The sequence below is a fragment of the Maribacter sp. PR1 genome, assembly GCF_028464145.1.
Classification (GTDB): Bacteria; Bacteroidota; Bacteroidia; order Flavobacteriales; family Flavobacteriaceae; genus Maribacter.
The window spans coordinates 57,672-173,014 of sequence record NZ_JAQPCG010000008.1; the positions used below are offsets into that span (position 1 = coordinate 57,672).

General features: G+C 38.0%; 96 protein-coding genes and 1 tRNA gene (2 of these 97 cut by a window edge). 42 read left to right on the top strand and 55 right to left on the bottom strand.

Annotated features, from left to right (window positions below):
- The 8 genes from PP182_RS16555 to PP182_RS16590 all read left to right on the top strand — a co-directional run.
- Positions 1-6,776, top strand: partial view of a T9SS type B sorting domain-containing protein gene (locus PP182_RS16555; protein WP_272652378.1) — the 3' portion only. The gene continues 5,668 nt to the left of window position 1, outside the view; the window shows 6,776 of its 12,444 coding nt (coding positions 5,669-12,444); the start codon falls outside the window, past its left edge; the stop codon is at positions 6,774-6,776.
- 190 nt (positions 6,777-6,966) lie between these two features.
- On the top strand, positions 6,967-10,191 hold the full coding sequence (locus tag PP182_RS16560; protein ID WP_272652379.1) for a DUF11 domain-containing protein: 3,225 nt from the start codon (positions 6,967-6,969) through the stop codon (positions 10,189-10,191).
- A gap of 68 nt (positions 10,192-10,259) precedes the next feature.
- The gene (locus PP182_RS16565; protein WP_272652380.1) at positions 10,260-11,162 is read left to right on the top strand and encodes an ABC transporter ATP-binding protein; all 903 of its coding nucleotides are present in this window, start codon (positions 10,260-10,262) and stop codon (positions 11,160-11,162) included.
- A gap of 9 nt (positions 11,163-11,171) precedes the next feature.
- Positions 11,172-12,005, top strand: coding sequence for an ABC transporter permease (locus PP182_RS16570; protein WP_272652381.1), 834 nt, complete (start codon positions 11,172-11,174; stop codon positions 12,003-12,005).
- A gap of 100 nt (positions 12,006-12,105) precedes the next feature.
- Positions 12,106-13,869, top strand: a complete 1,764-nt coding sequence (locus PP182_RS16575; RefSeq protein WP_272652382.1) for a T9SS type B sorting domain-containing protein — start codon at positions 12,106-12,108, stop codon at positions 13,867-13,869.
- Positions 13,870-13,874: 5 nt separating this feature from the next.
- Positions 13,875-15,305: a T9SS type B sorting domain-containing protein gene (locus PP182_RS16580; protein WP_272652383.1), complete on the top strand. Its 1,431-nt coding sequence runs from the start codon at positions 13,875-13,877 to the stop codon at positions 15,303-15,305.
- A gap of 114 nt (positions 15,306-15,419) precedes the next feature.
- Positions 15,420-17,411 (top strand): excinuclease ABC subunit UvrB, encoded by a 1,992-nt coding sequence (gene uvrB, locus PP182_RS16585; protein WP_272652384.1) that lies wholly within the window; start codon positions 15,420-15,422, stop codon positions 17,409-17,411.
- A 124-nt stretch (positions 17,412-17,535) separates the two neighbouring features.
- Positions 17,536-19,059 (top strand): M20/M25/M40 family metallo-hydrolase, encoded by a 1,524-nt coding sequence (locus tag PP182_RS16590; RefSeq protein ID WP_272652385.1) that lies wholly within the window; start codon positions 17,536-17,538, stop codon positions 19,057-19,059.
- Positions 19,060-19,154: 95 nt separating this feature from the next.
- Here the strand turns inward: PP182_RS16590 and PP182_RS16595 are convergent, their stop codons facing one another.
- Positions 19,155-19,580 carry an Hsp20/alpha crystallin family protein gene (locus tag PP182_RS16595; RefSeq protein WP_272652386.1) on the bottom strand — a complete coding sequence of 142 codons (426 nt, stop codon included), beginning with the start codon at positions 19,578-19,580 and terminating at the stop codon, positions 19,155-19,157.
- Between the two features lie 200 nt (positions 19,581-19,780).
- Between PP182_RS16595 and PP182_RS16600 the strand changes: the two genes are divergently transcribed.
- Positions 19,781-21,043, top strand: a complete 1,263-nt coding sequence (locus PP182_RS16600; protein ID WP_272652387.1) for a DUF2254 domain-containing protein — start codon at positions 19,781-19,783, stop codon at positions 21,041-21,043.
- Here PP182_RS16600 and PP182_RS16605 read toward each other — a convergent pair.
- Positions 21,040-21,441, bottom strand: coding sequence for a TerB family tellurite resistance protein (locus PP182_RS16605; protein ID WP_272652388.1), 402 nt, complete (start codon positions 21,439-21,441; stop codon positions 21,040-21,042). The genes PP182_RS16600 and PP182_RS16605 overlap by 4 nt on opposite strands.
- A 190-nt stretch (positions 21,442-21,631) precedes the next feature.
- Between PP182_RS16605 and PP182_RS16610 the strand changes: the two genes are divergently transcribed.
- A complete protein-coding gene (locus PP182_RS16610; protein ID WP_272652389.1) occupies positions 21,632-21,994 on the top strand; it encodes a DUF1456 family protein in 363 nt (120 codons plus the stop codon).
- 40 nt (positions 21,995-22,034) lie between these two features.
- Here the strand turns inward: PP182_RS16610 and PP182_RS16615 are convergent, their stop codons facing one another.
- From PP182_RS16615 to PP182_RS16625, 3 genes are all read right to left on the bottom strand, one after another.
- Positions 22,035-22,370: a hypothetical protein gene (locus PP182_RS16615; RefSeq protein WP_272652390.1), complete on the bottom strand. Its 336-nt coding sequence runs from the start codon at positions 22,368-22,370 to the stop codon at positions 22,035-22,037.
- 414 nt (positions 22,371-22,784) lie between these two features.
- Positions 22,785-23,978 (bottom strand): ADP-forming succinate--CoA ligase subunit beta, encoded by a 1,194-nt coding sequence (sucC, locus tag PP182_RS16620; protein ID WP_272652391.1) that lies wholly within the window; start codon positions 23,976-23,978, stop codon positions 22,785-22,787.
- Positions 23,979-24,177: 199 nt separating this feature from the next.
- Positions 24,178-24,816, bottom strand: coding sequence for an LON peptidase substrate-binding domain-containing protein (locus PP182_RS16625; RefSeq protein WP_272652392.1), 639 nt, complete (start codon positions 24,814-24,816; stop codon positions 24,178-24,180).
- Positions 24,817-25,047: 231 nt separating this feature from the next.
- Between PP182_RS16625 and lysA the strand changes: the two genes are divergently transcribed.
- Positions 25,048-26,286: a diaminopimelate decarboxylase gene (lysA, locus tag PP182_RS16630; protein WP_272652393.1), complete on the top strand. Its 1,239-nt coding sequence runs from the start codon at positions 25,048-25,050 to the stop codon at positions 26,284-26,286.
- 58 nt (positions 26,287-26,344) lie between these two features.
- Positions 26,345-26,875 (top strand): thioredoxin family protein, encoded by a 531-nt coding sequence (locus tag PP182_RS16635; RefSeq protein ID WP_272652394.1) that lies wholly within the window; start codon positions 26,345-26,347, stop codon positions 26,873-26,875.
- A 4-nt stretch (positions 26,876-26,879) separates the two neighbouring features.
- On the opposite strand, the gene PP182_RS16640 is transcribed toward PP182_RS16635, so the two are convergent.
- The gene (locus tag PP182_RS16640) at positions 26,880-28,013 is read right to left on the bottom strand and encodes a DUF819 family protein (RefSeq protein WP_272652395.1); all 1,134 of its coding nucleotides are present in this window, start codon (positions 28,011-28,013) and stop codon (positions 26,880-26,882) included.
- Positions 28,014-28,129: 116 nt separating this feature from the next.
- Here PP182_RS16640 and PP182_RS16645 point away from each other — a divergent pair, with 116 nt between their 5' ends.
- The gene (locus PP182_RS16645) at positions 28,130-30,706 is read left to right on the top strand and encodes a M1 family metallopeptidase (RefSeq protein ID WP_272652396.1); all 2,577 of its coding nucleotides are present in this window, start codon (positions 28,130-28,132) and stop codon (positions 30,704-30,706) included.
- A gap of 7 nt (positions 30,707-30,713) precedes the next feature.
- On the opposite strand, the gene guaB is transcribed toward PP182_RS16645, so the two are convergent.
- The 9 genes from guaB to PP182_RS16690 form a co-directional block, all read right to left on the bottom strand.
- Positions 30,714-32,186 carry an IMP dehydrogenase gene (gene guaB / locus PP182_RS16650; RefSeq protein WP_272652397.1) on the bottom strand — a complete coding sequence of 491 codons (1,473 nt, stop codon included), beginning with the start codon at positions 32,184-32,186 and terminating at the stop codon, positions 30,714-30,716.
- A 172-nt stretch (positions 32,187-32,358) separates the two neighbouring features.
- The gene (locus PP182_RS16655; protein ID WP_272652398.1) at positions 32,359-34,830 is read right to left on the bottom strand and encodes a TonB-dependent receptor domain-containing protein; all 2,472 of its coding nucleotides are present in this window, start codon (positions 34,828-34,830) and stop codon (positions 32,359-32,361) included.
- Positions 34,811-36,178 (bottom strand): HTTM domain-containing protein, encoded by a 1,368-nt coding sequence (locus PP182_RS16660; protein ID WP_272652399.1) that lies wholly within the window; start codon positions 36,176-36,178, stop codon positions 34,811-34,813. Before PP182_RS16660 ends, PP182_RS16655 begins: the two co-directional genes overlap by 20 nt.
- Positions 36,178-37,311 (bottom strand): imelysin family protein, encoded by a 1,134-nt coding sequence (locus PP182_RS16665; RefSeq protein WP_272652400.1) that lies wholly within the window; start codon positions 37,309-37,311, stop codon positions 36,178-36,180. The genes PP182_RS16660 and PP182_RS16665 overlap by 1 nt, the downstream gene beginning before the upstream one ends.
- A 53-nt stretch (positions 37,312-37,364) precedes the next feature.
- Positions 37,365-38,654 (bottom strand): DUF4856 domain-containing protein, encoded by a 1,290-nt coding sequence (locus PP182_RS16670; RefSeq protein ID WP_272652401.1) that lies wholly within the window; start codon positions 38,652-38,654, stop codon positions 37,365-37,367.
- Between the two features lie 219 nt (positions 38,655-38,873).
- The gene (locus PP182_RS16675; RefSeq protein ID WP_272652402.1) at positions 38,874-40,049 is read right to left on the bottom strand and encodes an FG-GAP repeat domain-containing protein; all 1,176 of its coding nucleotides are present in this window, start codon (positions 40,047-40,049) and stop codon (positions 38,874-38,876) included.
- A 22-nt stretch (positions 40,050-40,071) separates the two neighbouring features.
- Positions 40,072-42,939: a PVC-type heme-binding CxxCH protein gene (locus tag PP182_RS16680; RefSeq protein ID WP_272652403.1), complete on the bottom strand. Its 2,868-nt coding sequence runs from the start codon at positions 42,937-42,939 to the stop codon at positions 40,072-40,074.
- Between the two features lie 24 nt (positions 42,940-42,963).
- Positions 42,964-43,596 carry a 3-keto-disaccharide hydrolase gene (locus tag PP182_RS16685; protein WP_272652404.1) on the bottom strand — a complete coding sequence of 211 codons (633 nt, stop codon included), beginning with the start codon at positions 43,594-43,596 and terminating at the stop codon, positions 42,964-42,966.
- 127 nt (positions 43,597-43,723) lie between these two features.
- Entirely contained in the window at positions 43,724-44,593 is an 870-nt protein-coding gene (locus tag PP182_RS16690; protein WP_272652405.1) for a hydroxymethylglutaryl-CoA lyase, read from the bottom strand.
- A gap of 224 nt (positions 44,594-44,817) precedes the next feature.
- On the opposite strand from PP182_RS16690, the gene PP182_RS16695 reads away from it, so the two are divergent.
- Entirely contained in the window at positions 44,818-45,234 is a 417-nt protein-coding gene (locus tag PP182_RS16695; RefSeq protein ID WP_272652406.1) for a Dabb family protein, read from the top strand.
- Positions 45,235-45,240: 6 nt separating this feature from the next.
- On the opposite strand, the gene PP182_RS16700 is transcribed toward PP182_RS16695, so the two are convergent.
- Both PP182_RS16700 and PP182_RS16705 read right to left on the bottom strand, forming a co-directional pair.
- A complete protein-coding gene (locus tag PP182_RS16700) occupies positions 45,241-46,281 on the bottom strand; it encodes a quinone-dependent dihydroorotate dehydrogenase (RefSeq protein WP_272652407.1) in 1,041 nt (346 codons plus the stop codon).
- A 79-nt stretch (positions 46,282-46,360) separates the two neighbouring features.
- A complete protein-coding gene (locus tag PP182_RS16705) occupies positions 46,361-46,807 on the bottom strand; it encodes a hypothetical protein (protein WP_272652408.1) in 447 nt (148 codons plus the stop codon).
- A gap of 68 nt (positions 46,808-46,875) precedes the next feature.
- Here PP182_RS16705 and pepT point away from each other — a divergent pair, with 68 nt between their 5' ends.
- Both pepT and PP182_RS16715 read left to right on the top strand, forming a co-directional pair.
- Complete coding sequence (gene pepT / locus PP182_RS16710; RefSeq protein WP_272652409.1) at positions 46,876-48,102, top strand: peptidase T; 1,227 nt, start codon at positions 46,876-46,878, stop codon at positions 48,100-48,102.
- 4 nt (positions 48,103-48,106) lie between these two features.
- A complete protein-coding gene (locus PP182_RS16715) occupies positions 48,107-48,706 on the top strand; it encodes a YdeI/OmpD-associated family protein (RefSeq protein ID WP_272652410.1) in 600 nt (199 codons plus the stop codon).
- A 15-nt stretch (positions 48,707-48,721) separates the two neighbouring features.
- On the opposite strand, the gene PP182_RS16720 is transcribed toward PP182_RS16715, so the two are convergent.
- The 4 genes from PP182_RS16720 to nusB form a co-directional block, all read right to left on the bottom strand.
- Positions 48,722-50,071, bottom strand: a complete 1,350-nt coding sequence (locus PP182_RS16720; protein ID WP_272652411.1) for a Gfo/Idh/MocA family protein — start codon at positions 50,069-50,071, stop codon at positions 48,722-48,724.
- 95 nt (positions 50,072-50,166) lie between these two features.
- A complete protein-coding gene (yajC, locus tag PP182_RS16725; RefSeq protein WP_272652412.1) occupies positions 50,167-50,454 on the bottom strand; it encodes a preprotein translocase subunit YajC in 288 nt (95 codons plus the stop codon).
- A 27-nt stretch (positions 50,455-50,481) separates the two neighbouring features.
- The gene (locus PP182_RS16730) at positions 50,482-50,952 is read right to left on the bottom strand and encodes a DUF1573 domain-containing protein (protein ID WP_272652413.1); all 471 of its coding nucleotides are present in this window, start codon (positions 50,950-50,952) and stop codon (positions 50,482-50,484) included.
- 41 nt (positions 50,953-50,993) lie between these two features.
- Positions 50,994-51,944, bottom strand: coding sequence for a transcription antitermination factor NusB (gene nusB, locus PP182_RS16735; RefSeq protein WP_272652414.1), 951 nt, complete (start codon positions 51,942-51,944; stop codon positions 50,994-50,996).
- A 281-nt stretch (positions 51,945-52,225) separates the two neighbouring features.
- On the opposite strand from nusB, the gene PP182_RS16740 reads away from it, so the two are divergent.
- Both PP182_RS16740 and PP182_RS16745 read left to right on the top strand, forming a co-directional pair.
- Positions 52,226-53,977: an ABC transporter ATP-binding protein gene (locus tag PP182_RS16740; RefSeq protein ID WP_272652545.1), complete on the top strand. Its 1,752-nt coding sequence runs from the start codon at positions 52,226-52,228 to the stop codon at positions 53,975-53,977.
- Between the two features lie 67 nt (positions 53,978-54,044).
- On the top strand, positions 54,045-54,425 hold the full coding sequence (locus tag PP182_RS16745) for a PUR family DNA/RNA-binding protein (protein ID WP_272652415.1): 381 nt from the start codon (positions 54,045-54,047) through the stop codon (positions 54,423-54,425).
- 68 nt (positions 54,426-54,493) lie between these two features.
- On the opposite strand, the gene PP182_RS16750 is transcribed toward PP182_RS16745, so the two are convergent.
- From PP182_RS16750 to PP182_RS16760, 3 genes are all read right to left on the bottom strand, one after another.
- Positions 54,494-55,540 carry a lysophospholipid acyltransferase family protein gene (locus PP182_RS16750; RefSeq protein WP_272652416.1) on the bottom strand — a complete coding sequence of 349 codons (1,047 nt, stop codon included), beginning with the start codon at positions 55,538-55,540 and terminating at the stop codon, positions 54,494-54,496.
- The gene (locus tag PP182_RS16755; RefSeq protein ID WP_272652417.1) at positions 55,537-56,475 is read right to left on the bottom strand and encodes a bile acid:sodium symporter family protein; all 939 of its coding nucleotides are present in this window, start codon (positions 56,473-56,475) and stop codon (positions 55,537-55,539) included. Before PP182_RS16755 ends, PP182_RS16750 begins: the two co-directional genes overlap by 4 nt.
- A gap of 131 nt (positions 56,476-56,606) precedes the next feature.
- Positions 56,607-56,909 carry a phosphoribosylpyrophosphate synthetase gene (locus PP182_RS16760; protein ID WP_272652418.1) on the bottom strand — a complete coding sequence of 101 codons (303 nt, stop codon included), beginning with the start codon at positions 56,907-56,909 and terminating at the stop codon, positions 56,607-56,609.
- A 92-nt stretch (positions 56,910-57,001) separates the two neighbouring features.
- Here PP182_RS16760 and PP182_RS16765 point away from each other — a divergent pair, with 92 nt between their 5' ends.
- Together PP182_RS16765 and PP182_RS16770 are read left to right on the top strand one after the other, a co-directional pair.
- A complete protein-coding gene (locus PP182_RS16765) occupies positions 57,002-57,562 on the top strand; it encodes a thioredoxin family protein (protein WP_272652419.1) in 561 nt (186 codons plus the stop codon).
- 7 nt (positions 57,563-57,569) lie between these two features.
- Complete coding sequence (locus PP182_RS16770) at positions 57,570-58,124, top strand: GNAT family N-acetyltransferase (RefSeq protein ID WP_272652420.1); 555 nt, start codon at positions 57,570-57,572, stop codon at positions 58,122-58,124.
- A 4-nt stretch (positions 58,125-58,128) separates the two neighbouring features.
- On the opposite strand, the gene PP182_RS16775 is transcribed toward PP182_RS16770, so the two are convergent.
- Positions 58,129-58,665 carry a YfiT family bacillithiol transferase gene (locus tag PP182_RS16775; RefSeq protein WP_272652421.1) on the bottom strand — a complete coding sequence of 179 codons (537 nt, stop codon included), beginning with the start codon at positions 58,663-58,665 and terminating at the stop codon, positions 58,129-58,131.
- Positions 58,666-58,764: 99 nt separating this feature from the next.
- On the opposite strand from PP182_RS16775, the gene PP182_RS16780 reads away from it, so the two are divergent.
- Together PP182_RS16780 and PP182_RS16785 are read left to right on the top strand one after the other, a co-directional pair.
- The gene (locus PP182_RS16780; protein WP_272652422.1) at positions 58,765-59,403 is read left to right on the top strand and encodes a peroxiredoxin; all 639 of its coding nucleotides are present in this window, start codon (positions 58,765-58,767) and stop codon (positions 59,401-59,403) included.
- Between the two features lie 129 nt (positions 59,404-59,532).
- Positions 59,533-59,727 (top strand): cold-shock protein, encoded by a 195-nt coding sequence (locus PP182_RS16785; RefSeq protein WP_272652423.1) that lies wholly within the window; start codon positions 59,533-59,535, stop codon positions 59,725-59,727.
- A gap of 457 nt (positions 59,728-60,184) precedes the next feature.
- On the opposite strand, the gene PP182_RS16790 is transcribed toward PP182_RS16785, so the two are convergent.
- The 3 genes from PP182_RS16790 to PP182_RS16800 form a co-directional block, all read right to left on the bottom strand.
- Positions 60,185-61,117: a peptidylprolyl isomerase gene (locus tag PP182_RS16790; protein WP_272652424.1), complete on the bottom strand. Its 933-nt coding sequence runs from the start codon at positions 61,115-61,117 to the stop codon at positions 60,185-60,187.
- A 74-nt stretch (positions 61,118-61,191) separates the two neighbouring features.
- Positions 61,192-62,601 (bottom strand): M28 family peptidase, encoded by a 1,410-nt coding sequence (locus PP182_RS16795; protein WP_272652425.1) that lies wholly within the window; start codon positions 62,599-62,601, stop codon positions 61,192-61,194.
- On the bottom strand, positions 62,567-63,454 hold the full coding sequence (locus PP182_RS16800) for a PPK2 family polyphosphate kinase (protein WP_272652426.1): 888 nt from the start codon (positions 63,452-63,454) through the stop codon (positions 62,567-62,569). Before PP182_RS16800 ends, PP182_RS16795 begins: the two co-directional genes overlap by 35 nt.
- Positions 63,455-63,648: 194 nt before the next feature.
- On the opposite strand from PP182_RS16800, the gene PP182_RS16805 reads away from it, so the two are divergent.
- Complete coding sequence (locus PP182_RS16805; RefSeq protein ID WP_272652427.1) at positions 63,649-64,341, top strand: hypothetical protein; 693 nt, start codon at positions 63,649-63,651, stop codon at positions 64,339-64,341.
- 8 nt (positions 64,342-64,349) lie between these two features.
- Here the strand turns inward: PP182_RS16805 and PP182_RS16810 are convergent, their stop codons facing one another.
- The 10 genes from PP182_RS16810 to PP182_RS16855 form a co-directional block, all read right to left on the bottom strand.
- The gene (locus tag PP182_RS16810; protein WP_272652428.1) at positions 64,350-65,513 is read right to left on the bottom strand and encodes a sigma-54-dependent transcriptional regulator; all 1,164 of its coding nucleotides are present in this window, start codon (positions 65,511-65,513) and stop codon (positions 64,350-64,352) included.
- Positions 65,514-65,522: 9 nt separating this feature from the next.
- Positions 65,523-66,395, bottom strand: coding sequence for a DUF6268 family outer membrane beta-barrel protein (locus PP182_RS16815; protein WP_272652429.1), 873 nt, complete (start codon positions 66,393-66,395; stop codon positions 65,523-65,525).
- Positions 66,395-67,321, bottom strand: a complete 927-nt coding sequence (locus tag PP182_RS16820; protein ID WP_272652430.1) for a mechanosensitive ion channel family protein — start codon at positions 67,319-67,321, stop codon at positions 66,395-66,397. Before PP182_RS16820 ends, PP182_RS16815 begins: the two co-directional genes overlap by 1 nt.
- Before the next feature lie 2 nt (positions 67,322-67,323).
- The gene (locus tag PP182_RS16825) at positions 67,324-68,661 is read right to left on the bottom strand and encodes an ABC transporter permease (RefSeq protein WP_272652431.1); all 1,338 of its coding nucleotides are present in this window, start codon (positions 68,659-68,661) and stop codon (positions 67,324-67,326) included.
- Entirely contained in the window at positions 68,654-69,586 is a 933-nt protein-coding gene (locus PP182_RS16830) for an ABC transporter ATP-binding protein (RefSeq protein WP_272652432.1), read from the bottom strand. The genes PP182_RS16825 and PP182_RS16830 overlap by 8 nt, the downstream gene beginning before the upstream one ends.
- Before the next feature lie 293 nt (positions 69,587-69,879).
- Positions 69,880-70,998 carry a molecular chaperone DnaJ gene (gene dnaJ / locus PP182_RS16835; RefSeq protein WP_272652433.1) on the bottom strand — a complete coding sequence of 373 codons (1,119 nt, stop codon included), beginning with the start codon at positions 70,996-70,998 and terminating at the stop codon, positions 69,880-69,882.
- 9 nt (positions 70,999-71,007) lie between these two features.
- Positions 71,008-71,574, bottom strand: a complete 567-nt coding sequence (locus tag PP182_RS16840) for a nucleotide exchange factor GrpE (protein ID WP_272652434.1) — start codon at positions 71,572-71,574, stop codon at positions 71,008-71,010.
- A 139-nt stretch (positions 71,575-71,713) separates the two neighbouring features.
- Complete coding sequence (locus PP182_RS16845) at positions 71,714-72,676, bottom strand: TIGR01777 family oxidoreductase (RefSeq protein ID WP_272652435.1); 963 nt, start codon at positions 72,674-72,676, stop codon at positions 71,714-71,716.
- A 100-nt stretch (positions 72,677-72,776) separates the two neighbouring features.
- Positions 72,777-73,442: a tRNA (5-methylaminomethyl-2-thiouridine)(34)-methyltransferase MnmD gene (mnmD, locus tag PP182_RS16850; RefSeq protein WP_272652436.1), complete on the bottom strand. Its 666-nt coding sequence runs from the start codon at positions 73,440-73,442 to the stop codon at positions 72,777-72,779.
- A 1-nt stretch (position 73,443) separates the two neighbouring features.
- The gene (locus PP182_RS16855; protein WP_272652437.1) at positions 73,444-73,926 is read right to left on the bottom strand and encodes a DUF4920 domain-containing protein; all 483 of its coding nucleotides are present in this window, start codon (positions 73,924-73,926) and stop codon (positions 73,444-73,446) included.
- A gap of 109 nt (positions 73,927-74,035) precedes the next feature.
- On the opposite strand from PP182_RS16855, the gene PP182_RS16860 reads away from it, so the two are divergent.
- Positions 74,036-75,112 carry a branched-chain amino acid aminotransferase gene (locus PP182_RS16860; protein WP_272652438.1) on the top strand — a complete coding sequence of 359 codons (1,077 nt, stop codon included), beginning with the start codon at positions 74,036-74,038 and terminating at the stop codon, positions 75,110-75,112.
- Between the two features lie 30 nt (positions 75,113-75,142).
- Here the strand turns inward: PP182_RS16860 and PP182_RS16865 are convergent, their stop codons facing one another.
- A complete protein-coding gene (locus PP182_RS16865; protein ID WP_272652439.1) occupies positions 75,143-75,529 on the bottom strand; it encodes a nucleoside triphosphate pyrophosphohydrolase family protein in 387 nt (128 codons plus the stop codon).
- 624 nt (positions 75,530-76,153) lie between these two features.
- Here PP182_RS16865 and crcB point away from each other — a divergent pair.
- The 4 genes from crcB (at position 76,154) to PP182_RS16890 (ending at position 79,592) form a co-directional block, all read left to right on the top strand.
- Positions 76,154-76,525: a fluoride efflux transporter CrcB gene (gene crcB, locus PP182_RS16875; RefSeq protein WP_272652441.1), complete on the top strand. Its 372-nt coding sequence runs from the start codon at positions 76,154-76,156 to the stop codon at positions 76,523-76,525.
- Between the two features lie 292 nt (positions 76,526-76,817).
- Complete coding sequence (locus PP182_RS16880) at positions 76,818-77,156, top strand: P-II family nitrogen regulator (RefSeq protein WP_272652442.1); 339 nt, start codon at positions 76,818-76,820, stop codon at positions 77,154-77,156.
- A gap of 29 nt (positions 77,157-77,185) precedes the next feature.
- Positions 77,186-78,424, top strand: a complete 1,239-nt coding sequence (locus tag PP182_RS16885; protein WP_272652443.1) for an ammonium transporter — start codon at positions 77,186-77,188, stop codon at positions 78,422-78,424.
- 127 nt (positions 78,425-78,551) lie between these two features.
- Complete coding sequence (locus tag PP182_RS16890; protein ID WP_272652444.1) at positions 78,552-79,592, top strand: outer membrane beta-barrel protein; 1,041 nt, start codon at positions 78,552-78,554, stop codon at positions 79,590-79,592.
- Positions 79,593-79,654: 62 nt separating this feature from the next.
- On the opposite strand, the gene PP182_RS16895 is transcribed toward PP182_RS16890, so the two are convergent.
- The 3 genes from PP182_RS16895 to PP182_RS16905 all read right to left on the bottom strand — a co-directional run bounded on the left by PP182_RS16895 (position 79,655) and on the right by PP182_RS16905 (position 82,381).
- Entirely contained in the window at positions 79,655-80,308 is a 654-nt protein-coding gene (locus tag PP182_RS16895; protein ID WP_330098004.1) for a DUF1684 domain-containing protein, read from the bottom strand.
- 106 nt (positions 80,309-80,414) lie between these two features.
- Positions 80,415-81,674 (bottom strand): alpha/beta hydrolase, encoded by a 1,260-nt coding sequence (locus tag PP182_RS16900; protein WP_272652446.1) that lies wholly within the window; start codon positions 81,672-81,674, stop codon positions 80,415-80,417.
- 242 nt (positions 81,675-81,916) lie between these two features.
- Positions 81,917-82,381, bottom strand: a complete 465-nt coding sequence (locus PP182_RS16905; protein ID WP_272652447.1) for an Lrp/AsnC family transcriptional regulator — start codon at positions 82,379-82,381, stop codon at positions 81,917-81,919.
- 180 nt (positions 82,382-82,561) lie between these two features.
- Here PP182_RS16905 and PP182_RS16910 point away from each other — a divergent pair, with 180 nt between their 5' ends.
- The 7 genes from PP182_RS16910 (at position 82,562) to PP182_RS16940 (ending at position 92,855) form a co-directional block, all read left to right on the top strand.
- Positions 82,562-82,891 carry a hypothetical protein gene (locus PP182_RS16910; protein ID WP_272652448.1) on the top strand — a complete coding sequence of 110 codons (330 nt, stop codon included), beginning with the start codon at positions 82,562-82,564 and terminating at the stop codon, positions 82,889-82,891.
- A 110-nt stretch (positions 82,892-83,001) separates the two neighbouring features.
- A complete protein-coding gene (gene purU / locus PP182_RS16915) occupies positions 83,002-83,847 on the top strand; it encodes a formyltetrahydrofolate deformylase (protein WP_272652449.1) in 846 nt (281 codons plus the stop codon).
- A 33-nt stretch (positions 83,848-83,880) separates the two neighbouring features.
- Positions 83,881-84,585: a DUF4197 domain-containing protein gene (locus PP182_RS16920; RefSeq protein WP_272652450.1), complete on the top strand. Its 705-nt coding sequence runs from the start codon at positions 83,881-83,883 to the stop codon at positions 84,583-84,585.
- Positions 84,586-84,917: 332 nt separating this feature from the next.
- Positions 84,918-86,447, top strand: coding sequence for a helix-turn-helix domain-containing protein (locus PP182_RS16925; RefSeq protein ID WP_272652451.1), 1,530 nt, complete (start codon positions 84,918-84,920; stop codon positions 86,445-86,447).
- A 626-nt stretch (positions 86,448-87,073) separates the two neighbouring features.
- Positions 87,074-90,286, top strand: coding sequence for a SusC/RagA family TonB-linked outer membrane protein (locus PP182_RS16930; protein ID WP_272652452.1), 3,213 nt, complete (start codon positions 87,074-87,076; stop codon positions 90,284-90,286).
- Between the two features lie 26 nt (positions 90,287-90,312).
- Positions 90,313-92,034 carry a SusD/RagB family nutrient-binding outer membrane lipoprotein gene (locus PP182_RS16935; protein ID WP_272652453.1) on the top strand — a complete coding sequence of 574 codons (1,722 nt, stop codon included), beginning with the start codon at positions 90,313-90,315 and terminating at the stop codon, positions 92,032-92,034.
- Between the two features lie 20 nt (positions 92,035-92,054).
- Complete coding sequence (locus PP182_RS16940) at positions 92,055-92,855, top strand: hypothetical protein (protein WP_272652454.1); 801 nt, start codon at positions 92,055-92,057, stop codon at positions 92,853-92,855.
- A gap of 381 nt (positions 92,856-93,236) precedes the next feature.
- Here PP182_RS16940 and PP182_RS16945 read toward each other — a convergent pair whose 3' ends face one another.
- Complete coding sequence (locus PP182_RS16945) at positions 93,237-94,100, bottom strand: alpha/beta fold hydrolase (protein WP_272652455.1); 864 nt, start codon at positions 94,098-94,100, stop codon at positions 93,237-93,239.
- 229 nt (positions 94,101-94,329) lie between these two features.
- Here PP182_RS16945 and PP182_RS16950 point away from each other — a divergent pair, with 229 nt between their 5' ends.
- Complete coding sequence (locus tag PP182_RS16950) at positions 94,330-94,524, top strand: hypothetical protein (protein ID WP_272652456.1); 195 nt, start codon at positions 94,330-94,332, stop codon at positions 94,522-94,524.
- Here PP182_RS16950 and pyrF read toward each other — a convergent pair.
- From pyrF to PP182_RS16980, 6 genes are all read right to left on the bottom strand, one after another.
- Positions 94,521-95,348, bottom strand: coding sequence for an orotidine-5'-phosphate decarboxylase (gene pyrF / locus PP182_RS16955; RefSeq protein WP_272652457.1), 828 nt, complete (start codon positions 95,346-95,348; stop codon positions 94,521-94,523). The genes PP182_RS16950 and pyrF overlap by 4 nt on opposite strands.
- Positions 95,349-95,396: 48 nt before the next feature.
- On the bottom strand, positions 95,397-96,473 hold the full coding sequence (gene prfA, locus PP182_RS16960) for a peptide chain release factor 1 (protein WP_272652458.1): 1,077 nt from the start codon (positions 96,471-96,473) through the stop codon (positions 95,397-95,399).
- Between the two features lie 148 nt (positions 96,474-96,621).
- The gene (locus PP182_RS16965) at positions 96,622-97,623 is read right to left on the bottom strand and encodes an FAD:protein FMN transferase (protein ID WP_272652459.1); all 1,002 of its coding nucleotides are present in this window, start codon (positions 97,621-97,623) and stop codon (positions 96,622-96,624) included.
- A 166-nt stretch (positions 97,624-97,789) separates the two neighbouring features.
- Positions 97,790-98,233, bottom strand: a complete 444-nt coding sequence (locus tag PP182_RS16970; protein WP_272652460.1) for a QcrA and Rieske domain-containing protein — start codon at positions 98,231-98,233, stop codon at positions 97,790-97,792.
- A 48-nt stretch (positions 98,234-98,281) separates the two neighbouring features.
- Positions 98,282-99,460, bottom strand: a complete 1,179-nt coding sequence (locus tag PP182_RS16975) for an AIR synthase related protein (RefSeq protein ID WP_272652461.1) — start codon at positions 99,458-99,460, stop codon at positions 98,282-98,284.
- 91 nt (positions 99,461-99,551) lie between these two features.
- Positions 99,552-101,738, bottom strand: coding sequence for a glutamine synthetase III family protein (locus PP182_RS16980; protein ID WP_272652462.1), 2,187 nt, complete (start codon positions 101,736-101,738; stop codon positions 99,552-99,554).
- 189 nt (positions 101,739-101,927) lie between these two features.
- Here PP182_RS16980 and PP182_RS16985 point away from each other — a divergent pair, with 189 nt between their 5' ends.
- Entirely contained in the window at positions 101,928-102,944 is a 1,017-nt protein-coding gene (locus tag PP182_RS16985; protein WP_272652463.1) for a glutamine synthetase beta-grasp domain-containing protein, read from the top strand.
- A 56-nt stretch (positions 102,945-103,000) separates the two neighbouring features.
- Here the strand turns inward: PP182_RS16985 and PP182_RS16990 are convergent, their stop codons facing one another.
- From PP182_RS16990 to PP182_RS17010, 5 genes are all read right to left on the bottom strand, one after another.
- Positions 103,001-104,614 carry a carboxypeptidase-like regulatory domain-containing protein gene (locus tag PP182_RS16990; protein ID WP_272652464.1) on the bottom strand — a complete coding sequence of 538 codons (1,614 nt, stop codon included), beginning with the start codon at positions 104,612-104,614 and terminating at the stop codon, positions 103,001-103,003.
- An 8-nt stretch (positions 104,615-104,622) separates the two neighbouring features.
- Complete coding sequence (locus PP182_RS16995; protein ID WP_272652465.1) at positions 104,623-106,221, bottom strand: carboxypeptidase-like regulatory domain-containing protein; 1,599 nt, start codon at positions 106,219-106,221, stop codon at positions 104,623-104,625.
- A 3-nt stretch (positions 106,222-106,224) separates the two neighbouring features.
- Complete coding sequence (locus PP182_RS17000; protein WP_272652466.1) at positions 106,225-107,760, bottom strand: carboxypeptidase-like regulatory domain-containing protein; 1,536 nt, start codon at positions 107,758-107,760, stop codon at positions 106,225-106,227.
- Positions 107,761-107,946: 186 nt separating this feature from the next.
- A complete protein-coding gene (locus tag PP182_RS17005) occupies positions 107,947-109,512 on the bottom strand; it encodes a carboxypeptidase-like regulatory domain-containing protein (protein ID WP_272652467.1) in 1,566 nt (521 codons plus the stop codon).
- Between the two features lie 37 nt (positions 109,513-109,549).
- Positions 109,550-110,488, bottom strand: coding sequence for a calcium/sodium antiporter (locus tag PP182_RS17010; protein WP_272652468.1), 939 nt, complete (start codon positions 110,486-110,488; stop codon positions 109,550-109,552).
- Between the two features lie 155 nt (positions 110,489-110,643).
- On the opposite strand from PP182_RS17010, the gene PP182_RS17015 reads away from it, so the two are divergent.
- The 4 genes from PP182_RS17015 to PP182_RS17030 all read left to right on the top strand — a co-directional run bounded on the left by PP182_RS17015 (position 110,644) and on the right by PP182_RS17030 (position 114,718).
- On the top strand, positions 110,644-111,003 hold the full coding sequence (locus PP182_RS17015; RefSeq protein ID WP_272652469.1) for a BlaI/MecI/CopY family transcriptional regulator: 360 nt from the start codon (positions 110,644-110,646) through the stop codon (positions 111,001-111,003).
- A gap of 1 nt (position 111,004) precedes the next feature.
- The gene (locus tag PP182_RS17020; RefSeq protein ID WP_272652470.1) at positions 111,005-112,693 is read left to right on the top strand and encodes a M56 family metallopeptidase; all 1,689 of its coding nucleotides are present in this window, start codon (positions 111,005-111,007) and stop codon (positions 112,691-112,693) included.
- Positions 112,694-113,156: 463 nt separating this feature from the next.
- Positions 113,157-114,491 (top strand): SPFH domain-containing protein, encoded by a 1,335-nt coding sequence (locus PP182_RS17025; protein WP_272652471.1) that lies wholly within the window; start codon positions 113,157-113,159, stop codon positions 114,489-114,491.
- A gap of 74 nt (positions 114,492-114,565) precedes the next feature.
- Positions 114,566-114,718, top strand: coding sequence for an SsrA-binding protein (locus PP182_RS17030; protein ID WP_272652472.1), 153 nt, complete (start codon positions 114,566-114,568; stop codon positions 114,716-114,718).
- Here the strand turns inward: PP182_RS17030 and PP182_RS17035 are convergent.
- Positions 114,715-115,227, bottom strand: a complete 513-nt coding sequence (locus PP182_RS17035; RefSeq protein ID WP_272652473.1) for an adenine phosphoribosyltransferase — start codon at positions 115,225-115,227, stop codon at positions 114,715-114,717. The two genes, PP182_RS17030 and PP182_RS17035, sit on opposite strands and share 4 nt — an antisense overlap.
- An 81-nt stretch (positions 115,228-115,308) precedes the next feature.
- Here PP182_RS17035 and PP182_RS17040 point away from each other — a divergent pair.
- Positions 115,309-115,343 (top strand) — tRNA-Arg (locus PP182_RS17040); it runs 39 nt beyond the window's last position.

The window sequence follows — 115,343 nt, forward strand, 5'->3', positions numbered from 1 at the left end:
ATTCCATTCTTTGGGCAAAAAGGGATGTAGAAGTATTGCCCAATGAGGAAATTACCTTGAATTTCTGGGCCTACAACCTCATGAACTTGGGTGGCGTGGGAAACAACCCAGAGGTATTGATAGAGATATTGGACAATAGCGGTACCGTCATCCATAGCGAAGTAGTTCCGGAAATTCCAAAAAACACCAACGATACGGATTGGCACGAACGTACCATTACCTTTAACCCAGGCGCCAATACCGATATTGATATCGTCTTCAGGAACAACGTGAACAGCAATGATGGCAACGACCTGATTTTAGACGACATTACAGCTTTCCAAGTACCTTCCGTTTGCCCGACTAGTCAAGATTTGACCGTAGTTGTGGAGGCCAACCAAGCCTTTGACGCCCTGTTATTGGCTACTACCGATCCTACCTGTAACGGTTCGGCGGATGGATTCATACGTTTTGAAGTATACAACTTTACCAGCGGAATAGGTTTCGAATATTCATTTGACGGTACCAACTGGACCAGTTCCTTAACGTCTCCAGTGATTACGGCTGCTAATTTAGCCGATGGCAACTATACGGTTCAAGTGCGAAAATTGGACGATACGGCCTGCGCCGTTTCCTTCCCGATTACTATGACGGAACCATCGGCCATTGTACCTGCTTTAAACCAAATTTCGGATTATACCTGTTTTAATACAGGGGCAACGTTGGAAGCTTCGGCATCGGGTGGAAACTCAAGTTACCAGTACCAATTGGAGAACACCGCAGGAACAGTGATAGCTCCTTATCAAACCAATACACAATTTACGAATGTGCCAGATGGCGATTATCTGGTTCGGGTTCGGGATACGAATGCCTGCGAAGTGTTATTGCCAGTGACAAGTGCAGTAACGGTAACCCCTCCTGCGGCCATCGTGTTTACAACCATGCCAACAGCTTGCTATTCCGGTACTAACGACGGTTCTATTTTAGTGGATGTTACGGCAGGTAATGGGGATTATGAATTTAAGATAAATGGTGGTCCATGGATTACACCAACGCCCGCATCGGTAACTTCCTATACCTTCTCCGGACTTTCTGCGGGTAGTTATGACATTGAGGTGCGTGACCAATTGGGTTGCCCAACGACTCCCAACACCCAAACAGTGGTCATCAGTCCGCAATTAGAGCTTGATGTGGATATCACACCACTTAGTGCATGTGGCGACGGATTGATTACAGCCAATGCCACAGGTGGAAACGGTACGCTATTATATGCCATCGTACCGGCAAATACCAGTCCGGCAGGATTGTACAGTGTTGTGAACACGCTAACGGTTACGGAGGCCATGGCCATTGCAAACCCAGCAGGGTATGACGTATACGTTCAGGACAACAATGGTGCTCCGGCCATATGTACGGCAGTTCGGGAAGATATCATTTTCACCCCGGTTGCTTCAATATCGGTTACTGCCGTTCCAACAGATCCAGAATGTTTCAATGGATTGGGAGCGATAGATATAAACATAACGGGTGGTACTGGTCCTTACACCTATACCTTAATGGACCTAACACCTGCTGATGGAATCGACTATGGCAGAAACAGTTCTAACATTTCTGCACTTTCATTAAACTACAGTGGCATTGGAACGGGTGATTATCAGGTCACTATTAATGACACCAATGGTTGTACAGCAACCTCATCCATCCAAACTATAAACAATGCCGTGGAAATTACCGCAGATATTATACCGATATTACCCGCGGCCTGTAATGACCCCGATCCATTGGAATATGGATTTGAGTTTGACAATGTGGTTACGCCAACCGGTACGGTGGAATACAGTGCCGATGGTGGAACTTCATGGCAGGCTTCCAACGAATTGCGAGGTTATGCTTCCGGTACGGAGGTTTTCCCTTCCATTAGGGTTACCCTGGCAAGTGGAACAGTTTGTCAAATGGATTTTGACCGTTATATTATTCCATTCCCGCTAGATGATCTGGATATTACCTTGTCCGCCGTTATCGTGGGATGTAACGACTTACAGGTAACCGTTGAGGGCAGCGAAGGAAATCCAATTCCTGGTTATGAATATACCTATACGGATGACCCGGCAAACTTCAATACATTTGCGGCCAATCCGGCCGTATGGACGGCACCCTTACCTAGTGGTACCGCCCATACCTTTGCAAACATCGACCCAGTAACACCACAATACCCCGGAGTACCTTTACTGGTTCCTGGTAGGACCTATGTGTTCTACGTACGGGACGGGGCAGGTTGTATCAGGCAAAGTAACGTGAACGTAAATGAGATACCAGGTATTGGTTTGCCCATTGATATCACTACGGACATACAACCCAGTTGTGATAGTGCCGCAAATGGCAGCATCATTTTTAACTTGAATCCAACGACATCCTATCCAAACATGCGATGGGAAATATTTGAACTCGGTAATACTACACCTATTGAAACCAGTGGTGGTATCGTACCTTATAACAACAGTATAACCACGACCGTACCACTTGCCGAAGGTGAATATTATATCGATGTCATCCAAGTGGACGCAAGCAATGTGGACGCCTGTAGGGGCGCGAGTGAGAACGCTTACGTGCCGGAATTGGCACCGTTGTCAGCGACAGCTACGGCCACTAGGGATATTTCTTGTAATTTACCAGGGCTCATTTCGATTACCGGAATTACCGGAGGCGGTGGGGCTCCCTACTCCTACGATATTACCGGTCCGGCTGGATTTACGGCCTTGACGGGTACATTGGACAATCCAGTGGAAATTCCTGTGAATTCCCCAGCAGGGAATTACACGGTAACCTTATTTGACCAATACGGCTGTTCCTTTGTGATCAATACGGTTACTTTAAGTTTGACGCCCAACCCAACACTTAGTGTTACCCAAGACAACTGCGTTTCGCCAATTACGGTGAACGCCGTTGGAACTTCAGCTGCTGGTAACCTTCGCTATGCGATGGTGCCCAATGGCAGTCCGGCCCCCACGACCTTTGAAAATAACGGAGGTGTGTTTACCAATGTAATACCAGGAGCGTATGACGTTTATGTTATGGACGGAAACGGATGTAGCAATGTAGAAAGCAATTTTATTGTAAATCCGATTTTATCGGCGGATACTACCTTGACTAAATTATTGGATTGTACCGCTTCGCCGGATGCTATTATAGGTATCGACATATTGGCGGGATCTGGCAGCTATGAATATAGTATCAGTAACACTTCCGGTGCTCCAGCAGTACCTCAAGGTCTGGTTCCAGGAACTACCTTTGATTATCAAGCGCCTATGCCAGGGGACTATACAATTACCATTTACGATACGACCACGCCTAATAGCGCGAGCTGTAATAGAACCTTTACCATCAATGTTCCTAACAGGGTCGTACCGGTCATCAATCCGTCGATCATTGCGAACGATGTAAGTTGTTTTGGTGCCAATGATGGTAGCATTACCATTAGTACCACAAATGGCGCTGCAGCTCCCTACAATTTTGAGATTACTACAATAGACGGTGCCGCTATTAGTATACTACCATCGAGTACAACTGGCAATTCGGCAACTTTCACAGGGTTGTCTCCTGCCACGGCGGGAGGCTATGTGGTTACCGTAACAGGTAATCCAGCTACTAACAACTGTTCCGTGGATAGTGTGGTCATTCCAATTGGAGAACCTGCAACCATCAACGTACCGGCACCAACCATAATGGAATTCAGTTGTACCAGCGGCAATTCGGCAGATAACGCTTCCATTACAATAGCCGGTGTTACGGGAGGAAGTTCCAATTATGTGCGGTATGAATTCATTGAGGAGGACGACCCAAATACGGTTGCCGTTGAGGCCCCAATAACGGTTCAGTCCGGAACAAGCCCTTCCTATATTGAAACCGATATTGCCGGAGGTGTGTATACAATCAATGTATATGATGATCAAGGATGTGTAGGAACTAGTACGGCTACCATAGCACCGTTCGATTTGATGGGCGCACCGACCGTTCATGTGGACAGTCCTATTAGTTGTACGAATGCCGGAGAGGACATTTCCATAGATATCATTAGCAGCTTGACAAGCTTTGCGACCGACCCAGCCAACTATCAATTCAGGCAGTTGCCTTCCAGTGCCTATCAGGCAGGTAATACATTCCTTGATTTGGCCGCGGGCAACTATACGTTTAGTATACTAAATGTGAATACAGGCTGTGAGGTTACGGTGTCCCAAATCGTAGAAGAACCGAACACCTTTGACATTACTATCGCCAATATAAGCAATGTGGTTTGCTTTGGAGATGATGGAAGCATAGACCTCAACGTGGCCGATGCCACGTACACGGGAGATTACAGTTGGGAAATTTTCAATACGGATGGAAGCCCAACAACTAGAACGGACGATGCAGGTTTCCTTACCGGTTCCGGTACCGTTGCCAATATTCCGGCAGCGGCAGGCAACTATATCGTACGGGTAACACAAGTGGCATTTCCAGAATGTTTCCAGGAAAGATCATTTACGATCAATTCGCCAACTGCGCCGATAACATTGAATCCGATTATCCTGACCGATGTAGGTTGTTCCAACGATCAAGGTGCCGCGGCCATAACGCCTGCGGGCGGACAAGGTCCGTATACCATAACGCTTACTCCTGCTTTGGGTACTTCGGTGTCCCAGAACAACGTATTTAGTCATGTTTTCCAAGGACTGAGCGCAGGAAATTACACGGTCACTGTGACCGATGCATTGGGTTGTAGCCAGCTAACTGGTACCAATAGCTTTAGTCTGGTAGTACCTGATCCAATAACCGGTAGCACAGCTAGTACGGCCTTAGTATGTGAAGGCGACACAAATGCCTCGATTACGGTAACCTTGAGTCCAAGAAACGTAACGACCAATTATCGTTATGTACTAAACAAGTATACCGATGCGGCGAGAACTACCTTGTTGAGTACTTCGGTTTCGCAAACGAATCCAACGTTCAACAATTTGGGCGCTGGTTTCTATAGTGTATTGGTAACCGATGATATGGGATGTAACGCTACCTTTGATGAGGACATCATTGAACCTACGGACGTAGAGGCACTATTGGTCACAAACCAGCAAATGACCTGCCAGAACGGTGCAGAACTTTTATTGGTGGCTTCGGGCGGTACGGCTCCTTATCAGTGGAGTATCGATGGTGTTTCGTTCAATCCAATGAACGAGACAGTTACTACAAGTACACATTTATTCACCAATGTAACCGCAGGAAATTATCGGTACTACATAATGGACAGTAACAGTTGTGTATCTATAGTTTCCAACTTGGTAGGTGTGGAAGATGTACCAGCGTTAACGATAGATATTGACCCAACCGCAGCATTTGTCAACTGTAGCGGTGAGGCTACCGCATTGATTATGGCCGATGCTGAAGGCGGATTAGGAAATTATCAATTTGCCCTTTTCAGGGACGCAGCCACCACCGATGAGGTTCGACCTAACCAAAACAACGGTACTTTTGTCGACCTTCCCATGGGAACGTATTATGTAAGGGTACAAAGCGGGGATTGTGAAACAGTTTCCCAAGCAATACAAATCGATGAACCCACTCCCATGGTGGTGACTCCTGACATAACGGATATTAGTTGTGCAAATGCAAATGATGGGGCCATTAGTTTGAGTGTTCAAGGAGGCACTGGGAATTATCAATTCGCCATTTCACCCAACCTGAACCAATTTGACGACCAAGGCACTTTTGATGAGTTGGAAGAAGGTACCTATACGGTGATAGTACAGGATGATAACGGATGTTTTGAAGTCATCGAATTTGAATTAATAGCACCAGAACCCTTGGAAATGGATGCTACCAGTACGCCAGAAATATGTGCTGGTGATGAAGATGGTACAATTTCAATTACGGTAAATGGAGGAACGGCCCCTTATAGTACGGCCTTAAATTCCAATGAAGAAGCAGATTTCGTACAAGATCGCTCGCTTTTTCAATTTCTGCCAGGAGGTACATATATTGTTTTTGTTAAGGATGCTAATGGATGTACAACAAACCAGACCATAACTGTTGAAAACGGTGCCAACCTCAACGCCAGTGCAGAAGTCATTTATGAATGTTCTGGAGATATTCCAGATAACAGAATAGCCCTTGTATTAGAAGACCCAAGTGTTGCAGGGGATGTATTGTATGCATTGGACTCTAGCAATGCCAACGATTATAGGTTAGAACCTGACTTTACCAATATGACCCCTGGTTCTCATTATGTGAATATCATACATGCCAACGGGTGTACAAATACGATTGAGTTTGAGGTACAGAATTTTGAGCCATTGGAATTAATCTTGGAGCAAAATAACCTGAACGAGATTACGGCAGTGGCATCTGGAGGGACTGGTGAATACACCTACTATTTTGGCGACAGGGACAACGGAGATGACAATACAATATATATAACACGTACGGATACTTATACCGTTAGAGTATTAGATACAAATGGATGTGAGTCGACGGCAAACATTTTTATGGAATTTATAGATATTGAAATACCCAACTTCTTTACCCCAGATGGGGATGGAGAGAATGACCGCTGGATTCCTAAAAATATAGAACCATATCCAAATATTTTTGTTAAAATCTTTGATAGATACGGTAGGGAAATCTATATCATCAGAAACGGTGAAGAAGGATGGGACGGATTATACCAAGAAACCGATTTACCTACTGGAGACTACTGGTACATTATCAAATTGAAAGGTGAGGAAGACCAGAGGGAATTTGTAGGGCATTTTACCTTATATCGTTAGAAAATAGTAATAGAAAAATAAGCCCGTATCTTAAAAGAATACGGGCTTTTCTATTTATCAAAAATAAAGGGAAATAGGGGCCTTGTCGATGAAATACCACATAAATAAGACAATTCACAACAAACTATTGTAGGCCAAACCCCGTTTCATTTTATTTGAAAAACACTATACCATTGACAATCAAACTTAGATGTTAAAGCTTAAAATATTCAATTTTCTGGTTGTAGTTTTTATTACTGCTTTCAGCTATGGCCAGTTGAGTAATCTACATTATTTACCACCGCTGAAACAAGGGCAGAACAATCAGGCTATTCAACAACAGGCTGTACACTTATCTACACCTGTGACTTCTAGTTTTATGGTTAATGTATACCGTGGTACCAGTATCACTCCAATAACTTCCTTTACAATTTCAAAAACCAGCCCTGCAGTATATGACCCTGGCAATGGTGATAACAACATTACCTTAGTAAGTAATAGTAATACTGGAGTCATACTAAGCAATAGCGGTTTACGCTTTGAAGCCCCGAGTGGGGAGAAGTTTTATGTAAATTATAGGGGGCGATCCGGATCACAAGCAGCTTCTTTAACCTCGAAAGGTAGGTCGGCACTAGGTACTCGGTTCAAATGGGGCGGTGTTCCAAACTTGGGCAGTCACCCTTCCAAATCAAATACCTTAGGTATTATGGCCACAGAAGACAATACCACAGTGACCATTTCTGGTTACGACCCTAATTGTGAATTTAGACTGGGCAATAATGTGGCTGGAATTACGGCAAATTCCTATAGTATTACGTTAGATGCAAATGAGTCCTTCGTATTTGAAAACTATGTGGGCAACTCCCCTACCACTGCCAATAGTCAGGGTTGGATTGGTGCCTCTGTCCTAGCGGATAAGGATATCGTAATAAGCAACGGTTCACTTAATTATGGTAGACAGGTAGGCAATAGTAATAGGGATGCCGGAATTGACCAACCTGTACCGGAAGATAAATTAGGAAAGGAATATGTGTTCGTAAGGGGTAATGGAAACTCTAATGGATGGACCGAATTCCCCATAATCATTGGTGTAGCTAATAATACACAGATTTTTGTGAACGGCTCAACAACACCTATTGCTACGATTAACAACGGAGAGTATTTTGAGATACCCAGTAGTAACTACTCCTCTAATTCGGTTGGAGCTAACATGTTTGTGGAAACATCCAAAGATGTATACGCCTACCAATGTTTGGGAGGATCCACAGCAGCCTATACCCAAGGACTTAACTTTGTGGCTCCGGTGAATTGTTTACTACCGGACGTCATGGACAATATTCCTGATATTACCGATGTTGCGGGCACAACCATTTCTGGTGGGGTAACTATAATTGCCTCCACAGCAACTCCTGATGCCAACATAACGGTAATGGATGGTGGTGGAACCGTGAGCTTGCCAGCCTCCAATGCCGTTGCAGGAAGTACGGACTGGAAAACGTTTTATATACCTAATTTAACAGATGACGTGAGTGTTCAATCTACTGGTCCTGTTGCTGTTGGATTTTTTGGTTTTAACGGGGCAAGAGGGGTAGCAGGCTACTTTTCTGGTTTTGATACGACTCCTAATGTGGATTTACAAATTACAGGCGCCGGCTGTTTGCCAGGTGCCGCTTTAGAAATTGCAGGGAGTGAGACCTTCGACGCATACCAATGGTATAGCGATGGCACTATTATTCCCGGAGCTACCGGTAGTTCCTATGCTGCTAATACTGCTGGGGATTACTATGTAAGAGTGACCCGAGGTAGTTGTACCTATGACTCCAACGCACTTTCTGTCTATTATTGCAATCCTGATATTCAGCTCATAAAAAATACAGATACCGAATCCTTGAACGAGGGTGATATTGTAAACTTTACAATATCCGTTCAGAACTTTGGAGTCAATCCTGCTACAAATACCGTAGTAACGGATGTACTGCCTAGTGGAATATCTTTAATATCGGCGACTCCTACTACAGGCAGCTGGTCCTACCCAAACTGGAACGTTGGCACGCTGGTTAGTGGCCAATTGGAGACCATTACCATTACTGCTACCGCGAATTTTAATACCTCACCCAATCAAATAGCTCACTTGGCGAATGTTGCCACGAATAGCCAAGATCAGGTAGACAATAATTTTAGTTTGGATAAGCCTACTGTAGCATTCATCCTTAATAATGATTTTGACGCGGATGGTGTTGTTGACGTTTTAGACCTTGATGATGACAATGATGGTATTTTAGATTGTACGGAATCGGAAGATACGCTCACCAATGGTCAATTTGGATGGTATCTAAACTCTCCTTCAGGAACAAGGGCAATGGATGGAATTTATGATCCTGCAATCAGTTCCTGGTTCTTGGCATCTAGCACAAATATTGCTTTCAGTGGAATCACGGCAACTACGCCTACTAGTGCCGTGCAAATTAATAACATGCCTTCCAATACCTTAGAAGAAGCCTTGTATAATAATGATTATATCGAAGTATCCTTTACTACGGCCAATAACTTGTCCAACCCCGTTCTGAACAGTATAAATTGGGGCTGGTATCAACCTTCGGGTGGTGACTCCTATACCATGAGCGCGTATCTATCAGCCGATGGTTTTGTAAGTAGTATCCAAACCGTAGAAGGTTTGTTCATAACCAATGATGCAACAACCTATCAAGTATTTGATTTAATGAATCAGACTACTATACCGCTTTTAGCGAATACTACTTACACCTTGAGAGTGTATGTCTATGGGCAGATTGATGATGATGGGACCAATTTTTCCACATTCGACGATATCAACTTTACCGTTTCATCTTGTAGGGGTGTGGATAGTGATTCGGACAACATTATGGACAGTTACGAGCTAGACGCTGATAACGATACTTGCTCCGATGCCAACGAGGCCTATGCAGATTACGATGCGGATGGCGGTGATGATGGTGTTTATGGCAATGGATTGCCTGCAGTAAACCTAAATGGAACCGTTGTTGCAGCGACCTACCCTACTCCTGCCGATGGGGATTCCAATGGCAACTATGACTTTCAAGAGACGGGGTCCGCACCCAATATTACGGTACAGCCGATGGATACTACGACATTCGTCAACACGGACTCCAATATAGAAAGTATGGATGATGGGGACAATTACCAATGGCAACTAAGCACAGATGGAGGAACCACTTTTAACGATATTTCTGATGGGTCGGAATACAGCGGAACAACTACCAATACGCTAATTGTAATTACTCCGGAAATAGACAAAAATGGATATTTGTATAGGGTGATTATCACCGACGACTCATATGTCTGTGGAAGTACAACCTCTAATTCCGCTTTACTTACCGTAGGAATTAGAACGGTCATATCAAACAGGCGTATAACCTATCGCGTAAATAAAAATTGAGGTAATTCCTGTAACAAATTCGGAAACCGCTCGTCATGTAAGTACAATCAATCAAAAACATACTTGCTTTGAGCACTATACTTACCGTAAATAACCTAACAAAAAAATTTGGGTATCTAACAGCTGTAAAGGACTTATCATTTTCTATTGAAAAAGGTAATGTTTATGGCATACTGGGACCGAATGGTAGCGGAAAATCTACAACGTTGGGAATCGTACTCAATGTTGTTAATAAAACAAACGGAAATTTTTATTGGTTCGATGGGAATACTTCCACACACGAGGCTCTAAAAAAAGTAGGAGCGATTATTGAACGACCCAATTTCTATCCTTATATGACAGCAGTCCAAAACTTAAAACTGGTCTGTAAAATAAAAGAAGTCGGTCAGGACAAAGTCGAGGAAAAACTTGAATTGGTAGGTCTTTTGGACCGAAAGGACAGTAAGTTTAGAACGTATTCCTTAGGGATGAAACAGCGTTTAGCCATAGCTTCTGCCCTTTTGAACGACCCTGAAATTCTAATTCTTGATGAACCTACCAATGGATTGGATCCCCAGGGAATTCATCAAATCAGGGAAATCATAAAAAAAATAGCCTCACAAGGAACAACAATCCTCTTGGCCTCCCACCTATTGGATGAGGTAGAAAAAGTCTGTAGCCATGTAATTATCCTTAGAAAAGGTGAAAAACTCTATTCTGGCCGGGTTGATGGAATGTTGGCCAGCCATGGATTTTTTGAGTTAAAATCAGAGGATATGAAAAAATTGGAAGAGGCCTTAAAATCAAATAACAACTTCGCCGAAGTAAAACACGAAAATGGATTGATCACCGCCTTTTTAAAGGAAGAAATGGATGCCAAATCATTAAACGATTCCCTATACAAAAAAGGTATCGTGCTTTCCCACCTTGTAAAAAGAAAAGAAAGTCTGGAAGAGCAATTCTTGACCTTGACCAAAAATCAATCTAACTAATCGAATACCATGATAAGACTATTACAAATAGAATTTATAAAACTATGGAACAATAGGGCCAGTAAAGTATTGATCATTTCCTATTTTTTCATTCTAACATCGATTGCCTTAGTGGCGGCAATTAAGTTCGATATAGGCCCAGTAAAGTTCCATTTAGCGGATATAGGCATATTCAACTTTCCATACATTTGGCATTTCAATACTTTTATCACTGCCTTTTTTAAGCTGTTTTTAGCTATTGTAATTGTATCTATGATGTCCAATGAATACAGTAACAAAACAATAAAACAGAATCTTATCGATGGCCTATCCAAAAAGGAATTTATACTATCAAAATTTTTAACGGTAGTTTCCTTTTCTATTATATCAACGGTTTTCGTCTTCGTGGTATCCCTTATTCTAGGATTGTTTTATTCGGATTATGATGAATTATCCATCATTTTCTCCGATTTGGAGTTCATAGCAGCATTCTTTTTCAAATTAATGGGGTTCTTTTCTTTCTGTCTTTTTCTAGGAATACTCGTAAAACGTTCTGCTTTCGCTCTGGGTTTCCTCATTTTATGGCAAATACTGGAAGGGATAACTAGGGGACTTATTCGCTGGAAACTATTTGATGGTGATACTACGGACATGGTAATGGGGTTCTTTCCGCTTCAGTCCATGTTTAACCTTATCAAAGAACCTTTTACCCGTTTGGAAGCGGTACAAACTGTTGCCGACCAAGTTGGAGAACATATTAATCTGAACTACCAGGTTCATTGGTGGGAGTTTTTAATTGTCATTTCATGGACCACCATATTCATCTATCTATCATACGTACTGCTTAAAAAGCGAGATTTATAAGTAGGGTAGAACATCGATATTTTATCCTATTTAACACGTTTTAAGGCCTTAAAATTTTCATTTTGTAGTATATTGTATTGTTTGCAAACAAGCTATGAAAATGAAACAGAATACATCAATATGTAAAATATTGGCTATGCCCATATTTTACATATTGTTTTTATGCTGTATTTTGAAAGTTCCTGCACAGGAATGTCCTTCCCTGGTCAGCCCATTTGATGGAGAGAATCAGGTAGCCCTAAACGCATCCATCACTTGGGAAGCAGTTGTTGGAGTTCCTGGCTATATTATATCCTTGGGTACCACACCTGGAGGTACGGATATCCTTAATGAACTAAATGTTGGGGCGTCTAATAGGTATACGCCACCTACCGGTTTACCTGAAAATACCCAAATCTATATTACCATTACCCTATTCTTCTTTAACCAGCCCAACATCCCGTGCGAAAGCCAAAGTTTTACAACCGACGAATTAACGGAAGTACCTGACTGTACTTCTTTATCGATTCCTACGGATAATGAAGTTGATGTGAATACAGGTACCAATATTTCTTGGGAGGTCTCACCAGGTGCTACCAACTATTATTTGACCATTGGCACTACTTTGAATGGGGGTGAAATTATAGATAATTTGGAAGTTGGCAATGTGCTGACCTACAATCCAGCTACGGATTTACCATCCGAGACAGAAATTTTCGTATCTGTTGTGCCCCAAAACAGGATTGGTTTAGCTAGCGGATGTACAACGTTTACATTTACAACGGCTCCTAATGCGGTTTTACCCATTTGCACTAACTTGATTACACCATTTAATGGCGAAACCAATGTGCCTTTGAGTCCCGTTTTGGAATGGAATGAAGTACCCAATGCAACCGGCTATAGAGTCTCCATTGGCACTACACCTTTTGAGACCGATATTTTAAACAATGCCTCGTTTTTCAGAAATTCCACTATGGTTATCGATTTTGAACCTAACCGTACTTTTTTTATTAAAATAGTCCCCTTTAATGATGCTGGAGAAGCCATTGGTTGTTCCCAGGAAACATTTTCAACAATATTGGGGTGTGGCCCCTATTTTGATCCACTTTCAGAAGGTTTAGTTGTTCTAAATCCTGAAATATCCTTCCCGGAAAGCATAGGAATTTGTTTGGATAATACTACAAATTTAATTTCGGCAACGGATGAGGCCGATGGTTATAGATGGTATAAAGTGGACATCAACGGTGACGAGAAATTAATCTCAACGGAACCTGAGGTTTCCATTTACGAAGAGGGCGAATACGTTTACGAAATATTTGATATTATCAGCGGTTCCGAAGGAACTTTTGAATGCTCTTCTTCCAAAATTTTTCAAGTTAAGGAATCTTCTGTCGCTATCATTAACAATGTTCAGGTAACCCAACAAGCAAATGGATTGAATTTTGAAGTAGAGGTTGAGGGTGAAGGGGAATATGAATATGCTTTGGACAATGCAAATGGGCCTTATCAAGATTCTAATAAATTCATTGGTATTGACTTGGGAACACACATCGTTTTTGTCCGTGATAAAAATGGATGTGGAATTGTGGAAAAAACAGTGAAAACAGATTTGACTGTTGATGGGTTTCCAAAGTTTTTTACTCCTAATGGGGATAGGATAAACGATTTTTGGCAATATAGATCTATAACGGATAATGAGGATATCCGCATAATAAACATCTATATTTTTAACAGATATGGTAACCTTTTGGCTCAAATAAACCCAAGTTCCGTTGGATGGGATGGAAGGCTTAATGGTAAGGCCCTTCCGGAATCCAATTATTGGTTTAGGGCCCAGTTTGAAAATAATAAAGAAGTAAGTGGATATTTTATTTTAAAAAGGTAGACCATATGAAAGTTAAATCTACATTTTTACCTTTTGCTTTGTGGCATTTTTTCCTGACACAAATCAATGCACAGGAATGCCCTACCCTTATTTCCCCATTGGACGGAGACACGGATGTGGCCGTGGACAACCTCATTCAGTGGACCGCAGTGGACGGTATTATTGGATATCTCGTATCCTTGGGCACCACTCCTGGAGGTGGAGAAATTATAAACAGAAGATCTTCTGGGCTAAATAATTTTTATCAACCTGAAGTAGGTTTACCTTCCAATACCGTCGTATACGTTACCATAAGTCTTTTTTTACCTGATGCCCCGATTAAGGTGTGTCCATTAAAAATCTTCACTACGGAAGCTGTCACTTCTCCTCCAGCATGCACGCGATTAGCAAGTCCCTTTAATAATGAAACGGAGGTACGGGTAAACACTAATCTTGAGTGGGAATACGCACCAGGAGCGACAGACTATAGAATATCTATTGGAACCAGTCCCGGAAATTATGATGTAGTGGAAAATGAATTGACCGGAAATACTATTTTCTATGGACTATCGGATAATTTAGAACTTGATCAAGACTATTTTGTTCTAATTGTTCCATTAAATGAAAATGGAGATGCTAGTGGTTGTATAGAGGAAAGTTTTACTACAGGTGTCCCCACCGTGAGCTGTCTGGAATCTGATTTTCCCATTATTACGGTTCCTGATAGGGTAGCGTTGTGTAATGAAGACTCTTTTGGAATTATTCAATCCAATAACCCGGCCAAGGGATATAGGTGGATTTTTATCAATCCCGATGGAACCGAAAATATACTTTCAGAGGATGCAGAATTACGGTATGATAAAGTTGGGCAATACAGATTGGAATTATATAATACCTTAAACGAGTTCGGCGGAACTATAGAATGTCCTGTTTCCAAAAATTTTCAAGTGGTTTATTCCAATTCTCCCATAATTGAGGATGTAATAATATCCAGGGAAAATAATGGTTTAAGAATTAACGTAATGGTCGAGGAACCTGGAAATTATGAATACGCTTTGGACAGTCCAAATTCTGTTTTTCAGGAGAGTCCAATTTTTACGGATGTTGCTCCAGGGGAAAGAATAGTTTATGTAAAGGACAAATACGGTTGTGGAATAACAGAAAGGTTAATCGAAAAAGAACTTTCTAGACAGGATTTCCCTGCATTCTTTACACCGAATGGAGATGGGTACAATGACTATTGGCAATACAAAAAATCTGAAGATACCGGAGAGATAGCTATTGAAGTAATACAGATTTTTGATAGATACGGAAGTTTTCTGGGACAAATAGACCCAAAATCTTTGGGTTGGAATGGAGTTTTCAATGGACGCTTGTTGCCAGCTTCGGATTATTGGTTCCGAGCAATTTCTTTTAATAATAAGGAAATTAAAGGTCATTTTACTTTAAAAAGATGATTTTTTAGGTATTCTTCTTAAATCGTATTTATTAACTTCTTCTCTAGCCGAGTTATGGGAAGAATTGTATTCATTCCCTATACTAATAGAAATACTCTTTTGTACTTTTAGGTTATGAAATTTAAAGTAGAATCAGAGTTTAGCCCTACAGGAGATCAACCCAATGCTATAAAACAACTTTCGGAAGGTATAGAAGGGGAAGAGAAATATCAAACTTTACTGGGTGTAACCGGATCGGGAAAGACGTTTACCATTGCTAATGTAATTGAGGGAGTACAAAGGCCCACTTTGGTCTTGGCTCATAATAAAACCTTGGCAGCACAACTATACTCGGAGTTTAAGCAATTTTTTCCAGATAACGCAATCGAGTATTTTGTTTCCTATTACGATTACTACCAGCCTGAAGCCTACATTCCTACGAGTGGAGTTTATATAGAAAAGGATTTATCCATAAACGAGGATATTGAAAAATTAAGACTTAGTGCTACATCCTCACTACTATCCGGCAGAAGGGACGTTTTGGTCGTGGCTTCTGTTTCTTGTCTATATGGTATTGGCAACCCTATAGAGTTTCAGAAAAATGTTATTTCCATAAAAAAGGATCAAGTAATATCCAGAACTAAATTGCTGCACCAGCTGGTCCAAAGCTTGTATTCTAGAACAACTGCTGATTTTAGAAATGGAAATTTTAGGGTGAAGGGAGACGTTGTAGATGTTTTTCCAAGCTATGCGGACCACGCGTTTAGAATTCATTTTTTTGGGGATGAGATAGAGGAGATAGAGTCATTTGACCCCTTTAACAACAATGTACTGGAAGTCTATGAAAATTTGAACATCTATCCAGCCAATATGTTCGTCACCTCACAGGATGTGCTTCAAAATGCAATTCATAGTATACAGGATGATCTGGTTAAACAAATCGATTATTTCAAGGAAATAGGGAAGCCTTTGGAAGCAAAAAGGCTGGAAGAGCGAACCAATTTTGATTTGGAAATGATAAGGGAATTGGGCTATTGTTCAGGAATAGAAAATTACTCTAGGTACTTGGATGGACGAGAACCCGGAACAAGACCTTTCTGCTTGCTGGATTATTTTCCTGACGATTACCTCATGGTAATAGATGAGAGTCATGTTACCATTCCACAAGTCCATGCCATGTATGGCGGGGACCGGTCCAGAAAGGTAAACTTGGTAGACTATGGTTTTAGGTTACCGGCCGCTATGGATAATAGGCCTTTGAAATTTGAGGAGTTTGAAGCCCTGCAAAACCAAGTGATTTATGTAAGTGCTACCCCTGCGGATTATGAGCTGCAATTGAGCCAAGGAGTATATGTGGAACAGGTCATACGACCGACAGGATTATTAGATCCAATTATTGAAGTGCGACCTAGTCTCAATCAGATAGATGATTTAGTTGAGGAAATACACCAGCGCGTAGAGAAGGATGAAAGAGTATTGGTCACTACATTGACCAAAAGAATGGCAGAAGAACTTGCAAAATATCTAGATAGAATCAGTGTGCGCTGTAGATACATCCATAGTGACGTGGATACCTTGGAACGGGTAGAGATAATGCAAGACCTAAGAAAGGGTATTTTTGATGTGCTTATTGGGGTGAATCTTTTAAGGGAAGGATTGGATCTTCCGGAGGTTTCCTTAGTGGCAATTTTGGATGCCGACAAAGAAGGTTTTTTACGAAATAATAGGTCATTGACACAGACCGTTGGACGGGCTGCTAGAAACCTAAACGGAAAGGCAATTATGTATGCTGATAAAGTGACGGACAGCATGCAAAAAACAATTGATGAAACAAACTACAGAAGAGAAAAGCAAATCAATTACAACACCGAAAACAACATTATACCCACAGCACTAAATAAAAATTTAGACAGTGTTTTATCCAAAAATTCAGTCTCTACATATCATTATCAAAAAGAAGAATTGCGAGCGGCAGAACCAGACTTGGAGTACCTAACAAAAGAGCAATTAGATAAGCTAATTAAGGACAAAAGAAAAGCTATGGAAAAGGCAGCAAAAGAGCTAGATTTTATGCAAGCTGCGAAACTCAGGGACGAAATAAAGACCCTTCAAGGGCAAGAAAACTAATAAGAATAAAAAAATCTAGATGTCTAAATATAATGTTCATATAAAATATATTATATAACTGAATTATAATAGATTATAAATATTTTTAGAGTAGTCTAAAAATTAAATAAGCTCTGTATATAAAATGAAAAAGATAGTAATTCTTTGTATTCTGTCCAGTATTTTTTTCAGTCAAAGAACATGGTCTCAAAATTTATCAGCTAAGGAAATCGAAGCCTTGGCCGATGATAATTTCACTGAATCCATTTCGAATTTACAACATTTTTTAACACTACCAAACGATGGTAATTTCCCAGAACAAATTGCCAAAAATAAGGCATGGTGCGATAGTGTTTTTACAGCTCTTAATTTTGAAACCAAGACGATTGAAACCGATGGAGCCCCTCTCCTTTTTGCGGAAAAAATATTTCACAAAAACAGAAAATCTGTTTTGTTCTATTTGCAAATTGACGGTCAACCCGTGGACTCCACAAAGTGGTTTCAACCCAATCCATATCATGCTGTTTTGAAAGAAAAAAAAGATGGAAATTGGACCAAAATCGACTTTGATAAATTAAATGAAAAAGTAGACTCGGATTGGAGGATTTTTGCACGATCGGCATCGGACTCAAAAGGACCTTCCATTTCATTAATTTCCGCCCTTCAAATCCTTCAATCTCAAAAGATAAAACCCGAATACAACATTAAGGTCATTATGGATTTTCAGGAAGAATTGGGGTCACCCCTTCTTCCAATAGCAGTTCTAGAAAATAAAAAGCTACTGGATGCGGAAATGCTATTTATCCTGGACGGAACGCGCCACTTCTCCAATTTACCAACGTTAACCTATGGAGCACGAGGAATAACTACTGCTACCATAAGAATATTTGGACCGCGATATGGATTACACAGTGGTCAATATGGCAATTTTGCTCCAAATCCGGTTTTCGAGGCGTCTAGATTAATAGCTAGCCTCAAGGATGAAAATGGAAAAGTGACTATTCCAGGATTTTATGATGGTGTTCGTTTGTCGCCAGCGGACAAGGAACGATTATCCAAAATACCTGAAAACTTGGACAGCACTCTAATCAGCCTGGGCATTTCAAAACCAGATGCAGTTGCTGAAACCTATCAGGAATCATTACAGTATCCTTCACTTAACATAAGAGGATTAAAGGCCGCCTGGGTAGGAAAGGAAGTACGTACCATTATACCATCGGAAATTCTTATAGAGGTAGACATACGTTTGGTTCCGGAAACTCCTGGAGAAAGACAGATTCAGCTACTAAAGGAGCACATACAAAATTTTGGATATCATTTGGTCGATACCAAACCCTTGGAGGAAGAGAGAACTAAATATCCTCGACTGGCCTCTTTTACCTATCATTTGGGCTCTGAACCCTTCAGGACAGAAATGGACAGTCACATCGGAAAATTTCTCAACAAGGCTCTGAAGAAGGTTTTTGGCCACCAAATTGTGAACATGAGAACTACGGGCGGCTCGCAACCTATGGCGCCTTTTATAAAGACCTTGGATATTCCTGCTGTTTCCATACGCATACCCAACCCGGATAATGCCATCCATGGTCCCAACGAAAATCTAAGGCTTGGTAATTTGAAAGAAGGCATTATGAGCTGTTTAGCTATTTTAACAGAAAAGTTAAATTAAAAAAGGTGCCCTGATACTTCAGGACACCTAACTAACTAACCAACTCAACTAAACATTATGAAATCCTATACTCAGAATGTACATAACATGTTCTTCTAAGACAATTCAATCATGCGTTTTGGCCTAGGCAAAGCTTCCTCTTTTTTAGGCAATGTAAATTTCAAAATACCATTCTCGTAAGAAGCTTCAATTCTTTCCTCGTCCACAGATTCAGGCAAAGTAAAAGACCTTTTAAAGGACGAATAACCAAATTCCCTTCTTGTGTAATTTTCTTCCTTCGATTCTTTTTCAGATTTAACTTCAGAAGAAATAGTTAATAAATTATCATCTATTTCAATATTAAAGTCTTCCTTGGTCCTTCCCGGAACAGAAAGCTCTAAATCAAATCTATTCTCGCTCTCCTTGATATTAACAGCAGGAACGGAACCATTGAAATTTTCCATACCACCAAACCAATCTGGCTTAAAGATTTCATTCATTAAAGAAGGAAACAGAACGTCATTTCTTTTAATTAAACTCATAACTATATATTTTTTAGATTAAACCTTGTTACGCCTTCATTAAAACAAATCACATACCAACTAAAATAATAAGCCATTATGTCATAACAACCTATTAATATAATGTCATATTGACATGTTTTTATTTATGGGTTCATTAAAATTCGAATAGGAGCGTAATTCTGTCGTCTGTCTTAGTAAATTTATGGCAGCCTGCGCAAATGGACAGAATTAAAAACATATTTTTTCAAGTTAGAGGTAAGATTGCCTTCTATCCCACCCTTATTTCTATAGCAGGGGTACTCGTTGCCTTTCTTTTCATTTATATGGAACAACGTCATGTATCCGAATACCTGATGGATATAGCACCTGGACTAGTCATAGACAATACGGAAACGGCAAGAACACTCCTTAGCACTTTAATTGGGGGGTTAATTTCTTTGATGGTCTTTAGTTTTTCCATGGTTATGATTTTATTGAACCAAGCATCGAGTAATTTTTCTCCTAGGGTACTACCAGGAATAATATCGAACGAAAAACACCAAATTGTACTGGGACTTTATATTGCCGTTATACTCTATAATATTTTTATCCTTGTTTCCATTGAACCCACAAAGTCGAATTACCAAACTCCTGGTTTTTCTGTATTGATTGCCATTATCCTTACAATTATATGCCTTGCGGCTTTTATTTACTTTATCCATAACATATCCCAATCCATTCAAGTGGGTACCATATTGAATTCTATACACTCTAGTGCTAAAAATAGACTTCTAAATAGTATTAACACCCAAGAATTTAGGGTGTTCCCAAGTCAGGAAAATTGGTCTGTAAGCGCTATAGAAACTACGGGTTATTTTCAAGGTACATTAACGGGCAATCTCCTGGAGACCTGTATCGACAATGATTTAAAAATAGCTCTCGATTTTAGAAAAGGACAATTTATATTAAAGGGCAACAAGGGATTAAAAACCAATAAACCTATTTCAGATAAAGTGAAGGATAAAATTCTCAGATCACTGATTTTCTCTAGTGAAGAGCTAACTGGAGATAATTATATTTATGGTTTTAGGCAAATTTCAGAGATTGGAATAAAGGCCATGTCGCCCGGTATAAACGACCCAGGTACGGCCTTGAACAGCATAGATTACTTAACGGAGTTATTTTCTTTGCTGATGCAAGTTGATGAATTTGAATATTGGACGGACGATAAAAAGACGTTGCGAGTATTTATTGAACGAAACACCTTTTCGGAGGTTCTATTTAATGTATTGGCCACTTATAGACCTTATTGCCTAGGAGATATCATTGTATCCCAAAAATTATTATGCATGTTGAACCGATTAAGTGAGCGAGTAATCAACGCTGACCAAAGTGAAGCAATAGAGGAAGAAATCACTAATATTAAAAAAGATTTGGAGCTTCAAATCAAAAACTCGAGAGACCTTACTAAAATTAAGGAAGGCTTTAATTCCTGGTCCTAATTGTAGTGTGCCTTAAAAATTTTTATAATCACATGAGGGGGAACAATTTTGTCGGGATATTCATGCATTATGGATAATACCTGGTCAATTGCTGAAGGAGGTAGACCCATACCTAAACCAATATCATGCAATCTCCTAATCTCTGTAAGATTGTTATTGTTGTCCACATTCATCAACAAAATAAGACGGTTAAATTGTACAAGTCTATCCGCCTGGGATTTTGGAATAACATGCTCTACCTTCTTTTGAAACAAATTATCAAACTCTTTTTTGCCCACTTCTAGATGTTGGGCAACATTAAAAAGAAAATCATATTCAGACTGCATAAGCCTATTATCCACCCTAGCAAAGGCAATCATTTCAGAAAGTATACTTAATTTTTCCTTTGAGGTGCTCATTTCATTCAGTTTTATTCTTTTTAAGACTCATATTGATAACACCGAAAACAGAATTATAGTATAGTTAATATGGTTAAAATAGATGATTTAACAAAGTAATATAAATTCAGAAATTTCTTAGGTATCGCCAGTTGATATATGGAATCATAATTCTAAATTTAAGTGATAACTTGCAATAAAATTCATTTAGATGACCAACAACGACATATTTAAAAAATTAAGGGTTGCCTTAAAGCTAAGGGACGATGAAATTGTAGAGATTTTAGAATTGGTAGATTTTAAAATATCAAAAAGCGAGCTAGGGGCATTTTTCAGAAAAGAAGACCACCCCAATTATATGGAATGTGGTGACCAAATATTACGTAATTTTTTGAATGGTTTGGTCTTGCACTTAAGGGGAACAAAAGAAAATCCAAAAATACCCGGAAAGGTACTTTTAGGAGAAGAATCCAAAAAATCAACACCTAAACCTAAAAGTTTTAAGAAAAGTCAGTTGAAAAATGTAGATAGAAATTTGAGCAATGTGAAATACAAAAACAAAAAAAAATCCTGACGCTCAAAAGCATCAGGATTCTAAAGTTTTATTTAAATTTTTAAGAGGCTATTCTAACCGGAACCGTGTATAGTTTACCTTCCTCTATATTAGTAATATCCACTTTTTGGTAGTTTAATCTACTCTTTACAAATTTTTCGAGATTTACGAATTCAGTATCCACCGAAAGTACAACAATCGCTCCTTCGTTGTTCAAGGTAAATCTAACTTGGGCAGTTAAATCGGAGTCCTCGTCTGAAAACGTGTTATCCTCTAACATTTTTGTGATTTGATTGGAAAGACTTTTCGCAGGTTCTACTCCTTCAGTTGCATTAGCTAAAACATTTCCTGATGCAAGTAGCAAAGCTGCTACAAAAACTAAACTTAATTTTCTCATGACTTTTTGTTTTTACTTCCGTTTTTTGGAAGTTGATTAATAATTGATTGATGATGATTTACTAAAAAGACGCTTCAAAATTCAGAATGTTACAACAAAATCCCATTTTAACATATTTTTAAACAAAATCACCTGTTTTACAGACCCCTCAAAAGTACATTGATTATGAAACGAAAAAACATGATGAAGAAGGTTTAACCATAATTTCAAGTAGGTAACCTATAGTTTAAACTAAACCAAAATATTAAGACGAAGTTGACACAGATTCTTGTGCCAAACGTTCATAAACACACATGGAATTTGGAATGAATTGACCTTTATAACTTAAATTCAATAATAAATGTGCGATTGTAAAGAAAAAAAGGCAATGTTAAATTAACATTGCCTTCAATAATTATTTTGAAATAGTGAATACTATTTCAACACTTCTTCCACTTTATCGGCAGCCTCCTTGAATTGTACGGCTGAATGTACCGCAAGACCTGAATTATCAATAATTTCCTTGGCCAATTCCGCATTGGTACCCTGCAAACGAACTATAATGGGCACTTTAATACTATCACCCATATTCTTATAGGCGTCAACAACACCCTGTGCAACTCGGTCGCAACGCACAATACCTCCAAAAATATTTATTAAGATGGCCTTCACCGCTGGGTCTTTTAGAATAATCCTAAAGGCCTCTTCAACTCTTTTTGCATCAGCCGTACCACCGACATCCAAAAAATTTGCAGGTTCTCCACCGGCCATTTTAATCAAATCCATTGTAGCCATGGCCAAACCGGCACCATTCACCATACACCCTACATTACCGTCCAAATCAACATAGTTTAGACCTACGGCCCTAGCTTCCACTTCAATAGGATTTTCCTCTCTTAAATCCCTCATTTCCGCATACTGCTTTCTTCTGTAAAGCGCATTGTCGTCGATGGAAACCTTGGCATCTACCGCCATAATCTTATCGTCAGAAGTTTTCAATACTGGGTTGATTTCAAACATGCTGGAATCACTTTGAACGTATGCCTTATAAAGGGCAGAAATAAACTTTGTCATTTCCTTAAAGGCAGTTCCTGAAAGTCCCAGGTTAAAAGCAATTTTTCGAGCTTGAAAACCTAACAACCCAGTACCTGGGTCAATTTCTTCCGTAAAAATTAAGTGTGGCGTTTTCTCGGCTACTTCTTCAATATCCATTCCACCCTCCGTAGAATACATAATCATATTTCTTCCGGTACTTCTATTCAATAAAACGGACACATAAAATTCACTGGTCTCACTATCCCCTGGATAGTAAACATCTTCTGCTACTAAAACCTGATGTACTTTTTTTCCTTCGGCTGAAGTTTGAGGAGTAATTAGGTTCATTCCAATGATTTGTCCTGCCAACTCTTCTACTTCCTTTAGGTTTTTGGCTAATTTTACACCACCTCCTTTTCCACGACCACCAGCATGAACTTGAGCCTTAATAACATGCCATCCCGTACCTGTTTCTGCCGTCAACTGTTTAGCTGCGTCAACCGCTTCTTTTGCATTGTGCGCAACAATTCCTCTTTGAATGCGAACGCCGAAGCTTGATAATATCTCTTTTCCTTGATACTCGTGAAGGTTCATATTAGGGTAGTTTTATTTGTTGGGCAAAAATAGCAAAGACGGTTTAATAATGGAAAATTAAACTTGATTAATTATGTAAAGAATCTCTGGAAACAACTACAGGATATTAAAAGTATAAAACTTGTAAGATTATATGTTACCAGGGAATTTTAAGATATCTAAAATAGTTAACGAATTGATTATCTAAAAGGTGTTGAAATTAGTTTTCAATATTTTTAAAATCTAATGGATCAAAGTTCTTAAAATGCCCATTGAGCTCAATTGTTTTTCTTGTTCTTTCTACTTGGGACAACACTTTTATTATGGTTAATAAATGGTTATAAATAAAATCTAAACGATCTTTTTCCTTGCCTAACTGTAATAGTTCATATTCTTGTTCGTATGAAAGACCTATTTTATGAGCCAATACAAAACTATTGTACTTGCCTACATCGATGGGTGTATTGGTTAGCTCCATTATTTCATACAACTGTTCAATTTTTTTAAGAACCTCAGCTTTATAACTTGATTGGGCAATGAAATCATATTCCAAGAATTCAACCGTCCCTCCAGGGTATAGCTTATCACTCATTTGTGGTTCGAAAGAAGTTAATTTGAAAACTTGACGAGCAACACACAATACATCCATTTCCCCTTTCGCGTAGGTATTAACTACCTCTACTAACTGGACTTCCGTACCGAATTCCAATTTGTTATTAAAGTAAACCGGTATCCCAAAAGTAATTGCCTCCTCCCTACAATCTGAAATCAATTGTTTATATCGCGCCTCGAAAATGTGAAGCGGAACTGTTTCTCCGGGAAAAAAAACAGATTTTAAAGGAAATAGTGGTATTTTCATCTGTCTATTTAAGAGTTTTACTGGTCAGATAAAATGACCTCGGTTTTCGATTTTACTATAAAACCAGATAGACTTTTCATACCCCCTAAAATACAAAGCCATGGGCTGGAAACAAAGTAAAAACTATTTAAGATTGTTATATTTAACACAAATTGTTGTATTTTTCAATTTAACTTCTATTTATTTGTTCTTATCCTACTATAAGTATAGATTTGCTAAAAATCCAATGCTATGAAAAATGTGGAATTATTAAAAATTGCCGAATCTTACGGTGATCCAGTATATGTCTATGACTCCGAAAAAATAATCTCCCAGTTTAATCGTCTGACCAAGGCTTTTGGTACCGTTAAGAATTTAAAATTGAATTATGCGGCCAAAGCACTTTCCAATATTACCATACTAAAACTGATGAACAGTCTGGGTAGCGGTTTGGATACCGTTTCCATACAGGAAGTTCAATTAGGCCTATTAGCCGGTTTTAAACCTGAATCCATCATTTTTACCCCCAATGGTGTCTCTTTAGAGGAAATAGAAGAAGCCTCGAAATTAGGAGTAAGAATCAATATTGATAACCTATCCATTTTAGAACAGTTTGGAAGCAAACATCCGGACATTCCTGTATGTATTAGAATTAACCCGCATGTAATGGCAGGAGGAAACTCCAAAATATCGGTTGGTCATATCGACTCCAAATTTGGCATAAGTATACACCAAATACCACACCTATTACGTATCGTGGAATTGACCAAAATGAATATCAACGGAATCCACATGCATACCGGAAGTGATATTTTAGATATCGATGTATTTCTGTACGCTTCAGAAATTCTATTTGAAACTGCAAAAAATTTCAAAAACCTGGATTTCATCGATTTTGGTAGTGGTTTTAAAGTTCCATATAAGGAAGGCGATATAGAAACTAATGTGGAGGAACTAGGTAAAAAATTGGGGTCTCGTTTCAATGAATTTTGTAAAGAATACGGTAGGGAATTAACATTGGCCTTTGAACCGGGAAAATTTTTGGTTAGCGAAGCAGGCTTCTTTTTAGCAAAGGTAAATGTGGTGAAACAAACGACCTCCACTGTTTTTGCCAGTATTGATTCAGGCTTCAATCACCTAATTAGGCCCATGCTTTATGGCGCCAATCATTCCATCGTTAACATTTCAAACCCTGAAGGCAGGGAACGCTACTATTCTGTAGTTGGATACATCTGCGAAACGGATACTTTTGCCAGTAATAGAAGAATCAACGAAATATCCGAAGGAGATATACTATGTTTTAAAAATGCAGGAGCCTATTGTTTTACAATGGCCAGTAATTATAACTCTCGTTTTAGGCCCCCAGAAGTTTTATGGCATGAAGGAAAAGCCATTTTAATAAGGAAAAGAGAATCTTTTGATGATTTAATTAAGAATCAGGTAGATGTAAAAGATTTATTTGAGGTAAAGCAAACGGCCAAAGTAAAATAAAGCTTCGGAAAAAACGTTAGTTTTGGTATAATTGTTGGACTAACTCCAAAAAATTACTATGAAAACTAATTTTACCCCTGTTATAAAATCCTTTACACTACTGTTATTTGTATTCCAGGCTTTGCAAATTAATGCCCAAGAAGTTAACTGGCTTAGTTGGAATGAAGCTGCAGAATTAGCTTCGAACGAAAAGAACCCTAAGAAAGTTTTTGTAGATGTCTATACGGATTGGTGTGGATGGTGTAAAAAAATGGATAAGGATACCTTCCAAAATCCAGAAGTAGCTGCATACATGTCCGAGAATTTCTATATGGTAAAGCTTGATGGGGAAGGAAAAGAACCTATAGAATTTAAGGGTAAGACCTATAAATTTGTTCCATCGGGAAGAAAAGGATACCATGAATTCGCTGCCGCATTGATGCAGGGGCGTTTAAGTTACCCCACAACCATTTTTTTGGACGAACAACTTAATATGTTATCGCCAGTGCCGGGCTATCAAAAGCCCGAACCATTTTTGAATATTGCCAAGTATTTTGGGGAGGATATTTACAAGGAAAAGGATTGGAAAGCTTACTCAGGGGCTAAGTAGGGGCTTACAATATAGAAACTACAAAAAAACCTAGGTAAGTTCCCAGAGCATTACCCAAGGTCCCAACCAATATAGCGGGTAAAATCAATTCATTCCGATCAAACGTTTCTGCCAAGGCAATGGCCGAAGTTCCGCCGCCCACATTGGCCTGACTGGCAATAGCCACCATGTCCCAATCCCGGAAAAAAAGTCCTCCCAAAGCAATTATGATCACTCCATGAAGTGCCACCGCTACTAAGGTAAAGCCCAAAAGAGTTAGACCGATTTGCTGGAGATCAAGAACGGCACCAATTTCACAATAGGCACCGATAACCGCCAAGAAAAGATAAACGATATAAAGTCCCAAACTATGAACCCCTTCCAGTTTTTTAATAAAGGGGAATTGAGCCAAAGCTATGCCGAATGTAGAGATAACGAGTATAGTTGGAATTTCTGACCACCAGGCGTGTATCATTTCGGAAAGGAACAAGGCTCCAAAACCAATAACCAACGCCATGGCCAAGGAGAATATACCCATCTTCTCATGCAGGTCCTTTCCAGCCTCATCCCCAGGGATACTCAGGTTCTTATCTTTAAACCGAGCCCTTAGGGTTTTTGGCAATGCAATGGTGGCTATGACCCAAAAGGCCGTGACTACATTATCCACAGCAATGGCACCCGCATACAAAAGGCCCTTTTCCTGAAAATCATAAATCAAGGCCACGGCATTGAAATTTACACTGCCTCCTGTATAGGTACCGGTCAACATTCCAGCAAGTACCTTGGCATCTTCCTCCAATAATTGGTCCGGGCCCACAAGGTACCAAGCTATAAAGATACCCAGAACAGTAGCCAAGGAACCCAATAGGAAAAGGCCCAACATAGGAAGGCCCGCCTTTTTAATTTCCCGAAGATTGGCCCCTAATAATAAATAGAAGATAGATAAAGGGGCTAAATAGGTAAAAATGCCATCATATAGTGGAATACTATTGGATGCCGATGGAATAACACCCATATTGGCAAGGACAGCGGTAAAAAGTATGACCAAAAGGGCCGCTCCCAAAGGCTTTCCCCATTTGGTTTTTGCTGAGTAAATTGAAAGCAACACCATTAGGCAAAGCACAAAAAGCACAAAAACAGAATGGTTGGTGAACATCATCGCTTACAAGATAGTAAAAACTTGATGTTAGTTTACCTCCAATCGTAAACAAGCCCCTCCACAAATTGTACCTCCCTGAGATAATGGTTACTTTTCAGTATTGTAAAAACTGAACCATGCGTTATATAGCCTACCTTATCTTTCTTTTCTATTGTCTCTCATGCAACTCGAAAAAAGAAGTACCAATAAGCATAGCCGCCGGTGTGCCCTTATCACTGGCGGAAAAGCGGGCCCAGAGCTTAGAAAACGTGGTATATAATCTACAGTTCGACATACCAAACACAATAGAAGCACCCCTTATTGCACACCAAAAATTAACTTTTGATTTTAAAGGGAACCATAACTTGTATCTCGATTTTAAGGAGGCTAGTGACCATCTTAAAAAGTTGATTGTCAATGGGTCGGAAATAAAGATTATACATAGAAATGAACATATAGAAATACCCTTTGAACAATTAAATAAAGGTAAGAATCAAATTGAAATTGATTTTTTGGCCGGGGAACTATCCCTGAATAGGAATGAAGAATATCTGTATACTTTATTGGTGCCAGATCGGGCAAGAACGCTGTTCCCATGTTTTGACCAACCAAATATTAAAGCAGTCTATAATTTGAATATTTCCGCTCCAGAAACCTGGGTTGTACTTTGCGCTGCCCCAGAAATAAATCAAGTGAAGTCGAACGGATTCATAGCCCATCAATTTGGGAGTTCCGACAAGATGAGCACTTACCTATTCTCTTTTGTTGCGGGAAAATTTAAATCCGAAAACAAACAAATGGAAAATTTCCCAATGAGAATGTTGTACAGGGAGACCGATGAGGAAAAGATTAACTACAGTCTCGATACCATTTTTCAATTACACAATAAAGCCAAAAAATTCCTTGAGACTTATACGAATTACCCCTTTCCTTTTCAAAAACTAGATTTTGCCGCTATACCAGGGTTCCAGTATGGTGGAATGGAACATGTGGGTGCAATACAATACAGGGAAAGCTCTCTTTTTTTGGATGAAAGTGCCACAGAAAACCGTAAACTAAGTAGGGCAAAATTAATAGCCCATGAAACGTCACATATGTGGTTCGGGGATTTGGTTACCATGAATTGGTTTAATGACGTTTGGATGAAAGAAGTTTTCGCCAACTTTATGGCCGATAAAATTGTGAATCCAGCTTTTCCTTCAATCAATCATGAATTGGCCTTTATGGTTGGACATTATCCCAGCGCTTACGGGGAAGACAGGACTAAAGGGACTAATCCTATCCGTCAGAATTTAGACAATCTCAACAATGCCGGTTCCTTATATGGCAGCATTATCTACAATAAGGCCCCTATTATGATGCGGCAATTAGAAGCGGTTCTGGGTAAGGATAAATTTAGACAGGGAATTCAAGAATATATCGCAACCTATAAGAACTCTAATGCGGATTGGAACAGTCTAATCCAAATTTTAGATGAAAAAAGTGCTGTTGACCTATTAGCGTGGAGTAAAGTTTGGGTAAACCGTTCTGGTAGACCAATTTTTAAGGACAGTATTTCCTATGACAACAATGGAAATATCTCTTCATTTGAATTATATCAAAAGGCCGAGGATAATTCTGAAAATATTTGGCCTCAAACCTTTAAAATTTCTCTGGTTTACCCGGATGATATCCAAACTGTAACTGTAGACATAAGTAATAAATCAACCCATCTAAATGAAATAATCGGTAAGCCAAAGCCAATAACTATAATTTATAATTCCGATGGTATGGGCTACGGCGTTTTCCCAATTGATTTAAGTTCACTAGAAACTACCAGAAGGCTCAAAGACGAGGTAAGCCGTGGCTCACTTTATATCAATGCCTATGAAAATGCTTTAAATGGAAATATCAGTCCATCGGAACTTTTAAAATTCTACGAGAATAGACTTTATCTAGAAGAAAATGAGCTTTTAGTCAATCTACTCTCCGGATACCTAAGGTCCATCTTTTGGAAATACCTATCTCCAGAAGAACAACTTTTGAAGCAACCCTTATTAACGGATAGGATTTGGTTCCAACTCGAGAGCAATATTAAACCCAACAAGAAAAAAACATTGTTTACGATTTTCCGGTCTCTAGCCTATACCGGAAAGTCAAGGGAATTACTTTATGATATTTGGTCCAAGAACGTTGCGATAGCAGATTTAAAACTCAATAAAGATGATTATACTGAAATGGCCATGGATCTTGCTCTTTACAACCATCCTGAAAAAGAAGATATTTTAAAAACTGCTAAAGCGGCAATCGATAATCCAGATAAATTAAAACGATTCATTTTTTTGCTACCCTCTATTTCCAGCGATGTAAACATCAAGAGTAAATTTATAAATTCGCTGCAACACGAAAAAAATAGGAGCAAAGAAAGTTGGACTGCAACCGCACTTAATTATATTAATCATCCTTTATATGAAAAATATGCGTTGAAACATTTGCGCAGTAGTTTGGACCTTTTAGATGAGATTCAGAAAACTGGAGATATTTTCTTTCCCAAACGTTGGCTAAGCAGTACGATTGGGCATCACACCTCACCAGAAGCTTATCAGATCGCGTTAGATTACCTAGAATCCAATCCAGAATTGAATCCATCACTAAAGAGCAAACTTTGGCAGGCTGCTGACGACCTAAGAAGAGTGCAACTTATGAGAAAAAAAGTGGACAAAAGCCTGAATTAAATAAAATCTATCTGCTATAATTGGGGCTTTCTTTTGTGATAGTAACGTCATGAGGGTGACTCTCATTAATACCACTTGCAGTAATTTTTACAAAGCGCCCATTTTCTTTAAGCTCGTTTATATCCTTTGCACCACAGTATCCCATACCCGCTCTTAGACCTCCTATAAATTGGTGAATACTCTCGAACAAATCCCCTTTATAAGGAACACGGCCAACTATACCTTCGGGCACCAACTTTTTGATATCGTCCTCGACATCCTGAAAATATCGGTCTTTACTACCTTTTTTCATTGCCTCTACAGAACCCATTCCGCGATAACTTTTGAACTTACGCCCTTCATAAATAATGGTTTCTCCCGGTGATTCCTTGGTTCCCGCCAACAGTGACCCTAACATAACAGTGTCTGCACCAGCCGCAATTGCCTTGGGAATATCACCCGTATACCGGATTCCACCATCAGCAATCACAGGAACACCTGAACCTTTGATTGCTGCAGAAACCTCTAAAACTGCAGAGAATTGCGGAAATCCTACACCTGCTACTACCCTAGTAGTACAAATAGAACCTGGACCAATACCAACTTTGACGGCATCAGCTCCTGCTTCAACCAAATATTTTGCAGCCTCTCCCGTTGCAATATTACCCACAATTACATCTAAATCGGGGAACCTACCTTTAACCTCTTTTAAAACCGTAACTACACCCTTTGTATGGCCATGTGCAGTATCGATAACAACAGCATCTACACCGGCATTTACTAATGCTTCTGCCCTATCAACCGCATCCATAGTAACACCAAGAGCAGCAGCCACTCGTAGCCTACCATATTGATCTTTGTTTGCAATGGGTTTTTGGGTTAGTTTGGTGATATCCCTAAAGGTTATTAATCCAATTAATTTGTAGTCCTTATCAACTACTGGAAGTTTTTCAATCTTATGCTCCTGTAAAATGTCCTCAGCTTCTGAAAGTGAAGTACCCTCGCCTGCAGTAACTAGGTTTTCAGAGGTCATTACTTCTGAAATAGGCCTGTCATTATTTTTTTCGAATCTTAAATCCCTGTTAGTAACTATACCTATCAGTTTTCCCTCATCATCCACGATAGGAATACCTCCAATACTGTGTTCTTTCATATTGGCTTTGGCATCCTTAACCTTGGAATTCAAGGGCATGGTCACCGGATCTAAGATCATGCCACTTTCTGCTCTTTTGACCTTACGAACTTTTAAGGCCTGTTGCTCTATAGTCATATTTTTATGAAGCACACCAATTCCCCCTTCTTGGGCAATTGCAATAGCCATACGCGATTCGGTAACGGTATCCATGGCCGCGGAAATAATGGGAACATTAATAGTAATGTTTCTAGTAAATTTTGATTGAATATTAACTTCCCGGGGCAATACCTCCGAGAATGCCGGGACTAGGAGTACGTCGTCGTAAGTAAGACCTTCTCCGAGAATTTTGTTTAGGTGAGCTTCCATGTGCAATTAAGGATTTAATTGCGTGCAAATATAATGAATATAATTGGTTAATTTGCTTGGCAATCAGCCTTAATAAAAGGCGATTGCCATGTGTTTTATTTCATCACCAAAATCCTAAATCCAATTTTACCGTCTAAGAATAAAATTACCAGTGTTATATTCGTTTTTGACTTCAAATTTTGAATTGTAAAGTGGTATAGAAAGTTCTGGGTTCCGCAGGTATAATACCCGGGCCTGGATATCCAGTTGCCCTTCGAGTAAAATAGCTATTATTCAATACATTATTGATTCCTGCCTCGAGCTTCCATTTTTTATAGGAGTAGGACAAGGAAAAGTCCAAAATATCGTATGCCGAAATTTCACCTTCTATACCCCTTTGATTATCGTTTATATCCCGAGGTGCGTTGGTTGCATCCGTAAACTGTTTAGACAAATAGGTATATTGTAAACTACCCAAGAGATTTCCATATCCAAAATTGAGCCCTGTCTTTAGATTGACGGCTGGACTAAATTCAACCTTTTTACCTTCTACATTTGTACTTTCCGATGATATATATTCAGAATCCGTCAATGCCAAGTTCATGAAATAGTTCATTTTCAATTTCTCCTCCGCTGGAAAAAAAGTTTCCTTAAGACTCCAGTTTGAAAAGCTTTCCAGACCATAAATAAACGCAGTCCCTATGTTACCTCGGAAACGAATGACCCTACCCGTTTCCACTTCTTCCCCGATTGCATTGACACGGGTTTCATTTTTTAGAATCTCGCCCAATCTATTATCATACAAAAGTCCAAATGCACTTACATCATAGGATAAAATGTTCTCGTACCTTCCCCGAAACCCGACATCGGAAGTAAAACCATTTTCATCACTGATATTTTCATCGATTTGAAACGAGGGATTTACTACACGTATATCGCTAAAGGTAACCGATCGATAATTTTGCGAGAAATTACCATAGAATTCAATGTTTGTATTTAGTTTGTAAGTGGCACCAAGACCAAGAAGAAGGAACGTCCTATTGAACTCCCTATTATCTTGCACATCTTCGTTCAACAAAGGGTTACCCGCCAAGTCCAGTACAATATTCTTGTAGCTGCCCATACTTTGTGTTTTTATATGTTCCAACCTAAATCCCGGGGTAAGAGTCAACTTGGAAGTAACATTAAAAATATTCTCGCCAAAGAAGGCGAGGTTTGCATTTGGAAATTCAAATTCAGATTGTCTTTCATAGTTTGGAAAGTCTTCATCGGCAAAGTTAAAATCGGCATTGGTGTCAGCAGACCCAGGTCCCTGTCTTTGATCGTTGTTAGTCCTATAAATTTTAGACCCTAAAAGAAGAGCTGACTGTGAATCTCCCAGCTTATATCTTGTTAGTAAACGGGCCTCTGCACCCCAGTTTTTAAAGTTGTCCACCAATAATTCCCTGGGTTCCTCGAGGTCGTCCGGTTGGGATACCCTATTGGTCCTAAAACCCAATGCACTTCTAGAGGCATCCAATCCAAATACATTTAGACTAAAATCGGTATTTGTGGAAAATTTATGGTCGAAGCGTGCCGAATATAATTTCCAACTTACATCGAACCAGTTTCTACTTCTGTTGCTAAAGCTGGGGTCTTGGATGAACTGGGCATCTGTAAGTCCACCCGGCTGTTGTGCCAAATAATCAAGAAAAGTGGCCTCGAGGGTCAGTTTTGTCCTATCTGAAACTTGATAACCCAGATGCGCATAGTAATTTCGGCTATTATAATTCGAATTTGGCCGAAAACCGTTTCCTTCCTTATAGTTAAAATAGGTATAGTAACTCAATTTTCCTACAGTTCCACCTAGGCTGTTAAAGCTTGTTTTGAGGTCATAAGAACCTAAAGTCTGTCTACTCACCCATTCTATCTTCTTGGAAGGATTGGGTGCTTTAAACTTAAAGTTGACGAGCCCACCGAATTGTGTACCATACTGTAGCGAAGCGGCCCCTCTAACGACCTGTATTTCCTCTAGTGCTTCCGCCGGAGGTGTATAGTAGCTTTCGGGATATCCCAAAACATCGGCACTGATATCGTAACCGTTCTGCCTGGTATTGAAGTTGGCCGTTCTATTAGGATCCAGTCCCCTTCCTCCAATATTTAATTGGAGTCCCGCATCTCCATTATCATAGATGTTTAAACCGACTACCTGACTGTAAACCTGTCTTGCGTTGTTGGCCGCCAAATTTCCTGTGATACCTTCCAACAAAACGACCTCACTTTTCTTTCCCGCATATATGGCCGTGCCATCCACTTTTTTTAGTTGTTTAAGCTCAAATATTTGCTCTCGCTTTTGGGAGAGTACCACTTCCGATAAATTTTGGGTCTTCAGATGCTCCAGTCTTAAATTAAGATTGGTGTCTTCCCTAAGCGTCAATTCCCTCTCTTGGATTTCAAACTCATAGGCAAAGATTACCAAGGAGTAATCTCCCGGTGTTATATTTTCAAAAAGAAAGCGTCCATCCAAATCCGTTGTCTCCAAACGCTCTAACTGTTTCATATAAATTTCCGCATCAACTAAGGGAACGCCTTCCTTATCCACAATTGTACCGGAAAAATTAACTTGTCCAAATACTGGAAATGTTATTAAAAACAATAGTATGTAGCTATATTCCCTTAATCTCATCTTTAAACGGTGTTATCCAATTTTTATGTAAAAACGATTCCTTTTGACTTGTCAAATCTATATTAGGGTCTATGAATTCCGTACTTAATCTCCCATTGAGGCTCACCTTACAATCCACATAAACCTGAACATTCTTATGGCCATCCTTCTCAAAATGATTTTTTAAGAAATGAGCATATTCCAAAATAAAATCCGGTTGAAATGCCATTTGTTTTTCCTGAAAAGGGGTCAAAAAATCGGAGTTGTCCACATAGAACCAGCGTCCTGTATCCCCATTGACAATCTTAAACTGTGCGTAGCCTGTTTTCTCCATCAACATAACCCGCCAAGAAAAGCGATATCCTTCCTCGGTCCAAAAAAGTTCTCCGGGATAAAGAAGATATCTAAAAGGAAATGTCAATTGGATTAGGAAGAAGGTTGAAATTACCCCCAACACAAGTTTTCTCCTTAATGGTGTTAGGTACTTGAATTCCTTGTTATTTCTAAAACGACCTACGTCAATTTTGAAAATTTTTGCCACTCCGTTGAGGATTCTTTGGTGAACATCCGTATCAAAAAATATGAGTGCTGACACGATCATGATATACGGAAACATACCGATGGGAAACAAAACTCGGGTAAGCACATGGAAGGTAATTACCAATAAAAATGCATAAGGGCGGGTCCTTTTCACCAATAGTAAAAACGGTATGGCCAAATCGTATAAAGCCCCGGACCAACTGAACGCATATTGTAACCATTCCTGCCCCAACAAACCCCCTATGAACGGGATATCAAATTTTGATGGCAACCATATCTTTAAGGGCATGGCCCTAAACAACCAATCGGAATTTAATTTAGCCAGCCCTGCATAAAAGTAGACGATGCCCAATAGTAATTTTACACTGTTCACCGTCCATGCCGGTATATATTGAAAGGCCTTGTTCTTAATTTTCCAAGCATCGATTGAAAAGTAGGTGTTCGCCGGCAAAAAAATCATTAGAAAACTGAGTATACTGATGAAATAATAATGGTTCAAGTAGGTAGTCTTGTCCATTAGCTCTATATAGGTAAAACTTAGGAAGAAAATTACAATCGATATTCTATAACGATAACCTAGGGCTACAAATAAAGTGGCCAGCCCACAAATAAAGAAAATACCATAAGTATAAATGCCTAGAGGTTTAACCCAATCAAAACCATAATAGGAAAAAAAGAATTTGGGCTGGATGTACAATTTATCTATCCATCCATAGCTCCAGAATCTAATAATGCTAAAAAGCATCATTAAACCAAAAAAAATGCGAAAGACCGCCAAAGGGGCGGCCTCCACTGGAGCTTTAATGTATTTCTCAATAATTGACCCCATTAGTCACCGTCTGCGTCCACAAAATCGATACTGATGCTCATTGCCGAAACCATATCCACCTTTAACAAAGGAACCACTTTCTGCACTTCATCATAAGCCAGCAACATATCGGTGGGGGGATTATTATTCTCAATCTCACCTATAAATGTCGACAGACCCAGAACAGCCTCCCTGGCCAAATCAAACTGTTCGTTGATCAATAGGGCTAGGTCCTCTCCGTTTTTAACTGAATTTAATTTGTTCAGATAAGTGGCCAAGCTTTCACCGTTCTCATTGGAACCAAAAGATTTGCCGTTAAAAAAATTTTGAACAGCATTTAGTCCTTCCAAAAACAGGGTTTTGGAAATATCGCCTTTATAATAGGCCTCAACATTTTGAGGCAAAGGGCTACCAGAAAATACCCCAAGTGGTATACCCATCTTACCCGCTCTTAGGTATTTTTCAAAATAGAAAATATAATCATTGACCAACCTATCCACCGAAGCTGTTGCCGATGCTCCATCATTGGCAACGAAGGTATCCCTATAACCGCCTGTCCATTCGCTCAAAACACTATCCGTAAGATTTACCATGTCATCTACTACGGAATTTAAATAAGCGAATAGTGCTTCTTTTTCCGTGCCATTATAGCGAGTAACAATGGCAGCATCATTTTCCCCCAGGCCATTAATAAGATAATCCAAGGCGGGGAAACCTTTTGCATCCCTATTGGAGGAAAGTGAAAGGTCATAATTATCATTGATGATAAAACTTTCTATTTTTTCGCTATCCGTAGGATAGATATTCATGTTCAATTGGTAACCGAGGCTTTCTGCCGGACCAATCTCAAACATGGCCACATGCTGCCAAGTCGTATATGCCGCAATCCATGATAAGCGCAATTCAATGAGGTTAGTTTCATTTACATCGGATTGGAAGGCCTCCAAAGAAGCTTTTAAGGTTGCCAAATCCGAAGAGAACTCGGTATAGGCGGGTATAATTATATTGTCCGCCCAATTAACGAGCATGCTACTTCTTTCAAACCTCTCCCCTTCTCCGGGAGATGGGTTTGGTTCTCCCTCTCCTATGCTATCATCCGAACATGCCCCTATTATAACAAGGATACATATTATACCAAATATTTTTTTCATCATAACTTTTATCTATAACCTTAGTATTGAAAAAACTGAATTAAACTTTATTTCTTTTATTCTGCGGCCTGTGCTACCGTAAAGTCAAACCTAGCGGCGATTGCCTCAGAAATTGCATCCAAAGTATCCGGGGTTACATCCCAAAGTCCATTTTCACCATCTCCCAAAAGACTGGTCAAAAAAGCTTCAGTTTCCGATTTTGAAAAATAAGGCTCCTCTGTATTTGGATTCCTAGTAAATTGGAGACTATAGATGAAACCATAGGCCTCTGAAAGGGAATGAAAAGCTCCACCATAATTGGGGGTTTCCAAGGATAATTTTGATTTGCCTCCTTGCAAGTAATAAATGGCACGGATGGCGATTACTTTTGAAATATTTTCCCTAATGATATTGGCCTGTTCATCCCTTACATCATATTTTTTGGCGACGATAGCCGCACGACCAAGCTTAAAAGCTTGGAATACTTCATCCGCGACACCAGAAAAGTCATCGTCAGATTCTGCTCTTTCAATGTATTCGTTCAAGAAACTGTCAGCCCCTAAATCTGCATTCGGATCGGAGGGATCCGTATTTAAGCCGTAAGCATATCCGTAAGCTTCATCCCATTTATGCTCCATAGTGGTGTAAGGTTTACCTTCTTCCACAACCCCCCCGTCATTGTTACCAACATTTTCACCCTCGTCCAAAACCGATGTACTTAAATAGTTGTTCAACATCTGGTCCGCCATTAAACTACCGATCAATGACTTGGCAAATAGCTGGTTGTATTCCAAACCTTGACCACTTATATACCTTGTTCGCTCCCCATCCGCTATTTGTCCTGCCGTACCTGGTGCAGCGACTACTTCCCAATTTGGATATACCTCGTTAACCTGTGCACTAATGAAGCCATCCACCGTTGTTCTAATCATAGCTTGATCCGTAGCATTGGTAGAAAAATAATCTGCCGAAGCTGCAACCTTGCTACGTAAACTTTTATCGGAAGCATTTAAGAAGGCATCCTCAAAGTCGTCCGAGCCTTCCTCATGTGCGAACATACCTTTTAACTTTTTTAATGAATTAGTTGGAACATTAAAATTGGAAAGTAGTTCCTGACCCATTTTAATTCTGGTGGTTTGTCCACTAAAGTTTACCGTATTTTCACCATTTCTGAAAAAAACATAGATTTCTGGGTTTTCAATCGCAGTTTCGCAAGGTGCACAACCACCACCACAATCAATACCGGTTTCGTCTCCGTTCATAACACCATCTGCACAGGTTGTTATATCTATACCGTCATCATCGGAACTACAGGAAGCAAAAAAGAGTGTGGAAAGAACAGTTATTATATAAGTAATTTTTCTCATGATTTCTATTTAAGTTTATTTAGACTTGTTATAAATAATATTACAAACCTAAAACAACTTTTGAAAAACCACAAGGTTATTTGTAATAAATCTAAATAAATTTAATGGTGGTATAGAGAAGGTTTGGTTTTACCTACAAAAAACCAGTAAGCATCCTCTGCCATATGGTCTCCTTGAGTAAAGGATTTAGATATACATGGATTTACGGAAATACTATTGCTATTGAGTGGAAATCCTATTCTCAAAAAAGAATACCCCATTTTTGTTAGATATTACTATATCCGGTTTACCGTCATTAGTAATATCCTGTGCCACTATATTAAGACCAGCACCTGAATCATCGTCCAATACGTGCTCCTTAAAGTATGGTGCAATTCCCGGAGTAAACTCAAACCATAAAAGATATGGAGTATCGGCATCGCCTTCATCCCTGCCGTTGTGTGCCAAAAAACGCTTTCCTGTTATATAATCTTCCCGACCATCACCATTAAGGTCAGCCATTATAGAAGAATGGGTCTGGGCGGTAGTTTCGCTCATCAAATAAGTCTTAAAGCTACCGTCCTGAAGTTGCTCATGCCACCAGATTCCCAATTTATGGGCCGATGCACTTACGACATCCTTCTGGCCATCGCCGTTTACATCCAATACCTGCATATGGGAACAAGGTTCCCCCAGGCTTGTTTTATGAAATTTCCAGTCCCCGGATGATTTATCTTTTTTTCCTTCAAACCAACCATCTGCAATTACTACATCTTTTATACCGTCTTTATTCACGTCCCCATATCCTATTCCATGAGAATACCTGTCCGTTCCAGGAACATTTTCAGCACTTAATGCATGTCTTTTCCACTCTTTTTCTCCACTTTTCAAGGGTGCTTGCAACCATACAATTTGTTTTTTTTCTACATCCCCACATAAGATATCCAAGCGACCATCCCCATCTATGTCCACAAAGCCTGGTGATTCATTCGCTATACCCATGGAATCGGCAATCATGTGTTTCTCCCACTGTTGATTTTCTTGCTTGGGGTTTTCAAACCAAAAACCCGCCTTTCCCGGATAATCAATAATAACCACATCGTCCCATCCATCTAAATTTACATCCATTCCCAAATTTAGAAACGACTCGCTATACTCTTCATAGGGATCAAACACCCTTGACGGTGCCAATTCATGTTTTTCCCAACTTGGTGCCTTAAACCAATAATACCCGGCGATGATATCCAATAGGCCATCTTTGTTTAAATCGGCAACTGCCACACCTTCGGATATAAAATCCCGTGTCAATACCGTTTTCTTGAAATTACCCTCTTCAACATTCTGTCCAAATAGGGAACTCGTAGTTATCATACAAAACAACCCGTATTGTAGCATGGCAAACGTTACTTTTTTCATCTTTTAATACTCTTTTTAGATATTATTCGGTCAATAGGGAATCGATCATACTACCATACACTATGGCCTTTTCCGAATTCTTATTTTTAAATTTTGTCAATATACTTCTTGAGGTAACATTCTTATCGGAGGCAATCTTTCTAAGGGTATATTCCAATATCGTACTGAATTTGGATTTTTCAGCCAAATCAAGCACCCTTTCCGCATCTAACTCTGTCATGGGTTCCGCGGCATACCAAAGCATCAACGGAAGATTGTGATCGTCTACATCCTCTTCACGTTGTAGCAATGCTCCCAAAACCTCCCAGCGCTTGGATTCTTCCATACGTTGCATTGCCGACGCAAGGTACAACCTCACCAAGGCGGAATCTTCATCTTTCGCCATATCTACAAAAAGTTGCAAGGTTTCATCTGAAACTTTTTTGTCCTCCATGGCAAGTTGTACCGCCCAGCTTCTCATATATTCATCCTGGTTTCCTAAAAGCTCATTTACGTAATTTTCATCCAAACCATTGGTTACCTGAAGTGTCCAAAGTGCCCTCAACCTTTTGGTAATATCCGGGTTTTCATTGATAATTTTCTTTAGGGCTATATAGATTTCAGGATTGCCTCCACGCTCCTGCAAAATAGTCCTTGCTTGGCGAACGTACCAATCATTACTATGTAACTGATAATTTACCAGTTCCATATCCGAAGCCTTGTATAAATCTTCTTGAACCCATGTATCGTTTTTGTGGGAAATTTTAAAGATACGTCCCAAAGTTTTGTCATGAACATCAGGATTTGGGCTATGACATTGATTCTGGTCGTACCAATCGATTACATATACGGACCCACTGGCATCATATTTAAAATTCAGCCACTGTGACCAAGAGTCGTTCATGATTATAAAATCCTTTCTATGTGATGCCACGTAACCCGAGCCTTCCCTGGTAAGCTGGTCATTGTTCATAATGGCTCCGTTAATATTGTTCATGAATATGGTATTGCGGTATTCTTCGGGCCAAGTATCTCCCCCTAAATAGATCATTGCGCCTGCATGCGCATGTCCGCCACCGGCAGCGGCTGACCTAAAGTTACCGGCATGAGGCCCCCTATCACCTAAATAATGCCTATGATCGACAATAGTTTTTATATCATCATAGGTATATGGGTTAAAATGCTCGCCCCCTTGGCGCTCGTACCTTGCACCCTGAATAACGTGATACATATGAGGAATAACACATACCGTTATAAATGGGTGACCGTAATCGTTGAAATCAATTCCCCAAGGATTGCTTGTACCCTGTGAAAAAACTTCAAACTCATGTTTTGTTGGATGATACCTCCATACGGCAGCATTCACTTTTGTTCTTTCGTCCTCCGGTGTACCCGGTTTTCCCACCTTAGAGTGTGTAAAGACCCCATGAACCCCGTAAAGCCAACCATCCGGTCCCCAACGGAGATTGTTCAACACCTCATGTGTATCATCCAAACCCCAACCATCGAGCAATATTTCCGGCTCTCCTTTAGGTTCATCATTTTCAAAATCGGTAGGGATAAACATTAGATATGGTGCGGCTCCCAACCAAACACCCCCCATCCCCACTTCAATACCACTGGCCATATTGAGGCCTTCCATAAAGACTTTTCTTTTATCCAAAGTACCATCGCCATTGGTGTCCTCAAAAATAAGAATGCGGTCACGACCTTTTCCTTCTTCAGCCGGAACAGGATATGTATGACCTTCAACTACCCAAAGTCGTCCACGAGCATCTATGGTAAAGCTTATGGGACGTACCACATCCGGTTCAGAGGCAGCAAGGGTAATTTCAAATCCAGCGGGCAAGGCCATGGCCTTTGCCGCCTCCTTACCCGAAAGACCAGCATTGATTATTGGGTCTAATGGCGGCATTACAATAATATCCTCTTGTTTCAATTCATTAACAAATTGGGGTCTCACCGGATAAAACAAAAAATCGTCAAAACTAATATGGGCCAATTCATCCGGCCCGATGTAAGGTATCGGAGAAAGTCCTGTTTCATTATCTATAATTCTGATGAATATTTCCTTATCCAGATAATTGGTTAAATCAACAACAACGGGTTGCATATTGGTCCTCCCTTGTCCAGTTGTTTTAAATATCACCTCACCGTCATCGGTTGAGACCAATTCTACCCTTGTTTCCTCCATAGCTCCACCGGAAACCTTAAAGGAGGCGAAAGGATGTATGACAGTAAAAGGTACCGAAGTCAATGTCCCTGTTTTTTCAGAATCTTTGGTGCCTCCGCTACTTACAAAGTATTCGCCGTCAAACCCAATCTTGGTGTTTAATTTATGAATGGAATCAGCCCTAGTAAAAAGTGGATTTTTAAAGGCATCGCCTTGGGCTTTCCAATCATTCAAATTTCCTCTTTCAAAGCCAACATTTACCGGTTTTCCATTTTTAAAGGGAACGATCCCGGCAATCACCGAAGTGCTAAAATTACCATCTACTATCTTGAATTCGCCAACCATTCCGGCAGCACGGTGACCCGGAACCGTACAGAAATATGTGTCGTCAGAATTTGCCCAAAAGGTAATACTGGCACTCTTTCCAACTTCGTTCAAAGTTTTACTTGTTATCCCCAAGTTTTCCATGGATATATCATGCGTCATATTCTCCATATTAATTATGGTAATACGAACACGATCTCCTTTGTTGGCTTTTAACGTCGGGTTTCTAGTTCCATCTGGAGCAAAATACCCGAGCATACTGGCCTCCAAAGTATATTCCCTATTGATTACCGTAGAATCCCTTTCTATACTTTGAACGATTTTCTCTTTTCCTTCGTTCTGCTTGCAGGAAGCCACGAACACAAAAGCTAGAATTACTTTTATGGAAAGCTTTGCCACCTTATGTTTTTTCATGAATTGTTTTAGTTACGTTGGTTGTTATTTTAATTCTTGAATGGTAATCTCCTTAACGTGTACTTGAGCTTTTCCACCTCCGTGTACTTGGATTCCAATCAAACCGGTCTGTGGTATGGTTTCATCTGCTTCTGTATAATCTATGGACTGATGTCCATTAATATAAAGTCGGATTCTTCTATCCTCTGCCCTAATCTCATAATCGTTCCAATCGTTAATTTTGATCCATTGTAAAACCTGTGCAGAATCTGGTGCGACCAAAGTCCTGTTTCTTCGAGACTCATCGTAAAGGCTTATCCAATACCCTTCTCCAAAGTCGGCCTGATATCCTATCATTTCATAATCCGGATCAGACATCCTTTTGCTCCGAAATTGGATTCCTGAGTTTACAAAACCTTCCTCCCCAAGGAGTTTTATTTTAAGTTTCAAAATGAAATCATCATAAGCATCCTTTGTGACCAAAAAATAATTATGAGCTACGGTTTGGTTCAGTGACCCACCTATTATGGTTTCATTTTCAATTCGCCATATATTCAAAGTATCACCCTCCCAGCCATTGAAGTCTTTACCATTAAAAAGTGTTTTAGTATAATTAGCAGGTGAATCTTGACAAGATGCCAAAAGAAAAAAAATAAATATCGCAATATACTTTTTCACTAATACTATGAAATTCAAATTCTTAGAAGTAAAGTACAAAAATTATTCTAGCGATTGTATGGCACTATGCTGACAAATTAAAAATTATACGTTTAGTGAAGAGGAGGTACCGTGAATTAGGATAGAATCAGTGATACTTTGAAAACAATTCGGTCGCCTTATTGTAAGCGGCTTCAAAAACCATCCAATTGACATTGGAATCTGCCTTTTGAGCCGTTAAGTAGGACAATAACTTTTCGGTGGGCATATTCCCCGTAAGTTCATCTTTTGCCATGGGACAACCACCGAAACCCTGAATAGCTCCATCAAATCTGCGACAACCCGCTTTATATGCCGCTTCTACTTTTTCGTGCCATTTGGAAGGCGTAGTATGTAAGTGGGCCCCAAACTCAATATTGGGGTATGCAGGAATCAAATGTGAAAACAAGTAATCAATGGTTTCAGGGTCCGATGTACCCACAGTATCCGAGAGCGACAAAATCCTTGCCCCCATAGAAGCTAGTTTTTCGGTCCATTCCCCCACGATTTCGACATTCCAAGGGTCCCCATAAGGATTTCCAAATCCCATAGAAATATAAGTGACCACCTCCTTATTTGCTGCATCGGCAATATTGAAAATCTCGTGGAGAGTTTCCACGGATTGTTCAATGGTCTTATGGGTGTTTCGCATTTGAAAATTTTCCGAGATGGAAAATGGAAAACCCAAATAATCGATTTCTGGAAACCTTACTGCATCTTTCGCCCCACGTACATTGGCAATAATGGCCAATAATTTACTTGGGGTCCTGGACAAGTCCAATTTGGATAAAACTTCAGCAGTATCCACCATTTGGGGAATGGCTTTTGGGGAAACAAAACTACCAAAATCAAGCGTATCAAAACCACACCCCAAAAGCGATTGGAGGTATTTGACCTTTTCCTCAGTTGGAATAAAGGTCTTAATGCCTTGCATGGCATCCCTTGGACACTCTATAAGTTTTACTTTGGTGCTAGACATACAGTAAAAATACAAACAACCAATAGAAGTAATGTTATTAAATCAATCAAAGGACCTACCTGATATATTAAAAATCTTAAAAAAGATTAAATACGTAAAGCAATTTTAAAATATACTACTTCAAGTTAAATGCCTCAACCAAAACTTTCTTTTAAAATCAGTTCGATGGACCTTCAGTTAATTAGCTAACCTATTTTTTATATCTTGTTGAAAATTTAAAAACCATGAAAAACAAAATTGCGGGGATAGTTATACTATTTGCATGTATTTGCTACAGTTTCTCTTATTCGAATGAAAATAATGATACCATGAAAGAACTAGTGGAACAATCCAACGATAGTGTATTAAGACATGTTGTTCTATTTAAATTTAAGGAAGGAACTTCCAAAGAAAATATTAAAAAAGTAGAAGAGGCCTTTCATGCCCTACCCTCAAAAATTCCACAAATAGCAGGATATGAATGGGGAACAAATAATAGTCCAGAAGGTTTGAACAAAGGATTTACACATGTATTCTTCCTTACCTTTAACAGTGAAGAAGACAGAGCCATTTATTTACCTCATCCAGACCATAAGGCCTTTGGAGCTGTGCTTGGTCCACATTTGGATGATGTTCATGTTATGGATTATTGGACAAACTAATCCTATTTATACCTCTTGTTTTAGAATAGCCCGATTTATTTTTTTAACTAAAATTGGTCCTTCATATATAAAACCAGTCCATAACTGAATTAAATCCGCTCCGGCGGTTAACTTTTCTAATGCATCTTCTGGGGAGTGGATACCCCCTACCCCGATTATTGGGAAGGCTTTATTACTTTTTTCGGCCAAGAACCTAATTACTTCGGTACTTCGGTTCTTTAAAGGTTTTCCGCTTAGACCTCCATTTTCCTCCACAATTTGACTGGGTGATTTCAAATTTTTGCGTTCAATGGTAGTATTGGTAGCAATTACCCCGTTTATTTTGGTATCCGATACTATTTCAATTATATCCAAGAGCTGGGCATCTGTTAAATCTGGGGCAATTTTTAACAATATAGGTTTTCTTTTTACTGACTTTTCAACGGCCAATTTTTTATTGGCCACTTCCAGTTCCTTTAAGAGTTTTGTTAATGGTTCCTTATCCTGAAGCTCTCGAAGTCCCGGGGTATTAGGTGAACTGACATTGACCACAAAATAATCCACATAATCAAAAAGAGCATCATAACATATCAAGTAATCATTGATGGCCTCCTCGTTTGGGGTTACTTTATTCTTCCCAATGTTTCCCCCGATAATTATTTTATGCTCCTTTTTTAGTCGCTCTACCGCTTCAAAAACTCCTTCGTTATTAAAACCCATCCTATTGATAATGGCGCTATCTGCTTTTAAACGAAACAGTCTTTTCTTTGGATTACCTTCCTGTGTTTTCGGAGTTAGTGTCCCAATTTCAATAAAGCCAAAACCAAAATTGGAAAGTTCATTGTATAGTACAGCATTTTTATCAAAACCAGCGGCTAATCCTACAGGGTTCTTAAACTTAATTCCAAAAACCTCACGTTCCAATCTTTTATCTTCCAAGGAAAAAAAGGGCCTTGCCAAACTAAGCACACCTATTTTGGAAAGAATTTTAATAAGTGAAAAACTGAAATGATGGACTTTTTCAGGGTCGAATAAAAATAAAATCGGACGTATAATCGACTTGTACATTCTAAGGTGGGTTTATAGCAAAAATACGAAGAGTGGTAGTTTTAATTTCACCTATGCAAAACAAAAGATATCTAGTTTTCTACCGCTGTTTTGGTCTAAGACTATCGGCATAAACTTTTGGTGTAATTATATAAGGTGATCTGGCTGCCTCTTGACATAAGGTAAGGTAGAATTCGTATTGTTTTTGATTAAATAGGGAAAGTACCTTCTTATCTATCATGGCCTGTACGATTTTCATGCTATCCATCACACCACGGTATTTGACAGCCAACTCGTTTATTTCCTCCACGGTACTTTGAGGGTGACGGGTATATATATTTTCCAACTGATTATTTAAAACTTCGTTTCTATATTTTAGTTCTGCCGAAAAATTTGCAAGATTTTCTTGTTGCATCTCATTCATCTGAAAAACCTGTGCAATTATATCATTATCCGTTATACCAACACCAAGAACACAATCTGATTGAGACCATGAAGAAAGAGAGTAAAAGCAAGTAAAAATTAGTACAATGCGTTGAAAATTCATGGTGATTTAACAAGTATATGAAGCCCAAAAATACGATTTAAAAGCTATTTTTGAATTAAAACCTAAATATGCAAGACATTATTAATCGTTTTATAAGTTATATCACCATTGACACACAAAGCGACCCTTCTTCGGATGCTACTCCAAGTACTGCAAAGCAATGGGACTTGGCCAAAAAATTGGTAAACGAACTGGAAGAAATGGGAATGTCAGAGGTTAGTATAGATGAAAATGCTTATATCATGGCCACTTTGCCGAGTAATGTCGATCATGAAGTACCCACTGTTGGATTTATTTCGCATTTTGATACTTCACCTGACTTTTCAGGAACTAATGTTAATCCGCAAGTCATAAAAAATTATGACGGAAAGGATATTGTCCTGCATGCAGAAAAAGGAATTATTCTGTCTCCAGATTACTTTGACGATTTAAGGCAATATAAGGGCAAAACGCTTATAACAACTGATGGAACAACCCTATTGGGCGCTGATGATAAAGCTGGTATTACAGAGATAATGACCGCTATGGAATACTTGATCAATCATCCAGAAATTAAACACGGGGCTATTAAAGTTGGTTTTACTCCGGATGAAGAGATTGGCCGTGGAGCACATAAATTTGATGTTAAAAAATTCGGGGCTGATTGGGCCTATACCATGGATGGAAGTCAAATAGGTGAATTGGAATATGAGAATTTCAATGCGGCAAGCGCCAAAATAACCGTAGAAGGTAGAAGTGTACACCCTGGGTATGCCAAAGGTAAAATGGTAAATGCCATTTTAATCGCAAACAGAATTATTTCATCGCTGCCAGAAAATGAAGTTCCCCAAAAGACCGAGAATCGAGAGGGTTTTTTTCATGTACACAGTCTTACTGGAAGCATAGAACATGCAGAAATTAAAATGATTATCCGGGACCATTCCAGAGCTTTGTTTGAAGCCAGAAAAAAAACAATAAGAGATATTGTTTCAAAATTAAATTTGAATTGTAACCATGCTATAGACCTAGAAATAAAGGATCAGTACTACAACATGAGGGAGAAGGTAGAACCCGTTTTCCATATTGTTGAAATAGCAAAAGAGGCCATGGACGCTGTGGGAGTAACACCTATAATAAAACCTATACGGGGTGGAACTGATGGTTCTCAATTAAGTTTTATGGGACTTCCGTGCCCAAATATTTTTGCAGGAGGTCATAATTTTCATGGTAAATACGAGTATGTACCCGTAGAAAGCATGGAAAAAGCGGTTGAAGTTATCGTCAAAATTTGCGAACTTACAGCTTTCAAAAGCTAGTTCTATGGAAAAGTTTGAAAAATTAAAAGTCTTTTTTTCCGAAGAACATAAATTCAAAAATCCGGTTGGGCGGTTAAGGGATATTGTCCTAAAAACAGGATTGCACGAAACTTTTAAATGGAATTTTCCCACGTATACTTTGAACAAGAAAAATGTAATAGCCATTGGCAAGTTTAAAAACCATTTTGGCATTTGGTTTTTTAAGGGTTCCTTACTTAGTGATTCTGACCAAGTTTTGGAGAATGCCCAAGAAGGCAAGACCATAGCAATGAGGCACTGGAAGTTTTATAAAGAAAGTGAAATTGATGAAAAAAGGGTTTCTAAATATATTACTGAAGCTATTGAAATTCAAAAAAAGGGAATAGAATTTAACACTACCAAAAAGAAGAAACCTACCAAGTCAGATATACCCGCTATACTGGCAAAGACATTCCAGACTAATTTAGGAGTAAAACAAGCCTTTGAAGGACTTACACCCTATAAACAAGAGGAATATATCCAATACATAATAGAAGCAAAACAGGAAAAGACCAAAATTTCCCGTTTATCCAAAATTATCCCGATGATCTTGGATGGAAAAGGTTTACATGATAAATACAGGTAATTCTTCTTAAACTAATTAAACCATAGGGAGTTTCCAACCATTCTGATACTTAGCCTTTAAGTATTGATTGGCTTCTTCATTTTTAAATTTACCGGCTGTTTCGTCCCAATAAATTCTATTGCCTGTCTTAAACGCTACGTTCCCCATATGAGAAACCAAAGCGGCATCGTATCCTACTTTTATTGGAGCTGTCAATTTGGAAGCGTCCCTGCTTTTTACGGCATCCATAAAGTTTTTGGTATGTAAATCCAAACCACTCTGTCCGCCATTGTCAAAAGACATAGGCTCCATTTTGGGTATACCTTCCTTCCCCCAACCTTGAAATTCTTCTTCAGGTATTACTTCCCACCCTTGTCGGTCCAAAACTAGCGTCCCATTGTTACCGATAAAGGCAATACCGTGGTTTCTTCCATAATTTCCACCATCGATACCCGTTGCATGTTCCCATAGTATGGAAAAACCATCATATTCATAAACGGTTTGCAAAGTGTCCGGCGTTTCGGATGCATCATTAGGATAGGCAAATTTACCTCCAAGGGCCATTACTGATTTTGGAGTTCCTGCCTTCATACCATATAATGCATAATCTATAAGGTGTACTCCCCAATCTGTCATTAAACCGCCGGCATAATCCCAGAACCACCTAAAATTGAAATGGAAGCGATTTGGGTTAAAAGGCCTTTGAAGTGCTGGACCCAGCCACATGTCATAATCCACACCTTCAGGTGCAGCAGAATCGGGTACAATTGGTACGGGTTTCATCCAGCCTTGATAGGCCCATGCCTTGGCCAACCTTATTTCACCGAGCTTCCCTGAATGTACAAAATTGATTGCGTCTACAAAATGTGGCTGACTTCGTTGCCATTGCCCTATTTGTACCATTCTATCACTAGAGCCTACATAATCTAGCATAATATTGGCCTCCTGCACAGAATTTGCAATCGGTTTCTCGCAATATACATCCTTACCCGCTTGGAGCGCATCGGTCAACTGTAAACAATGCCAATGATCCGGAGTTCCAATAATAGCTACATCAACATCTTTATTTTCTAGTAGTCTTCTATAATCCCGATACCATTTAGGCTTTTTTATCCCTGCTTTTTCCAAATCAGCCGTTCTTGCCTTCAATACGTTTTCATCCACATCACAGAGGGCAATCACATTAATGTCGCTCATTTTTAGAAATGAGGAAAGGTCGGAGAAGCCCATACCATTACACCCAATTAGTCCAACATTTACCGTATCGTTGGGTCCAACTCTTTTTCTCATCGTGGCCAACAGCTCCATTGGAAACATAAACGATGCTCCGGATACCAATAGACCTGCCGTACTTTTCTTTATAAAATCTCTTCTGTTGCGTAACATGTATAATTATTTTGTACTTGGAATATATGAAATTTAGTCATAAAAAAAGCACCAATTTTAAAATTGGTGCTTTAGAAATTTCCCATCAAGAGAAATTATTTCTTTTCTGGAGTGGCTAACTTTTTGCTCATCTCCAAGGAAATGGCAGATCTATCGAATTTCAATTTTCCGGCCATGGTTTCCAATACACAAGAAAAATCCTTGTCATTTAATTCCACCACTTTGCCGTGTAGACCACTTTTCGTTATTACCCTATCTCCGCGCTTTAATTCCGCAGCGAATTTCTTCTCGTCTTTCTGCCTTTTCATTTGTGGTCTTATCATAAAAAAATATGCGACCACAAAAATCAAAATCATTGGAAGAAACTGTCCTATATCACCCATTATCTGGTACTTTTAAATTTTATTACCTTATTTAACAGGTCCTAGTGGCGCTGCTCCTTTTGGATTAACAAATGCCTTAATTCTAAGAATCTCTGAACCCTTTTCTGTATTTGCAGTCACTGTAATAGTTTTTGTAACTTGATTCTGACCAGAACCATTAAATTTCACGAGCAACTCACTTGATTCACCTGGAGCAATTGGTTCTTTTGGAGGATTTGGCACGGTACAACCACAGCTGCTTTTTGCATCTGTTATGATTAATGGTGCATTACCCGTATTGGTAAATTTAAATGCAGTTTCCTGTGGAGTTCCTTGCTCAATTGTGCCAAAGTCATGTTCCGCCTTTTCAAAGGACATTACAGGAACCGCTTTCGCAGCTTCATCTCTAACTGCCGCTTCTGCAACATTATCGGATTTGATTTTACTCGATGCATTATCCTTACAGGAAGTAAAGGCAATTAAACCTACCACACCAATGGCAAATACTACTTTTTTCATTATTATTTTTTTTAAGATTAAAACAAAATTAGAAAATATTTTTATAATAGGCCTCGCCCCATTTTATTTAACTTGCCCTCTTTTTTATATTCTTTAGTGAGCTTATCCAATATACCATTGATGAAAATACTGCTCTTCGGGGTAGAATACTCCTTGGCAATCTCTAAATACTCATTAATAGTAACACGTTCTGGTATGGATGGAAAGTTAAGCAACTCGCAAATAGCCATCTTCAAAAGGATAGAATCGACATCTGCAATTCGGTCCTTGTCCCAATTGGGAGTTTTACCTTCTATTTCCTTTTCCAAAAAATCGTTATTCAACAACGTCTTTTTGAGCAATTTATTGGCAAAGTCCATATCTTCTTGGTCCTTTAACAACTTGGGAAGAAAATAATTAGGGCTTTGGTTTGGCTTTACCTTCTTAAGAAGCTTAACCAAAAATGTATTTACAATGGGAATATCATCTATCCATGTGAGTTTATTATCCTCAAAGTACTCATATATTTTATCGTTCGGAGCTATGATTTCTTTGAAAAGGGTGATGATAATTTCCTTGTCCTCCTCATAACCGTCAGAGGCCCTTAGCATATAGTCTTTATAAATGTCACTTTCTACAATTGACTTATAGATAAGTTTTACGTATTCTTCGTTCAGGTACCAATTTTCTAATTTTCTTTTTGATAGCTCTTCTTTGATGGAACTATTTTCTTGGAGTTGAGCCAACAACCTATTGTTCACGAACTTATCCTTTTTGGGATATCTATTTTCGGTATCATCCGAAAGGTATTTCTTGGATGATAGATTTAATTGTTCCGCAGCCCTTTGCTGTATCTCAATTAATAGACTAAGCCATAATAAATATAAAGTATAGGTGTTCTCAATACTTACAGCTAAAAATTTCTCCTGTTTCTGGAGCGAGTCATCCTTGGATTGAATCAGGGCATAAATGCATTGCATTACTTTAACCCTAATATGCCTTCTTGTAAGCATGTTAAAGAACTTTTGTTTTGATGGATTTAAACTGGGGCAAAAGTACGCATCTATTTAAATCGTAACAAAACCATTTGTTCTTTATTTTAATAAAAACTAAGAATTCCAAAACAAACCATTGTATTTGAATGTTTATCCTAGAATAGGATTTTTAGTGAAATTGATTAAATGGGAGACTTAATATACACGATATAAATCTTAGGTATTTTATAACATTTAATTAGAAAGCAAAAAACCTATCTTTGAAGACTGTAATTTTAAACAACTACCCGTATTTTTCCATGAAGGAACTTAGGCATCTTAATAAATACTTTAAAAAATACTGGCTTAAACTCTTCTTAGGAATTATCATAACCATTATTGCTAGAGTCTTCCAATTGGTTATGCCATCCTATGTAAATAAAATAATTACAGTTGTTGAGCAATTTTTAAATACAGAAATTGCCGAAACAGCGGCAAGAGACCTTCTATTGGAATACATTTTGATTATTGTGGGTGCTGCTTTACTATCTGGTTTTTTTACCTTCTTAATGCGGCAAACCATAATCAATGTTTCTCGCTACATAGAATATGATTTAAAAAATGAGATTTTTGACCACTACCAAAATCTTAGTCTCAATTTTTATAAACAAAATAGAACTGGTGACTTAATGAATCGCATTAGTGAAGATGTGAATCAAGTTCGTTTATATGCCGGTCCTGCAATTATGTACGGTATACAAACCTTAACGCTCTTTGTCTGCCTTGTTCCTCTTATGTTCATAAAAGCACCCACATTAGCCGCTTACACGCTGTTGCCATTACCCATTCTCTCTGTGTTAATTTACAAAATAAGTAAGATAATACACAAAAGAAGTACCATTGTCCAAGAATATTTATCGACGTTGTCCACTTTTACACAGGAAGTATTTTCTGGTGTGTCGGTAATAAAAGCTTATACTCTGGAACCTCAGACCAATGCCGAATTGAACGTATTGGCGAATGACGGTAAAGATAAGAGTATGAGTTTGGCGCGGGTTAATGCATGGTTCTTTCCGCTGATGATCTTACTAATAGGTATAAGTAATATCCTAGTCATCTATATAGGTGGAATGCAATATATAAGAGGTGAAATCGGTGTAGGCCTGATTGCAGAATTTATTCTATACGTAAACATGCTTACATGGCCGGTAGCCATCGTTGGATGGCTCACCTCCATAGTACAAAGAGCCGAGGCAAGTCAAAAAAGAATCAACGAATTTTTAGACCAGCATTCGGAGTTGGAAAACGGAAATATTCAACTTAAAGACTTGGAAGGTGAAATAGAATTCAAAGATGTAAGTTTTACTTATGAGGACACGGAAATAAATGCCCTCAAAAAAATTTCTTTTACTATCAAGCCAGGTGAAACTATTGCTATTCTTGGGAAAACGGGTTCAGGAAAATCAACCATTTTAGATTTGGTCGCACGTCTGTATGATGTTACATCTGGTGAAATATTGATTGACAGTAAACCTATCAAAGATTTTGAGCTCACAAGTTTAAGAGGGTCCATAGGAGCTGTTCCACAAGATGCGTTCTTGTTTTCGGACAGTATAAAAAACAATATCAAATTTGGTAAGGAAGATGCCACGGATGAGGAGATAGTTTCCATTGCAAAAGATGCTGTGGTACACGAAAATATCATGGGCTTTTCCAAAAAATACGATACCGTTTTAGGTGAACGGGGCATTACCCTAAGTGGCGGACAAAAACAAAGGGTCTCCATAGCAAGGGCACTCATAAAAAATCCAAAAATATATTTGTTTGATGATTGTCTTTCGGCGGTTGACACGGAGACAGAGGAAGAAATCCTAAACAATCTAAAAAAAGCCTCCAAGGAAAAGACCACATTAATTGTAAGCCATAGAGTATCTTCCGCCAAAAATGCTGATAAAATTTTGGTTTTAGAGGACGGTAGGCTAATACAGGAAGGCACACACGAGAAATTAAATATGATAGACGGCTACTATAAAGAGCTTTATAAGAATCAACTATCAGAGAAAGAAAACTAAAAATTAGTTGCCGAATAACATTTTTTTTTCCATTTTTGGTAGACTAACCATAGAATATAATTAGGAAATGAGCGACAGAGATTTAATGGATCAAGAGGAAATTCACTCAAAAGTTTTAAGAGCAGGTAGAAGAACTTATTTTTTTGATGTTCGTAGCACGAAGGCTGGGGACTATTATTTAACGATTACAGAGAGTAAGAAATTTACACACGACGATGGTTCTTTCCACTACAAAAAACACAAGATTTATCTCTACAAAGAAGATTTTGAAGCTTTTAGGGAAAATGTAGCCGAAATGATGGATTTCATTATAGACGAAAAAGGTACGGAGGTAATTTCAGAGAGACATCAAAAAGATTTCAAAAAAGAAGAAGAAGAGGAAACAAGTACCGCCAACGATGCTAACTCGAGTGGTAATTTTACGGACGTAAGCTTCGACGATATTTAAAATAAGTTTTTAAAATTCAAATCAACGGCCCTTTTTTAAGGGTCGTTTTTCGTTTAGGAAAATAATGCTTAGGTCAATTTTACTAAAATTCGATTGAGTAAGAAAATTGCAATTATAACGAACAAAGCCATTGTAAAACTCCAAATAAGGGAGACTGCAATGAATAGAATTAGATAATAAACCGTAAAACCTACCAAAGCCGTCGCAAATCTCAAAGTTCCAATAAACTCCTGTTCCCAAATCTTAGGTTTAACAAAGAAATTCCATGATATCCATATTGGAAAGTTTAAAATTCCTATCAAGATCTTAAAAAAGGAAAAACTACTGGATTTGGAAGGAACATTTTCTATGGGAGTTATTTTTTTGATATTTAATTTATTTATACATTCATTTACGGTATTTGGCCTTAAAAAAGAAACCTTTTCCGCTTCCAAACTTTGTAAAACATTGCCATAGTCAGCTTCTGATTCTATATGAGTAGTAAGCCTTTTTAACGCGTTTGAAACTTTTCTCTTCATCCTTTTTTGGGAACCTTTACTATCAGATGCATCATAGAGCTCGTTCACTGATATAGGTGCACCATAATAAATTGTTACAGAATCCGGAAAGCTTGTTGCATCCTTATAATTTAAGCCCACAGGGACAATTTGTAAATCCAAATTAGAATTCTGCCGAATTGTCCTTAAAACTATTCGGGTAAATCCTTTGCTCAAAGGCCTTACCCTTCGCTTTAGATTATGATTGGCTTCTGGAAACATCACCAATGATTTGTTCTCTCCCAGAATTTCTGAACAGGTATTAAAAACTTCCTCGTTTTTACTCAGGGAACTACGTCCATCTCGGATTCGATACACCGGAATCATCTGGAAAAAATTAAATACTTTATTTAGTAAGGGTTTACCAAAAACATCCGATCGAGTTAAAAAATAAGGTTTCCTATTGCAATCGACGGCTATTAATAACACATCCAAAAGGGCACTTTGGTGATTTGGCAAAAACAATACAGGTTTATCTTTTGGTACATTATCCAAACCAATAACCTCTATTTGCTTATGATAGGAATAAAGCCCCGTTTTAACGTAGTTCTTAACTAGGTTATACATAAAGTTTTTCATGCAAGCTTCTTACCTTTTAAAGGTTTAAAATTCCAATAACTTGCCAATAGCAGTCCTGAAACCATATGCCATATGCCCCAAAAAGCAGCAAGAAGGGCCATGCCCCCTAGACCATCAAAAAAAGTAAAAATCAATAAGAGACCCAATCCAGAATTCTGTATTCCAGTTTCTATGGTAATGGACCTGGTATTTTTGGAATCCAGTCTAAAAATTTTTGAAAGGCTATATCCACCTAGGAATGCCATTAAATTGTGTATTAAGACAATCCAAAAAATGTACAGAATATAATCGAGGAAAACCGTTATATTTTTTGCCAATGCCAAAAAAACCAAAAAAATAAAAAATACCAACGAAACAATTTTAAATACTTTGGCCAATTTATTTGATAGTGATGGTTTCCAGTGATTCATTAACATACCCAAAATTAAAGGAACTCCTAATAGTAAAGCGACAAGTTTTACCATCTCAATTGGCTCAATAGCCACTGAATTCAGCAATTCAGCAGTAGGTGGATACATACCTCCCCAGAATTCCAGATTAAAGGGTGTCATAAATATTGCAACTAGGGTAGCGATAGCCGTAAGACATACAGAAAGCGCTGTGTTTCCTCCCGCCAAATGGGTGATGTAGTTGGAAATGTTTCCGCCGGGACATGCCGCTACCATAAACATCCCCAAAGCTACACTAGGATACGGTCTTAGAAAATAGACCAAAATAAAAGTTATTGCCGGAAGCAAAAAAAACTGACTGAAAAAACCAACAAGCACTGGTTTTGGTTTTACCCAAAGTTGTTTAAAATCATTGACCGAAATCTCTAACGCAATACCAAACATAACCAATGCTAAGACAATGTTCATTAGCCAAAGGGCCTCACTATCAAAATTAATTTGAACATTATCCAGAAAAACTTCCGTCAAAAAAATAGTATCAAGCATAAAACAATCTTATTTTTTAAAAGGTTTTTCCTTTTAACTAAACAAGATTGGCAATATAGTAATTTAGCCCTAAATCACTATGAGCCATTAATAAATCCGAAAAACAATAAAACCTTTGTAATAAATGGATATTATTGAATCTTAAGCTTTTTTATCATCTCTCTGGAAATATTACCCGCATAGGCCCCATAAGCATCTACTAATAGCCCTTTTTCTCCTGTACTGGTTTCAATTACGTACAGAATGGTACTATCATCTGGACTTGTTTGTCCTTCAAATCGATAAAATTTAATAACATTTAAATCGACCGCTTTGTGAATTTTCTTTTTCGACTTATTCTCCACACCAGCATCGCATAGATTAAAATCCTCGGTGAAACCCTCCTTTTTAAGTGCATTGATAGCTTCGGACAATGATATGTATGATTTTTCCATAATTAGTATTTTAATGTTATATAAGTTAAGAATAGATTCTTCCATTCGCAACACTTATAGTTTTTATAACTTTGTTCAGTAAAATTTTTACCATGGCAAGGACTGAAAGTAATATGCTGAAACTGGGAACAAAAGCTCCAAAATTTAATCTTTTGGATACCGTTTCAGGGAAAATTTTGAATCTTGAAGAACTAAGTGGCGCAAAGGGAACGGTAGTAATGTTTATCTGTAACCATTGCCCTTTTGTTATTCATGTAAACCCAAAAATATCGGAACTCGCCAAGATTTATCGATCCAAGGGTATACAGTTTATTGCGATATCGAGCAATGATGTCGAGAATTACCCCCAAGATGGGCCCAACCTTATGAAGAAAAAGGCTAAGGAAGAGGATTATACGTTTCCTTATCTATACGACAAAACCCAGGAGGTTGCTAAGGCCTATGATGCTGCATGTACACCTGATTTCTATTTATTTGATGCTGATTTAACCTTAATATATAGAGGGCAGTTAGATGATTCCCGGCCCGAAAACGGAATACCCTTGACCGGTAGTGACCTGATGGGAGCTATGGATGCCCTTCTTAGTGGAAGTGAGGTAAAAGAACCTCAAAAACCTAGTATTGGCTGTAATATTAAATGGAAATCCTCTTAATTATACTTTGAAAACTGTAGTATTATCTAAGACAATGAACGAGGGTGTTCAATTTGAACCACTTGAACCAGGTTTTTACAATACCTATATTGAAATAGGAACAAGAGCTTATAATCAACATTACAGACACTTATGGCCAAATGGGGATACCACAACTTATATACAAAACAGCTTTACCCATGAAGTCTTATTAAAAGAGGAGCAGGACTTGGATACCGCCCTATATCTAATTAAGTCAGACCACACTTATGTTGGAATATTAAAGATTACACTGAATAAAGAAATTCTAGAATACAGGAATCATCAAGCACTCTATTTAGATAAAATTTACCTTCTCAAAGAATTTTCCGGAAAGGGAATTGGAAAAGAGTGCCTTCAATTTGTTGGAAACATCGCCACTAAACTTTCTAAAAAAGTAGTATTCTTAGAGTCTATGCAAAAAGGGAAGGCGTTACCATTTTATTTGGCCAATAAATTTTCCATAGTTGACAACACCAAAGTACCCTTCGAAAATGTTATCGAAGAAGAAAAGTCAATGTATTTATTAATGAAAAAAATATAGACTCCTACCAACCCTTTCTTATTGCTAAATTCTCAATATGGGCGAAATGATGATTGCCATGCCAGGCATATTTGCCAATATTTTCTGCCACGGTAACCTTAGTATCTCCATCAGGATGCATGTAGCCCTTGTTGAAGTCCGATTCACTTAAACCTTTTAACAAATAAACTAGTTTTGTATGAAGCGCCAGTAAATAATCTAGGGAAATTTCTATTGGAGCGGTTCGGGAATCAAACAAATTGCTCCATTTCTTTTCCTCATAGGCCTTGATTAGAGGTTCTTCTTCTGTAAGTGCCCATTTGAATCGGGTATAGCTATGGTGATGGCTGTCTGCAATATGATGAACCAATTGCCGGACCGTCCAACCATCTTGTCTATAAGGAGTTTCCAACTGTTCCTCATCCAATTTCAGCACTAGGCCACTCAGTTTCTCTGGTAAGTGTTCTAATTCCCTTATCCAAGATTCCCTATACTCCTTTGTAATGACCTTTGGACAATGAAAATGTCCTATGGGGTAGCGCAATTTTTCCAAATCTTCCATTTCTTAAATTTAAAAACTTTAATAGACTTTTAACCTTAATATTCCCTTAATACTATTAATAATCTAGTAATTTTATAGGGTTATTAAAAATAAAATAAAATGGCAACAATACGATTAGGTGATAAAGCACCGGATTTTACAGCGGACAGTTCAATGGGAACTATAAATTTATATGATTATTTAGGAGATAGTTGGGGAATATTGTTCTCTCACCCTGCAGACTTTACTCCTGTTTGCACCACTGAACTGGGAACCGCAGCGAACTTTAAACCGGAATTTGATAAAAGAAATGTGAAAATGTTGGCGCTAAGCGTAGACGGTGCGGCATCACACAACGAATGGATCAAGGATATTAACGAGGTACAGAAGACAACAGTCAACTTTCCCATAATTGCGGATGAGGACAAAAAAGTCTCCACACTCTACGATATGATTCACCCAAAAGCGGATAGCAATCTTACGGTGCGTTCCGTATTTATTATTGCACCGGATAAATCCGTAAAACTGATTCTTACTTATCCAGCCTCTACAGGAAGAAATTTTTACGAGTTACTAAGAGTGATAGATTCATTACAGCTAACAGCGTATCACAAGGTGGCAACACCTGCTAATTGGGAACATGGCAACGATGTTGTCGTAAGCCCAGCAATTTCAACTGATGAGGCCAAGGAAATGTTTACCAAAGGTGTCGAAGAAATAAAACCTTATTTGAGAATGACACCTGACCCAACTGCATAATTAATAGATTAAGGCCTTGCCGTTATATATTGCTGAAATCCTTAATATTAAGATAACGTTGTAAAAAGCTATTAATTAAATATTTATGTACTATCTTCGCGCTTTAATTAATATATAATTTTTTCTATTATGAGTAAAGGAACAGTAAAATTCTTCAACGATTCCAAAGGTTATGGTTTCATCACTGAAGATGGTTCAAACACAGATCATTTTGTACACATTTCTGGCTTAATCGACGAAGTTCGTGAAGGTGATGTTGTAGAATTTGAACTACAACAAGGTAAAAAAGGATTGAACGCCGTTAATGTGAAAGTTGTTGACTAGGTAACGTATAAACTTTTTTATAGTTCTAAAGCCCGGATTTTTTCCGGGCTTTTATTTTTAATAAAAATCAACGCAACCTTTTAAACCTTTTGAATCTCTCTATTAAACAATCTCAGTTTCCCCAATATAAAACTGACCTATGAATACTTTTTTCGGCGTACTTCTTCTTCTTATACTCGTTAATATAGCTATGTTGGCAACTAGTTTGAGAAAGAAAAAAAATTAAACACTTTATATATCACAAAGTAGGGTTTTCAAAGAACAAATTGTTATCCATTTAGAGAAGGAAACATTTTGGCTAACCTTTTATCCCTATTCCCCATGAAAATATTCTTAGCTATAATTATGTTGCTGGTTTTGTTCAATGCTATCTTATTGTTTGCCAGCTACCATAGCAAAAAATAAAAAACCTCTGTTTAAGACCAGAGGTTTCTTGTATTTATCAATTAAAGAAAGGTTATCCAACCCTCATCAATTCCACATCGAAAATAAGTGTGGCATCTGGAGGGATAACACCTCCGGCACCCGCACTTCCATAAGCCAACTCAGAGGGTATTACAAAACGGGCCTTATCACCAACTTGCAATAACGAGATACCTTCGTCCCAACCTGGAATAACTTGACCTATTCCCAATTGAAATTCAATGGGTGAATTCCTTTTATAAGAAGAATCGAATACCTGACCGTCGGTTAAGGAACCTTCATAATGAACAGCTACTTTCTTTCCCTTTTCCGCTTTCGGTCCATCTCCTTTTTGAATCATCTTATATCGAAGTCCGGATTCTGTCTCATCGAATCCAGAAGAAATTTTATCCAACGCAGCAGCTTGTGCAGCTTTTGCAGCCGCTAATCGTTCCTCTTTCGATGCTACAAATGAATCAAAGGCCTTAACAGCATCCCATGCTTTAGCTTCCTCCCCGACCCTAAGAATTTCAAGAGATTCAATGGTATCCCCTTGGGCTATGTCGTCTACCACTTCCTGTCCAGCAGCAACATTTCCAAAAACAGTGTGCTTTCCATCTAACCACGGAGTAGGCACATGGGTTATAAAAAATTGACTGCCATTAGTTCCAGGTCCTGCATTTGCCATTGATAATACCCCAGGACCGCTGTGCTTTAATTCAGGATGAAACTCATCATCAAATTTATAACCGGCATCGCCAGTACCCGTTCCTTGTGGACAACCTCCCTGAACCATAAAATCGGGAATTACCCTATGAAATTTCAATCCATCATAATAAGGTTCTCCTAAGTCTTTTACCGAATTTTTCTTTTTACCTTCGGCCAAGGCCACAAAATTTCCAACTGTTCCCGGCGTTTTATCATAGGTAAGTTTTACCAATATTTCGCCCTTTGAAGTATTGAACTTTGCGTATAATCCGTCTTCCATTTTACTATTTTTAAATGAGCCGCAAAGTTACATAAAAGTTGGTAGTTGGCATTCTAATTTCAATGAATACAGACTTAGTTTTCCAGAGTTAAGCCGTACTTATCAACAAGGTAAATTAAACTTGTCATAGATGCTGCACCTAATTCCAACTCCCTTTTATTTACATGTTCAAAGGTATCATTTTCAGCATGATGATAATCGAAATAGCGTTGGGAATCTGGCCGTAATCCAGCAAGCATTATATTTTCATTCTTTAACGGTCCAATATCGGCACCGCTTCCCCCTTTTTTGAACATATGAACAAGATAAGGCTCAAATAGCCCCTGCCAACTCTTAATTTTTTCCAAACTGGAATCCGGTCCATCAAAAGTAAAACCACGCGGTGTAAATCCACCTGAATCGCTTTCTAGGGCAAAAATATGCATCTCACTCTTACTTTCAGCTACTTTAGCATATTCTGTACCTCCCCTTAATCCATTTTCCTCATTCATAAATAAGACAACTCTTATGGTCCTCTTCGGTTTATATCCTGTTTCTTTTATAAGGTTCAATACTTCCATACTTTGAACACAACCCGCTCCATCATCATGAGATCCATCACCTAAATCCCAAGAATCTAAATGCCCTCCAACGACCATAACCTCCTTTGGATACGTACTTCCGGTAATTTCACCAATGACATTATAGGATTCTACGTCCGCATACTGCTTACAATTTTGCTTAAAATAAAATTGTATACTCGGATTCAATTTAAGCGTTGTGCTCAAAAGTTCTGCAGCATTGGTACTAATGGCCGCAGCTGGTATCCTTTTGTTTTCCGGTACATCCCCGTAACTCATGGAACCCGTATGCGGATAGTCGTCGAGTCTTAAATTCATGGACCTAACAATTACACCCAAAGCACCATATTTTGCAGCTTCCATTGCACCTGCATAACGTTGGTCCACACATCCCGAATAAGCCGAAAAAGTGTTTATTTGGGTGGGGTCCATAGGTCTATTGTAAAAAACAATTTTCCCTTTGATTTTTTCCTCTCCTAGTTCAGCCAATTCCTCAATAGCTCTGACCTCGATTAGTTCCGATTTAACCCCGGTAGGAGGCGTTGGCACTGACCCCCCGAGTGCGACAATTGGAATATTTGTAGTAACCCCGGGCGATGTTTCAAAGTAAGCAAATTCAGGAGTTCCCCGCACCCATTTGGGAACCATAACCGGTTGTAACCAAACATTATCCAAACCTATTGAGTCTAACTGTTGTTTGGTATAGTTGACTGCCCTCTGCGCTTGAATTGAACCCGACAATCGTCCTCCAATCTGGTTAGATAGATAGTTAAGCCAATCATAGGACTTACCTTTTGTAAGTGCTGTATTATAAATAGCCTTTATTTGTTCTTCATCGGTCTTTTGGGCATGTCCCAGTTGAATAAAAATAAAACAAATTAGGATTAGATCAATCTTCCTTTTCACTACGTAGTTGATTTTCATAAGCGTCTAAATTAGCCATTATTTCATCTTCCAGCACCTGCTCCTTGATATCTTTATACTTTTTTAACCTTTCTAAAAGTATCTTGGCTACGATGACACGGGCCGCCTTTTTATTATCCGCAGGAATGGTATACCATGGAGCATGTTCTTTGGTTGTATTGTTAATGGCTTCTTCATAGCAATATCTATACTTATTCCAAAGCTTTCTTTCCTTTAAATCTCCTGGAGAAAATTTCCAATGCTTTTCTCGTATGGAGAGCCTTCTTAAAAGCCTCTGACGTTGTTCTTCTTTAGAAAGATTAAGGAAAAACTTAAAGATTATAGTACCATTCTCATGGAGATGCCTTTCAAAATTATTAATCTGCTCGAACCTTTTTTCCCAGAATTTTTCATCAATATCTTCCACCTCATGAATACCTGGAATACGTTCACTTAAAATATACTCCGGATGAACTCTAGTTACGAGTACATTCTCGTAATGTGTTCTATTAAATACTCCAAATTTACCCTTGGCAGGTAGTGCCAAATAATGACGCCATAGGTAATTGTGGTCCAATTCCAATTCGGTGGGTACCTTAAAACTATGTACCTGTACGCCTCTTACATTAAAGTCCTTGAAAACTTCTCGTATTAAACTATCTTTTCCCGCCGTATCCATTCCTTGAAGACAGATTAGGACGCTATACTTGTTATGGGCATAAAGTGTATCCTGAAATTCTCCAAGATCCCTCCTAATCTTTTTGAGATCTTTTTTTAATTTTTTATCACTTCGCCCAAAATCCTCAAGGGTGGCTACATCCGCTATTTTAAGTTTTCCCTTTACCCTGTACTGCTCCGTATTTATATAATCCATGCTGAAATATAAAGTTTTAATCGATGAACCGTTCTCAAATGTTAAAAAAAATAGTGCTTTACCAAGGGAAATGTGCTATTTGTCCGATAAACGAGCGAGTAAGGTATTCGGTCGAAAAAATAATAAACCACAACTTTCAATACTTAATTTTACCGCTGTAAAGTCCCAAATTTTACAACTTAATACGCCTATCTATGTCCAAAACATATAGAACCCTTTCACTGCTTCTAGTTTTGTTATCGCTTACTTCGTTTAAAAGTGATAAGGAATGCCAATACGCCGGTGCTAATATTGATTTTGTAAAATCACAAACGGAAAAGGCTTTGGAAAATATTGATATAAATATTTTGAGATATCATGCCTTTAAAGCGATAAGCGCAATTCAAAAAACTGAAAAAAAACTATCCAATTGCGGCTGTATATTTGCGGAGGAAGGACTCCAGAATAGTATTAAAAATTTAAAATTAGCCACGAAGGAGGAGAACATAGATGTTGCAAAGGATTTGTTATCGATGTCGCTGGAAAGTACTATAGAAAGTCTAAACCAACTAAAGGAGCATGAATTTCACAGAAATGTCAGTACAGCCCGGAGTAACGAAATAACTTCCAAGGAATTCGAAAATGGTAATTCTACCACGTATAAACCTGTAAAGGCAATCTACACGAAAATTGACCAATCTTTAGAAAAATACAGGAATTCATTAAACACGGTTGTGGAAACCGTGGATTGTAAAGAAGCCCACAGTTTCACAAAAAACATCGTTGAACAATGCGAAAATCAACTCCTTAGTGAAACCCTCACCGAAGGTAAAAAGTATTATTATTTAAGGACAAAAGAGATTACCCTTGGCGCTATGGAGCTGCTTAACGATTGTGTAAGCAAATAATTCCAGGACTATTTACTGGCAAAAAGCTTTACGTCCTCTTCGGACACTTCTTCACCTCCTAAAATAATGAGTCTCTCAACCACATTTCTAAGCTCTCTTATATTACCTGTCCAATCATAGGCTTTCAATAGCCCTGTTGCCTTATCGGAAAATGTTTTGGCGGGCATACCCTGTTCCTTAGTAATTTTCTCTGAAAAGTGATTGATTAACAAGGGAATATCACCCCTTCTTTCATTGAGGCTAGGTACCTTTATTAAAATAACGGCTAATCTGTGATAAAGGTCCTCGCGAAACCTGCCGTCCTCTATCTCCTTCTGTAGGTTTTTATTTGTGGCAGCGAGTACCCTAACATCTACTTTAATATCCTTGTCAGTACCTACCCTTGATATTTTATTTTCCTGTAAGGCCCTTAGTACCTTAGCTTGTGCGGAAAGACTCATATCCCCGATTTCATCCAAAAATATAGTACCCTTATTGGCCGCTTCAAATTTCCCGGCCCTATCTTTTACTGCTGAGGTAAACGCCCCTTTAACATGGCCGAACAACTCACTCTCGATTAACTCGGAAGGAATCGCAGCACAGTTCACTTCAATAAATGGAGCTTTACTGCGGGAACTCTTCTCATGCAACCAATGAGCCACTAATTCCTTTCCAGTTCCGTTAGCACCCGTGATAAGAACCCTTGCATCAGTTGGTGCGACTTTTTCTATTATATCTTTTATTGCGGAAATCTCATCGCTTTCCCCAATCATTTCATAATTTTTACTGACTTTCTTTTTTAGAATTTTGTTTTCAACCACTAAATCCTTTCGGTCCAGGGCATTTCGAACAGTTGTCAATAACCGATTTAAATCGGGCGGTTTGGATATATAATCGAAAGCTCCCAATCGCATTGTGTTTACAGCAGTATCTAAATCTCCGTGCCCGGAAATCATAATAAAGGGTATTTCTGGCTTAATTTTTCTTGCAGCTTCCAATACCTCAACACCATCCATTTTAGGCATTTTAATATCGCATAAGACCAGGTCGTAGTCATTATTTTTTATTGTTTCCAGCCCCTTTAGACCATCTTCGGCTTCCTCCACCATATAAGCATCACTTTCTTCCGAAAGGATTTTAACCAATACCCTTCTAATTGCCGCTTCATCTTCTATTACTAAAATTTTTGACATAACTTCTTTTTAAATTCCTATTCTGAAACCAGTTCTAAAATATAATCCAGCTTCATCGTTCAACGTAAAAATATCCTGTCGTTCATTATCTCTTAAGGCCCCATTTTGAAAAAGTGAATGACCACCTACGAGATATATGGACATATCCTTTGTTATCTTATACTGATATCCCAGCGTCAATAATAATGCCGTGTACGATACATCCGTAGAAAGCGTATTCCCCGAAAGCAAAATATTATTCTGAATATTAACATAATACCCGTCTAAAAACAACTCAGTTTGTAGAAAATGTCCTTTTGGGGTAAAATATTTCATTCCTGATTTTGGCACTCCTAAAACATAGGACCAATTAGGACGAAAACGTTTTTCATAATATAGTACGGGTAACGGAACTTGCACGGGTGAGGTAGAATTATAAGATAGCCCTAAAACCAGCCTAAAGGGTTTTTCTACATTTTTTTTATCCTGATACGCGCCAACGGTGTAATTTATATTAAAATCATCTTCTTGCAATTCCTCAACAAAATTTGAGGACCACCTTGGTGTTACAACCCCGACCAACCGCCATTCCTCCGTAAGTTTGTATACATAAGCAAGGTTTACATCTATGATATGTAGTTTCTTTAAATCCCCGGAGTCTGTAAACAGAGTATCAGGTACTTCAAAATTGTATCGATTATATTCACTACCAACGACCACATAGTCCTTTTTTCCACGAACAGGAATAGGGATATTTGCAAGTAACTTTATCCTAGAAGTTTCTACACCAGCCCTATTTTCAGGCATTAACATATATTCCGCCCTAAAAACATCCGGTGTTTGACCCCAACCGGTATAGTATGCAATTATTACTATAAACAGGAACCATTTAAACCTGCTCATTACTTATTGATATCTTTTTGGACATTACTATGCTGAAATGGAGCCTGTTGGAAAATATGCACATCTCTTTGAGGAAATGGTATGGTAACTTTATTTTCCCTGAAAGCTGCATCGATTTTATATCGCAAATCACTTTTTATTCTTGGGTCAGAGAAGCTATCACCTATATAAAAGCTTAAAGAAAATAATAGAGCAGAATCACCGAAATCTTCGAAAAGCACGAATGGTTTGGGGCTTTTTAATACACCCCTTTGCCCCTTTACAATAGATTCCAAAATATTGGTTACAAGTTGAACATCACTTCCGTAGGCGACCCCTACTTTTACGCTCTCCCTTGTAGTTTTATGATTTTGGGTGTAGTTATATACAATATCACTGATGAAGTGGTGATTGGGTATGATAATAATTTTATCATCTCTTGTTATTGCACGTGTTGTTCTAAGCTTTATTTCAAATACCTTACCTACCTTTTGGTCCACCTCAATAATGTCACCCACCCTGAGTGATTTATCTACTATGATGAAAATACCTCCTATAATATCTTGAAATAGTTCCTGTAAAGCCAGTCCAAGTCCTACAAAAAGTGCTGCTGATGCGGTGATTAGTATGGTAATATCAATTCCCGCAGCGCTCATCGTAAAAAGTATCACCAGAATATAGACTACGTACTTAATAAATTTGAAGATGCTTACAAACTTCAGTTTATCCTCGGATTCCATCCTTCTTGTGAACAGCTTACGAATCCACTGCAGAAAAAAACTGGTTACTACGAAGGCCAGTGTTAGTACTAACAATAACCCTATAGTGATATGAATAGACTTGTCACCTGTGGTGTAGTGAAATCCAAGGTCTAGAAATTCTTTGATAGATCCCCAGATATCCTCTTCAATAATTTCCTTTAGTTTTTCCTTTTCCTCCTGAGCCATGATTAATATTTAAGCCATTTAATCAACTCCTTGTAGCTCGGCTTTTTACCGTACATCAGTATCCCAACCCTATATATTTTTGCCGCCAGCCAAACGATACCAATAAAGGTAGCTATTAAAATCAAAATAGATGATATCAGCTGCCATATTGGAACGCCTCCCTCCCCTATACCACCGGGAAGACGCATAAGCATAACAATTGGAGAGGTAAGCGGAAATAAAGAAAACCCGACCGCTATAGGACCATGTGGATTGCTGAACACGGAAAAGAAGCCAACATAAATAGCCAACATGAGGGGCAAAATTATTGGAAATATAAATTGCTGTGTATCCGTTTCATTGTCTACCGCAGCACCTATGGCAGCATAAATAGAACTATATATTAAATAACCCAAAATGAAATATATGATAAAGAAGAAAATTAAAAGTACCCACGGAATATCCAAAATCTCCTGCGCATAAAGGAGCATCGTTGTATCTGCGGAGGAAGTTATAGGATTAGGTGTATTTCCAATTCCAGGACTCATACCTCCTTCGGAAATACTTGTGGGATCAATATCGAATAGGGCCATGGCTACGAATAGTAATACCCCTCCAGATATTATCCATATACCGAATTGAGTAATACCAGCCAATGAAGTACCAATTATTTTACCAAGCATTAGTTGAAACGGCTTAACGGAAGATATAATTACCTCAATAATTCTACTGGTTTTTTCCTCGATAACACTCCGCATTACAAAGCCTCCATAAATAATAATGAACATCATAATCAAATAACCAAAGCCTCCTCCAATGATGGCCTTTATTTCATTAATACCCTTTAAATTATGTTCCCCATCATAGGTGGAAATATTCAATTCGTACTCATTATCCATTTCGGCATACTCACTGGCAGAAATTCCAAACTCGCGAAGTCGCTCCTGCTTTAATCGCTCCTTAAAAATACGTTCCAGGCGTTCAAGGGCATTTGTACTAGGAGCCTCCTTACTATAGAAAAAAGACCTCTGGCTAACTTGCTCTAAATTGTTTTCATTGGGCAAATAGACCAATCCATAATACCCCATGTTCATTGTTGAATCCTTAGCTTGCTCTAAAGAAATATCCCTAAACTTGACAAAAGAAGTACTCTCCGAGGTTATGAATTCATTTGAAAAGAAATCGCTTTCGTTTAGGACTGCAATCACCCTTTTCTCGTTATCGTTAAGCTTGGTCAGGTAGGCAATAAGGACTATCATACCTACCATTAGGAAAGGACTTAGAAAAGTCATTATTACAAAAGACTTATTCCTTACTTTGGCCAAGTATTCTCTTTTGATGATCAGCAGTAATTTACTCATGGGCGATACCTTTGCTTTCTACCGTTCTAATAAATATTTCGTTTGTGGAGGGTATGGTCTCTGTAAAGTTTTTTATGTTGCCCTTTGAACCCAATAAGCTCAACAATTCGCCTGAGTTACTTGATGGCAATTGTACCGAAAAACTAAGTTGATTGGCCTCGAATTCTGAATTCAAAACTTGAAAACCCTTTTTTAACTGTCCTAATAACTCCATTGGGTATTGAGTTTCAAGTGCAACCTTGAATATATTTTTCTTGTACGCTTCTTTTATATCGGATAGTTTACCGTCCAAAATTTTCTCAGACCGATGTATCAGGGCTATGTACTCACATAACTCCTCCACGGATTCCATTCGGTGCGTGGAAAATATAATTGATGTTCCGTTCTCTTTTAACTTTAAGATTTCATCTTTGATTGTGTTCGCGTTGATGGGATCAAATCCACTAAAGGGTTCATCAAAGATTAAGAGTTTGGGTTCATGGAGCACCGTTACAATGAATTGTATTTTTTGTGCCATCCCTTTGGAAAGTTCTTGAATTTTCTTGTTCCACCAATCGCCAATCTCCAATCGATCAAACCAATACTTTAATTTTTGTTTTGCATCAGTTTTAGACAAGCCTTTTAACTGAGCCAAATACAAAGCTTGTTCACCTACCTTCATACTCTTATACAAACCTCTTTCCTCTGGCAAATAACCAATTTGGGAAATATGTTCGGCTTTTAAAGGCTGCCCTTCAAAAAGAAGTTCACCCTGATCTGGGTAAGTTATTTGATTTATGATTCGAATTAGCGTGGTTTTACCAGCACCGTTTGGCCCTAATAAACCATAAATACTATTCTTGGGGATTTCTATGGAAACATTTTGCAAAGCAGTGTGGCCACCATAGCTTTTGGAGACCTTATTTGCAACCAAAATATGATTCATGTAAGCGATTTGTTCAAAGATATTGAAATGTTTTCATCTGCAATTTTATTTATCCTTAAAGACCGCACGCCGTTCGAAGGAAATAGGCCTATGTTTAAAAATAATATTGTTACTACCACAATTTTTCCTTTTTACAAGAAAAAAATGGGAAACTAAATAGGGCTAAAAACAAAACCCACCCTCAAAAGAATCAAGGATGGGAAAAAAATTGCTATGAAAAAGAAAATTAATATTGGTTTCCCAATATTGTTTCAAATATACGTTTTTTATTTAAACACCAAATTTTTTAGCATTTAAGAGAACATATCTTTTACTTTTTCAAAAAATGATTTATCCGATTTCTCAGGCTTGGGCTCAAAGTTTTCACTACCCTGCATACGTTCAAAGAAATCCCTTTGTTCCTTATTCAACTCCTTAGGGGTCCAAACGTTCACATGCACCAAAAGATCCCCACTGCCGTAACCATTTAGACTTGAGATACCTTTACCTCGTAACCTTAAAATTTTGCCTGATTGTATTCCTGGTTCCAATTTAATTCTTACCTTACCACCTACAGCATCGATTTCCTTGGATGTACCTAGAATGGCATCAGAAATACTTATATACAAATCGTAATGAAGGTTATCCCCTTCACGTTTTAACGTTTCATGTTCATGAGTCTCAATTGCAACCAACAAGTCCCCAGGAACACCATTTCCAGGCGCATCATTACCTTTATTAGGAACCTTTAGTTGCATCCCCTCTTCCACACCTGCAGGTATATTAATTGATACCGTTTCTTCGGAAACTTTTAAACCTTGGGCGTCCGCATCTCCTGGCTTTCCATCCAGTATTTGACCACTTCCTCCACATGCACTGCAGGTTGCCGCCGTTTGCATTCTACCCAAAATTGTATTTTGCACTTTAGTAACCTGCCCTCTACCGTTACACGTAGTACACGTTTTATAAGTTACACCCTCCGCTTGGATTTTTCTTCTAACCTTTACTTTCTTCTCGACCCCATTGGCAATCTCCTCCAAATTTAATTTTACCCGGATTCTAAGATTACTTCCTTTAACTCTTCTCTGGCCACCGCCACCAAATCCTCCGAATCCGCTAAAACCTCCACCTCCAAAGGCACTACCAAAAATATCCCCAAATTGGCTGAATATATCATCCATATTCATTCCACCTCCGCCGAAACCACCGCCTTCAAAGGCTGCATGACCAAATTGGTCATATTTTGACTTTTTATTCGGGTCACTCAATACCTCATATGCCTCCGCAGATTTCTTGAACATCTCCTCCGCTTTGGTATCGCCAGGATTTTTATCTGGATGGTACTGTAAAGCCTTTTTCCTGTAAGCCTTTTTTATTTCAGCGGCAGATGCACTCTTACTTACACCAAGTATTTCATAAAAATCTTCCTTCATATTCCTTTTTTAGTTTCCAACTACCACTTTTGGATGCCTTATTATTCTATCACCCAACTTAAAGCCCTTTTCAATAACATCAATTACTTTACCCTTCATACTCTCCTTTGGCGCGGGGATTTGTGTAATAGCTTCATGAATTTCAGCATCAAAAGTATCACCCACTTCTACTTCCACCTCTTGCAGTCCCTTTGCCTTAAGTGTTTCCCTAAACTTTACCTTTATCAGTTCCACACCTTTGAACATTTCGGTATCCTCTGATTTGGAAAGTTCCTTTAAGGCCCTGTCGAAGTCATCCAAAACAGGTAAAAGGGATACAATTACTTCTTGACCCGCTGTCTTAAACAAATCCATGCGCTCTTTGGAAGTTCTTTTCTTATAATTCTCAAATTCCGCAAAAAGCCTTAAAAATTTATCCTTTTCCTTTCCAAGCTCCTCTTTCAATCGTTCTTCTTCAGAAATTTCTTCTTCTTGCATTTCTTCCTCATTTACATCGTTCTCCATTTCTTCCTGTTCCAAAACTTGATCCTGAGAAAGTTCCTCCTCTATATTTTCGGTTTTATTCTTATCACTCATGATTTACGACTTATTATCTTCCGATTTGAGTCGGCAAAAGTACTGCCAAATCTTTAAAAATGTCAAAATGTCATCAAAGTTTATAAAAAAATCCGCCAAAAGCGGATTTATAGATTTTTCCTTAAGATTTCGTTATGTCCTATGACGCATATTCCTCAGTTATTTCTTTGGATATTTTATGGCTGGAGTCTGATTCCTGATAAATGTCTTTTAAAGCCGAACAAATGTTCTGATACTCGAAAACAAATCCTTCTTCCTCTATTTTTTTGCTACTCACCCTTTGACTTGCAAAAAGAAGATATGACATTTCGCCAAGTATTGTTTTCATAAGTATTTTTGGGATATTTGGCAAGACTAAAGGACGGTTTAGAACCTTGGCGATTTCTTTAATCAGCCTGTTGTTATTAACTGGGTTAGGCGAAACACCATTAAAAACACCTTCTAGTTCATTTTCTAGTACGAAAAGAAAGATTCGTGCTAAATCAGATAAATGGATCCATGACTGCCATTGAAGACCGGAGCCAAATGCCGCACCTACATAAAATTTCACAGGCTTGGCCATTTGCGGTAATGCACCACCCTTATCCGACAATACTAAACCTATTCTGATTTTTGACACAATAAGTCCTAAACTTTTCAATTTTTCTGCCCTTTCCTCCCATTCAACAACCACGCGCCCGAGAAAGCTGTCGTCGACCTTTTTCTCATCCTCCTCATAATAATTGGAAAGAGAATTCGGATATATTCCAATAGCTGACGCAGAAATAATCGATTTTATAGCATGGGTCGGCAGTTGATTTATAGCCTGATATAAGGTTTCCAAAGAATCAATTCTGCTATTAAGAATTTGTTTCTTATTGCTTGATGTCCATCTTTTTGAAATACTGGTTCCTGCCAAATTTATAATTGCAGAAACACCTTCAAAACACCTAATATCTATTTCGTTTTTAGTAGGATTCCAATAAAACCCTTTTAACTCAGGCTCAGACACCAATTTACTCTTACTGGTAGTTAAAAAATTGACTATGTATCCTTTAGCTCGACACTGAGATACCAATTCTGTTCCTACTAATCCCGTCGCTCCTGTTATCAATATCTTCATATCTCAAAGATATTATATTCTTAACAGCGTGGTTATGGGTTTAATTTCGATTTAACAAAGATTGTCGCTTTTTAAGAGTAATTAACCGAAAGTTATGCTGCTAGTTTGGTTTGGTTGCCCTTAACATCTCCCTTTTTCCTGGTGGGCCAGGTAGCCTTTCAACATCAAACCCAACTTCCTGCATAGCTCTGCGTACACTTCCCTTAGCAGCATAAGTGACTAAAACCCCACCTGTCAGGAGTGCATTATACATCTTCTGAAAAATTAGAGCCGTCCATAACTCAGGTTGCACCCGGGCACCAAAAGCATCAAAATAGATCAAGTTAAATTTATGTACACTTTCAATATCCTGAAAATCCTTCTTTTCCTTTTTTAATTTGAAGTACGGTTTTAGAGTTATCGTCCTTTCCCAAGGAGATTGGTGAATCAAAATAAAAGACTCCTTGTGTGTATCAGCATCCAATTCCGAAACATAATTGAGCTCTTTTATTTCATTTTCCTCAACGGGGTAAGCCTCAACACCTGTATAGTTAATTTCGAGTTTTCTCCCTGGTGCTTCTAGCAATGTAATAAATGCGTTAAGTCCAGTTCCTAAACCTATTTCTAAAATTTTAATGGATTGTCCTTGGAACAATTCCAGACCGTTTTTTATAAATACATGATATGCCTCCTTTATAGCTCCATGCTTGGAGTGGTACTGTTCGTTCCAGTCCTGGATTTGTATGGTTTTAGAACCGTCCCCTGTAGTAATGATTTCCCTTTTCAAACTAATTTTTTAAGAGAACACCACTTGCCTCAAAACCAAACGTACGTTTTGGTTCCTTAATCCTGGCTATTTCCTCTTGGGTGGCACCTCCATCCTTTGCAAAGTGTTTTTGGTCGTCCACACTCATTTCTTCAACAAAGGCCAAACCATTTACAACAACTTCCTTACCGCTAATATCCTTTGGCATAAAAAAACCATAATCCTTAAAGCGTACCATTGCTTCATTACCATCATTGAGTTGTAAGGTCATCCAACATCCTTTTGCTTGACAAACCTCCAAAACCTTGCCCTTAAATTTGACTGAAACGCTATCTTTTACCTTAAGCTTTTCGTATTTTTCCAACATTTTGTCCATACTTACCACATCTATTTCAGTAAAAGAAGCTCCAAATGAGCTCTTAGCATCAATATTCACTGTATTATTTTGCCCAAATGCAGTAAAACCTGTAAATAAAAACACAAGTAAAATGTTAAAACCTTTCATATTTTTTAAAAATTAAATTGTAGCTACAAAACTCTTCATTTTTAGTTTAAAAAAGAAGGGCCGGTCAGGATATTTGATTAATTTTAATTTAATTAAAGAATATCATAGGATGAGTATAGAGACGAAAAATGTAAACGTAACTGTAGAAAAGGCAAAGACCTCCAAAATAGATCAAGTTGATTTCGACAATCTGAAATTCGGTTCCGTATACACAGACCATATGTTAGTGTGCAATTATAGAAATGGCGCTTGGGAAACTCCTAAAATTATGCCGTATCAACCTATTACTCTTGATCCATCAGCTAAGGTTTTTCATTATGGCCAAGCCATTTTTGAAGGAATGAAGGCCTATAAGGACGACAATGGGGATATTTTCCTATTCAGACCTTTGGATAACCAAAAACGCCTGAATATTTCAGCAAAAAGATTGGCTATACCTGAATTACCTGAAGAGTATTTTATTGAAGGGTTAACAACTTTGATTCAATTAGATAGCGACTTCATACCTACCAAAGAGGGTTCTTCCTTATATATAAGACCGTTCATTTTTGCATCTGGCAATGGATTTCATGCCTCTCCGGCAGATGAGTATAAGTTTATTATAGCATGTGCGCCTTCTGGTTCTTATTTCTCCGGAAAAGTCAAGGTACTTATAGAACAAACTTATTCTCGTTCCGCTAATGGCGGAGTTGGTTTCGCAAAAGCCGGAGGAAACTATGCCGGCCAATTCTATCCAACCCAATTGGCCGTAGAGAAGGGTTATAACCAAGTCATCTGGACCGATGATACCGAACACGAATACATAGAGGAGGCCGGAGCGATGAATATATTTATTCGTATCAATGATACTTTGATAACTGGCCCCACAAGTGATAGAATTCTAGATGGAATCACCAGAAAAAGTATTTTGGAAATAGCCAAGGACCATGGTATCCCAACTGAGGTGCGTAAAATTACGGTTACCGAAGTGGTAAAGGCGGCCAAGGATGGGAGTTTAAAAGAAATGTTCGGTGCAGGTACGGCCGCGGTTATCTCACCTATTTCAGCATTTGGTTATAAGGAAAAAGACTATGAGCTACCGGAACTGGAAAATAGTTATGCTTCCAAGCTTAAAAAAATTATTACCGATATTCAATACAATAAGTCGGAAGACAAATATGGTTGGCGCTTTAAAGTCAATAGTTAATATACTTAAAAGGGGCCAAATGGCCCCTTTTTATTTATCTAAAATCGTGGCTATATCTGGCTTAAAATAATTGGGCCCCTTTAAAACCTTTCCGTCTTCCCTATAAATTGGTTTACCATCTTCACCTAATTTGCTCATGTTACTCCGCTGAATTTCATTAAAAACTTCCTCTATTTTATATTGCATCCCATGCTCCAAAATGGTTCCGCAAAGAATATAAAGCATATCGCCCAAGGCATCGGCAACCTCTACAAGGTCATTATTAGAAGCCGCCTCTAGATATTCCTTATTTTCCTCGTCCATTAAGTTATAGCGCAGTTGGTTTTTGGAGGGGCCCAAATCTGCTTTCATTTCTTGAGATATTCCCAATCCAAAAGATTCATGAAAGCGTTGAACGGCATTGATTTTATTTTTCATCACTATTTGTTTTATAGTCTAAGGCTTACTAAAATTAACTTGTTCAGCCATTAATACGAGTTCTGGCAGATTTCACCCTAAATTTTACTGTTTTACTTTAGCTTTGCGTAAAAATAAAAAATATGTTCAGCACAGGACAAATTGTTTTTGCAACTTTATTTGCTATCACTTTCTCCATTATTATTGTTCTTATGTATAAAAAGGACCTAAGACTGCACCAAAAAAACTATAAGGGGGTCAAGTGGGTAGGAATATTCTTTATAATATTCTTAATAATTCTATTTTGTATTAAGTATTTACTTAAGAATTAACTCAAATTTTATATTCACCACAAAAATTAACGTTTACACAACAAAAAGCCTCTTTTTCACGTATAATATACCAAATAACGTAATTTTGCGTTATTCATCTACAGGGGCAAATATTATGATGACATTTTTTACAATCTTACTAGTCTTAATCGTTTTGAACGTAGCAATGGTCGTTACAAGTTTACAAAGTGTAAGTAAAAAGTCGAAAAGACCTACAAAGACCATTTCCGGTGATAGCAAAACTGTTATTTACCCGATCAATTTAATCACAGAGAATTACAAAAAAGCTGTTTAGTTCATACCTTTGTAGGGAATGAAACAGTTTTTGCTAATATTCATTGGTGGCGGTATTGGAAGTTTTTTACGCTTCCTTATTTCTAAATCCCTGAACTCCTACTTTCCAAATTTTTATTTAGGCACTTTTTTAGTAAACATAGTAGGTTGTTTTATTATAGGTATACTAATTGGGCTTACGGTTAAGAATAATTATTTATCTGAAAACCAAGTGCTACTATTGGCCACAGGATTCTGTGGTGGCTTTACCACTTTCTCTACTTTCGCTTTGGAAAGCCATATACTTCTTAAAGAACACTCCATATTTTATATGTCCGCATATTTGGGGCTGAGCGTAATGCTCGGAATATTTGCTATTGCCGCTGGACTTTGGTTATGCAAGTTGTTATGATTGCAACATTGTAACCTATATTTTTTAAAATTACATACTTTCTCTTCTTTTTAGCGATTTTCTAAACAATTCTCAACGAGAGACACCATTTTAGTGCATTATTATCAATTTTTGTTGAAATACAATGACTCAATTCGAGCACATTCTCAAAATATCACCTTTTAAATATAGATACCTATAATTTTAAGGGGGGTTAATTATTATAACTATAAAAATTACATCATTACCCCCTAAAATATGAGGGTGTTAATTATTTTAACATACATTTGAGGCATTAAAAACAAACAAAACAATGAAAAAAATCGAGGCAATTATCAGAAAATCCAAGTTTGATGAGGTCAAGGAAGCATTGCATCAAATCGAGGTCAATTTCTTCAGTTACTGGGATGTAACCGGAGTTGGAAATGAAAAACAAGGTCATGTTTACCGTGGTATATCCTACAGTACTACAGACATTCAAAGAAGGTATCTAACTATTGTAGTATCTGACGACTACGCTCAGAAAACTGTGGATAAAATATTGGAAACAGCATACTCCGGTAATGTTGGTGATGGAAAAATTTTCGTATCCGACGTGATTGAAGCTTACCGAATTAGAACTAAGGAAAGCGGATTGGCAGGTATCAACTAAGTAAAATCAACTAACTAAAAATTAAGAAAATGGACGCAGGATTATTTACAGCGAATAACATATGGATGATGTTGGCTACCGCATTGGTATTCTTCATGCATACAGGTTTTGCCTTTTTAGAGATAGGTTTGACCAGACAAAAAAACACAATTAACATTTTATTTAAAAACATATTTATCATTACCGGAGGCTTATTATTGTATTACGCCTTTGGTTTTAATCTTATGTACCCCGGTTTTGAAGATGGGGACATGGGAATTTTAAAATTTGCAGGTTTTGGCATTGCAGCTCCTGAGGGTGGAATGACCCCGGATTATGCGGATGGCGGTTATACATGGTGGACAGACTTCCTTTTCCAAGGTATGTTTGCGGCCACGGCAGCGACCATTGTTTCTGGAGCAGTAGCCGAGCGTATTAAAATTGGTTCCTTCATGATATTTACTATTATTTATGTTGGATTAGTATATCCAATAGTAGGAGCTTGGAAATGGGGAGGTGGATTCTTGGATTCTTGGGGATTCTACGATTTTGCAGGTTCAACATTGGTGCACTCAGTTGGAGGATGGGCAGCTTTGGTTGCTGTTGCCTTATTGGGATCTAGAATCGGGAAATTTGGAAAAGACGGGAAACCAAAAGCCATTCCAGGTCATAGTATACCTATGGCAACAGCTGGTGTATTAATCCTTTGGCTAGGATGGTTCGGTTTTAACGGTGGTTCCGTACTATCTGCTGATCCTGAATTAACCTCCCTAGTATTGGTTACAACAAGTTTAGCAGCCGCCGCTGGAGGATTCGGTGCGATGATTACTTCGACCATACTCTATAAAAATCTTGACTTAACGATGTTCCTAAATGGTATTTTGGGTGGATTAGTAGGTATTACCGCTGGGGCAGATTTAATGTCTCCAAATGAGGCAGTAATCATAGGCTTACTTGCCGGAATCATTATAGTGCTAGGTGTTGCCTTGGTGGATAAATTGAAACTGGATGATCCCGTAGGGGCTATTGCTGTTCACTTAATCTGTGGTATGTGGGGAACTTTGGCCGTAGGAATATTTGGAAGCATGGCCGGTATAGACCAGTTCATGACTCAATTATACGGTGTTCTAATCGTTGGTGCGTTCTGTGTCGTTACCTCTGGTATTATTCTGGGCATATTAAAAGCTACTATAGGCATAAGAGTTTCCAAAGAAGAAGAAATGGAAGGTTTGGACATTCACGAACATGGAATGGATGCTTACGCCGACTTCAGAATGAATCAGCACTAAGACAAATAATTTAAAAAGTATTAAACAAAAAACGGAGCGTTTTGCAGAACGCTCCGTTACATAACCCTTTCAAAAATTCAATCAATCATTTAACACTAATCCATAAAAGGATTTAAAATTAAAATTTATGAAACAGATTATAAATACAAAATTCGCAAAAAATATCTTTCTATCCGCATTGGCACTGTTTTCTACAGTAACTATAATGGCACAGGAAGAAGATACCTCTTCAAAGTTTAGTTTAAGCGGTTCAATTGACGCTTATTATAGAACAACCTTTAAAGATGGTGGAGATGCAACAACAGCAACACCAACTTCTTTTGCAAACCAAACCGGATTTGCTTTAGGGATGGCCAATTTAATTGGAACTTACGAAATGGGAAAAACAGGAGTGGTCGTTGATTTAGTTTTTGGCCCAAGAGGTACGGAAGCCACTTTTAACAATGACATTTTAAACGGTGTTATTAATCAAGCCTATGCGTATTGGAATGTATCCGATAAAACTACTCTTACAGTAGGTCGTTTTAATACTTGGGTAGGTTATGAAGTAATTGCCCCGGCAGCAAACTTCAATTATAGCGTTTCGTACTTGTTCTCAAACGGTCCTTTTTCGCACCTTGGTGCTAAGGCTGATTTTGCCCTTTCTGATGATGTAAGCTTAATGCTAGCTATTACCAACCCTTGGGACACCAATGATATCAGTGCTAGTGGCACCTACGCAGTAGGAGGACAGTTAGGCGTTTATGGTCAATTTTTGAACGCCTATTACGATGGTGGCGGACAAGGTGGCCTTGGTTTTGAAATTGACTATACTGGTGGTTTTGATATTTCAGAAGATTTCTTCTTTGGTATTAACGCTGCTTACAACAGCAATTCAGAAACTGACAGTGGATTCTACGGTGCCGCTATTTACCCACAATTTACCACATCGGAAAGTTTTGCCATTGGTTTAAGGGGTGAATATTTTGCTGCCACTCAAGATGGTTTTGATGATGTTCCAGTTACAGCTCTAACGTTGACGGGAAGTTTTACTAAAGAAAATTTAATTCTTAAACCGGAAATCCGCTTAGACAGCTTTGGCAGTGATAACGAGCCCTTTTTAAACAGTAACGGTGAGGCGACAAACAGTCTTTCTTCTTTTGCTCTTGCCGCTATTTATTCTTTCTAAGTGAAAAGATAACAAGGACTAATTATAAATAAAAAAACCCCGACGGTATCGTCGGGGTTTTTTTATTCTTTTTTGAAGTCTTTGACACCTGCTAAAATTTGTATTGGCAAATGATTTACAGCCGGTACAAGCGGACAAGAATACTTTTTATTGTAGGCACAATAAGGATTGTAGGCCTTATTGAAATCTAATGTTATTACTTTTTCTTCTGGTATTCGTAAATCCATATAACGTCCACCACCATAAGTTTCTTCCCCATTGGTCAAATCGGTAAAAGGAAGAAAAAGATAATCCTCATACTCTTCCTTCTGCATTAATTCCGAGTTTTGGTAAACCTCCAAACTATATGGTTTTCCATTTAGTTTAAACTTAACTTTGGCATAAACTACCTCTTCTGATTTTCTATCCGTTGTGGTAGGCATCAAAAATGGTACAGCCTCGGGAGTTCTAATGAATTCAGCTTCTACAACCCAACTTGTATCCGGTGGAAAAAAATCAAGACTCTCAAAATCCTTGCGAAATCTATCTGGTAAGGGTGATTCTTCCGGGTTTTTAAATTCTTCGTTAAGCTCCTGTTGAAAAGCCAAAATATCCGCAAGTTTATCGGTAGGTGCCTTGGCTACTAAATCAGGTTTTGTATCGTGATATTTTTTTTCTCCCTTACAACCCATTGAGAGTAATATCAAGAGCGCAACCCATAATTTAGATATTTTCATCATCTCGCTTTTTCACAAAAATACAATTTCCCATTTATTTCGATAGTCGCGAAAGTTCGTCAAAAATTAAGTAGTAATTTGTCATCAACATAGCAGTTTAAAACTGCTATTCCTTAGGAATTTCATATCTAGAATCATTTAGGTATTTTGCAACCAACGCATTAAATTCTGGCGTAATACGAAGCAGAGCCGTATGTTCTAAATCATATAATTCATTGGTATTATTATAACCTGTTTTTAATAGCTCTTCCAAATAAAACATGGCAGTACCATAATCCTCAATCAAGGCACTGTAAGAAATAATTTTTAAATAATACTCATGATTCTGTGGCTCAGTAATTGTCTTCAACATGTACAAGAAGTTCAATGCCTCCAGATCAATCTCTTTATCTGTGGCAATTAGGTTTATGCTGTCAGAAATCAAAGCGTTTAAAAACCCCCTTAACCTACTTGACATTCTTTGCTCAAATTCATTCTGGCTTTTATCCATTTTGTCCAATTCGGACATTTGAAAGTTCCACCAGCCTAAATTATTGTAGTTATAGGTTAAAATATCTTCTTCTAAATAATAACCATAATCCTCTTTTGTCAAAGTTTCCTTTAAAAAATAATTTCTTTCAAAACGCTTTTTTGCCCTGTAGATTTTACTTCTTCGAAGTATCTTTCTGGAGGTTTTCAAAGAGTCCCAATTTCCCAAAGGATTGTATACCGCAATGGCATTGTCCAAAACGTTCTCTGCCAACAATGGCTTGTCTTTTGCAAGTAAATTATTGGCCTTAATTAACGAGTTTTCAAAATAATGCTCTGTAATACTATCGTTTTTCATTATATTTCCTTTCGCCATAGCAGATAAAGTGAATGACCGTAACGCCCTTGTAAGTTCATCCTTTGGAGCCCACTGATGCTCACCTTCAAAAACTATCAGCAGATTGGGAAATTTAAGTCCGTCCAGCACTTCCTTACTTTGCATTATTTCCCTATAATTATAATCTGACCTACCCGCAATTCCAATAAAATAAAACGGATTTTTACGCACGAGGACCTCAGTATTGGCAACTGCAGCTCCACAGGAAAGTACACCACTAATGTCCCTAATAAAAGTTGGCAGTAGTGACGCGAACCTACCTCCGTCACCTATTCCGCCCACGTAACTTTGTTCTTTATGTATAGGTAGAATTTCATAAACCGTATTAAGCATTCTATTTGCAATAAGTACATTTTCTGAAAGGCTTACTGTATCCCTAACATTATTTGAACTCGCCAAAATATATCCTTCTTCCTCTGCAGCTACCGTAAACATTGACATTGTTTTTTTACTATTTCCATTCATATCAAAAAGAAACAGGACCGGCCAGGCCTTGGACATATTAAATTTTGTGGGTAAGTAAAGGGACATTGTTTCTAAAGAATCACCCTTAATTGCCAAACTATCATTTATAATACCCTTCGCTATTTTAAGTTGTTGAGAAAAACAGACTAATGGTAAAACCAAAAAAAACAGAAGTATTTTCTTTATCATATTTAAAATTACATCAAAAATCTCGCCAAAAATTAAAGTACATTTTAAAAATTAGTTTAATACTTTGAGAAATTAGTATTAAAAATTTATTATGATTGCTCCGCCCTTCTCACTTTGTTTATTGGAGCATTGGCAATAACCTGAGAAAGTACGATATTGGTTCTGGTCTCGCCATACTGAATAAGTTTATCAATGAATTTTTCTAAATGAAATTGATCTTTTATAACTACTTCCATAACTATATTTTCATTACCCGTAATTCTATAGCAGTTTACCACCTCATCGAACGTATTTACAATAGCTAAAAAAGGTTTGAGTTTTCCCATGAAGGCCCTCAATGTAATTATGGCTTTTAGTTGATGTCCTGTTTGAGCATATGAGACCCTTGCATGGTAGCCAGTCAATATACCAAGATCTTCCATTTTTTTTACCCGCTCCCCTACCGCAGGTGCCGTAAGGCCAATAGACCTCCCAATATTGGCAAAAGATTCCCTTGCATTGCCCTGAAGTTTTTCCAAGATTTTCCAGTTAATGTCATCTATCTTAGCATTCATAAATTATTTGGCTTATATCTTTCTATTCAAAATTAAAATTACAAAATAACTTTTGATTATAAAGGTAATTATATCAAACCTGTAGTAATTTTAAGTTTACAAAGTTTTATAAAATCTGCCGTGTCCCACAAAAATCTTAGACATATTCCTGTTTACAAAAAGGCCCTGGAACTCTGCCGGATGAGTAGGGAAATTGCCTCTTATGTATCTTTTAATAAAGATTTGTTGCGATTATGTGAAAGTAGCAGCCTAAGAGATATTATGGCCAATTCCATTCTTACGGACGCTATTTTAATTCCTCAAAAAATTGCCTTGGTGGAGGCCTCTCCTTCATCCAAGGAACGTATGCATAATCTTTCCTATATTAATATAATTATAAGAAATATTAACTCATATTGTCTTGGATTGGAAAAAGACGGTGTTAAGGAAACAGAATATATAAATCTACTTCGCTCGGAATTAAAAAGTTTTAGAAAATATTATCGAAAATGGAAAGTTTCCATTAGATAACTTCCTTTATATTTTCACATTTTATCCACTTAACAATATTAAACCTAACATATTTGGGAATCTAGACTAATTAATAATGGTTTATTTTTGACTTCTTTAAATACATTGTTTTGAAAGTCATAATTTTAATAAACTGCCCGGACCAGACCGGCATTATAAGTTCCGTTACAGGTTTTATCCATGCTAACAATGGAAATATTGTATACCTGGACCAACATGTAGATAAATCTGCTAACGTATTTTTTATGCGATTGGAAAGTGATTTTAACAAAGTTAATTTGAAATCGCTCAAAAAGAATTTTGATGCTCAACTTGCGGACAAATATAATATGCAATGGAGTTTACATACGGACAATAAAAAACCCAGAATGGCAATTTTTGTTTCCAAATACAATCATTGCCTCTATGATTTATTAAGCAGGTTCAATTCTGGAGAATTACCCGTAGAAATCCCTTTTGTACTTAGTAATCACCGCGATTTAAAGTACGTTGCGGACCAGTTCAACCTACCCTATTTTCATGTGCCCATGAATAAGGAGAACCGTGATGAGAGCGAAAAGAAACAAATAGAACTTCTCGAAGAATATAAAATTGACTTTATAGTTCTTGCCAGATATATGCAAATAGTGAGTGGACACCTAATTCATAGATACCCTAATAAAATCATCAATATCCATCATTCTTTCTTACCTGCTTTTGCGGGTGCAAAACCATACCATGCTGCCTTTGGTAGAGGGGTGAAAATTATTGGAGCAACAAGCCACTATGTTACCGAAGAATTGGATGCCGGTCCAATAATTGAACAAGACGTAACTCCTGTTTCGCACATTCATACAATTTCAGATTTTATAAGTAAAGGACGTGATTTGGAAAAAATTGTTCTTTCTAGGGCGGTTAAACTGCATGTCAATAGAAAAACAATGGTATACAACAATAAAACCGTAATTTTCTCGTAATTCTTAGTAATCTAAAAGAATTAAAACTAGAACATGAGAAAAAATTTCGGATTGGTCGTACTTGTTTTATTTATGGCATCCTGTAATGAATTACAACAGGTAGTAAATCAATTGCCTTCCGGTACTACACTAGGAAATGCAGAAATTGCAAATGGCTTAAAATCCGCACTTGAGAAAGGTATTTCCAAGCAAGTAAGCAAGCTCACAAAAACAGATGGGTTCTTTAAAAACGAATTCGTAAAAATCCTTTTACCGGAGGAACTACAGAAGGTCGATAAAACCTTGCGTGATGTTGGGTTGGGCAATTTGGCAGACGAAGGCCTCAAAGTATTGAATAGAGCCGCCGAAGACGCAGTTTCCGAGGCTACCCCAATATTTGTTGATGCTGTTAAGGGAATGACTTTTCAAGATGCCAAATCCATTTTACTTGGTGAAGATAATGCTGCAACCAACTTTTTAAAGCAAAGAACCCGGACGGCACTTTATGACAAGTTCAATCCGGTCATAAAATCTTCATTTGAAAAAGTTGGAGCCGATCAAATATGGAACAACCTAATTAACAGATACAATGCGATTCCTTTGACCAGTAATGTTAATCCGGATTTAACCGATTATGTAACCAAAAAAGCGTTGAATGGGGTTTACACCATGATAGCCATTGAAGAAAAGGAAATTAGAAACAACGTAGGTTCCAGAACAACGGAATTACTCCGAAAAGTATTCGCCCTACAAGACTAAAATTATTTTTACTTTCCTCACAATATTACACATATTGTTGCGTTAAAATTTTATATATCAGTGAATTAATGGTGAAGCCACCAATAGTTATAATTCTTATTTTCAAATTTTTGAGTTAGTATTTTTTGAGTTAGTTAGTAAAAACCGGTGGGAGCACCGGTTTTTTTATTTTCCACTATTTAACCTTATTACGCTACCACATATCTTTAAATCAGCGGTACATTAAAGGTAAATTATTATCGGGGTTTACTATTTTAAGAGGCTTTTAAGATTTGTATCCCATATTATGATTAATTTAAGACTTTGCTAATTCATCAATCTAATAATTAATCATGCTACAAATAAGAATCTTAATCACATTCTTACTTCTAAGTAGCCACTCGTATCCTATAGTACCGATAGGAATTGAAGGCGTTACTAAGGAATTTCATAAAAATTCCAGCGAAGTAGGTTTAGAAAAAGCCGAAATTTTATTTTTGGACCACAGATACCCCGAAGCGATAGAAAACTATATAGAGGTCCTTTCTAAAAAAGAAAATGACAATTCATTAATCTTAAAAAGAGTAGCCCAAAGCTACTCCGCTTTAAACGATCCAACAAACAGTGCAGAATTTATTGAGACCTATCTCAAATCCGATTTCAATACAGATGTCTTTGCAGATTCCTGGTTTGATAATATTAGAGATACTCCCGAATTCGTTGAAATATCGGAAAAATATACACCACAATTCAGTATCTGGTCCTTTATGTACCTGTATGTTGCCCTGATAGGGTTTTATATTTCCGTAATTATTCATTTTAATAGAAAGGTTGATAGGATTGCAAAAATCTTGATCAGCAGTTTTATTTTCATCCACTCTTTTTTTATCCTTCATATCTGCCTTAATATTACGAACTACCAATATCGTTTTCCTCATTCGTATTTAATGTCAACCTGCTTTTCATTCTTATATGGACCTTTATTATATTTCTATTTTAAAAGAATTACCAAACAATACAAATTCAAGAAAAAAGACTTTTTACACTTAATCCCAACCGCTCTTTTTTTAATCTATATTCTTCCAACCTATATGTTATCTGCAGAGGAAAAGCTTGCACTAATGGTGGGGAGAACTGAAAATGGTCTAAACCCGGGAGACTCTTCAAATCTTGAAATTATTGTTGCCCTTAAACTTGTTTCTCTAATGGCATACGGATTCTTCATTAGAAAATTGTACTTGAGCTATAAGGAACAAAAAGAAGAATCCAACCATGAAAGCCGTATTTGGCAGCGTAATATCTATTGTATTCATGTGGCGTATATCTTTTGTTATGCGGGATATGGAGTACTCATAAGCAACAACGTAATTTCTGGATTCCTTTATCATTCCCAAGTAATTTGTATGGCACTCATGGTCATGTATATTGGATATTGTGCCATTGTCCAGCCCGATGTTTTTAATGGGACATCTTCTATAAAAAATCTTTTCTTCAAATATGAAAAATCTGGATTAACAAGTAGTCTATCCAATGAACTTCGGGACAATCTAATCAGGCTATTTGACCAAGAAAAAATTCATAAGGAGAATGATTTGAATCTGGAAAAATTAGCAAATAAATTAAATACGACAAGGCACAATGCTTCTCAAGTTATCAATGAACATTTTAATATGAATTTCAATGAAATGGTAAATAAATATAGAATAAGCGAAGCCAAAGAGATTTTTAATTCAGACTTTCAGAGAAACCTTAATATCATAGACGTTGCTTACGAAGTAGGTTTTAATAATAAAGTCACCTTCAATAAAGCATTTAAAAAGGATACACATCTTACTCCAAGCGAATACCAAAGAAGAATATTTGCAGAAGCCGTTCAATCGTAAAAGATGAGTAATCTAAGGTCGGCTACGTAAACGTTTATAGGTATTTCCCCTATTTTATTCAAGAGGGTGTTTATTTGAACATAGTAATTTATCATAAAAGCAGCTCTGAATCCATTCTTCTTTTGGAAATTATTGTTTAAAACCTTAAGAGTTTTGTTTGAATTAGTCATCAAACCCTTCAGGGCTGCAAATTACTTGTCTTTAATCTTCTGTTATTTATATAGGCGCTAATACTCAAGTACCACTAAATATTTCGATTATTCACAATATCCCTGCTCAAAAATTTTGAGATTATCACCATACCATCACACTCATTGCCATATTAAAAATATAACGCAAACCGTTCCAATTGTTATAAAACGTAAATCAATAGTAAAGATTTATCGGAACAGTAAACGTTTATAGGCATTTCCCAAAATAAAGTATAGACCCTGTTTCTTTGGGATGAATGACTAATACAACAATAGCTCTTAGACGGTTATGTCCTAAAACAGTTTCCACCCATTATTTAAAATGTGATACGCACCAAAAGGATTTTAACCCCAAAAAGCTACTACTTGTATACAAGTGTTCTTAGCTAACTCATTTAAATTTTTAAGTATGAAAAAAAATGTATTTGGTTGTTTATGCTTTTTCTAACGGGAATCACCTGGGCATATTCACAACAAAAAACCATTACGGGTAACGTAGTAGATGAAGGAGGGGTTCCTTTGCCTGGTGTCAACATATTGATTAAGGGCACCACCTCCGGAATTCAGACCGACTTTGACGGGAACTATGCCATTGAGGCTTCTCCCGGTCAAATTTTGGTGTTCTCCTATATCGGACAACGCACAGTTGAACGAACTGTAGGAGCCGAAAACGTCATAAACATTACAATGATTGAGGATACACAAGCTTTACAAGAGGTTGTTGTAACTGCGCAAGGAATTGTAAGGGAAAAACGTTCGTTGGGTTACTCCGTAACAACCGTGGAGTCGGAAAAAGTTGAATCCAGACCAGAGGCCGACATTGGGCGAGTCTTAAGCGGTAAGGTTGCCGGAGTAAATATCACTTCAAATAATGGCCTTTCGGGTTCTGGTACCAACATCATAATTCGGGGGTATTCTTCCGCAACGCAATCAAACCAACCCTTGTTTATTGTAGATGGCATTCCTTTTGATTCGGGAACCAATACACAGAGTAATTACTTGGACGGCAATACAGAATCTAGTAGATTTTTGGATATTGACCCCAACACTATTGAAAGTGTAAGTGTTTTAAAGGGTTTAAGTGCTACCGTTCTTTATGGTAATAGAGGTAGAAATGGTGTAATATTGATTACCACTAAAAATGCAAGTTCCGGCGAGGCAAAAAATAAAAATGAAGTTACAATAAGTCAATCTGTATTCGCATCAAAAGCCATACTACCAAAATATCAAGATAATTACGGTGGTGGTTTTCATCAAGGCTTCGGATTTTTCTTTAGTAACTGGGGGCCAAGGTTTGATAGAACAGATGATGACGGAATTGCAAATGCAGGTCAATATATTGGTGATGCAAGCAATGGAAGTGCATTACTACAACATCCCTTCAATTATATTGCCGACCCTTCATTGATTGCTGGCTATGAGGATTTATTGAATCAACCTTACGAATACAAACCTTATAATGGTGTAGAAGAGTTTTTCAGGACAGGATATGTGTACAGCACTTCCGTAAATATACGTGGGGGTTCAGAAAAAATAAATTTTAATGCCAATTACGGAAGAACGGAGGATGCCGGGGTTACCCCAGGAAACAATCTACTTAGAAACAATTTTAGTATTGGAGGTAATGCGACCCTTAGTAACAACCTTACAGCTTCAGGAGTATTCAATTTCATAAGAACGGGTTACAAGTCCCCACCCAATGCAGTGAGTACGGGTAGTGGTGCAGCTTTTCAAGGATCCGCCATATTTGGCGACGTTTTGTACACTCCTAGAAGCGTTGACCTTACCAACCTCCCTTTTCAATCAGCTGATGGAAGAAGCCTTTATTATCGTTCAGGAAATGATATCCAAAACCCATATTGGACCGTAGCCAATTCCAAAACTTCACAAAATACCGATAGATTCTTAGGGAATATGTCCTTGAACTACGCATTGAACGATTGGTTGAACCTATCTTATAGAATGGGACTAGACACCTATACGGAGATGAACTCCTATGGCCAAAATAAGGGAGGCGTAGACGGCCCATCATTGGGGATATTGAGAACATCCGTAGTAAGAAACTCAATTTGGAACCATGATTTGGTGCTCAGTGGAAATAAAGACTTAACGGAAGACCTTAATCTTCAGGCAACTTTAGGAGCAAACAGTAGAAGGGATACTTTCTCACAAGATGGACTAGAAAGTACCGGTCAATTAGTTTTTGGGGTGCTTGAGCATTATAATTTTACGACACCTTCTTCAATCAATTCATTTTCAACCCAGAATATGAATCAAGACTTTGAGGAGAACCTGGTAGGTCTATATTTAGATGCCACTTTTTCCTATAAGGATTTTCTTTATCTAAACGTAGTAGGAAGAAATGACTGGTCCTCTACCTTGGAAAGGGAAAATAATTCTTTGTTCTATCCCGGAGCTAGTGTTTCCTTTGTTCCAACCGCAGCCTTTGAAAAACTACAAGGTGATGGTCTAAACTATATGAAACTCCGTTTTGGATATGGTTCTTCTGCAGGTTTTCCAACACCATTTAATACAAGGGACGTACTTACTTTAGGGGCAAGAAATCTCCTGGATATCAACGGTAATGTAATCTCTGGAAATACTGTTTCCAACACTCTGGGCAACCGAAGCTTAAGACCTGAAAAGGTAGAAGAGCTTGAGGTTGGTATTGACACCCGCTTTTTTAATCGATTAAACCTAAACGTAAGTCTTTACGATAAGACTACCACGGACTTGATTACAAACAGGACGTTAGATAGTTCTACTGGATTCCTTAGCACTTTTGTAAATATTGGTGAAATAAAATCTCAAGGTGTAGAGGTTGATTATGATTTGGATATCCTTAAAGGAGGTGAGAATCGATTCGGTTTCAACATTGCAGGGAACTTTACGGCAAACGAAACCATTGTTACGGATTTAGCCGAGGGAACCAACAATATTCTATTAACGCAGGCCATTTCTGGTGAAGCTGCCAATTATGCGGTAGAAGGAAGGCCATTCGGAGTCTTTCTGGGAACTACTTTCCTTAAAGACGATAATGGAAATAGAATTGTAGGGGGCAATGGACTTTACCTGGTGGACAACAATATTTCGGAAATTGGAGACCCAAATCCAGATTGGACCACTGCCCTTATACCTACATTCACTTACAAGGGAATCACTTTATCGGCAAACTTACAATACCGACATGGTGGTGATATTTACTCGGTAACTTCTGCAGCTCTTCTTGGTAGAGGTACGGTAGATGCCGATAATCCCATTGATAGAGAATCGAACTATGTTTTACCGGGCGTTCAAGCAGATGGCACGCCTAACAATGTAGCCATAAGCTCAACCGAATTCGGTTTCAACACTTACTTTGGAGGGGATATCAATGAACTCAGTGTATTTGACGGTACAACCATAAGACTTCAAGAAGCTTCTCTAGGCTATTCCATCCCTAAAAAGATGTTGGAAAAGACACCGTTTGGTAGCCTTTCCTTCACATTATCCGGATCAAACCTTTGGTTTAGGGCCGTGAACTTTGAAAGTACTTTGAACTATGATACCAATGCATCAAGTACAGGCGTCGGGAATGGTCAAGGGATAGACTTTATTACAGGACCTTCTACAAGAAGGTACGGTTTCACCGTTAGGGCATCCTTCTAATAACTATGAAAAACAAAAACAGTATTATGAAAAAAACATTCAAAAAAGTTGGACTGTTACTGTCCAATATAGCAATGATATTACTCCTTGGTTGTGACACAACGGAACTTTCCGTAGTACCGAGTCCTAATGCCTTGAACCCAGAACAGGCCAGTGTTGATTTTTTCCTGAATCAGATACAACAACAGGTTGCGGAAATACACTCCGGGGAGGAAGATAGAAACGAGAACGGCCTTAGTCAATTTGGCATGCAACCCGTTCGTATGCTCAACGGCGGTGGCCCTACCTACAGGGAACTTAATGATCCTGATGATTTTGACAGAGTTTGGGATAATGTTTATGCACGGGCATTAATAGATATACGTACAATGAACCCTATCGCCGAAGAAGCTGGTCAGTATACGCATATTGCGATAGGTCAAATTATGGAGGCCTATATGATGATGTCCATGGTAGACTTTTTTGGGGATGTTCCCTACTCTGAAGCTGTTAGCGGAGGGGAAGGCATTCTAAACCCTATCGTTGATTCTGGAGCATCTATATATGCCGCCGCAGACCAACTATTACTTGATGCTATTTCTAATTTGAACCGAGAAGAAATTGCTCTACCTACCAACGACCTTTATTACGGTGGTGACGAAAGTAAATGGATCAAGGCCGCCAATACCATGAGGTTAAAATTATACCTTCAAACTAGATTGGCCAATGAAGAAGGTTTTGGAGCATCAGCATCGACCAGTACCATAAATTCATTGATTTCTGGAGGACAATTAATTTTAGAATCAGAGGATGATCTTCAATTTCAGTGGGCTACGAGTAATGCCGCCCCGGATAGTAGACACCCTTATTTTGCAGCCAATTTCGATGGTCAAGGTCCAAGTTCCGACTTCTATATGTGCAACTATTTCATGAACCTATTAGCGAATCAATATAATGAAGCGGATCCAAGAATACGCTATTATTTTTATCGTCAGGTCGGTGACTTTTCCGATGCCGATGTGGTTACTAAGGAATGTGTTACTGAAATTTCACGACCATCTTGGTGGGGTGGCGATTTACCCTATTGTCTTGTGCCGAATATAAACGGTATCGATGGACTTTGGGGAAGAAACCATTTAGATAATGATGGTATTCCACCAGATGAGCAATTTAGGACCGTATTTGGTGTGTATCCTGTGGGTGGACCATTTGATGACAACTCCTTTAGAAATGTTTCCGGTTCCGCTGCCGTTACAGAGGGCTTGGCAGGAGCAGGTATATCCCCTTTCCTTATGTCATCTTACACCTATTTTATGCTTGCCGAATCATCATTGACTCTTGGGACCACAGGTGATGCAAGAACCTATCTTGAAAATGGAATTAGGGCATCCATCAACAAAGTAATGTCCTTTGGTTCCAGTCTTGCGGATGGAAGTGGGTATGTCCCCACCACTGAAGCAATAGACAGTCATATCGACAATATTTTAAGTGCCTATGATGCTGGTTCCGATACGGACAAACTACGTATCATAGTGGAACAATACTTCATTGCCCTTTGGGGAAATGGAATTGAAGCTTACAATACTTATAGAAGAACGGGACAACCCGATAATTTGACACCGGGATTTTTCTTGGAAGATACAGGTACTTTTCTTAGGTCTAACTGGTACTCACAAACTGCATCAGATAATAATACGAACATAACCCAAAAAGCCGCTCCGGACACTCCCGTATTTTGGGATACAAATTCTTCGGGCTTTGTTGATTGATAACTATAAACAAAATAAAAATGAAAAGAAATATAAACTCACTAATTGGCTTGCTATGTATCTCTATATTCATGGTGAGCTGTGAAGAAGAAGACAAGAATCCATTGAACTTATTGGAACCGGAGGATAGTAAGGCCCCATATGTAAGGATTGTAGTAGATGAAACCATAGTAGCTGCAGGTGATATCGCAACCAGTTCCTTCAACGGCACCGTTGACGCTCTGGATAATAATGTCAGCTCATGGGAGTTAAGTGTAAGTAGGGAATCTGGTGGGGTAGCAAGTGATACCATTCCTTTGACAACCATAACTAGTTTTCCTAGCGAAATATCCATCCCATATACAGATATAGCAGAGGCGTTGGGTATAACCACGGATGATATATCTGGAGGGGATTTTATACGATTTTTAGGCCGGTCTACTGGATTGGACGGTTCTGTTTTTGCCTTTGAAAATTTTACCGGCAGTATCACTGGCCAACAAGAACAAAGACAGGCCTATAATTTTATAATACTAATTAAGTGTTCGCCAATAAATGACGCAACGGTTCCTGGAATCTGGACGATCGATATGCAAGATTTATACGGCGATGGTTGGGATGGTGCCTTTGTCACGTTTGAAATTGACGGTGAAGCTACCAATTACACTTTTGGAGCGGGATCGGAAGCATCTTTTGAAGTTGAAGTTCCAGCAGGCACATCAAATCTAGTGATTTCATACACCAGTGGTGCTTTTGAAGAAGAGCATGTTTATACCATAACAACACCTGATGGCGATGTTCGCGGACCTTTTGGTCCTAACCCGTCCCCTTGTATTAACTAACCAATCTTTAAAACGGTTGGAGTAAGAGAGTCGCTCCTATTCATCAATCATCAATAGGGCGGCTCTTCTTTAAATATTTAATTCTTTGAACTAACTACAGCAATAAAAATTGAATATAAAATCATTTGAATTTTAACTAGAGCAATACATAATCAGATTGTTAAATATCAAAAATTTATTATGTATTTATCAGGAAAAGCAAAGAAGAACAAAAAGTTATCATAATTATTGGTAAAAAATTGGTAAAATTTCATCGGATAAGGAAATGTTTATAGGAATTACCCGTTCAATAATTAAAACTTAGTTTATTTGTTGTAACAATTTAAATCAATAGTAATAATAAAGCAGCTCTGAGACAATTTTAAGAAAAGAATTTCTGTCTTATTTTTTAGAGTGGTTATTTGAATTAGCTATCAATACCTCCTCAGGGCTGCAATTATTAAAAGAATCCTCCACGCTCAAAGAATCCTCCATACGGTTTTCCATTCCAACCAAATATCCTATTACCATTTTATTAAATAAAATGGGCTGCTCCAAATTGACAAAATGACCACAATCTTGAATAACAAAAAGTAGCTTTCCGCTATTTTCAGAGGATATTCTTTTTACGGTAGGAAGGAATAAATAGTCTTCCTCTCCCATAATATACAATGTCGGTACATTAGATTCCCCAGAATGTAGATATTTCAAAACCGGTTTCAATTTTGATGTTAATTGGGCCCATCTATTAAATTGCCCTTTTTTCCATCCTTGGGATTGCTCAATGAAAAATGATCTAGATTCCCTATTATTTTTATTAGGTAAAAGCAGGAATACAAAAAACTTGAAAAGTGATTTCGACGAAAAAATGGATTTGGAAATTGCTCTCATTTGTAAAAGTGTACGAAAACGAAAGCTTAGTTTAACGATCGCACCCGCAAGAACCATACTTTTGATTCGGTTTGGATATTTTTCAGCTAAATTTCTTACAAACACGGTACCCAAAGAAACTCCAATGAAATGACTTTTAGGAATATTATTAAAATCTAGAATCCTAAGAATGGCATTGGTAATAGCATCTATATTCAAAACCTCATTTCCCTCAATGGTATTTTCACCCTGAGCTATATCCAACACCAATACATTATAGTGCAGTTTAAACTCTGATAATTGTTTTTGCCATTGCGAGCTTATTCCTCCAGCCCCGTCTATAAAAGTGACCCAGGGCGAGGAAATACTATTTAGGTATGTAAAATGGCTCAGCAAATTGTTTTGTTCTTACCTATTTAAGGATAAGCCACACAATGTAAATATTCTTTTATAATTGATAGATAATAATTACAGAATTTTAACCTTTAATCGGGCCTTTTTTAAATTTTAAGTAAGCTCAGTGTTAAAAAAAAGACAAATTACCTAATAATTAGATGTTTAACATGGTAGGGTGACATCCAAAATGTGATTCTCCCCGTATATTTGAAAGAACAAAATTACTACTATGGAAAAGCAATATTGTAAAGTTGGATCAGTAACGCCAATAGCAGCAAAACCAAACGTTATTACCTTATTGGAATATCAATATCAAAATTTTGTTGATAAAGCCTCTAAAATGGAGTATTCCAATACTAAATTAAGGGAGTTTTTTGAGCAGAAAGCACAAAAAATTCAGAAGTCATTGGAAGGTTTGGTTTAAAGTAAATTTCTTTTTTCCAATTCTTCCTGCATCTTACTTTGTAGTTGTAGTGCCTTTTCTTGTGCGGCCTCGGCAAAGTCTTTTCCTGAAGATGCATAAAGGATACCTCTAGAGGAATTTATAAGTAAACCTATGTTGGAAGAAATTCCATATTTGCACACCGCTTCCAGGCTTCCTCCCTGTGCTCCAACACCGGGAACCAATAAAAAACTGGTTGGTACTATCTCGCGAATTTTTGTCAAGTATTCTGCCTTGGTAGCTCCCACCACATACATTAGATTGTCCGCCCCTTTATATGATTTGGAAATCTTTAAAACCTCTTTATAAAGTTCAGTTCCCTCAACTTTTTTAGTTTGAAAATCGAAAGCCCCGGCATTAGATGTTAAAGCCAATAGAATCGTATGCTTGTTTTCAAAGGAAAGAAAAGGCTCTACAGAATCCCTACCCATGTAGGGAGCGATGGTAAGAGCGTCAAAATTTAAATTCTCAAAAAAGGCTTTGGCATATCTGGTAGACGTATTCCCAATATCCCCTCTTTTTGCATCTGCAATTGTAAACTGTTCAGGATAGTTGTCATTTAAGTACTTAATAGTACGCTCAAGGGATTTCCAACCCTCAATCCCGTATGCTTCATAGAAGGCTACATTGGGTTTATAGGCTACACATAAGTGATGTGTAGCATCAATAATAGCTTTGTTAAATGAAAATATAGGGTCCTCTTCGTTTATAAGGTGCGAAGGAATTTTATCCAAATCTGTATCAAGTCCTATACACAAAAAAGATTTTTTCTTTTGGATTTGATCAACTAGTTCTTGGGTGGTCATAAGTCTATACTATGCGTAACAATCGGTCCGGGAAAGACACCTGCAAAATTAAAATATTTCCGAAGCCTCTTTGAGTTTCTCTGTATTTTCTACCAAGCTCAGCTCATCAATAATCTTTTGGATATCACCATCAATAATGTTGGAAAGATCATAAAGGGTAAGCCCTATCCTATGATCTGTCACCCTACCTTGTGGATAATTGTAGGTTCTAATCTTAGCTGAACGGTCGCCACTACTTACTTGAGAATTTCTCTTGGCCGCGTCCTCCTCTTGCTTTTTTGCAAGCTCTAAATCATACAACCGAGATCGTAACACCCTAAAGGCTTTGTCCTTATTCTTATGTTGGGATTTTTGATCCTGACATTGTGCCACCAAACCCGTTGGAATATGGGTCAAGCGAACCGCAGAATAGGTAGTATTCACCGATTGGCCGCCAGGACCTGAAGAACAGAAAAAGTCTATCCTTACATCCTTGGGATCTATTTCAACATCAAAATCCTCTGCCTCCGGCAACACCATAACGGTTGCGGCACTGGTATGCACCCTACCTTGGGTTTCTGTCTGTGGAACTCTTTGTACTCGGTGTACACCAGCTTCAAACTTTAACGTACCGTAAACATCAGCCCCTGTGACTTCGAATTGAATTTCCTTGTAACCACCACTCGTGCCTTCACTTAAATCGATCACGTTAGTTTTCCAACCTCTACTTTCGCAATATTTGGTATACATTCTAAAAAGATCACCTGCGAAAATACTGGCTTCATCGCCTCCAGTGCCTGCTCGAATCTCCATTACTACATCTTTGGCATCTTCGGGGTCCTTTGGTATGAGCATGAACTTAATCTCATCCTCTAGTGCTGGGAGCTTTTCCTTGGCTTCTTCTAATTGCATCTTGGCCATCTCCAACATTTCCTCATCTGTTCCGTCAGCAATAATTTCCTCTGCTTCAGCAATATTGTTGGTATATTCCAGGTATTGATCCCTTTTGGCCATTAAGTCCTTTAGGTCCTTATATTCTTTAGTAAGTTTTACGTAACGGTCCTGATCCTTAATAATATCAGGCTGGATTATTAGGTCCGAAACCTCATCGAATCGTTGCTTTACAATGTTTAATTTGTCTATCATTATCAACTACACTTGTATTGCGAAATTACAATAATTTTACGGACCAAATTATGTTTAGATATTTCTACCAAAGGTTTTAGCCCTCTTATATTATTGTACATATAACAGGATGTGATTCAAAACTAAAAACTGTATTAGCGCTTAAAAATCATGGGATTCTATCCAGAATCATACCTGAACTTTTGTATATTTTGTTATCGGAGTCTACAATAATAACCTCAGTATCTCCCAGCTGATTAACCAAGGAGAGACCCGCGTTTCTTCCCATAACCAAAATAGCGGTCGCCAAGGCATCACACAGTTCTGCATTTTTTGAAAAGACAGATACACTTTGAATTCCTTTTTGAAGAGGATAACCTGTTCTCGGATTCAGGATATCCGTATATTTTTTATTATTTACCAAAATATACTTCTCCTTGTTACCCGAAGTGGCCACGGAAGATTCCACAATTGGAAGCCAAGAAAATATTTTGGCCCGATTGTTTGGGTTTGCGATACCCAAAAGCCATTTTTCGCCACTGACCTTGGTTCCCCAGGTAGTTAAATCTCCATTGGAATTGATAACGCCCGCCACTACTTGTTTTGAAACTAATAATTCTTTGGCTTTATCTAGCGCATATCCTTTACCTATAGCACCAAAGGAAATTTTCATTCCACGCTTTGATAAATAAACCGTGGATTCGGCCTCATTCAATAGAATATTCTCATAATTAACTTTCAAAAGCGCTTGACTAATCTGTTGGTGGCTCGGCTTGATGGACATAGAACCATCAAAATTCCAAATCTTGTCCAAAGCAGCATATGATATATCGAATGCCCCGTTGGTAATGTCTGAAATCTGTTTGCAACGTTCAATCAACTTAAAAAGTTCTAGGCTTACCTTGACCGGTTTAACACCCGCATTTTTATTTATAAGTGAAGTTTCCGATTCGGAATTCCATGAAGAAATCATTTTTTCAATCCTATTGATTTCACCAATGGCCTCTTGAATATTGATATAACCCAAATCCTCATTATTCGATACAATGGTAATATCAAAAGGACTTCCCATTAAGTTTACCGACTGTTTCACGGTTACATAGTCCTTTTCTTGACCGGAACCTATAAGGCACCAAAAAAATGCTAATATGACGACTCCAAACCTCAACATTGTAAGTTTTGATATGGAAAAAAAGAGTTGAAAATTCCCGAATAAGTCGTATAGGGCTGTACATGGCATTTACTTATAAAATGCCATTGGATTGCAATCGCCTCCTTTGAGAGTTTTATAGGGACCTTTAAGATCAAAATTCTATGATTTGGGACTAGAATCTGGTTTATTCGAATACTCTAAGACTATCTCCGCTGAGTTCTGTCTGGTAAATTTTTAAGGGCTTAGGTGCTTTTCCATCCACTTGATTCAAGTTACTACCATCTTGGGCAAATCGTGAACCATGAACATCGCAATAAAAAATACCTCCCTGTTGCCCCGTAAACCTAACCTCATCATAACTTTGATGACTACATACTTGGCTCGCTGCTACAAATTCACCGTCCAAATTCCTGGCGACAACGACTAAGTTTTTAAGAATAAACCCGCCATTATTGGCCAAATTAGCCGCTTCCGCCGAAGTAAGATCTATTGTAAAATCTACATTGTTCGGTTCTTCCACAATATTTCCATCCTCACCATTGTCCTTGGAGCAACTTCCCAAACATGGGAATGTGATAGCAAAGGCCGCACCCGCGCCTAAACTTTTTAAAAACTGTTTTCTTTCCATAGCCAGATATTTATAATACAAACGTTTGTATCCAGCTAATCGTATGCCTTAGTACTCAAAGGTACCAAATTGGCTATTTATGGTCAGTTTTTTGGTAGAAGAGGTCTCTACCCGGCCTATTATTTGAGCCTTTACATTAAAGCTTTGGGAAATTTGAATGAGTTCCTTGGCAGTCTCTTCATTGGTGTAGATTTCCAATCGATGACCGCAATTGAACACTTGGTACATTTCCTTCCAGTCCGTTCCGGACTGTTCCTGTATTAATTTAAACAAGGGCGGAATTTCAAAAAGATTGTCCTTTATGATGTGCAAGTCTTCCACAAAATGAAGAATTTTGGTTTGTGCACCTCCACTGCAATGAACCATTCCATGAATGTCCCTATTATCGTATTTGGAAAGTATTTCCTTTACTATAGGCGCATAGGTTCTTGTTGGAGACAGGACTAATTTACCTGCATCCAAAGGCGAATTTTTGACAGGGTCGGTGAGTTTTGCTCCTCCAGAATAAACAAGTTCTTCCGGCACTTCGCCATCAAAACTCTCAGGGTACTTTTTGGACAAATACTTGGCGAATACATCATGTCTTGCAGAAGTGAGTCCATTACTGCCCATTCCTCCATTATATTCCTTTTCGTAAGATGCTTGTCCAAAGGAAGCCAGACCCACAATCACATCACCCGCTTTTATGTTGGCATTATCGATAACATCGGTTCTTTTGAGTCTTGCCGTAACTGTAGAGTCAACAATGATAGTCCTTACCAGATCACCCACGTCGGCGGTTTCCCCTCCAGTTGACTTAATGGTTATCCCAAATTTTTCCAAATCTTTTATCAATTCTTCGGATCCATTAATAATAGCTGAAAGGACCTCACCAGGTATCTTATTCTTATTTCTACCAATGGTCGAGGAAAGCAAAATGTTATCCGTTGCACCGACACATATTAAATCATCGATATTCATAATAAGGGCATCCTGGGCAATTCCCTTCCAAACTGAAAGGTCACCTGTCTCCTTCCAATACATATAGGCCAAAGAAGATTTAGTGCCCGCACCATCCGCATGCATTATCAAACAATAATCATCGTCTCCCGTAAGATAATCCGGAACTATTTTGCAGAATGCCTTTGGGAATAGGCCCTTATCAATATTTTTGATGGCGTTATGAACATCTTCCTTAGATGCGGAAACACCTCGCTGATTATATCTTTCGCTATGTGATGAGGACATCGTTGAAAAGTTTGGAGCAAAAATAGGGTAATTGGACTAAACTTCAAGAAGAGGAATCATATACCTCTAAATTTTTAAATCCTTTTTAACCCTACTTAATGAATAACAGTTCGCTATACTTAGTTAATGGCCATAATTGATTTTCGATCAACTTTTCCAATTCATCGGAATGATTTCTAATCGTATCGAAATAGGGCTTGATATCATTACAATAGGTGGCTGCCATTTTCGCCGTGTCCTTTATTTTATCCGCTTTATTTTGTGCGTTAATCAAGGTATCCGTCGCTTGTTTTAACGCCGAGATATGCTCTCCTATTTCTTCGATCATGGACAACTGTGCTACAGTAAAGTTTTTATGGGCCGCACCATAAATCTCTTTTAAACCGGTTACGTTCGTTATTAATTTATTCTGATAGGCAATAGCTGAGGGAATTACCGAATTATATACGAGGTCCTTATACAAGTGCCCTTCTATTTGGAGGTGCATGACATAGGTTTCCAACTCCACTTCCTTTCGAGCCCCCAATTCCACTTCGCTCATTACCTTCATGGACCTAAATAACTCAACGGTGTCTTTTGAAGACAAAATCTGAAGGGCCTCTGGAGTATTCCTATTATTGCTCAGTTTCCTTTTCTTTGCCTCGTTTTCCCATTCCTTACTGTAACCATCACCATCAAACCTTATTCTTTTACAGGTTTTAATATACTCCCGAAGAACATTGAAAATTGCTTCATCCTTTTTAAGACCTTTTTTATCCAATAATGCATCTACTTCTTTTTTAAAGTCTTTCAGCTGTTTGGCGACAATGGTATTCAATACGGTCATTGGTTTTGCACAGTTGGTTTTGGCACCAACCCCCCGCATTTCAAACTTATTTCCAGTAAAAGCGAAAGGAGAAGTCCGGTTACGGTCCGTATTGTCCAATAATATCTCCGGAATTTTACCGACCACATTGAGCTTAAGTTCTGTCTTTTCCTCTGGGCTCAATTTTCCTTTGGATACACCTTCCAATTCATCCAATACACTACTTAATTGCGTACCAATAAAAATTGAAAAAATAGCGGGAGGAGCCTCATTGGCTCCCAATCTATGATCATTACTGGCCGATGCGATGGAAGACCTTAAAACCTCCTCATAGGTATCCACGGCTTTAATGGTATTTACAAAGAAAGTTAGGAACTGCAGGTTTTTCATTGGCGTACTTCCTGGACTCAATAGATTCACACCGGTATCTGTCGCCAAAGACCAATTATTGTGTTTTCCAGAACCATTGACCCCTGCAAAAGGTTTTTCGTGAAACAATACTTTCAAATTATGACGGTCCGCAATTTTATCCATAACATCCATCAACAATAAATTATGGTCCACCGCAAGATTTGCCTCCTCAAAAACCGGGGCCAACTCAAACTGATTGGGAGCAACCTCATTATGTCGGGTTTTTACCGGAATACCCAATTTTGTACATTCCTTTTCTAAATCACTCATAAAGCTGAGCACCCTACTGGGGATAACTCCAAAATAATGGTCATCCAATTGTTGTCCCTTTGCTGCAGAAACTCCCAAAAGGGTTCTTCCTGTAATAATGATATCTGGACGTGAATGGGCAAGGGCTTTATCGATAAGGAAATACTCTTGCTCCCAACCTAGGGTAGCGTTCACTTTTGAAACGTTCTTATCAAAATATTTAGCCACATGGGTGGCAGCCTCATCAACCGCACCCAAGGCCCTCAATAGTGGTGCTTTGTTATCTAGCGCCTCCCCGGTATAGGAAACAAAAATCGTAGGAATACATAAGGTTGTTCCGTAAATAAATGCGGGAGAAGTAGGATCCCAAGCTGTGTAACCTCTGGCCTCAAACGTATTCCTAATACCTCCACTAGGAAAGCTGGACGCATCCGGTTCCTGCTGAACCAATTGTCCGCCACCAAATTTTTCCAGTGCCCTACCGTCCGTGGTTAAATCAAAAAATGCATCGTGTTTCTCCGCTGTGCTTCCTGTAAGTGGTTGAAACCAATGCGTATAATGGGTAGCACCCATGGTTATTGCCCAACCTTTAATTGCCTCCGCAACCTGATCCGCTATTTTACGATTAATCTTGGACCCTGATTGCATAGCCCCCTTCAAACTTTCATAAGCATCCTTGGTTAAGTACTGAAGCATTTTGGTTTCGTTAAAAACATTGGCTCCGAAAATATCGGAACGCCTTCCTTTTTCTTCGACGGAAATAACTTCTCGTTTTAAACTCTGAACAATTGCTTCAAATCTAGGTATGGACATAGTGTTTCAAATTATTAATTCCACAAAATTACGTTGTAATAATAAGTATTTGACAAAATACCCATAAAAAAATGGGGGTGTAATATAATTAATTGAAAATTTAAATATTTACCCCCTAAAAAATTCATAGAATACAACAAAAGACATATTTTTGGACGTCATTTTTTAGTAACATAACTACCACAAATTATGAGCAAAACAAAATTAGAATACATCTGGTTGGATGGTTATTTTCCAACTCAGAACATGAGAAGCAAGACTAAAGTCGTGAACGACTTTGGTGGTACATTGGAGGACTGCCCTATGTGGTCTTTTGATGGAAGTTCTACAAGACAGGCAGAAGGTGGTTCTTCCGACTGTTTATTGAAACCAGTGGCTATTTTTCCAGACCCCGCTAGAAAAGATGGCTATCTGGTAATGACAGAGGTATTAAATGCCGATGGTACACCACATGAGTCTAATGGTAGGGCTACCATTGATGATGAGGACGATGATTTCTGGTTTGGTTTTGAGCAAGAATACTTCATTATGGATAGTGAAACCGATCTACCTTTAGGATTTCCAAGGGGAGGTTACCCTGCACCTCAGGGGATGTACTACTGTTCTGTTGGAGGAAAAAACACCCACGGTAGGGATTTTGTTGAGCAGCATGCGGATTTATGTATTGCAGCGGGAATCAATTTTGAAGGAATCAACCAAGAAGTGGCTTCCGGACAATGGGAATTCCAGTTGTTCGCGAAAGGTGCCAAAAAAGCTGGAGATGAAATCTGGGTAGCTAGATATTTATTGGACAGATTAACCGAATCTTATGGATACTATATTGAATACCATCCAAAACCATTAGGTAAGGATATGGATTGGAACGGTTCTGGTATGCATGCCAACTTCTCCAATACTACTTTAAGAACTTGTGGTGACAGAGCTACTTACGAAAAGATTTGTGAAGCATTCCGTCCAGTAGTTAAGGAACATATTGCCGTTTACGGTGAGTTTAACGATCAACGTTTGACCGGGGATCATGAAACTCAATCGATCCATGAATTTAGTTTCGGAATTTCTGACCGTGGAGCATCTATCCGGATTCCAATCGCAACTGTAGAAAGCGGATGGAAAGGATGGTTGGAAGATAGAAGACCTGCTTCTAACGGAGACCCATATAAAATTGCAGGAAGAATTGTGAAAACTGTTAAGTCTGCTGACGTATAGTAAATAATTATAATTAATTGTTTAAACCAAAGGCCTTGGAAGAATCCAAGGCCTTTTTAATTGGTGACATTAGGTAATGGGGTATTCATCCAATAGTCTTTTTTTAAAGCCTGCTTTGAAATATGTTGAATTTCGCTGTCCAAAGGTTTCATTTTATGCATTAAGCTGTCTTTTGATATATCCCCAATTGTTGAAAAAGGCGTGGTTTCCTGAACAAAAAATTCCCTATATTGATGTAAATATTCCCATTTTCTTTCATCCAATTTATTCCCTAAACTATCCCTAATTTCACCATAGGAATAGTTAAGATTAGCTATTTCAGCCTTGTCATTTTCCGTGAAAATGTATTCTAAGGCATCAGCAACTTTTGTATATTTTGTATGAGGACAAATTGTAAACCTTCTTTCGTCTTCAGAGAAAAAGAAATCTTTTATGGGCAGTAGCTCCCCTTTATATTTAATTTTGAAGTCCCCATTTTTAATTTCATCCAGATTAGCCGGCACTTTATTTAAACGGATTTTAAAGGAATTATCACGTAAATCTACCACTAACTTAGAAAAAAATTCCGGTGGCCTTTGTATGAGCATTTTGTTGTAGAATGAAATATAGCCCAAATACATTTTGTCCTTTTCTCCTTTATAATATTCGGTAATTATGCGGTATAAATTTTCACCTTCCGTTTCCTTAAAACCATCTGAATAACGTTCAAGTGGATTTATGGCCTTGTCATTTTCACCGGGTTTTTTTCTCCTATACAGGCTATAATCTAATTTTAAAATCGAAAAATTACCGGTATCCAGGAATATTCTCCCCTCACTTCTATAATCATTGTCCCTGTAATAGCACGCTATGTTGTATACCTTGGTATCCTTGTAATTAGTGGTTCCCATCAAACGAAAGCGATGGTTTTCCAGAAAGTCCAGCGACATGTCATTTATAAAAGAGTATACATCTATTTGATAGTTTCTAATGGCATCATGAATCATTAGTGTGATCAGCTCATTGCCTCCAGTGTTCTCCATTTTAGCATGTGGAATTACCTTATTATAACCACCATAATCATAAGGTTGTTTGGCAAACGGATCCACCTCGAAATCCGTATTATGTCGATAAGAAAATAACTCATATTGATTGTCGAAGTTGTCTTTTTTCGAAAATCCCTCGTCATATAAATTTACCACCGCCTCGTTCAAATTCGTATAACTTCCATTTTTGACCTGGTAATCCCGATAGTAACCTACCATGCTATAAGGCATCAATGGGTAGTTCTGTGGTATACGGGCAATGGCCATCCTCATCAATTCCCGTGCATTGAGTTTTTTTAACTTGGCCTTAACTACGGCCTCTTTCAGTTCCATTGCGGAAGGTTGGAGAACAATTATGTTGGCCTCGGATATCCTTAAATCCCGCATGGGAATATTTTTAGTTCCGTACCCCATGCATGAAATTTCCAAAATCTCACCCATGGACTTATAGCGCATGGGTATTCTAAAGGTACCGTCAATATTGGATATCACGCCCATTGCGGCCCCCTTGACCCTAATGCTGGCGAAGGGTATGGGTTCGTTCTGCGTGGCATCCACCAATTGACCGAAAATATAATCCCTTTGTTGGCAATAGCAAATAGCCGAAATTGAAAGCAGTACTAAAAAAAGATAATTCCTAATCATCTATTGTTTTAATTTATTTTCGCTTCTAGAGGCGTATTCATCCAATACTCCTTATAATCCTTAGGCTTAATCATGGGCTGGTCCTCAAATATCGGTTTTCCCTTATCCATAAACTCCCCATCTAAAGGTGATCTTGAATTCGGTTTTATACGCTGAACAAAAAATTCCCGGTATTGCTGGTACTCTTTTATGTTGGGTTTATTTACCAAGTTTCCATTTGTATCCCTTACATCTTCAATCCCTATCTCAAACATGTCTTCCACTTCATTGGCTTTTCTCTTACTTATTAAGGCACTTGTTTCTCCCCTAGCGTTAAAAACCGCCTGTTTGAAATCTGAATCCCCATAGATTCTAACCGAATCACTGAACACTTCTATTTTATCAATTCCGTATTTTTTTTTCTGGAACATCATATCATAATTTTTAGGATTCGCGGCGGTAAGGGAATCTACCGCTTTGTTGAAGTATAAGGCGTAGTATCCACGGGGCATGTTGACGAAAGTAGAATCCAAGGCAAATTTGGGTGGTCTTCTAACTTCAAAATTATTATGAAAGGAGATGTAGTTTAAAAACATTTTTCCATTAACCCTCCTATATTCGGTCAGAATATCAAAGATGACCTTTTGTTTATGCCCATGTTTGTTTTTTTTGTTTTCCTTGTTCGTCCTCTTGGCATTGTACATCGTGTATTCCAATCTATGAATAGCGAAATCTTTCTTGGAAATAAATATTTCTCCGTGAGCCCTATAATTCAGGTGTATTTGCCAAAATTTAATTCCATACAGCGCTTCATTATCACTATAGGAATCCTTACTTCTAAGGAAGTTATGACTCTTAAGTAAATCATTTTTTAAAATTCCTATATAGTCGTAGGAGAAGGCATTATAGTTTCGAATAGCATCATGAATTCGTAAAATTCGAAACTCATTACCCCCATAAGCCCCTAGATAGGCCTTTTTGATGATTTTTTTATAGTTCTCATAATCGTAGGCCATACGTGCCATGGAATCCTGTTCAAAATTCTTGTTCAATTCAAAATTAAAAACTTGTATCTCGGAAGTTGCGTCGTCCAATTGATCAAAGCCCTGATCATAAACCTCCATGATACCTTCATTAAGGTTCATGTATTCCCCATCATTTAATTGGTAATCCCGATAATAGCCTATGGTGGAAAAAGAAGTTGTTGGATAATTACTTGGGATGGCAGCAATGGCTTTTTGTACAATTCGCTTAGGGCCTAATCTTTTTCTTCTTTTATCCCTTGCCTTCACCACCGCTTCCTGAAGACCAATGGCCGACGGATTCAATAAGATTAAGTTAATTCCTTCTTGCAAGAAATCCTTGATAGGTATTTCCTTGGTTTGATATCCCATGGAAGACACCTCAATTAAATCCCCATAATCCTTGTACCTCAATGGAATCCTAAAACTACCATCTACATTGGTTATTACCCCTAAGGCCTTGTCTTTAATTCTAATATTGGCAAATACGACAGGTTCTCCCGTTTTGCTATCCTCTATTTTACCGAAAAAAAAGTCATTTTGTTGTGCGTGAACCAATGCAGAACAAAAGATAAAAAGGATCCAAATGTTGTTTTTTAGAATCATAATCTAGTCTTTAAGGGATTTGAGTGGGGTATTCATCCAATACTCATTAAAGTTAGCAGGCTTTGATATAGGCTGATCTTTAAAAATTGGCCTTGTTTTATTCATGTATAGACTATCATTTGGTAGCATTAAAGCTTTTAACTGAAGCTCTTGCACAAAAAACTCCCTAAACTGTTTTCTATATTCATATTCAGGCTCATTAATCACATTCCCCGCTTCATCCTTTATCCGCTTTAGTTCAATACTCAAATTTTCACTATTTACTTTTTCGCGATTTGCCAAATAGATTAATTCGCGAAATAAATCCCTGTTCTTTTTATTGTTAAAATCAGGAATTAAAGAAACCTCATTCCCAATAATCGTAACCGCCTTGAATTTCAGCCTTTTACCATTAAATCGAATATCGTAGTTGGTCAACCTCCCCGCAGATTTCTCTTCCAATAGCTTTGTAAATACCAAAATGAATTGATTTCTATTCAGGTCCAACGTACTATCCTCCAATTGTAATTTTGGAGGGGTGGCCAACCTAAAGGCATTATGCATGGAATGGTAGCTTAGGTACAATTTACCACCTTCTTCCATATATTCTACCTTTGTTTCGAAAAGTATAGTTCTCTCCTTGTCTCCTCCACCTTGCTTTTCGTAGGTTGTATAGTTAAAACCCATAATGGCAAAATTATCCTGGGTTATGTATAGGTCACCCTCGACTTCCACTTTTGTACCGACCAATTCAAAAGAAATATGATATAAATAGTCCCCATTTACGATAACATCTTCCTCTTTAGAAAAAGTATGATTTCGGGTAAAATCAGTGTCGAATCTATTTACGAAATCAAAAGAATTGATTTTATAGTTTCTAATGGGATTATGAACTCTTAAAATAACGAATTCATTACCTCCATAGCTACTCAAAGTGGCGTTGGAAATGGTCTTGGAGCGCTTAGCATAATCATAGGGCTTTAATCCTAGGGTATCAATGGGAAAGTCAGTGTTTTGACGGTAATCAAAAATTTGAACCTTGGAGGTTTCATAATCGGACAAGGTAAAGCCTTGGTGATAAACCTGCATTAGAGCCTCGTTAAGATTGGTATAATTTCCATCCTTAAGTTGGTAATCCCTGTAATAACCCACATAGGAATATGGGTTTTGTGCCACATTCGAGGGTAAATTTGCTATGGCCTTATAAACAATTTCCCTTGCCGTTAATCTTGCTGCCCGACGTCTTTTTTCCCTTACAGTGACCTCCTCCAATTGGAACAAGGCCGGCTTCATCTTTAAGATTAGAATGGTTTCTGTATTGAATAAGGAAAGTGCAACTTCCCTTTTTTCATAACCCATAGAGGATATTTCCAGAACTTCGCCCGCTAATTTATATTTAAGTGGAATTTTAAAGCCTCCATCCGTATTGGAGATAACCCCAAGGGCCTTATCCTTAATTCTCACCGTGGCAAAAACCACTGGCTGTCCAGATTCACCATCCAAGAGCTGACCCCTCACAAAATCCTTTTCCTGCCCATTACCTACAAAAATTCCAAACATAAGGCATAGAAAGTATAATTGTTTGGTTAGCATGAAATTAGGTAATGGTTACATACACGAAATATAAATAAAATCCCACAAGAATTGTTCCATTTTCTAATTTCAATATAATCCAATTAGGGATAAAAACTGATATTGAAAAATCAAAAATACCCTTGTAATCCAAAAGGAAATATACCTACATGATTAGTTTACAACATCAGATAATGGGGTGTTCATCCAATATTTTCCAAAATCTTTGTTCTTGTGTATTGGTTGATTGTCAAAAAGAGGCTTGTCCTTTTTCATAAAAAGAGTGTCTTTTGAATTACTCGTGTTAGGCTTGGTTTCCTGAACAAAAAATTCACGATATTGTTCGTATGTTTTATATTCCATTTCGTTAATCAAATTAGCTTCAGGAGTAGCATCTCTCAAACCAGTCACTTCAATAGTCAACAAATCGGAAAGCTTTAGTCTTTTTCTTGATACTACATTTAGTTCGTTAGCCATGATTACAAATTCCTTATCGGTCAATTTTGGATATACCAGAACCTCTTTTTCGAATTCGCCTAAAGTTTTTATCTTTTCAATTTGTATTTTATTTTTCTTAAATTTAAAATCGTAGTATTTCTTTTCTTTTGCATAAAGTTCATCCAAATGGTTGTTGAATGTTAGCCGAAAACACTTACATTCAAGGTCTAGTATGGTTTCCTCTAGTATGAATTTTGGTGGTTTACCTACTTGAAACGTATTAAAAAATGATATATAACTAGGATACAGCTTACCGTAAATCTTCTTATACTCAGTAGTTATTTTAAATAAAACTTCATTATACATACCATTCTGATCTATTTTTTTATCTTCTGTAGTTCGTGTCCTGTCATACAAGGTATATTCGAATTTGAAAATTCCATAATTCCTTTTTGAAATGTATATTTTACCTATAACCCTATATTTTACTAATGTTTTGGTAAAACTTACAACAAAAAGTGATTCATCACCCGATTTAATTTCCGGTTCTTTTTTAAAGAAATGGTTATTAATAAAATCCTTTTCCATCACATTGACGAAGTCGAAAGAATTATTTGCATAATTTCTAATGGCATCGTGTATTCTGAGAATGGTAAACTCATTACCACCATAATCAAATAGATAAGCCTTGTCAATATATTTTTGGTAATTCTTGTAGTCGTACTTATACATACCTTCTATGTCCTTTTCAAAATCTTGATTCTTATGATAATCATAGACTATAACTTGTGAATTTAGGTAATCATTTGTGCCAAAACCTAAATCCAAAACTTCCAAAATAGCTTCGTTCAGGTTTACATAATTTTTCTTTTTAAGCTGGAAATCTCTATAATAGCCGGTACTAGAAAATGGCTTTAGTGGATAGTTTTTGGGTATATACTTTATGGCCCTACGTACAATTTGAACAGCGGATAACTTCTTTGGTTTTTTCCCTTTGACTACAGCTTCCGATAAGCTTAGTATTCCGGGATCCAAGTACATAATATTTATATCTTTTGGGGAAAGATTCTGTAAGTTGTATATTTTTTTAATGTAGCCCATGGAGGAAATTTCAATAGACTCTTCTTTTTGCCTGTACTCTTGAGGCAGCCGAAAGCCACCGTCCATATTAGTAATTACTCCTTTTGCCTGACCTACAATACGCACCGTCGCAAAAACAATTGGTTCGCCTGTATCCCTATCCAGAAGTCTTCCCCTCACAAAATCCGATTCCTGCCCATTACCTACAAAAATTCCAAACATTAGGCATAGAAAGTATAATTGTTTGGTTTGCATGAAATTAGGTAATGGTTACATACACGAAATATAAATAAAATCCCACAAGAATTATACCATCTCTCCAACCTAGTCGCAATCCTTTGGGGAAAAAAACCAAGGGAAGAATTAAAAAAGATATCCCTAACATCCAAAAAATATCATTGCTCAAAAGGCCGGGGTCCATTACTTTAATCGGTGTCACGAAAGAAGTTATTCCGAGAACCGCCAATAGATTAAAAATATTTGAACCTAATAAGTTCCCTAGGGATATCGCCTTTTCTTTTTTAATTACAGCTATTACAGAAGCTGCCAGTTCAGGAATACTGGTACCCACGGAAACAATGGTTATTGCTATGACTCTTTCACTAACCCCAAAAGCCGTAGCGAGGCCTACCGCTCCACTAATCAACAGCTCGGATCCACCCCACAGGGCAATTCCACCCAAAACTAAAAAAAGAGCAGTTTTATAAAAAGGTAATGCTACCATCTTTTCTTCTTCCTCAGAAATGACCGCCTTCTTTTGAAAAAGTAGCAAATACACCAAGAAAAGTAGTAGACATACGACCATGATCAATCCTTCATATCTTTCGATTACCCCGTCAAAATATATAAAGAAGAAGAATAGTAGCGATGCAGCCATCATAACCGGCCAATCCGTACTATAGAAGTTTTTATTTACATCTATTGGACTTAACAAGATAGTTACGGCCAAGACCAAACCTAGGTTTGCGATGTTAGATCCCACCACATTACCCAAGGCTAAATCCGGAAATCCGTCCAAGGCTGCATTAACACTAACAATAAGCTCCGGTGCAGAGGTAGCAAAGGAAACTACGGTCATACCTATTACAATTTTTGGAATACTTAGCTTTAGGGATAAATCTACAGCGGCTTTCAACAACCAGTTACCTCCTGAAATCAAAAGCACCAACCCACCCAAAACAAAAAGGAAATCTTGCATCTTATTCGTTTACTAACAAATATAGCCGATGACCTTTAGTTACCTAGTACTATGTATTTATTATTGACTACAAACTATAAAATTCGTTAAATAACTGTAAAAATAGTTTCATAACTACAAAAATAGTTATAGGTTTGAACCAATAAAAATAGAACATGCAAAAATTAACGAACAAGGAAGAAGAGGTCATGAAAATCCTTTGGTCTTTGCAAAAAGCCTTTGTTAAGGAAATCATGAAAGAAATAGAAGGGGAAAAACCACATTACAACACCCTATCGACCATTGTAAGAAATCTTGAAGATAAAAAGTATGTAGACCACGAAGCCTTTGGAAAGACCCATAGATATTACCCATTAGTTTCCAAGGAAAGTTATCGTAACAACTTTGTAAACCATAATATGGTTGATTTTTTTGACAATTCTTATAAAAACCTGGTCTCCTTTTTTGCTAAGGAGGAAAAAATTTCGGTCGATGAGCTTAAAGAAATTATTGACCTCATAGAAAAACGGAAGTAAAATGGAATCCATTCTTATCTATTTAGTGAAGTCCAGCGCCATTCTAAGTCTCTTTTATATGGCCCATTACCTTTTCTTAAAAAAGGAGACACTTTTTATGTTTAACCGAATATTTCTACTTTCCGGTTTGTTGATTTCAACCATACTCCCCTTGGTCTATATTACCAAAACCATTACCCTTAAAATTTCGACACAAGAAACATCTGCTGGAGAGGTGATAAACACTTTTGAAGCCCATAGTACATTCTTTAGCTGGGCCAGTTTTTTACTTTTAATGTATACCCTTGGTGTAGCCTTATTTGTCTATAGGCTAATCATTGAAGGACGTCAGCTAAGGGGTATCATAAAAAAAGGCCACGCAGAGAATTATAAGGAATACACGTACATTGTAAGTGATAAATCCATTTCTCCATTCTCATTTTTTAAATGGATCGTTTATAATCCCGCACTGCATGCCGATAATGATTTAGAAGCTATTCTTGAACACGAAAAAATACATTCTAACCAAAGACATTCTTTAGACATCATTCTTATGGAATTGTGTTTGGCGCTACAATGGTTTAATCCATTCGCCTGGTTATATAGGAAATCACTTAAGGAAAATTTAGAGTTTTTGGCAGATGCGAATGTATCTCGAACCAATATGGACAAAAAAGAATATCAATACATTTTATTGAAACAGGCCGTTGGCCAACAGAATTTATCAATCGTTAATCCATTTTTTAATTCATTAATCAAAAAACGAATCGTCATGATCAATCAAAATCCATCAAACAAATTAAAAGCGGTTAAAGGCCTATTTATTTTACCCTTCCTAGCACTGTTCCTACTAAGCTTTAATGTGAAGACCAATTATGTTTTTGAAAATGCACAAAATGTATCGTCTCCTGACCATCTCATTGAACTGGTAATCGACAAAACCACAACAGATGAACAGTTGATGAAAATAAAAAACGACCTCAAAAAAGACAATATCGATTTCTCATATACAACGGTGCGCAACAGCGAAGGGGAAATTTCGTCCTTGTCCATAGAGGTTTCCGGAGGTAATAAGTCCACAGGTGAATTCAGTAGTCGCCATAATTCACTATCCGATAACGATACTATTTCCCCCACATATATATCTATAAATACAGAAAGCAACAGTGTTTCTATCGGCAATGGAAAAGGAATTCGGCTTCATAAAAATGACGATGCCAATGTATGGATTCATAAATCTGGAAGCGATGAAGAAAAAAAGGAAATCATTATTAAAAACGTGAATGGGACTAAACATATTGTTATAGATGGTAAGGAAGCCTCGGAAGAAGAATTGGAGGAAATGGATATAGACGTAGATGACAATTCCTTTATTTTAATTGAAAAAGATGAAGATCAAGATTCAGAAAATAACATTGTTATCCGCAATGTTAATCCCAATTCTCAAAAACATATTATAATTCGTTCTGATTCTGATGAAGCGCACGATGTAGAAATAATAGAAAAAGAGGAAAATGGATTTTTCTTTATAGATTCAGACGGCGATAAGGAACCCTTACTATTTATCGACGGTAAAAAAAGTAATCGCAAAGAAGTGAAGAAATTAGACCCAAGCGCCATAAAATCAATTAATGTGATAAAAGGAACGGAAGCCACCAAAAAGTACGGCAAAAAAGCAAAGGATGGTGTTATAGAAATAACGACCAACTAAAATTACTTAATTAAAACCGAATCATTTTTAAGACCGATTTAGTTACTGAGCGCCGGCTCGGTACGGATCGGTTTTTTCTTATTCAATAAAATGAAAGCTTAAAAAAGCATTCTTTTTTTAATTAAACCTCCCTACAAAAATTAAAAAGGTAAGATTTTCACCCTTCAAACGTGATAATATAAAAGCATAATAGGAGAATATTATATCATACTATAACTTATATGTAGATGTTGATTATATTATTATAACATAAATCGTTTTTTTACTTACATACTTGTATTCAATTGTATCGATTTTGTCAAAATTTCTTGGAAATGTTGATACTTCGGTTATATATTATTCGAATAATCGATTATAAAAAACAATTGTATAACCTAAAACTATAGAAATGATCACTGTTATTAAACTCATATTGTATCTCATCATAAGCGTCGTATTGTATAACCTTTAAAACTTGAAAGCCATGTTAACATTTATAGGAATTATAATTATACTAGTAGGATTAGTAAGCTTTTTGGCAAAACTACTTTTTGGTACGAACAAACTAACCAGTTGGACCACTCCAAAGCGGAGTCTTCAAATAATACTTGTAGGAGTTGTTTTGAGCATTGTTACCGGAGCTTTCTTTTATGCAGAACCTGGAACGGCCTACGCCGTTCAATATCCATGGGGCGGTCAAAAGGCCGTATTTAGACAAGGTATTCACACTAAAATGTGGGGCAGATTAATCCCTATTCAGTTTGAGCTCCCCATAAAATATGTTATCCCAAATTCCGATGGGGAATTGGGGGAGCAGAGCGAATATGCGAATGTAGATTATGCAAAGTATTGGGCCTTTAGCGATGCCGTAAAAGCGAGGATAGCTACTTCTGTCGTCATAGGAATATATACGGAGGATGACCATCAATTCTTGTCCGTAGCGGATAGAAATAAAACGGAGCAAAATATGATACGGTCCAGGATAATACCCAATATAGATCAATCCATAAAAAATACCTGTAAACTAATGGACGCACAGGATTATATCTCCGGACAGGCATCGGACTTTGACCGATACTTTAAGGACCAGTTGGAGAATGGCATGTATGTCTTAGAAGAGTATTCTGAAAACCAAAACCGGGAAATCATCGGTGATAGTAGTACAGTACGTACCGTTATGAACAAGGAAAGCAAACAAAAACGTTTCCGAATTCAAATTAAAGATGGTGAACCCGTTAGGGAAAAAGGGAACTCCTTAAAAGCGTACGGACTAACCGTAATCCAAGCGGTTGTTACGGAAATAGACTGGGAAGAAACTTTTGACAATCGTTTACAGTTGCAAAAGGAAGAAGTTGCACAGACGCAATTAGAGAAGCAGCAAGCCGAACGTGAGTTTTATCGGGCCCAAAAGGAAAAAGCCCGTGGCGAAGCGGATAAGGCCGTGGAAAGAGCCCGTTTGGAAAAGGAACAGATTCAAAAAACAATTGCAGCGGAAACCGAAGCGAAGGTTGCCGAGTTCAACTTGACCAAGGAGAAGAAGCAGTATGAAGTGGAGAAGTTCAAGGCGTTGAGCAAAAAAGTAGCTGCGGACGCCGAGTCCTATCAAAATGCCAAATTGGTTTCTGCCGGTCTTACACCACAGGAACGCGCGGAATGGGAATATAAAACTTCCGTCCACGTGGCCCGTGAACTGAAAGACCTAAGCTTGCCCGAAATATTTATTGAGGGAGGAACCAAGCAATCCAATGATGGCAACTTATTGCAATCCCTTATCGGAGCAGATTTAGCCAAAAAGATGATGGACGGAAAAAGGGAATAGTTCGAGTTTACTATTCAATGACTGTGGTATAAGACCACAGTCATTTTTTATGTATGTTTGTTAAAACCATTGTTTTGAAAAGAAAATTCTTCCAATTTTTGGCAAAATTGAACAAGGCGGTACTCCCCTCCTATTCCAAAAAACAATTAGATCTTTCCAAGGCTAGTAAATTACAAATGGCCATTATTGGTTGGCGATATTTTGTTACCACCCATGCTTTAGGCTAATACGTTATCAAGGCCTTGACCTCGTGACTTTTTATTTTTTCCCGCCCCTTTAAAAATGACAGTTCTATCAAAAAGTTACACTGGATAATAAGCCCTCCCAGTTTTTCAATCAATTTGGTGGTGGCCAAGGCCGTTCCGCCAGTTGCCAAAACATCATCGTGTATTAAAATCCTATCTCCTTTGGCAATACCGTCTACATGAATCTCCAAGGTATCCGTACCATACTCTAAATCATAAGACTCGCTAAGTGTTTTATAGGGCAATTTTCCAGGTTTTCGTATAGGAACAAATCCAGCTTCCAATCGGTCTGCCAACATAGGTCCAAAAATAAAGCCCCTACTTTCCATACCCACTACTTTATCTATTCCCCCAACCTCTAAGTCCTTTAAGAGGTTATCAGCAGCGCTATGTAAGGCTCGATAATCCTGTAATAGGGGAGTTATATCCTTAAACAAAATTCCAGGTTTTGGAAAATCCGGCACATCTCTAATGTAGCTTTTAAAATCCATGTATTATAAAGGGTCTTAATTTTGCCGTAAATGTAAAAAGAAATATATTTGCACCCCGCTTCAGGGAAAATCACAGCATATGGCCTCGTGGCGCAACTGAATAGCGCATCTGATTA

Bases quoted from the DNA above. Each gene is read 5' to 3' on its own strand.
- PP182_RS16975 (WP_272652461.1), bottom strand. From the start codon at position 99,460: ATGTCCTCATCACATAGCGAAAGATATAATCAGCGAGGTGTTTCCGCA.
- guaB (WP_272652397.1), bottom strand. From the start codon at position 32,186: ATGGAAGCTCACCTAAACAAAATTCTCGGAGAAGGTCTTACTTACGAC.
- PP182_RS17005 (WP_272652467.1), bottom strand. From the start codon at position 109,512: ATGTTTGGAATTTTTGTAGGTAATGGGCAGGAATCGGATTTTGTGAGG.
- PP182_RS16935 (WP_272652453.1), top strand. From the start codon at position 90,313: ATGAAAAAAACATTCAAAAAAGTTGGACTGTTACTGTCCAATATAGCA.
- PP182_RS16905 (WP_272652447.1), bottom strand. From the start codon at position 82,381: ATGAATGCTAAGATAGATGACATTAACTGGAAAATCTTGGAAAAACTT.
- PP182_RS16610 (WP_272652389.1), top strand. From the start codon at position 21,632: ATGACCAACAACGACATATTTAAAAAATTAAGGGTTGCCTTAAAGCTA.
- PP182_RS16980 (WP_272652462.1), bottom strand. From the start codon at position 101,738: ATGTCCATACCTAGATTTGAAGCAATTGTTCAGAGTTTAAAACGAGAA.
- PP182_RS16745 (WP_272652415.1), top strand. From the start codon at position 54,045: ATGAGCGACAGAGATTTAATGGATCAAGAGGAAATTCACTCAAAAGTT.
- PP182_RS16655 (WP_272652398.1), bottom strand. From the start codon at position 34,830: ATGAGATTAAGGGAATATAGCTACATACTATTGTTTTTAATAACATTT.
- PP182_RS16825 (WP_272652431.1), bottom strand. From the start codon at position 68,661: ATGAGTAAATTACTGCTGATCATCAAAAGAGAATACTTGGCCAAAGTA.
- PP182_RS16995 (WP_272652465.1), bottom strand. From the start codon at position 106,221: ATGATTCTAAAAAACAACATTTGGATCCTTTTTATCTTTTGTTCTGCA.
- PP182_RS16910 (WP_272652448.1), top strand. From the start codon at position 82,562: ATGAGTAGGGAAATTGCCTCTTATGTATCTTTTAATAAAGATTTGTTG.
- PP182_RS16595 (WP_272652386.1), bottom strand. From the start codon at position 19,580: ATGAGTTTAATTAAAAGAAATGACGTTCTGTTTCCTTCTTTAATGAAT.
- PP182_RS16815 (WP_272652429.1), bottom strand. From the start codon at position 66,395: ATGAGCAGGTTTAAATGGTTCCTGTTTATAGTAATAATTGCATACTAT.
- PP182_RS16640 (WP_272652395.1), bottom strand. From the start codon at position 28,013: ATGATGTTCACCAACCATTCTGTTTTTGTGCTTTTTGTGCTTTGCCTA.
- PP182_RS16895 (WP_330098004.1), bottom strand. From the start codon at position 80,308: ATGAAAATATCTAAATTATGGGTTGCGCTCTTGATATTACTCTCAATG.
- pepT (WP_272652409.1), top strand. From the start codon at position 46,876: ATGCAAGACATTATTAATCGTTTTATAAGTTATATCACCATTGACACA.
- PP182_RS17000 (WP_272652466.1), bottom strand. From the start codon at position 107,760: ATGTTTGGAATTTTTGTAGGTAATGGGCAGGAAAAGGATTTTGTGAGG.
- uvrB (WP_272652384.1), top strand. From the start codon at position 15,420: ATGAAATTTAAAGTAGAATCAGAGTTTAGCCCTACAGGAGATCAACCC.
- PP182_RS16635 (WP_272652394.1), top strand. From the start codon at position 26,345: ATGAAAACTAATTTTACCCCTGTTATAAAATCCTTTACACTACTGTTA.
- PP182_RS16840 (WP_272652434.1), bottom strand. From the start codon at position 71,574: ATGAGTGATAAGAATAAAACCGAAAATATAGAGGAGGAACTTTCTCAG.
- PP182_RS16860 (WP_272652438.1), top strand. From the start codon at position 74,036: ATGAGTATAGAGACGAAAAATGTAAACGTAACTGTAGAAAAGGCAAAG.
- PP182_RS16865 (WP_272652439.1), bottom strand. From the start codon at position 75,529: ATGAAAAATAAAATCAATGCCGTTCAACGCTTTCATGAATCTTTTGGA.
- PP182_RS16665 (WP_272652400.1), bottom strand. From the start codon at position 37,311: ATGATGAAAAAAATATTTGGTATAATATGTATCCTTGTTATAATAGGG.
- yajC (WP_272652412.1), bottom strand. From the start codon at position 50,454: ATGGGTGATATAGGACAGTTTCTTCCAATGATTTTGATTTTTGTGGTC.
- PP182_RS16985 (WP_272652463.1), top strand. From the start codon at position 101,928: ATGAGCAAAACAAAATTAGAATACATCTGGTTGGATGGTTATTTTCCA.
- PP182_RS16690 (WP_272652405.1), bottom strand. From the start codon at position 44,593: ATGTCTAGCACCAAAGTAAAACTTATAGAGTGTCCAAGGGATGCCATG.
- PP182_RS16925 (WP_272652451.1), top strand. From the start codon at position 84,918: ATGCTACAAATAAGAATCTTAATCACATTCTTACTTCTAAGTAGCCAC.
- PP182_RS16680 (WP_272652403.1), bottom strand. From the start codon at position 42,939: ATGAAAAAACATAAGGTGGCAAAGCTTTCCATAAAAGTAATTCTAGCT.
- PP182_RS16700 (WP_272652407.1), bottom strand. From the start codon at position 46,281: ATGTACAAGTCGATTATACGTCCGATTTTATTTTTATTCGACCCTGAA.
- sucC (WP_272652391.1), bottom strand. From the start codon at position 23,978: ATGAACCTTCACGAGTATCAAGGAAAAGAGATATTATCAAGCTTCGGC.
- PP182_RS16820 (WP_272652430.1), bottom strand. From the start codon at position 67,321: ATGGCTCAGGAGGAAAAGGAAAAACTAAAGGAAATTATTGAAGAGGAT.
- PP182_RS16720 (WP_272652411.1), bottom strand. From the start codon at position 50,071: ATGTTACGCAACAGAAGAGATTTTATAAAGAAAAGTACGGCAGGTCTA.
- PP182_RS16990 (WP_272652464.1), bottom strand. From the start codon at position 104,614: ATGATTAGGAATTATCTTTTTTTAGTACTGCTTTCAATTTCGGCTATT.
- PP182_RS16605 (WP_272652388.1), bottom strand. From the start codon at position 21,441: ATGAGCACCTCAAAGGAAAAATTAAGTATACTTTCTGAAATGATTGCC.
- PP182_RS16580 (WP_272652383.1), top strand. From the start codon at position 13,875: ATGAAAGTTAAATCTACATTTTTACCTTTTGCTTTGTGGCATTTTTTC.
- PP182_RS17020 (WP_272652470.1), top strand. From the start codon at position 111,005: ATGGAATCCATTCTTATCTATTTAGTGAAGTCCAGCGCCATTCTAAGT.
- PP182_RS16965 (WP_272652459.1), bottom strand. From the start codon at position 97,623: ATGTTGAGGTTTGGAGTCGTCATATTAGCATTTTTTTGGTGCCTTATA.
- nusB (WP_272652414.1), bottom strand. From the start codon at position 51,944: ATGCTTACAAGAAGGCATATTAGGGTTAAAGTAATGCAATGCATTTAT.
- PP182_RS16900 (WP_272652446.1), bottom strand. From the start codon at position 81,674: ATGTCCAAGGCCTGGCCGGTCCTGTTTCTTTTTGATATGAATGGAAAT.
- PP182_RS16920 (WP_272652450.1), top strand. From the start codon at position 83,881: ATGAGAAAAAATTTCGGATTGGTCGTACTTGTTTTATTTATGGCATCC.
- PP182_RS16695 (WP_272652406.1), top strand. From the start codon at position 44,818: ATGAAAAACAAAATTGCGGGGATAGTTATACTATTTGCATGTATTTGC.
- PP182_RS16795 (WP_272652425.1), bottom strand. From the start codon at position 62,601: ATGAAAATCAACTACGTAGTGAAAAGGAAGATTGATCTAATCCTAATT.
- PP182_RS17035 (WP_272652473.1), bottom strand. From the start codon at position 115,227: ATGGATTTTAAAAGCTACATTAGAGATGTGCCGGATTTTCCAAAACCT.
- PP182_RS16775 (WP_272652421.1), bottom strand. From the start codon at position 58,665: ATGGAAGATTTGGAAAAATTGCGCTACCCCATAGGACATTTTCATTGT.
- PP182_RS16575 (WP_272652382.1), top strand. From the start codon at position 12,106: ATGAAACAGAATACATCAATATGTAAAATATTGGCTATGCCCATATTT.
- PP182_RS16890 (WP_272652444.1), top strand. From the start codon at position 78,552: ATGAAACAGATTATAAATACAAAATTCGCAAAAAATATCTTTCTATCC.
- PP182_RS16930 (WP_272652452.1), top strand. From the start codon at position 87,074: ATGCTTTTTCTAACGGGAATCACCTGGGCATATTCACAACAAAAAACC.
- PP182_RS16885 (WP_272652443.1), top strand. From the start codon at position 77,186: ATGGACGCAGGATTATTTACAGCGAATAACATATGGATGATGTTGGCT.
- PP182_RS16970 (WP_272652460.1), bottom strand. From the start codon at position 98,233: ATGGAAAGAAAACAGTTTTTAAAAAGTTTAGGCGCGGGTGCGGCCTTT.
- pyrF (WP_272652457.1), bottom strand. From the start codon at position 95,348: ATGACCACCCAAGAACTAGTTGATCAAATCCAAAAGAAAAAATCTTTT.
- PP182_RS16950 (WP_272652456.1), top strand. From the start codon at position 94,330: ATGGAAAAGCAATATTGTAAAGTTGGATCAGTAACGCCAATAGCAGCA.
- PP182_RS16830 (WP_272652432.1), bottom strand. From the start codon at position 69,586: ATGAATCATATTTTGGTTGCAAATAAGGTCTCCAAAAGCTATGGTGGC.
- PP182_RS16705 (WP_272652408.1), bottom strand. From the start codon at position 46,807: ATGAATTTTCAACGCATTGTACTAATTTTTACTTGCTTTTACTCTCTT.
- PP182_RS16600 (WP_272652387.1), top strand. From the start codon at position 19,781: ATGGACAGAATTAAAAACATATTTTTTCAAGTTAGAGGTAAGATTGCC.
- PP182_RS16855 (WP_272652437.1), bottom strand. From the start codon at position 73,926: ATGAAAGGTTTTAACATTTTACTTGTGTTTTTATTTACAGGTTTTACT.
- PP182_RS16790 (WP_272652424.1), bottom strand. From the start codon at position 61,117: ATGGAAGACGGATTATACGCAAAGTTCAATACTTCAAAGGGCGAAATA.
- PP182_RS16755 (WP_272652417.1), bottom strand. From the start codon at position 56,475: ATGCTTGATACTATTTTTTTGACGGAAGTTTTTCTGGATAATGTTCAA.
- PP182_RS16730 (WP_272652413.1), bottom strand. From the start codon at position 50,952: ATGAAAAAAGTAGTATTTGCCATTGGTGTGGTAGGTTTAATTGCCTTT.
- PP182_RS16880 (WP_272652442.1), top strand. From the start codon at position 76,818: ATGAAAAAAATCGAGGCAATTATCAGAAAATCCAAGTTTGATGAGGTC.
- lysA (WP_272652393.1), top strand. From the start codon at position 25,048: ATGAAAAATGTGGAATTATTAAAAATTGCCGAATCTTACGGTGATCCA.
- dnaJ (WP_272652433.1), bottom strand. From the start codon at position 70,998: ATGAAGGAAGATTTTTATGAAATACTTGGTGTAAGTAAGAGTGCATCT.
- PP182_RS16760 (WP_272652418.1), bottom strand. From the start codon at position 56,909: ATGGAAAAATCATACATATCATTGTCCGAAGCTATCAATGCACTTAAA.
- PP182_RS16615 (WP_272652390.1), bottom strand. From the start codon at position 22,370: ATGAGAAAATTAAGTTTAGTTTTTGTAGCAGCTTTGCTACTTGCATCA.
- PP182_RS16570 (WP_272652381.1), top strand. From the start codon at position 11,172: ATGATAAGACTATTACAAATAGAATTTATAAAACTATGGAACAATAGG.
- PP182_RS16560 (WP_272652379.1), top strand. From the start codon at position 6,967: ATGTTAAAGCTTAAAATATTCAATTTTCTGGTTGTAGTTTTTATTACT.
- PP182_RS16715 (WP_272652410.1), top strand. From the start codon at position 48,107: ATGGAAAAGTTTGAAAAATTAAAAGTCTTTTTTTCCGAAGAACATAAA.
- PP182_RS16750 (WP_272652416.1), bottom strand. From the start codon at position 55,540: ATGAAAAACTTTATGTATAACCTAGTTAAGAACTACGTTAAAACGGGG.
- PP182_RS16625 (WP_272652392.1), bottom strand. From the start codon at position 24,816: ATGAAAATACCACTATTTCCTTTAAAATCTGTTTTTTTTCCCGGAGAA.
- PP182_RS16805 (WP_272652427.1), top strand. From the start codon at position 63,649: ATGTCCAAAACATATAGAACCCTTTCACTGCTTCTAGTTTTGTTATCG.
- PP182_RS16670 (WP_272652401.1), bottom strand. From the start codon at position 38,654: ATGAGAAAAATTACTTATATAATAACTGTTCTTTCCACACTCTTTTTT.
- PP182_RS16675 (WP_272652402.1), bottom strand. From the start codon at position 40,049: ATGAAAAAAGTAACGTTTGCCATGCTACAATACGGGTTGTTTTGTATG.
- crcB (WP_272652441.1), top strand. From the start codon at position 76,154: ATGAAACAGTTTTTGCTAATATTCATTGGTGGCGGTATTGGAAGTTTT.
- PP182_RS17015 (WP_272652469.1), top strand. From the start codon at position 110,644: ATGCAAAAATTAACGAACAAGGAAGAAGAGGTCATGAAAATCCTTTGG.
- PP182_RS17010 (WP_272652468.1), bottom strand. From the start codon at position 110,488: ATGCAAGATTTCCTTTTTGTTTTGGGTGGGTTGGTGCTTTTGATTTCA.
- PP182_RS16800 (WP_272652426.1), bottom strand. From the start codon at position 63,454: ATGGATTATATAAATACGGAGCAGTACAGGGTAAAGGGAAAACTTAAA.
- PP182_RS16845 (WP_272652435.1), bottom strand. From the start codon at position 72,676: ATGAAGATATTGATAACAGGAGCGACGGGATTAGTAGGAACAGAATTG.
- PP182_RS16940 (WP_272652454.1), top strand. From the start codon at position 92,055: ATGAAAAGAAATATAAACTCACTAATTGGCTTGCTATGTATCTCTATA.
- PP182_RS16645 (WP_272652396.1), top strand. From the start codon at position 28,130: ATGCGTTATATAGCCTACCTTATCTTTCTTTTCTATTGTCTCTCATGC.
- PP182_RS16660 (WP_272652399.1), bottom strand. From the start codon at position 36,178: ATGGGGTCAATTATTGAGAAATACATTAAAGCTCCAGTGGAGGCCGCC.
- PP182_RS16810 (WP_272652428.1), bottom strand. From the start codon at position 65,513: ATGTCAAAAATTTTAGTAATAGAAGATGAAGCGGCAATTAGAAGGGTA.
- PP182_RS17025 (WP_272652471.1), top strand. From the start codon at position 113,157: ATGTTAACATTTATAGGAATTATAATTATACTAGTAGGATTAGTAAGC.
- PP182_RS16780 (WP_272652422.1), top strand. From the start codon at position 58,765: ATGGCAACAATACGATTAGGTGATAAAGCACCGGATTTTACAGCGGAC.
- prfA (WP_272652458.1), bottom strand. From the start codon at position 96,473: ATGATAGACAAATTAAACATTGTAAAGCAACGATTCGATGAGGTTTCG.
- PP182_RS16785 (WP_272652423.1), top strand. From the start codon at position 59,533: ATGAGTAAAGGAACAGTAAAATTCTTCAACGATTCCAAAGGTTATGGT.
- PP182_RS16740 (WP_272652545.1), top strand. From the start codon at position 52,226: ATGAAGGAACTTAGGCATCTTAATAAATACTTTAAAAAATACTGGCTT.
- PP182_RS16590 (WP_272652385.1), top strand. From the start codon at position 17,536: ATGAAAAAGATAGTAATTCTTTGTATTCTGTCCAGTATTTTTTTCAGT.
- PP182_RS16765 (WP_272652419.1), top strand. From the start codon at position 57,002: ATGGCAAGGACTGAAAGTAATATGCTGAAACTGGGAACAAAAGCTCCA.